At 70.1% G+C, this 112,720-nt stretch carries 112 protein-coding genes, 1 tRNA gene and 1 other RNA gene (1 of these 114 running past the window's edge); 43 read left to right on the top strand and 71 right to left on the bottom strand.

Annotated features, from left to right (window positions below; genetic code table 11):
* From ASD11_RS18000 to ASD11_RS03095, 5 genes are all read right to left on the bottom strand, one after another.
* On the bottom strand, positions 1-134 hold the 5' portion of the coding sequence (locus tag ASD11_RS18000) for a hypothetical protein (RefSeq protein WP_156464556.1). The gene continues 25 nt to the left of window position 1, outside the view; 134 of the gene's 159 nt are visible here — the first part of the coding sequence; it begins with the start codon at positions 132-134; its stop codon lies off the left edge, out of view.
* Between the two features lie 397 nt (positions 135-531).
* Positions 532-1,941, bottom strand: coding sequence for an alkaline phosphatase (phoA, locus tag ASD11_RS03110; RefSeq protein WP_056283139.1), 1,410 nt, complete (start codon positions 1,939-1,941; stop codon positions 532-534).
* 196 nt (positions 1,942-2,137) lie between these two features.
* Positions 2,138-3,253 (bottom strand): FUSC family protein, encoded by a 1,116-nt coding sequence (locus tag ASD11_RS03105; protein ID WP_056283136.1) that lies wholly within the window; start codon positions 3,251-3,253, stop codon positions 2,138-2,140.
* Between the two features lie 16 nt (positions 3,254-3,269).
* Complete coding sequence (locus ASD11_RS03100; RefSeq protein ID WP_056283133.1) at positions 3,270-3,596, bottom strand: GroES family chaperonin; 327 nt, start codon at positions 3,594-3,596, stop codon at positions 3,270-3,272.
* Positions 3,596-3,844 carry a DUF3618 domain-containing protein gene (locus tag ASD11_RS03095; RefSeq protein ID WP_056283131.1) on the bottom strand — a complete coding sequence of 83 codons (249 nt, stop codon included), beginning with the start codon at positions 3,842-3,844 and terminating at the stop codon, positions 3,596-3,598. The genes ASD11_RS03100 and ASD11_RS03095 overlap by 1 nt, the downstream gene beginning before the upstream one ends.
* 66 nt (positions 3,845-3,910) lie before the next feature.
* Between ASD11_RS03095 and bcp the strand changes: the two genes are divergently transcribed.
* The 4 genes from bcp to ASD11_RS03075 all read left to right on the top strand — a co-directional run bounded on the left by bcp (position 3,911) and on the right by ASD11_RS03075 (position 6,300).
* Positions 3,911-4,384 (top strand): thioredoxin-dependent thiol peroxidase, encoded by a 474-nt coding sequence (bcp, locus tag ASD11_RS03090; RefSeq protein WP_056283130.1) that lies wholly within the window; start codon positions 3,911-3,913, stop codon positions 4,382-4,384.
* A gap of 41 nt (positions 4,385-4,425) precedes the next feature.
* A tRNA-Leu gene (locus ASD11_RS03085) sits at positions 4,426-4,508 on the top strand.
* 17 nt (positions 4,509-4,525) lie between these two features.
* Positions 4,526-5,332 (top strand): alpha/beta fold hydrolase, encoded by an 807-nt coding sequence (locus tag ASD11_RS03080; RefSeq protein WP_056283127.1) that lies wholly within the window; start codon positions 4,526-4,528, stop codon positions 5,330-5,332.
* Positions 5,333-5,394: 62 nt separating this feature from the next.
* Positions 5,395-6,300, top strand: coding sequence for a PfkB family carbohydrate kinase (locus ASD11_RS03075; RefSeq protein ID WP_162246454.1), 906 nt, complete (start codon positions 5,395-5,397; stop codon positions 6,298-6,300).
* A 33-nt stretch (positions 6,301-6,333) separates the two neighbouring features.
* On the opposite strand, the gene ASD11_RS03070 is transcribed toward ASD11_RS03075, so the two are convergent.
* Positions 6,334-6,762 (bottom strand): SRPBCC family protein, encoded by a 429-nt coding sequence (locus tag ASD11_RS03070; protein ID WP_056283122.1) that lies wholly within the window; start codon positions 6,760-6,762, stop codon positions 6,334-6,336.
* A 52-nt stretch (positions 6,763-6,814) separates the two neighbouring features.
* Between ASD11_RS03070 and ASD11_RS03065 the strand changes: the two genes are divergently transcribed.
* Both ASD11_RS03065 and ASD11_RS03060 read left to right on the top strand, forming a co-directional pair.
* Positions 6,815-7,279, top strand: a complete 465-nt coding sequence (locus tag ASD11_RS03065) for a tRNA (cytidine(34)-2'-O)-methyltransferase (RefSeq protein WP_056283119.1) — start codon at positions 6,815-6,817, stop codon at positions 7,277-7,279.
* A 94-nt stretch (positions 7,280-7,373) separates the two neighbouring features.
* Positions 7,374-8,087: an SGNH/GDSL hydrolase family protein gene (locus ASD11_RS03060; protein ID WP_056283116.1), complete on the top strand. Its 714-nt coding sequence runs from the start codon at positions 7,374-7,376 to the stop codon at positions 8,085-8,087.
* Positions 8,088-8,118: 31 nt separating this feature from the next.
* Here ASD11_RS03060 and rdgB read toward each other — a convergent pair whose 3' ends face one another.
* The 10 genes from rdgB to clpS all read right to left on the bottom strand — a co-directional run bounded on the left by rdgB (position 8,119) and on the right by clpS (position 14,949).
* Entirely contained in the window at positions 8,119-8,742 is a 624-nt protein-coding gene (gene rdgB, locus ASD11_RS03055; RefSeq protein WP_056283113.1) for an RdgB/HAM1 family non-canonical purine NTP pyrophosphatase, read from the bottom strand.
* Positions 8,739-9,461, bottom strand: a complete 723-nt coding sequence (rph, locus tag ASD11_RS03050; RefSeq protein WP_056283108.1) for a ribonuclease PH — start codon at positions 9,459-9,461, stop codon at positions 8,739-8,741. The genes rdgB and rph overlap by 4 nt, the downstream gene beginning before the upstream one ends.
* Before the next feature lie 22 nt (positions 9,462-9,483).
* A complete protein-coding gene (locus ASD11_RS03045; protein ID WP_056283105.1) occupies positions 9,484-10,242 on the bottom strand; it encodes an MBL fold metallo-hydrolase in 759 nt (252 codons plus the stop codon).
* Complete coding sequence (gene murI / locus ASD11_RS03040) at positions 10,239-11,057, bottom strand: glutamate racemase (RefSeq protein ID WP_056283102.1); 819 nt, start codon at positions 11,055-11,057, stop codon at positions 10,239-10,241. The genes ASD11_RS03045 and murI overlap by 4 nt, the downstream gene beginning before the upstream one ends.
* A gap of 120 nt (positions 11,058-11,177) precedes the next feature.
* Positions 11,178-12,155, bottom strand: coding sequence for a ribose-phosphate diphosphokinase (locus ASD11_RS03035; RefSeq protein ID WP_056283099.1), 978 nt, complete (start codon positions 12,153-12,155; stop codon positions 11,178-11,180).
* A gap of 182 nt (positions 12,156-12,337) precedes the next feature.
* Complete coding sequence (locus tag ASD11_RS03030; protein WP_056283098.1) at positions 12,338-13,288, bottom strand: PLP-dependent cysteine synthase family protein; 951 nt, start codon at positions 13,286-13,288, stop codon at positions 12,338-12,340.
* The gene (locus tag ASD11_RS03025; RefSeq protein ID WP_056283096.1) at positions 13,285-13,560 is read right to left on the bottom strand and encodes a MoaD/ThiS family protein; all 276 of its coding nucleotides are present in this window, start codon (positions 13,558-13,560) and stop codon (positions 13,285-13,287) included. Before ASD11_RS03025 ends, ASD11_RS03030 begins: the two co-directional genes overlap by 4 nt.
* Position 13,561: 1 nt before the next feature.
* Complete coding sequence (locus ASD11_RS03020; protein ID WP_056283094.1) at positions 13,562-14,020, bottom strand: Mov34/MPN/PAD-1 family protein; 459 nt, start codon at positions 14,018-14,020, stop codon at positions 13,562-13,564.
* Between the two features lie 60 nt (positions 14,021-14,080).
* Positions 14,081-14,656, bottom strand: coding sequence for a DUF2017 domain-containing protein (locus ASD11_RS03015; RefSeq protein WP_056283091.1), 576 nt, complete (start codon positions 14,654-14,656; stop codon positions 14,081-14,083).
* Positions 14,653-14,949, bottom strand: coding sequence for an ATP-dependent Clp protease adapter ClpS (clpS, locus tag ASD11_RS03010; protein WP_156464555.1), 297 nt, complete (start codon positions 14,947-14,949; stop codon positions 14,653-14,655). The genes ASD11_RS03015 and clpS overlap by 4 nt, the downstream gene beginning before the upstream one ends.
* A gap of 43 nt (positions 14,950-14,992) precedes the next feature.
* Here clpS and ASD11_RS03005 point away from each other — a divergent pair, with 43 nt between their 5' ends.
* Positions 14,993-16,294, top strand: coding sequence for a nicotinate phosphoribosyltransferase (locus ASD11_RS03005; protein WP_056283084.1), 1,302 nt, complete (start codon positions 14,993-14,995; stop codon positions 16,292-16,294).
* Positions 16,295-16,298: 4 nt separating this feature from the next.
* On the opposite strand, the gene ASD11_RS03000 is transcribed toward ASD11_RS03005, so the two are convergent.
* The 9 genes from ASD11_RS03000 to ASD11_RS02960 form a co-directional block, all read right to left on the bottom strand.
* The gene (locus ASD11_RS03000) at positions 16,299-19,193 is read right to left on the bottom strand and encodes an esterase-like activity of phytase family protein (RefSeq protein WP_082554132.1); all 2,895 of its coding nucleotides are present in this window, start codon (positions 19,191-19,193) and stop codon (positions 16,299-16,301) included.
* Positions 19,194-19,281: 88 nt separating this feature from the next.
* Positions 19,282-20,322: an LLM class flavin-dependent oxidoreductase gene (locus ASD11_RS02995; RefSeq protein ID WP_056283082.1), complete on the bottom strand. Its 1,041-nt coding sequence runs from the start codon at positions 20,320-20,322 to the stop codon at positions 19,282-19,284.
* Between the two features lie 123 nt (positions 20,323-20,445).
* Positions 20,446-21,657 carry a glycosyltransferase family 2 protein gene (locus ASD11_RS02990; protein WP_056283079.1) on the bottom strand — a complete coding sequence of 404 codons (1,212 nt, stop codon included), beginning with the start codon at positions 21,655-21,657 and terminating at the stop codon, positions 20,446-20,448.
* Between the two features lie 24 nt (positions 21,658-21,681).
* Complete coding sequence (locus tag ASD11_RS02985) at positions 21,682-24,228, bottom strand: hypothetical protein (protein ID WP_156464554.1); 2,547 nt, start codon at positions 24,226-24,228, stop codon at positions 21,682-21,684.
* A gap of 69 nt (positions 24,229-24,297) precedes the next feature.
* Entirely contained in the window at positions 24,298-25,191 is an 894-nt protein-coding gene (locus ASD11_RS02980; RefSeq protein WP_056283074.1) for an oxygenase MpaB family protein, read from the bottom strand.
* A gap of 40 nt (positions 25,192-25,231) precedes the next feature.
* Positions 25,232-26,176, bottom strand: coding sequence for an alpha/beta hydrolase (locus ASD11_RS02975; RefSeq protein WP_056283071.1), 945 nt, complete (start codon positions 26,174-26,176; stop codon positions 25,232-25,234).
* Between the two features lie 105 nt (positions 26,177-26,281).
* Positions 26,282-27,976, bottom strand: a complete 1,695-nt coding sequence (locus ASD11_RS02970; protein WP_056283068.1) for a DEAD/DEAH box helicase — start codon at positions 27,974-27,976, stop codon at positions 26,282-26,284.
* Positions 27,969-28,268 (bottom strand): DUF3039 domain-containing protein, encoded by a 300-nt coding sequence (locus tag ASD11_RS02965; protein ID WP_056283065.1) that lies wholly within the window; start codon positions 28,266-28,268, stop codon positions 27,969-27,971. The genes ASD11_RS02970 and ASD11_RS02965 overlap by 8 nt, the downstream gene beginning before the upstream one ends.
* Positions 28,269-28,345: 77 nt before the next feature.
* Positions 28,346-28,894: a YqgE/AlgH family protein gene (locus ASD11_RS02960; RefSeq protein ID WP_056288290.1), complete on the bottom strand. Its 549-nt coding sequence runs from the start codon at positions 28,892-28,894 to the stop codon at positions 28,346-28,348.
* A gap of 18 nt (positions 28,895-28,912) precedes the next feature.
* Between ASD11_RS02960 and ASD11_RS18455 the strand changes: the two genes are divergently transcribed.
* Positions 28,913-29,695: a MerR family transcriptional regulator gene (locus ASD11_RS18455; protein ID WP_056283062.1), complete on the top strand. Its 783-nt coding sequence runs from the start codon at positions 28,913-28,915 to the stop codon at positions 29,693-29,695.
* A 93-nt stretch (positions 29,696-29,788) separates the two neighbouring features.
* Here the strand turns inward: ASD11_RS18455 and ASD11_RS02950 are convergent, their stop codons facing one another.
* Positions 29,789-30,292: a hypothetical protein gene (locus tag ASD11_RS02950; RefSeq protein WP_056283059.1), complete on the bottom strand. Its 504-nt coding sequence runs from the start codon at positions 30,290-30,292 to the stop codon at positions 29,789-29,791.
* 149 nt (positions 30,293-30,441) lie between these two features.
* On the opposite strand from ASD11_RS02950, the gene ASD11_RS02945 reads away from it, so the two are divergent.
* A complete protein-coding gene (locus tag ASD11_RS02945) occupies positions 30,442-31,125 on the top strand; it encodes a TetR/AcrR family transcriptional regulator (RefSeq protein WP_056283056.1) in 684 nt (227 codons plus the stop codon).
* A gap of 6 nt (positions 31,126-31,131) precedes the next feature.
* Here the strand turns inward: ASD11_RS02945 and ASD11_RS02940 are convergent, their stop codons facing one another.
* Complete coding sequence (locus ASD11_RS02940) at positions 31,132-32,151, bottom strand: DUF3048 domain-containing protein (RefSeq protein ID WP_056283053.1); 1,020 nt, start codon at positions 32,149-32,151, stop codon at positions 31,132-31,134.
* Positions 32,152-32,285: 134 nt separating this feature from the next.
* Between ASD11_RS02940 and ASD11_RS02935 the strand changes: the two genes are divergently transcribed.
* Positions 32,286-36,833, top strand: coding sequence for an ATP-dependent helicase (locus tag ASD11_RS02935; RefSeq protein ID WP_056283052.1), 4,548 nt, complete (start codon positions 32,286-32,288; stop codon positions 36,831-36,833).
* Positions 36,826-37,605 carry a DNA-formamidopyrimidine glycosylase family protein gene (locus ASD11_RS02930; protein WP_056283049.1) on the top strand — a complete coding sequence of 260 codons (780 nt, stop codon included), beginning with the start codon at positions 36,826-36,828 and terminating at the stop codon, positions 37,603-37,605. Before ASD11_RS02935 ends, ASD11_RS02930 begins: the two co-directional genes overlap by 8 nt.
* 21 nt (positions 37,606-37,626) lie before the next feature.
* Here the strand turns inward: ASD11_RS02930 and ASD11_RS02925 are convergent, their stop codons facing one another.
* Entirely contained in the window at positions 37,627-39,096 is a 1,470-nt protein-coding gene (locus ASD11_RS02925) for a flavin-containing monooxygenase (RefSeq protein ID WP_056283046.1), read from the bottom strand.
* Positions 39,097-39,189: 93 nt separating this feature from the next.
* Here ASD11_RS02925 and ASD11_RS02920 point away from each other — a divergent pair, with 93 nt between their 5' ends.
* Complete coding sequence (locus ASD11_RS02920) at positions 39,190-39,816, top strand: vitamin K epoxide reductase family protein (RefSeq protein ID WP_056283044.1); 627 nt, start codon at positions 39,190-39,192, stop codon at positions 39,814-39,816.
* 21 nt (positions 39,817-39,837) lie between these two features.
* On the opposite strand, the gene ASD11_RS02915 is transcribed toward ASD11_RS02920, so the two are convergent.
* Positions 39,838-40,875: a hypothetical protein gene (locus ASD11_RS02915; protein ID WP_056283042.1), complete on the bottom strand. Its 1,038-nt coding sequence runs from the start codon at positions 40,873-40,875 to the stop codon at positions 39,838-39,840.
* A gap of 36 nt (positions 40,876-40,911) precedes the next feature.
* The gene (locus ASD11_RS02910) at positions 40,912-41,337 is read right to left on the bottom strand and encodes an Rrf2 family transcriptional regulator (RefSeq protein WP_056283039.1); all 426 of its coding nucleotides are present in this window, start codon (positions 41,335-41,337) and stop codon (positions 40,912-40,914) included.
* An 84-nt stretch (positions 41,338-41,421) separates the two neighbouring features.
* Here ASD11_RS02910 and ASD11_RS02905 point away from each other — a divergent pair, with 84 nt between their 5' ends.
* Complete coding sequence (locus ASD11_RS02905) at positions 41,422-42,270, top strand: SDR family oxidoreductase (RefSeq protein WP_056283036.1); 849 nt, start codon at positions 41,422-41,424, stop codon at positions 42,268-42,270.
* Positions 42,271-42,375: 105 nt separating this feature from the next.
* On the opposite strand, the gene ASD11_RS02900 is transcribed toward ASD11_RS02905, so the two are convergent.
* The 11 genes from ASD11_RS02900 to ftsE form a co-directional block, all read right to left on the bottom strand.
* The gene (locus ASD11_RS02900) at positions 42,376-42,711 is read right to left on the bottom strand and encodes a histone-like nucleoid-structuring protein Lsr2 (protein ID WP_056283034.1); all 336 of its coding nucleotides are present in this window, start codon (positions 42,709-42,711) and stop codon (positions 42,376-42,378) included.
* A 22-nt stretch (positions 42,712-42,733) separates the two neighbouring features.
* Positions 42,734-43,693 carry an esterase/lipase family protein gene (locus tag ASD11_RS02895; protein WP_056283031.1) on the bottom strand — a complete coding sequence of 320 codons (960 nt, stop codon included), beginning with the start codon at positions 43,691-43,693 and terminating at the stop codon, positions 42,734-42,736.
* A gap of 177 nt (positions 43,694-43,870) precedes the next feature.
* Complete coding sequence (locus tag ASD11_RS02890) at positions 43,871-44,242, bottom strand: hypothetical protein (protein WP_056283030.1); 372 nt, start codon at positions 44,240-44,242, stop codon at positions 43,871-43,873.
* A gap of 660 nt (positions 44,243-44,902) precedes the next feature.
* A complete protein-coding gene (locus tag ASD11_RS18895; RefSeq protein WP_442854191.1) occupies positions 44,903-44,965 on the bottom strand; it encodes a hypothetical protein in 63 nt (20 codons plus the stop codon).
* 7 nt (positions 44,966-44,972) lie between these two features.
* Positions 44,973-45,344: a transfer-messenger RNA gene (gene ssrA, locus ASD11_RS17675) on the bottom strand.
* Positions 45,345-45,516: 172 nt separating this feature from the next.
* Positions 45,517-46,902, bottom strand: coding sequence for an MFS transporter (locus tag ASD11_RS02885; RefSeq protein WP_056283027.1), 1,386 nt, complete (start codon positions 46,900-46,902; stop codon positions 45,517-45,519).
* A complete protein-coding gene (locus ASD11_RS02880) occupies positions 46,899-47,756 on the bottom strand; it encodes an amidohydrolase family protein (RefSeq protein WP_056283026.1) in 858 nt (285 codons plus the stop codon). Before ASD11_RS02880 ends, ASD11_RS02885 begins: the two co-directional genes overlap by 4 nt.
* Position 47,757: 1 nt before the next feature.
* Complete coding sequence (smpB, locus tag ASD11_RS02875; RefSeq protein ID WP_056283023.1) at positions 47,758-48,234, bottom strand: SsrA-binding protein SmpB; 477 nt, start codon at positions 48,232-48,234, stop codon at positions 47,758-47,760.
* 35 nt (positions 48,235-48,269) lie between these two features.
* Entirely contained in the window at positions 48,270-49,541 is a 1,272-nt protein-coding gene (locus ASD11_RS02870; RefSeq protein ID WP_082554129.1) for a M23 family metallopeptidase, read from the bottom strand.
* Between the two features lie 57 nt (positions 49,542-49,598).
* The gene (gene ftsX, locus ASD11_RS02865) at positions 49,599-50,513 is read right to left on the bottom strand and encodes a permease-like cell division protein FtsX (protein WP_056283017.1); all 915 of its coding nucleotides are present in this window, start codon (positions 50,511-50,513) and stop codon (positions 49,599-49,601) included.
* Positions 50,514-50,522: 9 nt separating this feature from the next.
* Positions 50,523-51,212 (bottom strand): cell division ATP-binding protein FtsE, encoded by a 690-nt coding sequence (gene ftsE / locus ASD11_RS02860; RefSeq protein WP_056283014.1) that lies wholly within the window; start codon positions 51,210-51,212, stop codon positions 50,523-50,525.
* A gap of 85 nt (positions 51,213-51,297) precedes the next feature.
* Between ftsE and ASD11_RS02855 the strand changes: the two genes are divergently transcribed.
* Complete coding sequence (locus ASD11_RS02855) at positions 51,298-51,882, top strand: DinB family protein (protein ID WP_056283011.1); 585 nt, start codon at positions 51,298-51,300, stop codon at positions 51,880-51,882.
* Between the two features lie 3 nt (positions 51,883-51,885).
* Here the strand turns inward: ASD11_RS02855 and ASD11_RS02850 are convergent, their stop codons facing one another.
* Positions 51,886-53,091: an ROK family transcriptional regulator gene (locus tag ASD11_RS02850; protein WP_056288288.1), complete on the bottom strand. Its 1,206-nt coding sequence runs from the start codon at positions 53,089-53,091 to the stop codon at positions 51,886-51,888.
* Between the two features lie 109 nt (positions 53,092-53,200).
* Here ASD11_RS02850 and ASD11_RS02845 point away from each other — a divergent pair, with 109 nt between their 5' ends.
* The 6 genes from ASD11_RS02845 (at position 53,201) to ASD11_RS02820 (ending at position 59,784) form a co-directional block, all read left to right on the top strand.
* Positions 53,201-54,733, top strand: coding sequence for a sugar ABC transporter ATP-binding protein (locus ASD11_RS02845; protein ID WP_200940042.1), 1,533 nt, complete (start codon positions 53,201-53,203; stop codon positions 54,731-54,733).
* Entirely contained in the window at positions 54,730-55,752 is a 1,023-nt protein-coding gene (locus ASD11_RS02840) for an ABC transporter permease (protein ID WP_082554128.1), read from the top strand. The genes ASD11_RS02845 and ASD11_RS02840 overlap by 4 nt, the downstream gene beginning before the upstream one ends.
* Before the next feature lie 70 nt (positions 55,753-55,822).
* Complete coding sequence (locus tag ASD11_RS02835; RefSeq protein ID WP_056283010.1) at positions 55,823-56,872, top strand: substrate-binding domain-containing protein; 1,050 nt, start codon at positions 55,823-55,825, stop codon at positions 56,870-56,872.
* A 78-nt stretch (positions 56,873-56,950) separates the two neighbouring features.
* The gene (locus ASD11_RS02830; RefSeq protein WP_056283008.1) at positions 56,951-58,138 is read left to right on the top strand and encodes a Gfo/Idh/MocA family protein; all 1,188 of its coding nucleotides are present in this window, start codon (positions 56,951-56,953) and stop codon (positions 58,136-58,138) included.
* On the top strand, positions 58,135-59,142 hold the full coding sequence (locus ASD11_RS02825) for a sugar phosphate isomerase/epimerase family protein (protein WP_056283006.1): 1,008 nt from the start codon (positions 58,135-58,137) through the stop codon (positions 59,140-59,142). The genes ASD11_RS02830 and ASD11_RS02825 overlap by 4 nt, the downstream gene beginning before the upstream one ends.
* 57 nt (positions 59,143-59,199) lie before the next feature.
* Entirely contained in the window at positions 59,200-59,784 is a 585-nt protein-coding gene (locus ASD11_RS02820; protein WP_056283003.1) for a hypothetical protein, read from the top strand.
* Between the two features lie 3 nt (positions 59,785-59,787).
* Here the strand turns inward: ASD11_RS02820 and prfB are convergent, their stop codons facing one another.
* Positions 59,788-60,897 (bottom strand): peptide chain release factor 2, encoded by a 1,110-nt coding sequence (prfB, locus tag ASD11_RS02815; RefSeq protein ID WP_056283000.1) that lies wholly within the window; start codon positions 60,895-60,897, stop codon positions 59,788-59,790.
* Positions 60,898-61,039: 142 nt separating this feature from the next.
* On the opposite strand from prfB, the gene ASD11_RS02810 reads away from it, so the two are divergent.
* The 3 genes from ASD11_RS02810 (at position 61,040) to ASD11_RS02800 (ending at position 62,472) form a co-directional block, all read left to right on the top strand.
* The gene (locus ASD11_RS02810) at positions 61,040-61,450 is read left to right on the top strand and encodes an HIT family protein (RefSeq protein WP_056282997.1); all 411 of its coding nucleotides are present in this window, start codon (positions 61,040-61,042) and stop codon (positions 61,448-61,450) included.
* A gap of 151 nt (positions 61,451-61,601) precedes the next feature.
* Positions 61,602-61,826, top strand: coding sequence for a hypothetical protein (locus ASD11_RS02805; RefSeq protein ID WP_056282993.1), 225 nt, complete (start codon positions 61,602-61,604; stop codon positions 61,824-61,826).
* A gap of 55 nt (positions 61,827-61,881) precedes the next feature.
* Positions 61,882-62,472: a hypothetical protein gene (locus ASD11_RS02800; protein WP_056282990.1), complete on the top strand. Its 591-nt coding sequence runs from the start codon at positions 61,882-61,884 to the stop codon at positions 62,470-62,472.
* Between the two features lie 29 nt (positions 62,473-62,501).
* On the opposite strand, the gene ASD11_RS02795 is transcribed toward ASD11_RS02800, so the two are convergent.
* The 7 genes from ASD11_RS02795 to ASD11_RS02765 are packed head-to-tail and all read right to left on the bottom strand — an operon-like array spanning position 62,502 to position 66,859.
* A complete protein-coding gene (locus ASD11_RS02795) occupies positions 62,502-62,876 on the bottom strand; it encodes a pilus assembly protein TadG-related protein (RefSeq protein ID WP_200940040.1) in 375 nt (124 codons plus the stop codon).
* 20 nt (positions 62,877-62,896) lie between these two features.
* Positions 62,897-63,325 (bottom strand): hypothetical protein, encoded by a 429-nt coding sequence (locus ASD11_RS02790; protein WP_056282985.1) that lies wholly within the window; start codon positions 63,323-63,325, stop codon positions 62,897-62,899.
* A complete protein-coding gene (locus ASD11_RS02785) occupies positions 63,322-63,675 on the bottom strand; it encodes a TadE/TadG family type IV pilus assembly protein (RefSeq protein WP_235503226.1) in 354 nt (117 codons plus the stop codon). The genes ASD11_RS02790 and ASD11_RS02785 overlap by 4 nt, the downstream gene beginning before the upstream one ends.
* Before the next feature lie 35 nt (positions 63,676-63,710).
* The gene (locus tag ASD11_RS02780) at positions 63,711-63,896 is read right to left on the bottom strand and encodes a hypothetical protein (RefSeq protein WP_056282981.1); all 186 of its coding nucleotides are present in this window, start codon (positions 63,894-63,896) and stop codon (positions 63,711-63,713) included.
* 22 nt (positions 63,897-63,918) lie between these two features.
* Entirely contained in the window at positions 63,919-64,824 is a 906-nt protein-coding gene (locus ASD11_RS02775) for a type II secretion system F family protein (RefSeq protein ID WP_056282980.1), read from the bottom strand.
* Complete coding sequence (locus ASD11_RS02770; protein ID WP_056282977.1) at positions 64,821-65,681, bottom strand: type II secretion system F family protein; 861 nt, start codon at positions 65,679-65,681, stop codon at positions 64,821-64,823. The genes ASD11_RS02775 and ASD11_RS02770 overlap by 4 nt, the downstream gene beginning before the upstream one ends.
* The gene (locus ASD11_RS02765) at positions 65,669-66,859 is read right to left on the bottom strand and encodes a CpaF family protein (protein WP_056282974.1); all 1,191 of its coding nucleotides are present in this window, start codon (positions 66,857-66,859) and stop codon (positions 65,669-65,671) included. Before ASD11_RS02765 ends, ASD11_RS02770 begins: the two co-directional genes overlap by 13 nt.
* A gap of 169 nt (positions 66,860-67,028) precedes the next feature.
* On the opposite strand from ASD11_RS02765, the gene ASD11_RS02760 reads away from it, so the two are divergent.
* Positions 67,029-67,868 (top strand): alpha/beta fold hydrolase, encoded by an 840-nt coding sequence (locus ASD11_RS02760; RefSeq protein WP_056282971.1) that lies wholly within the window; start codon positions 67,029-67,031, stop codon positions 67,866-67,868.
* Between the two features lie 107 nt (positions 67,869-67,975).
* Here the strand turns inward: ASD11_RS02760 and ASD11_RS02755 are convergent, their stop codons facing one another.
* Positions 67,976-69,721 carry a tetratricopeptide repeat protein gene (locus ASD11_RS02755; protein WP_056282967.1) on the bottom strand — a complete coding sequence of 582 codons (1,746 nt, stop codon included), beginning with the start codon at positions 69,719-69,721 and terminating at the stop codon, positions 67,976-67,978.
* A gap of 132 nt (positions 69,722-69,853) precedes the next feature.
* Here ASD11_RS02755 and ASD11_RS02750 point away from each other — a divergent pair, with 132 nt between their 5' ends.
* A complete protein-coding gene (locus ASD11_RS02750; RefSeq protein ID WP_056282964.1) occupies positions 69,854-72,448 on the top strand; it encodes a hypothetical protein in 2,595 nt (864 codons plus the stop codon).
* A 16-nt stretch (positions 72,449-72,464) separates the two neighbouring features.
* On the opposite strand, the gene ASD11_RS02745 is transcribed toward ASD11_RS02750, so the two are convergent.
* Together ASD11_RS02745 and ASD11_RS17990 are read right to left on the bottom strand one after the other, a co-directional pair.
* The gene (locus tag ASD11_RS02745; RefSeq protein ID WP_235503225.1) at positions 72,465-73,667 is read right to left on the bottom strand and encodes an RNA polymerase sigma factor; all 1,203 of its coding nucleotides are present in this window, start codon (positions 73,665-73,667) and stop codon (positions 72,465-72,467) included.
* Positions 73,668-73,678: 11 nt separating this feature from the next.
* Positions 73,679-74,038, bottom strand: a complete 360-nt coding sequence (locus ASD11_RS17990) for a YciI family protein (protein WP_056288278.1) — start codon at positions 74,036-74,038, stop codon at positions 73,679-73,681.
* A gap of 129 nt (positions 74,039-74,167) precedes the next feature.
* Between ASD11_RS17990 and ASD11_RS02735 the strand changes: the two genes are divergently transcribed.
* Positions 74,168-76,273 (top strand): S9 family peptidase, encoded by a 2,106-nt coding sequence (locus tag ASD11_RS02735; protein ID WP_056282960.1) that lies wholly within the window; start codon positions 74,168-74,170, stop codon positions 76,271-76,273.
* Here ASD11_RS02735 and ASD11_RS02730 read toward each other — a convergent pair.
* Entirely contained in the window at positions 76,259-76,516 is a 258-nt protein-coding gene (locus tag ASD11_RS02730) for a hypothetical protein (protein ID WP_056282957.1), read from the bottom strand. The genes ASD11_RS02735 and ASD11_RS02730 overlap by 15 nt on opposite strands.
* Before the next feature lie 9 nt (positions 76,517-76,525).
* Positions 76,526-76,948 (bottom strand): cupin domain-containing protein, encoded by a 423-nt coding sequence (locus ASD11_RS02725; protein WP_056282956.1) that lies wholly within the window; start codon positions 76,946-76,948, stop codon positions 76,526-76,528.
* Between the two features lie 93 nt (positions 76,949-77,041).
* On the opposite strand from ASD11_RS02725, the gene ASD11_RS02720 reads away from it, so the two are divergent.
* From ASD11_RS02720 to ASD11_RS02695, 6 genes are all read left to right on the top strand, one after another.
* Complete coding sequence (locus tag ASD11_RS02720) at positions 77,042-78,604, top strand: ABC-F family ATP-binding cassette domain-containing protein (RefSeq protein ID WP_056282953.1); 1,563 nt, start codon at positions 77,042-77,044, stop codon at positions 78,602-78,604.
* A gap of 83 nt (positions 78,605-78,687) precedes the next feature.
* Complete coding sequence (locus tag ASD11_RS02715; protein WP_056282950.1) at positions 78,688-79,398, top strand: hypothetical protein; 711 nt, start codon at positions 78,688-78,690, stop codon at positions 79,396-79,398.
* 5 nt (positions 79,399-79,403) lie between these two features.
* A complete protein-coding gene (locus ASD11_RS02710; RefSeq protein ID WP_056282948.1) occupies positions 79,404-81,557 on the top strand; it encodes a GDSL-type esterase/lipase family protein in 2,154 nt (717 codons plus the stop codon).
* Between the two features lie 236 nt (positions 81,558-81,793).
* Positions 81,794-82,246, top strand: a complete 453-nt coding sequence (locus tag ASD11_RS02705; RefSeq protein WP_056282946.1) for a hypothetical protein — start codon at positions 81,794-81,796, stop codon at positions 82,244-82,246.
* A 326-nt stretch (positions 82,247-82,572) separates the two neighbouring features.
* A complete protein-coding gene (locus tag ASD11_RS02700) occupies positions 82,573-83,058 on the top strand; it encodes a hypothetical protein (protein ID WP_156464553.1) in 486 nt (161 codons plus the stop codon).
* On the top strand, positions 83,055-83,753 hold the full coding sequence (locus ASD11_RS02695; RefSeq protein WP_056282940.1) for a hypothetical protein: 699 nt from the start codon (positions 83,055-83,057) through the stop codon (positions 83,751-83,753). The genes ASD11_RS02700 and ASD11_RS02695 overlap by 4 nt, the downstream gene beginning before the upstream one ends.
* On the opposite strand, the gene ASD11_RS02690 is transcribed toward ASD11_RS02695, so the two are convergent.
* The gene (locus ASD11_RS02690; RefSeq protein ID WP_056282936.1) at positions 83,750-84,493 is read right to left on the bottom strand and encodes a phosphotransferase; all 744 of its coding nucleotides are present in this window, start codon (positions 84,491-84,493) and stop codon (positions 83,750-83,752) included. The genes ASD11_RS02695 and ASD11_RS02690 overlap by 4 nt on opposite strands.
* Positions 84,494-84,533: 40 nt before the next feature.
* On the opposite strand from ASD11_RS02690, the gene ASD11_RS02685 reads away from it, so the two are divergent.
* The 3 genes from ASD11_RS02685 to ASD11_RS02675 are packed head-to-tail and all read left to right on the top strand — an operon-like array spanning position 84,534 to position 86,607.
* Positions 84,534-85,778, top strand: a complete 1,245-nt coding sequence (locus ASD11_RS02685) for a YibE/F family protein (RefSeq protein WP_156464552.1) — start codon at positions 84,534-84,536, stop codon at positions 85,776-85,778.
* Positions 85,779-85,787: 9 nt separating this feature from the next.
* Positions 85,788-86,108 carry a hypothetical protein gene (locus ASD11_RS02680; protein WP_056282929.1) on the top strand — a complete coding sequence of 107 codons (321 nt, stop codon included), beginning with the start codon at positions 85,788-85,790 and terminating at the stop codon, positions 86,106-86,108.
* A gap of 7 nt (positions 86,109-86,115) precedes the next feature.
* Positions 86,116-86,607: a group II truncated hemoglobin gene (locus tag ASD11_RS02675; RefSeq protein WP_056282925.1), complete on the top strand. Its 492-nt coding sequence runs from the start codon at positions 86,116-86,118 to the stop codon at positions 86,605-86,607.
* A gap of 90 nt (positions 86,608-86,697) precedes the next feature.
* Here the strand turns inward: ASD11_RS02675 and ASD11_RS02670 are convergent, their stop codons facing one another.
* Positions 86,698-87,585 (bottom strand): DUF4394 domain-containing protein, encoded by an 888-nt coding sequence (locus tag ASD11_RS02670; protein WP_082554125.1) that lies wholly within the window; start codon positions 87,583-87,585, stop codon positions 86,698-86,700.
* 29 nt (positions 87,586-87,614) lie between these two features.
* Here ASD11_RS02670 and ASD11_RS02665 point away from each other — a divergent pair, with 29 nt between their 5' ends.
* Entirely contained in the window at positions 87,615-88,331 is a 717-nt protein-coding gene (locus tag ASD11_RS02665; RefSeq protein WP_235503224.1) for a sigma-70 family RNA polymerase sigma factor, read from the top strand.
* A complete protein-coding gene (locus ASD11_RS02660) occupies positions 88,328-88,993 on the top strand; it encodes a zf-HC2 domain-containing protein (RefSeq protein WP_056282922.1) in 666 nt (221 codons plus the stop codon). The genes ASD11_RS02665 and ASD11_RS02660 overlap by 4 nt, the downstream gene beginning before the upstream one ends.
* Before the next feature lie 132 nt (positions 88,994-89,125).
* Here ASD11_RS02660 and ASD11_RS02655 read toward each other — a convergent pair whose 3' ends face one another.
* Together ASD11_RS02655 and ASD11_RS02650 are read right to left on the bottom strand one after the other, a co-directional pair.
* Positions 89,126-89,914: an SDR family oxidoreductase gene (locus ASD11_RS02655; RefSeq protein WP_056288266.1), complete on the bottom strand. Its 789-nt coding sequence runs from the start codon at positions 89,912-89,914 to the stop codon at positions 89,126-89,128.
* Position 89,915: 1 nt separating this feature from the next.
* Positions 89,916-90,701 (bottom strand): SDR family NAD(P)-dependent oxidoreductase, encoded by a 786-nt coding sequence (locus ASD11_RS02650; RefSeq protein WP_056282918.1) that lies wholly within the window; start codon positions 90,699-90,701, stop codon positions 89,916-89,918.
* Between ASD11_RS02650 and ASD11_RS02645 the strand changes: the two genes are divergently transcribed.
* On the top strand, positions 90,700-91,647 hold the full coding sequence (locus ASD11_RS02645; protein WP_327019512.1) for a helix-turn-helix transcriptional regulator: 948 nt from the start codon (positions 90,700-90,702) through the stop codon (positions 91,645-91,647). The genes ASD11_RS02650 and ASD11_RS02645 overlap by 2 nt on opposite strands.
* A gap of 430 nt (positions 91,648-92,077) precedes the next feature.
* Here ASD11_RS02645 and ASD11_RS02640 read toward each other — a convergent pair whose 3' ends face one another.
* From ASD11_RS02640 to ASD11_RS18345, 10 genes are all read right to left on the bottom strand, one after another.
* Complete coding sequence (locus tag ASD11_RS02640; RefSeq protein WP_235503223.1) at positions 92,078-93,517, bottom strand: class I SAM-dependent DNA methyltransferase; 1,440 nt, start codon at positions 93,515-93,517, stop codon at positions 92,078-92,080.
* A 30-nt stretch (positions 93,518-93,547) separates the two neighbouring features.
* Positions 93,548-93,937, bottom strand: a complete 390-nt coding sequence (locus ASD11_RS02635; RefSeq protein ID WP_056282911.1) for a hypothetical protein — start codon at positions 93,935-93,937, stop codon at positions 93,548-93,550.
* 185 nt (positions 93,938-94,122) lie between these two features.
* Complete coding sequence (locus tag ASD11_RS02630) at positions 94,123-95,181, bottom strand: restriction endonuclease subunit S (RefSeq protein ID WP_082554123.1); 1,059 nt, start codon at positions 95,179-95,181, stop codon at positions 94,123-94,125.
* A 155-nt stretch (positions 95,182-95,336) separates the two neighbouring features.
* Positions 95,337-98,084, bottom strand: a complete 2,748-nt coding sequence (locus tag ASD11_RS02625; RefSeq protein WP_056282905.1) for a type I restriction endonuclease subunit R — start codon at positions 98,082-98,084, stop codon at positions 95,337-95,339.
* A gap of 171 nt (positions 98,085-98,255) precedes the next feature.
* Positions 98,256-102,278 (bottom strand): AAA domain-containing protein, encoded by a 4,023-nt coding sequence (locus ASD11_RS02620; protein ID WP_156464551.1) that lies wholly within the window; start codon positions 102,276-102,278, stop codon positions 98,256-98,258.
* A 336-nt stretch (positions 102,279-102,614) separates the two neighbouring features.
* The gene (locus tag ASD11_RS02615) at positions 102,615-102,959 is read right to left on the bottom strand and encodes a hypothetical protein (RefSeq protein ID WP_056282902.1); all 345 of its coding nucleotides are present in this window, start codon (positions 102,957-102,959) and stop codon (positions 102,615-102,617) included.
* A 55-nt stretch (positions 102,960-103,014) separates the two neighbouring features.
* Complete coding sequence (locus tag ASD11_RS02610; RefSeq protein WP_056282899.1) at positions 103,015-103,305, bottom strand: hypothetical protein; 291 nt, start codon at positions 103,303-103,305, stop codon at positions 103,015-103,017.
* A gap of 34 nt (positions 103,306-103,339) precedes the next feature.
* Positions 103,340-104,428 carry a redox-regulated ATPase YchF gene (gene ychF, locus ASD11_RS02605; protein ID WP_056282896.1) on the bottom strand — a complete coding sequence of 363 codons (1,089 nt, stop codon included), beginning with the start codon at positions 104,426-104,428 and terminating at the stop codon, positions 103,340-103,342.
* Positions 104,429-104,439: 11 nt separating this feature from the next.
* On the bottom strand, positions 104,440-104,991 hold the full coding sequence (locus ASD11_RS02600; RefSeq protein ID WP_056282893.1) for a GNAT family N-acetyltransferase: 552 nt from the start codon (positions 104,989-104,991) through the stop codon (positions 104,440-104,442).
* On the bottom strand, positions 104,978-105,259 hold the full coding sequence (locus tag ASD11_RS18345) for a hypothetical protein (protein ID WP_056282890.1): 282 nt from the start codon (positions 105,257-105,259) through the stop codon (positions 104,978-104,980). Before ASD11_RS18345 ends, ASD11_RS02600 begins: the two co-directional genes overlap by 14 nt.
* Before the next feature lie 85 nt (positions 105,260-105,344).
* Here ASD11_RS18345 and ASD11_RS02590 point away from each other — a divergent pair, with 85 nt between their 5' ends.
* Both ASD11_RS02590 and ASD11_RS02585 read left to right on the top strand, forming a co-directional pair.
* On the top strand, positions 105,345-105,764 hold the full coding sequence (locus ASD11_RS02590) for a DUF6542 domain-containing protein (RefSeq protein ID WP_056282884.1): 420 nt from the start codon (positions 105,345-105,347) through the stop codon (positions 105,762-105,764).
* On the top strand, positions 105,757-106,248 hold the full coding sequence (locus tag ASD11_RS02585) for a GNAT family N-acetyltransferase (RefSeq protein ID WP_056282879.1): 492 nt from the start codon (positions 105,757-105,759) through the stop codon (positions 106,246-106,248). The genes ASD11_RS02590 and ASD11_RS02585 overlap by 8 nt, the downstream gene beginning before the upstream one ends.
* A 7-nt stretch (positions 106,249-106,255) precedes the next feature.
* Here the strand turns inward: ASD11_RS02585 and ASD11_RS02580 are convergent, their stop codons facing one another.
* A complete protein-coding gene (locus ASD11_RS02580; RefSeq protein WP_056282876.1) occupies positions 106,256-108,142 on the bottom strand; it encodes a Na+/H+ antiporter in 1,887 nt (628 codons plus the stop codon).
* 102 nt (positions 108,143-108,244) lie between these two features.
* Here ASD11_RS02580 and ggt point away from each other — a divergent pair, with 102 nt between their 5' ends.
* Positions 108,245-110,062: a gamma-glutamyltransferase gene (gene ggt, locus ASD11_RS02575; protein ID WP_056282873.1), complete on the top strand. Its 1,818-nt coding sequence runs from the start codon at positions 108,245-108,247 to the stop codon at positions 110,060-110,062.
* A 175-nt stretch (positions 110,063-110,237) separates the two neighbouring features.
* Here the strand turns inward: ggt and ASD11_RS02570 are convergent, their stop codons facing one another.
* Positions 110,238-111,224: a 4-hydroxy-3-methylbut-2-enyl diphosphate reductase gene (locus ASD11_RS02570; protein ID WP_056282867.1), complete on the bottom strand. Its 987-nt coding sequence runs from the start codon at positions 111,222-111,224 to the stop codon at positions 110,238-110,240.
* Between the two features lie 44 nt (positions 111,225-111,268).
* On the opposite strand from ASD11_RS02570, the gene xseA reads away from it, so the two are divergent.
* Positions 111,269-112,495 carry an exodeoxyribonuclease VII large subunit gene (gene xseA, locus ASD11_RS02565; protein WP_056282864.1) on the top strand — a complete coding sequence of 409 codons (1,227 nt, stop codon included), beginning with the start codon at positions 111,269-111,271 and terminating at the stop codon, positions 112,493-112,495.
* Positions 112,479-112,694 (top strand): exodeoxyribonuclease VII small subunit, encoded by a 216-nt coding sequence (locus ASD11_RS02560; RefSeq protein ID WP_056282861.1) that lies wholly within the window; start codon positions 112,479-112,481, stop codon positions 112,692-112,694. The genes xseA and ASD11_RS02560 overlap by 17 nt, the downstream gene beginning before the upstream one ends.
* The last annotated feature ends 26 nt before the right edge of the window (positions 112,695-112,720 follow it).

Here is a 112,720-nt window from a genome sequence, read left to right as displayed (position 1 = left end):
GTCTCGAGGGCACGAGCATCCTGGGCTGCCTGCACCTCGCGGCGCATGCGCGCCGACTCGAGGAGGACCTGGCGGTCGGTCTCCGACATCTCGTCCCAGGCGCGCTTGCGGGCCTGGCGGGGCTTGCGAGTCATGGCGTTCACCCCCTCTCCAGAGGTCGGGACGTTCGTCGTCGGTGTCGAGTCGGTCTGGGGCAGGGAGTCATGGATGGGCAGGTTCATGGCGCGCCTCCTTTCGGTGAGATGGCTGGATGGACTCGTGGGCGGGCAGGGGTCGTGAGCGAGGTCGCTCGGGTGGGGACATAAAAAAACCGCTCCTGGACGTGGGGTCCGGAGCGGCAGATGTGCCAGTGCGTGACTGGCCTCAGGTGAGAGCTCCGGTGAGTCGCGGGTCGACGGTCGAGAAGATCGTGGCCATGGGACTCACCTCCGGTGCTCTGCGGTTGCTCCCGGTCGGAAGCAGTTCAACCGTAACGCAGCGGGCCGACGGCTGTCGACCCGCTGCGTCAGGGTTTCTGGGATTTCTGTGGGACTACTGCTTGAGCTTGAGCGCCCGGGCGATCGTGAAGAACAGATCGGTCTGGTCGCTCAGGCCCACCACGTTGCCGGCCTGCGGACCGTAGCCCGCGATGCGCAGCTGCGTGCCGGTGTGCTGCTGCGAGCCGCCCTCGGCCGACGTCGCGTAGTTGATCGTCATCGGCTGGTCGTCGGCCGTGAGGAGGTTCGTCGTGAGGCCCGGGGTCGTGGAGCCGGCCTCGACGATCTGGCTCGTGTGGGCGTGGTCGGCGGTCACGACGACGAGCGTGTGCTTGTCCTTCTTGGCGAAGGCGAGCGCGGCCTGGACGGCCTCGTCGAGGTCCTTGGTCTCACCGATCTGGCCGCAGGCGTCGGCGGCGTGGTCCTGCTTGTCGATGCTCGCGCCCTCGACCTGCAGGAAGAAGCCCTTCTTGTTGCCCTGGTCGAGCAGCGAGATCGACTTCTTGGTGAGGTCGGCGAGCGTCGGCTGCGTCGACTTGCGGGCCGGGTTGTCGGTGCAACGGACGGGCGCCTTGGCGCCGCCGGTCCTCGTGGCGGCCGGGCCGGTCCAGCGGACCGGGAAGTTGCCGTCGGCGAAGAGACCGAGCACGGGCTTCTTCTGGTCGGCCTTCTTGACCGACTTCAGCGAGGCCAGGTCGTCGACGAGCTGGTAGCCGCGGTTCTCGGCCTGCTGCTCGAGCGTGAGCCCCTTGTACCGGCCCGCGGTGGCCTTCTCGGCGAACGTGGCCGCACCGCCACCGAGGGTGACGTCGGGGCGGGTGTCGAGCAGCTGCTCGGTGATGCTGCCCGCTCCGCCGTTCTCCTTGGCGTTGGTGGGGCACTGCGCCGTGGTGGCGCTGGGGCCGTAGCACTTGCGGCCCGTCACGTGGGAGACCTGGACGGCGGGGGTGGCGTCCTGGATCTCGGCGGTGGAGACGTCGCCGGTCTTGTAGCCGGCGCGCTTCGCGAGCTCGAGGAGCGAGGCCTGCGGCTTGCCCTTGACGTCGACGCTGATGGCACCGTCGTACGTCTTGGTGCCGGTGGCCCAGCCCGACCCGGACGCTGCGGAGTCGGTGACGTAGTCGGGCTTGCCGTCCTTCGTGACGGAGTACGTCGTGTACTGACCGGTGAGCGGCAGGGCGTCGATGCCCGGCAGGCGGCTCGCGGCGCCGACGATGTAGTTGCGGGCCGAGGTGATCTCGGAGTCGCCCATGCCGTCACCGATGAGGAGGATGACGTTGTCGGCGCGCCCGCTCTTGAGGGCCTTCTTGACGGCCGAGGTCTGGTCGCCGTCGAGGCGCTGGGCGCCGCCGTGGGAGGCGATGTTCTTGCTCGTCGCGACGGAGCCGACGACAGCAGCACCGAGGAACGTCGCCGCGACGCCGATGACGGCCGCGGAGCGCAGGGAGGAACGTGTCAGAGTCATGGGTCCAACCCACCGGCCCCGGGTGAACGGTCGGCGTCACCCGGGTGACGCCTGGTCAACGAGAACTAGTCAGTTCGAACTACTCTCCGCGCTCGTCGAGTGGCGCAAACCCAACCGCGAGTGGCGCAGATTGGCGCGACACGCCGTCCAAAAAGAGCCAATCTGCGCCACTCGGGGACCACTGTGGGCTGCGAGGTCAGTCGAAGTCGAGGCGGTCGTCGATCTCGTCGCGGGTGAAGCCGCTCGCGTAGAGCAGGTCGGCGGCGAGCGACCTGACCTGGGCGGCGATGGCGGCACTGTTGAGGGTCAGCGCGCTGGGCAGGCTGGTGACGGCGATGCGCGCCGCGTCGACGAGCTTCTGGCGCGCCACGTCGAAGTCGTGGTCCTCGGCGAGGTCGTCGGCGAAGATCCGCACGGCCTCGGCCATGGAGTCCACGGCGAGGGCGAAGTCCGCGGGCGGCTCCTCGTGGTGCCGGAGCATCGCCGAGGTCCGCCGGGCCAGGACGCGCGTGTCGCGGACGGCGTTGTCGAAGTTCTGGACGCTGCGCACGTACTGCTCGACCCGCTGACGCTGGCGCCAGCGCATGGGCGACATCCGCGCGATCTCGGCGACGTTGACGGCGGTGGCCTCGAGCGAGGCCACGAGCCCGGTCATGCCGCGCGCCGTGGCGAGGGCGCGCTCGGCGTGCTCGAAGTCCTGCTCGCGCAGGGCCCGCGCCACGTCGGCCAGGCTGAGCGAGAGCCGCTCCAGCAGCGCCTGGACCTCCCGGTCGATGTCGCGCAGCGGGTTCCGCGGCAGCAGGATCACCATGAGCATGCCGCAGACGCCCCCCACGAGGGCGTCGATGAACCGCGTGACAGCCGGGTTGCCGGCCCCTGCGACCGGGATGACGGCCGCCAGGAGGATGGAGGAGTTGGCGGCCTGCGTCAGGGCCAGGCCCTTCACCCCGAGCAGGGTGGCCACGATGACCGTGAGCGAGACGATGAGAGCCATCTGCCACGCACCGCGGCCGATCCCCAGGATGAGGAGCTCGCCCACGAGCACCCCCACGGCCACGCCGCCGACGAGCTCGAGGAGCGTCCTGCCCCGCAGGCCGGCACCGGCCACGAGGACGATGACCGCCGAGATGGGGGCGAAGAACGCCTGCTGGTGGCTCAGGAGCTCCGTGGCGATCGCGTAGGCCACGGTGGTGGACGCGCTCAGGCGCAGGAGCATCCGCCAGCGTCGACGCAGAGCCTGGAGCCGGTCGGCGAACGTCTCCTGCGGACGCGGCAGGTACCGCGCGATCCGTTCGTCGAGGGCTCGGCGCATGACGGCTCGGACCGGCCTAGAGGTAGAGGCCGGTCTGCTCCTCCTCGAGTCGCTCGGAGGCCACGGCGTGCAGGTCGCGCTCGCGCAGGAGGATGAACTCCTCGCCGCGGACCTCGACCTCGGCCCGCTCCTCGGGGTCGTACAGGACGCGGTCGCCCACCTCGACGGCGCGCACGTGCGCGCCGACGGCCTCGACCCGTGCCCACGCGAGACGTCTGCCGAGCGCGGCCGTGGCGGGGATGACGATGCCGCCGGAGGAGCGCCGGTCGCCCGCGTCGGGGTCGAGGCGCACGAGGAGCCGGTCGTGCAGCATCCGGATGGGAAGCTTCCCGGCGTCGGACATCAGCGGGTCAGTCGACGGATGCCCACGATGGCCGCGACGACCGCGGCGGTGCCCACGACGAGCGGGACGACGGTCTCGAGCCGGACGGAGCCCTGCTCGTCGACGAACTTGGCCTTGAGACCGGCCACGCCGCGGCGGGCCACGTTCTTGGGGTTGGTGCGATCGACGAGCTCGTCGACCGTGTCGGCCAGGCGGAGTCGGATCTGCTCGATCTCGTCGACCAGCTGATCGGTCTCTGACCTGCTCACGGAAGCACCTCTCGTCGGGGGAAGCCGGACGCCGGTCGGCGCACGCTCATTGCAAGGATAGGGGTCATGACGACGCGACTGCAGCCCGGAGACCCCGCCCCCGACTTCACCCTCCCCTCCGACACGGGCGAGAGCGTGACGCTGTCCGACCTCCGCGGCTCCAAGGTGGTCGTGTACTTCTACCCCGCAGCCATGACGCCCGGCTGCACCAAGCAGGCATGCGACTTCTCCGACGCCATCGATCGCTTCACGGGCGAGGGCTACACCGTCCTCGGCATCTCCCCCGACAAGCCCGAGAAGCTCGCGAAGTTCCGCGAGCGCGACGGCCTCGGCATCACGCTGCTCTCGGACCCCGAGAAGGAGGTCCTCACGGCGTGGGGCGCCTTCGGCGAGAAGAAGCTGTACGGCAAGGTCGTCACCGGTGTCATCCGTTCCACGTTCGTCGTGGGCGAGGACGGCTCCGTCGAGCACGCCGCCTACAACGTGAAGGCCACGGGGCACGTCGCCAAGCTCCGCAAGGACCTCGGTCTCGGCGCCTGAGGCCAGCTGCACGACGGGCCGGGTCCTAGACTCTGGCCCGAGCCGAAGTGGTGGAATCTGGTAGACACGCAGGATTTAGGTTCCTGTGCCTTCGGGCGTGCGGGTTCAAGTCCCGCCTTCGGCACTCACCCAGGAGGTCCCATGACCCAGCAGCTCGTGCCGACCGTCCTGGGTCGCGTCGCGATCGACGTCGACGGGTCCGGACCGACGATCGTCTTCTGGCCGAGCCTCCTCATGACCGGATCGCTCTGGGAGGGGCAGCGGCAGCATCTCGCCGCGACCCATCAGGTCGTCCTGGTCGACCCGCCCGGCCACGGTGCGAGCGACCCCTTGACGGACTCCTTCACCTTCGAGGAGTGCGCGCAGGTCGTGGTCGACGTGCTCGACCACCTCGGCGTCGAGCGGGCCGACCTCGTCGGCAACTCGTGGGGCGGCATGATCGGCGCGACGTTCGCGGCCCGTCACCCCGAGCGCGTCCGTCGTGCCGTGCTGATGAACGCCACGGCCTCCCCCGCCGGCCGTCGCCAGCGGCTCGAGTTCGGCGCGCTGCTGCTGGCCGCCCGGCTGCTGCGCGGCCTCCGTCCGCCCCTGACCCGCTCGGTGCTCAAGGCCTTCCTCGGCCCCACCTCGCTCCGCGAGCGGCCCGAGGCCGTCGCCCACGTCCGGGCCGCGGCTGCCGCGGTGGAGGTCTCGTCGGTGAGCCACGCCGTCAGGAGCGTCGTTCCCGACCGTCCGGACCAGCTCGCGCTGCTCGCCACCGTGACCGCCCCGATCCTGGTGGTGGCCGGGCGCGAGGACGCGACGTTCCCGGTGGAGGAGACCCGACGCATGGCCGGGGCCGCCCCGAACGCCACGTTCGTCGTCCTCGAGGGCGTCGGCCACCTGGCCGCGCTCGAGGACCCGGCGCAGGTCAACGCCTTGGTCGAGGACTTCTTGACCAGCGGCTGAGCCCCGGCCTGTGTGCTCCGCTCGCACCTCGGAGGACGCGTGGTCATGTCAGAATGTGCCGCATGATGCTGGTCGTGGGCGAGTCCATCGTCGACGTCGTGCAGCGTCCCGACGGCACCGTCACGGAGCATGCCGGCGGCAGCCCGGCCAACGTCGCGGTGGGCCTGGCACGGCTCGGGCTGGAGACCACGCTCGCCAGCACCATCGGCCAGGACGACCACGGCGCCCTCATCCGCATGCAGCTCGCCGACGCCGGCGTGCGCCTCATGGAGGGTCTCGCCGTCCCCGAGCGCACCGCCACCTCCACGGCGGTCCTCGACGACGAGGGCACGCCCAGCTACACGTTCGACCTCACGTGGGCGCCCGGTCCCATCCCGGCCGACCTCGCGCCCGACGCCGTCCACGTGGGGTCCATCGCGGCCTTCCTGCAGCCCGGGTCCGACGACGTCGAGGACCTGCTGCGCCGCGTCGCCCCCACGAGCGTGGTGACGTTCGACCCGAACATCCGTCCGGCCATGCTCCCGGCGCGCGAGCAGGTGCTGGCCCACCTGCGCCAGATCGTGCCGCTCACCGACGTGGTCCAGACGAGCCTCGACGACCTCGAGTGGCTGGCGCCCGGCGTGGACCCGGGGGTGGTGGCGCGTCGCTGGCTCGAGGCCGGCCCGGCCGCGGTCATCGTGACCATGGGCGCGAGGGGGGCCCGCATCCACACCCCGTGGGGCTCGATCATGGTCCCGGCCGCACCGGCCAGGGTCGTCGACACCGTGGGCGCGGGCGACGCCCACCTGGCGGGACTGCTGTCGGCCCTCGACGACGAGGCCACGCTGGGACCCGACGGGGCCAGCGAGCTCCGCATGGTGGACCTGGCCTTCTGGCGCCGCGTGGGCACCGTGGCGGCCCGGGCAGCCGCCATCGCGGTGGCACGCCCGGGCTCACAGCCCCCGTGGCGCGACGAGCTCTACGACTAGCCGGCCGACGGGGAGTGTCTCAGGGGACGACGATCAGGGGACGAGCTTGGTGAGGCCGGCCTTGATCTGACGGGACAGGCCCGCGCCCACCACCTTGGCCATGCCGGGGAGCGGGGCGTCGAAGCCGATGCGGTAGTCCAGGCGCGTCCCGCCGTCGCCCGTGGGCGTGAGCCGCTGCACGGCCCAGTGGCCCTTGAGCGGACCACCCTTGGTGATCTCGTACTCGATGAGGGTGGGCTCCTCGGCCGCCGTGACCGTCTCCTCGAACCCGGGCAGCGGCCCGATCTTGAGGCGCCGGACGGAGCCGACCCCGTTGCGCGAGGCCGCGCCGTCCTTGACCCGGGTGATCTTGGCCGGGGCGAACACGACGCCGAGCTTCTCGTGCTCGCTCAGGGCGGCGAAGACGGTGGCGGGGTCGGAGCTGAAGACGTGGGTCACGTGGACGCGCAGCGGTGCAGTCATGACCGCGAGTGTAGGGGCATCGCCGCCCGCGCAGGTCGCTAGTCTGTGCAGGATGTTCCGCGTCCTCTTCCACGAGCCCCGCATCCCGGGCAACACCGGCAACACGATCCGTCTGGCCGCCGCCACGGGCGCAGAGCTGCACCTCGTCGAGCCGCTCGGCTTCGACCTGTCCGACACCAAGCTCAAGCGCGCGGGGCTCGACTACCACGACCTCGCCGTCATGACGGTGCACCCGGACCTGGAGACGGCGTTCGCGGCCCTCGGCGACGCGCGGGTCTTCGCCTTCACCACCGGCGCCACCCGCGCCTACACCGACGTCGAGTACGTGCCGGGCGACGTCCTCCTCTTCGGTGCAGAGCCGACGGGCCTCCCCCAGGACGTCCAGGACCACCCGCGCGTGACCGACCGTCTCCGGCTGCCGATGGTGCCCGGGCGACGCTCCATGAACCTGGCCAACTGCGCCGCCATCGCGGTGTACGAGGCCTGGCGCCAGCACGGCTTCGAGGGCGGCTCCTGACCGCTCGGTGACGATTCGGGTACAGGTGCCGAAATCGCTCTCACCTGCACAGACGGCGACGTACCCTGGTCCCGGACCAAGGGAGCACGTGCACATGACGGTGAAGATCTCGGCCGCGAGGATCGCGGTCGCCGGGGCGGTGATGGCCGCGCTCGTGCTGGCGCTGTCCACCGTGTCGGGCGGGGCCAGCGACACGGGGACCGGCCCGTACCGACACGGCATCGTGGTGGTGGGCGACTCCATCACGGCGCGCTACGACGACGAGGTGGACAGCCCCAGCCAGGGCTGGTGGAGCTTCGTCGGCCGCCACTTCGACGCACCCGTGCGGACCTATGCGCAGTCGGGCTCGGGCTACCAGCGCCCCGGGCTGCGCTGCGGCGGCAACCGCTTCGTCGACCGTCCCGAGGCCTTCCAGGGACCGACGCCGTCGGTCTTCATCGTGGAGGGCGGCCGCAACGACTGGGCCTCGTGCCGCGAGGGCCACTTCGTGGAGTCCACCGACGCGGCCGTGACCAAGGCCGTCAACCGCTACCTCGGCCTCGTGAAGCGCCGCCTCCCGGCCTCGACCCGCATCGTCGTGCTCGGGCCGCCGTGGGGTCCGCTCGACCCGTGGCAGGGCCGGCGCATCACCTCGATCGTGCACACCGCCGCCAACCGCCTGGGTCTCGAGTACGTGAGCACCACCGGCACGCTCGACTCGTACGAGCGCGTCGTCGACGGCATCCACCCCAGCCGCGCCGGCAGCGCGGCCATCGCCGACCGCGTCATCGACGCCCTCGACGGACCCGCCACCCGCACCGCCGGCTGAGCCGCCGACCGGCGGCCGGACCTCGGCGGGCTCAGCTGAGGGCTGCGGCGACCTGGGGGGCGATCGCCACGAGGGCGTGGCCGCGGTGGCTGATCCGGTCCTTCTCCCCGGGGTCCAGCTCGGCTGTGGAGACGTCGTGTCCCTCGGCGGCGAAGAGCGGGTCGTAGCCGAAGCCGCCCTCCCCCTGCTCCGCGTGCAGGATCCGGCCCGGCATCTCACCCTCCACCAGGACCTCCTGGCCGTCGGGCGTGCAGAAGGCGATGACGCACACGAAGCGCGCCGTCCGGCGCTCGTCGGGCACGTCGGACAGCTGGCTCAGCAGGAGCGCGTTGTTGGCGGCGTCGCCACCCTCGCTCCTGGGCACGCCCGACCAGCGCGCGGAGAGCACGCCCGGCATGCCGTTGAGCGCGTCGACGCAAAGCCCGGAGTCGTCGGCGAGGGACGGGAGCCCCGTGGCCTCGAGGCAGGCCCGTGCCTTGATGAGGGCGTTGCCCTCGAACGTCGGCTCGGTCTCGGCCGGCTCGTCGTACCGGGCGACGTCGGACAGACCCACGACCTCGATGCCCGGGACGAGCGGCGCGAGGATGCGCTGGAGCTCGCCGAGCTTCTTGGCGTTGTTGGACGCGAGGACGACCCGTGTCCCGGAGGCGCTCACTGCCCGAGGGCCGCGACCTGCAGCGCGGTGAGGTCGGTGCAGCCCTTGGCCGCCAGCTCCAGGAGGGCATCGAGCTCGGCCTTGTCGAACGGCGCGCCCTCGGCCGTGCCCTGCACCTCGATGAAGGACCCGCTGCCGGTCATGACGACGTTCATGTCGGTCTCGGCGCGCACGTCCTCGACGTACGGGAGGTCGAGCATGGGCGTGCCGTCGATGATGCCGACGCTCACGGCCGCGATGGACTGCACGAGCGGCTCGCCCTTGAGCGCGCCCTGCTCACGCAGGTACGAGACGGCGTCGGCGAGGGCCACGTACGCGCCGGTGATGGCCGCCGTGCGTGTGCCGCCGTCGGCCTGCAGGACGTCGCAGTCGATCGTGATGGTGTTCTCGCCGAGGGCCTCGTAGTCGACCGCCGCACGGAGTGCTCGTCCGACGAGCCGGGAGATCTCGTGCGTGCGGCCGCCGATGCGGCCCTTGACCGACTCGCGCGAGGACCGGTCGTGCGTGGCCTGCGGGAGCATGGCGTACTCGGCGGTGACCCAGCCGAGGCCGGACCCCTTGCGCCAGCGCGGGACGCCCTCCTGGGCGCTCGCGGCGCACAGCACCTTGGTCTTGCCGAACTCCACGAGGCAGGAGCCCTGGGCGTGGTCGAGCCAGTTGCGGGTCAGGGTGACGGGGCGCAGCTCGTCGACGGCGCGGCCGTCCTCACGGGAAACCATGTCCCCGACTCTAGTGGGAGCCTCAGAGCGTGAAGACGTCGCCGCAGCGGACCATGTCGTAGGCGCCGGACCACGCGCTCTTGACGTCGGCCTCCACCTCGGCCGCGTCGGTCCAGGCCGGCACGTGGGTGATGAGCAGACGCTTCACGGCGGCCGTGGCGGACACCTGGCCCGCCTCCGCGCCCGTGAGGTGCAGGTGCGGCGGGTTCTCCTTGGACTCCACGAACGAGGCCTCGCACAGAAAGAGGTCGGCGTCGCGGGCGATGTCGAGCAGGACGTCGGTGGGACCGGTGTCGCCGGAGTAGCCGATGACGTGACCCTCGACCTCGATGCGCATGCCGAAGGCCGTGACCGGGTGGTCGACGAGGGCTGCCGTGACGCGGAAGGGGCCCACCTCCATGACGGGCTCGTCCTCCCACACGTGGAACTCCGACGACTCCGCCGGGTCCTCGCCGCCCGGGCCGCCGGCCCAGCCGAGGTAGTCCTCCCCGCCGCGCGGCGCGTACACCGGGATCTTCCGGTAGGAGCCGTCGGGGTGGTACTTGGCCAGCACGGCGAAGCTGGCCATGTCGATGCAGTGGTCGGGGTGCAGGTGCGAGATGGCGATGGCGTCGACGTCGCGCGGGTCGCAGTAGCGCTGCAGCTGGCCCAGGGCGCCGTTGCCGAGGTCGATGACGATGCGCCACGTGCGGCCCTCGTGATCGGCCTCGAGGAGGTAGCAGCTGGCCGAGGAGTCAGGGCCGGGGTAGGACCCCGCACATCCGACGATCGTGAGCTTCATGCCGTGACCTTCCCTACCGGCTGGGCGAACTGGTGCACCGCAGAGACTTCCGGTCCGAGGAATCTACGCCCCAGCACTCCGAAGTCCTCAGGCCGCCCGGTCGTGAGGAACCGGTGCTCGGGGGCGTCGAGTGCAGGATCGCGCTCCAGGTGCTCGCGGGCGAGCAACGCGTAGACGTCGCGCGCCGTCTCGTCGGCACTGGAGACGAGGCTGACGTCGTCGCCCATCGCGAGCGAGATGGCGCCCGCCAGGAGCGGGTAGTGCGTGCAGCCGAGGACCACCGTGTCGACACCCGCCTCGACCAACGGGGTGAGGTACTCCCGGGCGACGGCCTCGGTCTCGGGACCGCTCGTGACTCCGGACTCGACCAGCTCCACGAACCGCGGGCAGACCTGGGTGAAGACCTGGACGTCGGGGTTGGCGGCGAAGGCGTCGTCGTAGGCCTTGGAGGACGCGGTGGCCTGCGTGCAGAGCACGCCGACCCGGCCGTTGCGCGTGGCGCGGACCGCGCGGCGGGCCGCGGGCAGGATGACCTCGACGACCGGGACGTCGTAACGCTCCCGCGCGTCGCGCAGCACAGCGGCACTCGCGGAGTTGCACGCGATGACGAGCAGCTTCACCCCGGACTCGACGAGGTGGTCGAGGCACTCGAGGGCGAACTCGCGGACGTCGGCGATGGGCTGGGGGCCGTACGGCTGGCGCGCGGTGTCGCCCAGGTACAGCACCGACTCGTGGGGCAGCTGGTCGATCACGGCGCGCGCGACCGTCAGGCCGCCGAAGCCTGAGTCGAAGATGCCGATGGGTGCCGAGCTCATAGAGGACCCAGCCTAGGCTTTCTTGCGCCGAGGCACGAGCGAGACTCTCGGGCGACCCGTCCGGGACGTCCGGCCACGACCGTCCGCACCACGCCCGGAAGGCTCACCTGACCACGCCGCTCAGAGCGGGAGCTTGGGCTGCGGCGGGGCGTGCGACGGGTCGACGCCGTCGAAGAGGCTGCTCACCGACTCGCCCGCGTGGATGCGGGCGAGGGCCTCGGCGAAGAGTGGCGCGACACTGCGGACCCGCAGCTCGGGCCAGTCGGCCGGTGGCGGGACGGTGTCGGTGGTGACGAGCTCGGTGATGAAGGGGTGGTCGCGCAGGCGCTCGACGGCCTTGCCCGTGAAGAGGCCGTGCGTGCACGCCACGGAGGCGCTCAGGCAGCCCTCCTCCTCGAGCTTCGCGAGCAGCTCGACGATGGACCCGCCCGTGGCGATCTCGTCGTCGAGCACGATGGCCCGCTTGCCCCGGACGTCGCCCACGATGGCGTCGACGACGACCTTGTCGTCGGCCTTGCGCTGCTTGCTCCCGGCGGCCACCGGCAGGCCCAGCAGCCGGGCGAACTGCGACGCGGTCTTGGCGTTGCCGAAGTCGGGCGAGACCACGACGGTGTCGGTGAGGTCGGTGCCGCGGTAGTGGTCGGCCAGCTCGCCGATGGCCGTGAGGTGGTCGAGCGGCACCGAGAAGAAGCCGTGCACCTGCGGGGCGTGGAGCGTCATGGTGACCACGCGGTGGACACCGGCGACCGACATCATGTCGGCCACGAGCTTGCCGCCGATGGAGATGCGGGAGGCGTCCTTCTTGTCCGAGCGCGCGTACGCGTAGTGCGGGATCACCACGGTGATGGAGGCCGCCGACGCACCGCGGGCGGCGTCGACCATGAGCAGCAGCTCCATGAGGTGGTCCTGCGTGGGCGGCACGAGCGGCTGGATGATGTAGACGTCGCGCTGGCGGCAGTTGGCGAGCAGCTGCACCTGCAGGCAGTCGTTGCTGAAGCGCACGGTGTCCGACGGGGACAACGTCACGTTGAGCTCGCTGCAGATGCTCTCCGCGAGGGCCGGGTGGGCGCTTCCGGAGAAGACGACGATGTCGCGCACGGGACGAGGCTAACCGACCCGCGGCCCGGCCGGAACCGCCGACGACTCCCGACCCGTCCCGACGCCCGGCAGCCCCGCCCCCGAGCGGTGGATGCTCCACCGTATGAGCGCTCATACGGTGGCAGATCCACCGCCCGACAGGGCGGGCCGAACTTTCGGTGGCAGATCCACCGCCCGGCGGGTCAGGCCCAGAGCTGGCCGTCGAGAGCGTCCTCGGCCTCGTCGAGGGTGCCCTCGTAGGCGCCGGTGGACAGGTACTTCCAGCCGCCGTCGCACACGACGAAGACGATGTCGGCGCTCTCGCCGGCCTTGACGCAGCGGGCGGCCTGCGCCAGCGCCGCGTGCAGGATGGCGCCCGTGGAGACACCGGCGAAGATGCCTTCGGACTCGATGAGCTCACGGACGCGACGCACGGCGTCGCGCGGGCCCACGCTGAAGCGCGAATCGATGAGGGACTCGTCGTAGAGCTCGGGCACGAAGCCCTCGTCGAGGTTCCGCAGCCCGTACACGAGCTCGCCGTAACGGGGCTCGGCCGCGACGATGCGGACCTCGCGCTTGTTCTCGCGGAAGAACCGGCCCACGCCCATGAGCGTTCCGGTGGTGCCGAGGCCGGCCACGAAGTGGGTGACCTCGGGCAGGTCGGCCAGGATCTCCGGGCCGGTGCCGGTGTAGTGCGCGCCGGCGTTGGCGGGGTTCCCGTACTGGTAGAGCATCACCCAGTCGGGGTGCTCCGCCGCGAGGCCCTTGGCCACCCGGACGGCCTCGTTGGAGCCGCCCGCCGCGGGCGACGGGATGATCTCGGCGCCCCACATGCGCAGCAGCTGGCGGCGCTCCTCCGAGGTGTTCTCGGGCATGACGCAGATCATCCGGTACCCGCGGAGCTTGGCCACCATGGCCATGGAGATGCCGGTGTTGCCGCTCGTGGGCTCGAGGATCGTGCAGCCCGGCGTGAGCGTGCCGTCGGCCTCGGCGGCCTCGATCATGCTCAGGGCCGCGCGGTCCTTGATGGAGCCCGTGGGGTTCTGGTCCTCGAGCTTGGCCCAGATCCGGACGTCGTCCGAGGGCGAGAGCGTCGGGAGGCCGACCAGGGGTGTCCCACCGACGGAGTCGATGAGGTTCGCGAAGCGCGTCACGCGCCGCCGGCCACCGCGGGGAGGATGACGACGGTGTCGCCGTCGGAGAGCGCCGTGTCGAGACCACCGGTGAAGCGGATGTCCTCGTCGTTGACGTAGATGTTCACGAACCGTCGCACGGCGCCGTCGTCGAGGAGGCGCTCCTTGAGGCCCGCGTGCGCGGACTCGAGCGTCTCGACGAGCTCGGCGATGGACGTGCCGGAGCTCTCGACGGCGCGCTCGCCGTCGGTGTACGTGCGCAGGATGGTGGGGATACGGACCTCGATGGCCATGTCAGGCGTTCTCTCTCTGCTCGGGTGCTGCATCGTCATAACGCTCGACGACCCGGACTTCTTCCTCGGTCACCTCGCCGTCGACGATGCGGTACGACCGGAAGTCGACCGGACCGGACTCGTGGGCGCCGTCCCGGGTGGAGACGAGCACGTAGTGGGCTCCCGGCTCGCCGGCCAGGTTCACGTCGGTGCGCGACGGGTAGGCCTCGGTGGCGGTGTGGGAGTGGTAGATGACCACGGGCTCCTCGTCGCGGTCGTCCATCTCGCGGTAGAGCCGCAGGAGGTCGCCGGAGTCGAACTCGTAGAACGTGGGCGACATGGCCGCGTTGAGCATGGCGACGTGGCGCGTGGGCCGGTCGGAGCCGATCGCGCCGGCCACCACGCCGCACGCCTCGTCGGGGTGGTCGCGACGGGCGTGCTCGACGATGGCGTCGTGGATGATGCGCTCGATGGTCAGCACCCGCTGAGTTTATCGGCCGGGCGGTGGCCGCCTGCGGACGCACCCAACCCCTGAGACGTGCTAGTCGAGCGTCCCGACGAGGGTCTCCTGCACGAAGCCCAGCCAGTCGTAGATCTCGGCCACGGCCACGACCGCCTCGTCGTCGCTCTCGTGGACGAGCAGCGTGTCCTCGTCGCTCTCGATCCCGAGCCGCACCGACAGCGCGAGGCGGATGTCGGTGAGCGAGCGGAGCCAGGCCTGGGCGGCGGCGGGGTCGAGCTCGACCTCGACCACCTGCTCCTCCTCGCCGTCGTGCTGGAGCCCGCCGTCGACGAGCGAGCCGATGAGGGCCTCGGCGTTGGCCACCTTGGCCGACGTGAGCGACTGCTCGGTGTAGCGGCGGAACTCGGCCGCGTCGGCCGCGTCGTCCGCGTAGGCGTCGGGCAGGAGCCGCTGCAGCACCGGGTCCTCCGGGGGCAGTGCCGGTCCACCGATGCCGAGCTGGCTGGCGAGCGGGTCGGGGCTGGACTCGGACTCGCCGTTGCGGTCGCGCAGGAGCTCGACCACCTGGGCGGCGAGGCTCGCGATGAGGTGCGCCTCCCCCGGCTCGAACGAGGCGGTGATGCCGCCGCGCCGACGGCGCTTGAACGGCTTCACGCGTCGTCCCGCTGCAGCGTGGCCCAGAGCCCGTACTCGTGCATGGCCTGCACGTGCCGCTCCATCTCCTCGCGGCTGCCGCTGGAGACGACGGCCCTGCCTTCGTGGTGCACGGCCATCATGAGCTCGGTCGCCTTCTCGTCGGTGTAGCCGAAGTAGCTCTTGAACACGTAGGTGACGTACGACATCAGGTTGACGGGGTCGTTCCAGACGATCGTGACCCACGGGTTCTCGGTGCGCACGACGGTGTCGGCGTCGGGCTGGTCCAGCTCCACGGGGGCGGTCGAGGTCACCCCGCCATTGTGGCGCACGGCCCTGACGAGGCACGCTGGCCGGGTGACCTCAGCACCTTCGCCCTCGACGGCACTCCTCACCGACCACTACGAGCTCACGATGCTCCAGGCCGCCCTCGCCGACGGCACGGCCCACCGGCCCTGCGTCTTCGAGGTCTTCGCCCGCCGGCTCCCCGAGGGCCGCCGCTACGGCGTGGTCGGTGGCACCGAGCGCCTCCTCGAGGCACTCGGCTCCTTCCGCTTCGGCGAGGAGGAGGTCGCGTGGCTGCGCGAGGAGGAGGTCGTCGACACCGTCACCGCCGACTGGCTGGCCGACTACCGCTTCTCCGGCGACGTCTGGGGCTATGCCGAGGGCGACCTCTACTTCCCCGGCTCCCCCGTGCTCGTCGTCGAGGCCTCCTTCGCCGAGGGCGTCATCCTCGAGACCCTCGTGCTGTCGGTCCTGAACCACGACTCGGCCATCGCGTCCGCGGCGGCCCGCATGGTCGACGCCGCCGAGGGACGCCCCTGCATCGAGATGGGCTCACGACGCACCCACGAGGAGGCGGCGGTGGCCTCGGCCCGCGTGGCCCACGTCGTGGGGTTCGCCGCCACCTCCAACCTCGAGGCCGGCCGACGGCACGGCATCCCCACGACGGGCACGAGCGCCCACGCGTTCACCCTCCTGCACGACACCGAGCGCGACGCCTTCACGGCCCAGGTCGAGTCCCTCGGGCACGGCACCACGCTCCTCGTGGACACCTACGACATCACCGAGGCGGTGCGCACGGCCGTCGAGGTCGCCGGTCCGGCCCTCGGCGCCGTTCGCATCGACTCGGGCGACCTGCCGTCGCTCGCGCGCTCCGTGCGCGAGCAGCTGGACGCGCTCGGGGCGCAGGACACGCGCATCATCGTGACCTCCGACCTCGACGAGCACGCCATCGCCGCCCTCGCGGCCGCGCCGGTGGACGGCTACGGCGTGGGCACCGCGCTCGTCACCGGATCGGGCGCCCCCACGTCGGGGTTCGTCTACAAGCTCGTCGCCCGCGCCGACGACGACGGCACACTCGTGCCCGTGGCCAAGAAGTCCACGAGCAAGCTGTCCGTGGGCGGACGCAAGTGGGCCCTCCGTCGCCTCGGCACCGACGGCGTCGCGCAGGCCGAGCTCGTGGGCATCGGTCACTCGCCCGAGGACGACGGCGACGACCGGACCCTGCTCGTCCCGCTCGTGGAGGCCGGTGAGCGGGTCCATCACGACACCCTGGACGCGGCGCGCGCCCGCCACCAGGCAGCGATGGGCGAGCTCCCCGCAGCAGCCCACAAGCTGTCGCGCGGGGAGCCCGCCCTCGCCACGTCCTACGTCTGAGACGTCAGCGGACGACGACCTTCTGCCCCTTCGACGTCGACGGGCTCGCCGTCGTGGAGCCGAGGTACCGGACGGTGTAGGTGAACGAGCCGGCCTTCTTCTGCAGGACCCGGTACGCCGCCTTCCCCTGCCTGAGCAGCAGGGTCTTGACGACCGTCCTGCCGCGCAGCACCTGGACGCGGCCGATGGGCGTGGTCCCCTCGGCCGCGACCTTCACCGAGAAGCCGATCCGCTGGCCCTGACGCACGCTGCGGTCGTCTGCCGCGAACGTCGTCCGGGTTCGCGCCTTGGAGACGGACACCGTCCGCACCGCGCTCGTGCTGGCCGCGGCCAGCGGGCCCCCCGAGAAGCGTGCCGTCAGGCGGTGCTTGCCGGGACGGAGCGAGCTGAGCGGGACCGACGCGCGCCCCGAGACGAGTGGGCGGGTGGCGACCACCCTGGAGCCGTCGAGCACCGACACCTTCCCGTCGGCGTGCTCCCCGGAGACCTTGACGACAGCGGAGGGCGCCTTGCCGAAGGCCCACGACGACGGCGTGACGCCGAGCGTCGTGGTGGTGGCGAGCTCGTCGGCGAAGGCGTCCGTGGCCTGGCCCAGACGCAGGAACACCGTCTCGCCGGTCGCGTCGGCCAGGCCGTCGTTGTCGGTCACGCCGTAGAGCTCTCCGTCGGCCGCGACGGTGAAGCCCTCGAGCTTCTCCTGCGTCCAGCCCTTCGTGGCCCGCAGCGCCGGGAGGACGTCGATCGCGAGCTTCTTGTCGAGGACCGGGAGCGTGCCGTCCAGGCCACCGAGGCCGTCCTGGCCGGTCGGCACGTCGACGGTGTAGACCCGCTTGACCCGGGCCGCGGGGCCGTTGAGCTTGTCGCGCTCGACGACGGCGAACGTGTCGTCGTCGATGGCCGTGATCTCGGAGAGGCCCATCCAGTCGGAGGTGCCGCGCAGCGGCGACGAGAGCCGGTACCCGAACCAGTGCCAGGTGCCGTCGGCCACGTCGTAGCGGCCGATGCGTGCGACGTCGTCACCTTCGTGGTCGTCGAGCGGCGAGGCCGTGGGGACCTTCCAGAGCGGACGCTGGACGACGGTCCAGACGTGCTCGTCGCCCTGGGCGTCCGTCGTGGCCGTGACGCCCTCGAAGCCCCACTTGCCCACGTGGGCGGCCACGTCGGAGGGCAGCGAGACGGTCTGCTGCACGACGCCCGCCGCATCGGTGCGCACGAGCTTGTTGCCCGCGCCGGTCGACCCCTCCGAGGCGAGCCAGAACCCGCCGCCCGGCCGCGCGAACAGGCCCTCCACGTCGAGCGGGACCGCGGCCCCGGACCCGTCCTTGACGACCGTCTCCTTCGTGATGCGCGCCGGGGCCTGCGAGACGTCGACCGTGAAGATGCGACCGTTCGTGAGCACCGTGTCCGACGCGGTGTAGAGCGTGTCGGGATCGGTGGGATCGGCCGTCAGCGCTCCGAGGGCGGACCAGCCGATGGGCTTGCCGTCGACATCGTCGGACTCGATGGTCGGGAAGTCGTAGCCCTCGCCACCGAGCTGGTAGAGGCTCACCGAGGCACGGACACCCTTGGCGGCGTCGTCGGTCTCGCTCGAGACGGCCAGCAGGTTGCGCGACGGGATGGGCAGGATGCCCTCCGGACCGTTGGTGGCCGGCAGGACCTGGCGGTAGACCGGCTTCGCGGGGTCGTCGACGTCGTAGACGGCCACGAAGTTCGAGCGCTCGGAGCCGACGAACGCGTAGCGCGTCCCGTCGATGGTCGCGACCGAGAGGCCCTCGACCTCGATCCCCTTCTTGGCCGCGCGGTCCTCGTTGTGGACGCCCGTGCGCACCGCGAGCCGCTCCAGCTCGTTGCCGGCGTCCCACGCGACGGCGCCGGTCTGGGCGTCGAACACGGTCCAGCCGCGGGTGCCGCCCTTCCAGTCGCCCTCGTTGGCCGTGGCCACGTGCGTGTCGTCGACCCACTGCACGGCGTCGGGCTCACGCGCGACGTCGGTGATGGAGCCGCTCTGGTCGATCGTGCCGTCCTTGGCGGTGTCGATCCCGCTCACCGTGGCGGTGCCGGCGGAGAAGGCCCGCTTGATCGTGCGCGAGCGCAGGTCGACGACCGCGAGACCGTTGTTCTCCTGCAGCGAGACGATGGCCTCGTCGTCGCCGTTGATCGACACGTACTCGGGCTCGGGGTCGGTGGGCTCCACGAAGCCGGCGCTCGCGAACGACTCGAGAGCGGTCCCGTCCGGGTTCGTGAAGGGGACCTTGGTGGCGGTCCAGTCGGAGACGGCCCCGTCGAGGTCGAGGACCTGGACGAAGCCGGCCGGGAGCTGCGGGAGGTCGCCCTTGCTGAGGCCCGCGGGCTTGAAGTCCTCGTCGCGCTCGTTCTCAATGGCCACGATGCCGCGGGTGCCGGCCGCGTCCAGGTCGATCGAGTCCGGCTGACCGAGCAGGTCGATGCTGCGGACGCGCTTGGCGTCCGAGAGCCGCACGACGTCCAGACGCCCGCTCGGCTCCGTGAAGCTCTTGCTCGTGTTCACGACGACCAGCACGTACTTGCCGGCCACCGCGACCGACGTGGGCTCGTCCGTGGCGTCGCCGAGCTGGGTGAGGGACAGCGAGCCGTCGCCCTGCGGGTTCGCGGGGTCCGAGATGTCGAGGAACCCGATGCGCTTGCCGACGGCGTCGGTGTACACGAGGGTCTTGCCGTCGGGCGAGACGTCGGAGATCTCGGCGACGGTGGCCGAGGACGACGAGACGTCGGCCGGGAGGTTCTTGTACACCGGGTAGGTGGCCGTGCGGTGGAACCGCTGGGCCTCCTCGGCGCCCTGGCTGGGGGCCGGGGGCAGCACCAGCACGTACGCACTGAGGGCGAGGACGGGGACGGTCGCAGCGACACGACGAAGAGTCACGGGGGCTCCTGGATCGGGGGAATCGCCCGTAGCCTGGCGGCCCCGCCCCAACCCGGGGCAGCGTCCAGGTGAACGCCAGGAGAAGGTCTCAGCCGAGGAGCAGCGGCGCCAGCAGCTCGAGGGTGCGCTCACGCGCGGGCGCCGTCCGGGGATCGACGCCCTGACGGGCCGAGGCCGTGGGGTGCAGCATGACCTCGTCGACCTCGAAGCGCTCCGCGAGCTCGCGGACCTGGGTGGCCACGCGCTCCGGGGACCCGACCTCGCGCTTGGCGAGCTGGGCGTCGACGAGCGCCTGGGCCTGCGGCGGCAGCTCGGCCTTCTCGGCGTCCTCCACGAGGTCGAGCGCCTGCATGGGCAGACCGCTGCGCAGGCGGGCCATGGACTGCGCGTTGGGCAGGGCGAGCGCCGCGGCCTCGTCGTCGGTGTCGGCCACGACGGCGTTGACCGTGAGGAAGGTGGTGGGCTCCTGGCAGAGGTCGCTCGGGACGAAGTTCTGGCGGTAGTGCGCCAGCGCCTCAGCCGTCCCCTGGCCGGAGAAGTGGTGGGCGAAGACGTACGGCAGGCCCTTGGCGGCGGCCAGCTGCGAGGAGTACATCGAGGAGCCGAGGAGCCACATCCGCGGCTCCGTGTCGGCGGCCGGGGTGGCCTTCAGGACGTACTGCTGACGCGGCACGGGCACGCGGACGCCCTCGGAGCCCATGAGGGCGACGACGTCGTCGAGGTAGTTGGGGAACTGCTGGACGTCCTCGTCTCCACGGCCGGCCGCCCCGCGCAGGGCCCAGGAGGTGACGGGGTCGGAACCCGGTGCGCGACCGATGCCGAGGTCGATGCGGCCGGGATGCGCGGCCTCGAGCAGCGCGAACTGCTCGGCCACGGCGAGGGGCGCGTGGTTGGGCAGCATGACGCCGCCGGAGCCGAGGCGGATCCGCTCGGTCTGCGCCGCGAGGTGGGCGATGATGACCGGCGGGCTCGTGGCCGCGACCGACGGCATGTTGTGGTGCTCGGCCACCCAGTAGCGCGTGAGGCCGAGGCGGTCGGCGGCCTGGGCGAGACCCACCGTGGCGGCGAGCGCGTCGCCCGTCGTCTGGTCGGTGCGGACAGGGACGAGGTCGAGGACGGACAGACGCATACCGGTGTCAACGCATCGCCTCGCCGATCGCTTCCCCGGACTCCCCTCGGGAACCTGACCCATCCCTACGGAAGCTTCCCGAGGGATGGGTCGGTCTGCCAACCCCCCGTGGTAAACCGCGGTTCAGGGGGTGCGGGAGCGGAGGATCTCGGCCTGGCGCCGGTCGGCGCGGAAGGCCCACCGCGGGATGCCGGGGTCGCCCCAGAACGGCAGATGGACGTGGACGTCCTCGCCGTCGTCCTCGAACTCCATCCGGCGGATCTTGCGACCGCCCTCGGCGATGAACTGCAGCGCGTCGTCGCGGCGACCCTCGGCCACGAGGAGGTAGAGCACCTTGTGCTGGGCCGCGATGCGCGCCCAGGTCTGCGGGCGGCGGACGTGGCCGAGCAGACCGCGGACCTGCTCCACGAGCTCGGCCCAGTACTCGTCGCTCGTCCGGTCGACCTGGCCGATGGTGTGCCCGAAGTCGAAGTTGAGCAGCTGCACGAGACGACGCTCGGCGATGCCGGCACCTCGCACGGCCTCGTAGATGAGCAGCCCCTCGCGCGCCGTGCGGAAGCGGTCGCGCATGTTGGCGACGTCGACCAGCTGCTGCGTCATGGAGGAGCCCTCGCCCCGGATGCGCCAGGAGACCACGTCGCGGTCGAGCAGGTCGAACGACGAGGCGTGGGCGTAGGACCGGGCTGCCACCAGCTGGTCCTGGTAGTAGCCGTGCGTGGCGAAGGACCGGACGTGCGCGTCCCAGAAGGAGCGGCGGTACATCTTGGACCAGACCACGACGTTGGTCATCGCGCCCGACGCCGACTCGACGTCGACACCGTCCTGGCGAGCGGCGTGGGCCCGGCCGATCCAGTGCCCGGCCGGCCGGGTCCCCTCGTCGGTGAGCCGGTGGTAACCGCCCGCGGCGAAGTCCGATCCGCTGGCCCGCAGGCTCCCCTGGAGGTCCGCGTAGGCGCCGGGCAGCAGGAGGTCGTCGCCGTCGAGGAAGGCCACGTACTCCCCCCGGGCCACGTCCAGCGCCCGGTTTCGGGCCGCGTTGGGTCCGCCGTGGTCCTGTCGCAGGAGCGTGACCCGTCGGTCCTCGCGCGCCAGGGCGGCCACGACGTCGTCGGTGCCGTCGGTGGAGGTGTCGTCGACCACGATCACCTCGAGGTCGACGCCCTCCTGCGAGAGCACGGAGCGGATCGCGTCCTCCACGTAGGGCTTCACGTCGAACACGGGCATGATCGCGGTGACCAGACCCTCGCGGGTACGGCGGGAGCGACGCCACTGCGCCGCCCGGCCCAGAGGCGGGGGCGACACGAGGTCGTCGGTGACCGAGACCTCGCGCGACATGCCGCTGATCCTAGCCACGGCAGCTCACACCACCTTGGCGACCTTCCCGGCCGACGTGAGGGTGACCGTGACGGTGCGCTTCACCGAGCGCGAGGAGCCCTTCCAGGCGCAGTACCTGAAGGTGGAGCCCAGGCGCTGGTGCGGCTGACCGGCCTTCAGGACGAGGTCGCGGACGGACGTGCCCTTCTTCGCCAGGGACCTGAGGGAGGTGTCGCTGCGCCGCACCGAGCGGTCACGGCAGGCGTCGGTCCTCGCGCCCTCGGCCCGCTCCCACATCTGCAGGTACGCCTCCGAGCCGCGGGCCATGTCGTCGACGATCCCCTGACCGGCCTGCTGGCGCAGGTCCTCGATCCAGTCCGGGTAGAGGCCGTACTGCGCCACCCCGTCGGTGTTGATGTCGTAGACGCGCTGGCCGCTCACGTTCTTGTCGATCGTCACGCCGCCCAGCCCCTTGAAGGGGTAGGTGACCTTGTTCTTGGCGTCGGCCCCACGCGGGTTGCCCTGCGCGCCGAGTCCGTTGATGTCGGCGCCGTACCCGAAGCCGAAGTAGTAGCGCGGGTCGGCCCACCCCAGGTGCTGCTTCCACTTGTCGACGAAGCCGGCGCTGTCGCCCGCGTAGGGCGTGATGACGCCACCGGCCTTGTAGATGCGGGGGTAGGCATCCGGCGTCGACCACGAGTGGCTCGAGACGACCCCCGGATACTTGAGCTTCTCGGTCACGTCGAGCGAGGCCTTGCGGGCCGAGACGCTCATGTGGTCCGGGTCGAAGATCATCCGCTTGGCGGCCATGCGCTCGATGGTGTGGTCGCCGAGCGACGTGAGCCCGCGCGTGTTGCACGTGGGCCCGGACTGGTAGATCGGCAGCGCGATGGGCAGGTACAGCTTGGCGATCGCGCCGAACAGCGCGTCCTGCACGTCGGCCGGGACCGCGCCCGGCACGGCGGTGAGCTGGGTCCGGTCCTCCACCCCGGCGGCACCGGCGGGGCACTTCTGCATGTTCCAGAACGTGCCGGTCTCCAGGAAGTTGGCGAGGTTCACGAGCGGCGCCACTCCCCCGGAGTCACCGGCCACACCGGCCAGGCCGTTGTCGAACTTGTTGACGAGCTCCATCTGGCGCACTCCCATCGCGTGCACCTCGTCGAGCTGTCGATCGATCTGCGCGCTCGTGCACGTGGGCTTGTCGAGCTTGGACGAGCAGCCGAACAGCACGCTCGTCTCGATGCCCATGACCACGGCGAGCTTGCCCTGGTTGATGACCTTGCGGGCCTGCCAGGGGTCGGTCACGATCCGGTACCAGCCCCGACCGGGTCCGCCGCTCTGCGCATCGATGTAGCGCTCCAGCTTGCGCATGTCGTCGGCCTGGAGCCTCAGCGAGGTCATGTCGTCGCACGAGTTCCGCTTGAGCGGGTAGAGGTTGCAGAGCTGGTTGTTCTCGACGAGGAGGTTGACCAGGATCCGCTGCCCGCCGCGCCACGACCGCTCGAGCCACTTGTAGTACGTGCCCTCGTGCGTGAGCGAGTCCGGGGCCGGCCAGTCCTTGAAGGTCGGCCAGCCCACCGGGTCGTGCGTCCCGACCGGGACGCCGCTGCGGGTGAAGTTCTCCAGCACGGCGCCCGCACCGTTGGCGAGCTTGTGGTCGGGGCAGTCCTGCAGGGCGTAGGCCACGCCGTACGGATGCCACGGACGGCCGCAGTGGACGTCTCCGCCCAGGAACTCGAAGGCCATGCCGTGCGTGTGGGCGTCCAGGTAGCCCCGGACCTCCTGGAACGGGCTCGCGCCGCCGAACGGTCCGCCCTTCACGTTCGTGGAGATCTCGGGGTACTTCGCACACCCCGAGGCGAGACGGAGCGCGAAGGGAGCGGCCGCTCCCTGGGCGACCGCTCCCTTCGCCACCGCGAGCGCCGTCCTCGGCTGGCTGAAGGTGAAGCCCGACGAGGTCTTGCGCACGATCCACTCCGCCGCGGCGCTGGGCGTGGCGGCTGCCTGGACGCCGGTGGTGCCGGCCGAGGCCACGACGGTCCGGTCCTTCCCGTAGAGCAGGTAGGTGCCGAGGTCGGTGGCCTGGAAGGTGAGGGGCGCGGCCGACGAGAGCGTGGCTCCCGTCGCCGCGAACGTGGAGCCGGTGCGCGTGACCCACTTCTTGCTGGCCACGTCCTGGAGGGCGTAGCAGCCCCTGGCCATGGCGTAGCGGTCGGCGGGGACCGTGGCCCGGGCTGCGGGCGCCGGCACCCTGACGAGGGTCGGGTCCGCCTCGGCTCGCTGGGCGTTGACGGCGGCCCTCGCCGCAGCGGCCTGCGCGTCGGTCGTCGGGTCCTGCGTGGCAGAGGTCTGCTGAGCGCGCGAGACCGCGTTCTTGGTGGCGGCGTCGTCGTGCCGGTGGTCGTGACCGTCGGCCGACGTGTACTGGGCCGGGTCGCTCACGTCGGGTGCCTTCGCCACGACGGTCCTCTGCCCGTCGGGCGGCAGGCTGTTCACCCAGGAGGCGTAGGCGGGGTAGGTGGCGGCGCACAGCGCGACGCTGAGCACGGCGGCACCCACGGGCCAGAGGTCACGACGACGATTCCGTTGCACGCCCCACCTAACGAGACGTCCGTCCAGGAAGTCACGGGTCGGGTGTGACCTGCGCCACGCGCATGACGGTCAGGCCGGCTGGTCCTCGGCCAGCTCGGGCATGGTCTCGGGGAACGTGCCGAGACGCTCCACCAGGAAGCCGCCGGGGTAGGAGCGGATGCGCCGCGAGGCGGCGACGTCGAACTCCTTGCGGCGCGACGGAAGACGGGAGAGCAGCCGTCCCCGGAGCTCGAGCGAGCGGTGCGCCGCCTCGCGGACCCAGCGCGGGGGCACGGAGTACCCGAAGGCCCGCAGCAGGTGGTCGTCCATGAGCGCCTTGGAGAACAGGCCCATGAAGGGCCGGACGGGGCGAGGGTAGAACTCGACGAAGAGACCGAGCGTGGAGTCGGCCACGGCGCGCCCACCGGGGTCGTAGGCGAAGCGCCTCGCCTCGATCTGGTCGAGGAGCCGCTCGAAGCCGGCGTAGTCCTCGGGCATGCCCGTGATGTTCATGAGCCGTCCGAGACGCTGGTAGTAGCGGACGTCGGCCAGGACCTCGCGCTCGGACAGGGGCCGGTAGCCGTGCTGCTCGACCCATCGCACCGGCATCACCACGAACGCGCACAGGACGTAGAGCATGTCCTCGTTCGAGATGTCGTAGCTGCCGTGCATCTGGTTCATGCGGCGCACCGCGGACCGGCCGGGCCTGGACTCCATGCCCTCGCTCAGCACCGTGTCGAGCACGAGCACCGTGTCGTCGTGCCGCTTCTGCGTGTGCCCCTCGAACTGGTCGGTGGCCGCGAGCAGCCGTCCGATCGTGGGGACGGCGTAGGTGCGGAACAGCGCGAAGCTCAGGGCCTGCTGGAAGTCCCAGGGGAACTCGCGCTTCGCCACGATGCGCATGATCTGCTCGTACTGCGTCTCGGGGTCGAGGCGCTCGACCTCGCGCTGCCAGTGGTCGCGGGGCAGAGGGCGCAGGCGCATGGCCAGACCATACCGTGACAGTTCCACTGTCACAATGCCCTCAGAGCAGGTGCGTCCTCAGGAACGCGGAGACGTCCCGGACCGCCTCGGTCGCCGCGGGGCTCACGCCGGGCAGGCTGATGAACCCGTGGAGCGCGGAGTACTCCCGCTCCTCGACCGTCACGCCCGCGGCTCGCAGCACGTCGCTGTAGCGGCGGGCGTTGTCGGCGAGCGGGTCGTGGTCGGCCACGGCGACGAACGCCGGCGGGAGGTCGGCGTGCGACGGAGCCTTGATGGGCGAGGCCCGCCAGTCGTCCGTCCCGTAGGCCTCGCCGAGGTAGAGCCGCACGAAGGCACGCATGTTGGCGGAGGTGAGCACGGCCGAGTCGGCGAACTCGTCCTCCGACGGCCAGCGGTCGTAGGCCTCGACACCCGGGTAGAGCAGCACCTGGGCCCGCAGCGCAGGACCGTCGGCGTCGCGGGCGAGGAGGGCGGTCGTGGCCGAGAGCCCGCCGCCCGCACTGTCGCCCATCACGGCCACGCGCGTGGGGTCGGCGCCCAGGGTCTCGGCGCGGTCGACGACCCACTGCAGGGCGTCGACGGAGTCCTCGACCTGGGCGGGGAACGTGTGCTCCGGAGCGAGCCGGTAGGTGGGCGAGACCACGACCACGCCGGCCGCGGCCGCCACCCGGCTCGCGAACCAGGCCGACTGCTCGGGGTTGCCCTGCACCCAGCCACCGCCGTGCAGGTTGAGGACCACGGGGAGCGGCCCCGTGGACGCGGGTCGGTGCACGAGCACGCGGGCGGGACGGCCGGCGATGTCGGCGGTGTACTCCGTCGTGGTCACCGAGCGGTCGGGCGTGCCGAAGAGCCAGCGCCCGATGCCGGAGCGCTGGAGCTGCAGCCGGCCGGCGCGCTTGGCGGGGAAGTCCTTCGTCTCCTCGACGGGCTTGGACGCGGCACGCTCGAGGACGCCGAAGACACGGGTGCGCAGGGGGAGGGTCACGTCGTCACGGTAGTGGGGCCCCGGGCCGGCCGCTGGACGAAGCTCGTCGACCGGCCAGGGAGAAGGTCCTCGGCTCGGGGAGCGTGAGGCGGCTGCGCCAGTGGGTCAGCTGGAGGCGCGAAGGGCCCAGCGACGCAGGAGGTCGATGCGCTCCTGCAGCTGCTCCCCCGTGGCGGAGGCGGCCGGAGGGCCGCCGCACTGCGTGCGGAGCTGGCTGTGCGTCACGCCGTGCGGCGTGCCGGTGCGGTGGTGCCAGGCTCCGACGAGTCCGTTGAGCTCGCGGCGCAGCTCGCTGCGACGCTCGAACGCGGCGTCGCGGTCGACCTCGGCCTGGGCCGCCGCGCTGACCGCGGCCTTGGCCTTCTTGCTCCGGCTCGCCCGCAGCAGCTCGGCCACCTGGTCGGGCTCGAGGAGCCCGGGGATGCCGATGAAGTCGAGCTCGTCCTCGGCGAGGTCGGTGCCGCCGAAGTCGGCGCCGTCGTAGACGACGCGGTCGAAGGAGGCCTCGCTCCCGAGCGCCTTGTAGGTGCCCAGCTCGTCGTCGGCGGCCCCCTCGGCGGCGTTGGCCCGCGCCAGCATCTCGGCCTCGGCGGCGAAGAGGTCGTCCTCGTCCTTCACGGGGCGCCCGATGACGTGGTCGCGCTCGGCCTCGAGGTCGGACGCGAGACCCAGGAGCCTCGGCACGCTCGGCACGAAGATGGAGGCCGTCTCGCCCCGGCGCCGGGCCCGCACGAAGCGCCCGATGGCCTGGGCGAAGAACAGTGGCGTGGAGGTGGTGGTGGCGTAGACGCCCACCGCGAGCCGCGGGATGTCGACGCCCTCGCTCACCATGCGCACCGCCACGAGCCACGGCGAGGTGCTGGCCGAGTACTCCGCGATGCGCGCGCTGGCACCGGCCTCGTCGGAGAGGACGACGGTGGGCTGCTGCCCGGTGATGTCGCGCAGCAGGGCGCCGTACTGACGGGCGGAGTCCTGGTCGGTGGCGATCACGAGACCGCCGGCGTCGGGGATGTCGCGGCGGACCTCGAGGAGGCGGCGGTGCGCGGCATCGAGCACCGTGGGCATCCAGGAGCCCTGCGGGTCCAGGGCCGTGCGGAGCGCCTGGGCGGTCTGGTCCTTCGTGAGGGGCTCGCCGAGGCGGGCGGCCACCTCGTCGCCGGCCCGCGTGCGCCAGTGCATCTGGCCGGAGTAGGCCATGAAGAGGACCGGGCGGACCACGCCGTCGCGGAGCGCGTCGCCGTAGTTGTAGGAGTAGTCGGCGACGCTCTGCTTGGTGCCGTCGTCCTGCGGGGCGTACGTGACGAACGGGATGGGGTTGGCGTCGGAGCGGAACGGCGTGCCGGTGAGGCTGAGACGCCGTACGGCAGGCTCGCAGGCCTCCTGCACGGCCTCGCCCCACGAGAGGGCGTCTCCGGCGTGGTGGACCTCGTCGAGGATCACGAGCGTGCGCCGTGCCTCGACCCGGACGCGGTAGGCGTTGGGGTTCACGCCGAGGGCTGCGTACGTGACGCAGAAGCCGCGGAAGTCGGCGCCCAGGGCGCCGCTGCCGGCCAGGCCCGGGTCGAGCGTGATGCCGAGGCCCGAGGCCGCGAGTGCCCACTGCGTCTTGAGGTGGTCGGTGGGGGTGACGACGACGATCCGCTCGATCACGCCACGCTCGAGGAGGTCGGCGGCGATCGTCAGGGCGAAGGTCGTCTTGCCGGCGCCGGGGGTGGCCACGGCGAGGAAGTCACGGGGGCTGGTGCGGGCATACAGGTCGAATGCCGCGCGCTGCCAGGCCCTGAGGCGCTGGCTATGCATCGGTGCCGGAGTCGCCCTTGCCGTCGCCCTTGCCGCCCTTGCCGTCGTCGCCCTCGGACATGGACTCCCAGATGTCCTTGCACTCGGGGCACACCGGGAACTTCTCCGGCGCCCTGCTGGGGACCCACACCTTGCCGCACAGCGCCACGACGGGCGTGCCCATGACCATGGCCTCGGTGAGCTCGTCCTTGGGGACGTAGTGCGAGAACTTCTCGTGGTCACCGTCCTCGGTGCGCAGGTCGGTGCGCTCGTCGTAGACGGTCTGCGTGCCACCACGTCCGAAAAGAGCCACGGCAGCATCGTAGACGAACGGGCGGCCCGGATCGAGCCGCCGCGACGCTCTGGGCGGGAGCCGGCGCGCGACCGCGGTCAGTTCACGGTGGGGTCGGCCGGGAACGTCGTCCAGAACCGGGTGTCGTCGTCCTGGCGGCGCAGCACCGCGCTCCACAGCAGCTCGGGCTGGGGCGAGACGAGGTCGTCGTCGTGGGCCTCCACGACCACCCAGGACCCCTCCGCCACCTCCGCCTCGAGCTGTCCGCCGGACCAGCCCGCGTACCCCGCGAAGACGCGCAGCCCCTGGAGCCGTCCGGCGGCGGGCGGCTGGCCCTCGAGATCGACGAGTCCAACCTTTCCGGTCATGCGGCGCCACCCCACGGGGGGCTCCTGGTCGCCCACGACTCCGAGGGCCAGGGCCGAGTCCATCGCCACCGGGCCGCCGTCGAAGAGGCAGACCGGCGCATTGACGCGGGCGCCCCACGTGGGCAGGACGTCCTCGACGTCGGCGGGCGTGGGCCGGTTGACGATGACGCCGAGCGCCCCGTCCTCGTCGTGGTCGAGCAGGAACACGACGCTGCGCCAGAAGGGCCCGTCGTCGATGGCCGGCGTCGCCACGAGCAGACGACCTTGGAGAGACTCCATGAGCACTATGATGCCCACATGTCAGCGCAGCCGCCCGAGGTCGAGGAGTTCACCGTCGACCAGCTCGCCGCCCGCGCCGACATGACGGTCCGCAACGTCCGTGCCTACGCCAGTCGTGGGCTGCTCGACCCGCCGCGGCTCGAGGGTCGCACCGGCTACTACACGCTCGAGCACCTGCAGCGCCTCCAGCTCGTCCGCGAGCTCGTCGACCGCGGATACACCCTGGCGGCGGTGGAGCAGGCCATCACCGCCAGCCCCCGCTCGGCCGCCGGCCACACGCTCGACCTGCTCCACCTCCTCGAGGAGCCCAACCACGAGGTCGAGCCGGAGGTCACGACGCGCGACGCGCTGGCCGCCCTCGCCTCCGTCCCGCGCGACGACGCCCTCATCGACTCCCTCGCGGAGTACGGCCTCGTCGAGTGGATCGACGACGATCACGACCACGTCCGGCTCATGCAGCCCCAGGTGGTCCGCTCCGGGGCCGCCGCGGTCTCGCTCGGCCTCGACCCCTCCACGATCATCGCCATCTTCCCCGCGGTCCAGCACCACCTGCGCGCCGTGGCCGACGACTTCGTGAGCCGGGTCGCCGCCGACGTCGTCAACCCGTTCGTGGCCCAGGGACTGCCCGAGGACGGGTGGGACCAGGTCATCCGCGCCATCGAGAGCCTCCTGCCCGTGGCGAGCCAGGTGACCCTCGGGATCTTCCGCACCGAGCTCAGCCAACGCATCGAGACCGAGATCCACTCCCAGCTGGGCGACGTCTTCGACCGTCTGGTCAACCCACCCTCCGACGAGCAGTAGCCGCTGCTCCATCGGCTCCGGGGAAAGAGAATCCGCCCCCGACGCCGGAGGGAGAGGGAGGGTGGCGTCGAGGGCGGAGGTCGGGGTGGCCGGCTAGGCGGCCAGGGCCTCGCGGAGCCGCGCCATGAGGCCGCGCGACTCGTGCGGCTCGTGCGCGTGCTCGACCATGACGGCCTCGCGACCGCGGACCCGCAGCCGCTCGCCCGCCTGGAGCAGGTCGCCGCGCGAGCCGGCGGAGCGGGCCAGGACCACGCACTCCTGGGCCAGCGGCGCAGCCAGCTCGGGCACCTCCTCGGCGTCGTCGAGCAGACGGCGCAGGGTGGGGGCGGCCGTGGCGGCGCGTGTCCAGGCCTCGATGACGGCCGTCTCAGGGTCGTCGGTGCCGTCGCCCAGCGCGATGTCGAGCGCGCCGCTGAGGCGCTGCGTCCAGGTCATGTGGAGGCTCAGGAGGAGGTCGACGTCGGTCGCGAACACGTCGCGGGCGCCGTCGACGGAGTCGAGGAGGTCGTCCGGGGTGGTCTCGTCGCGGCGCTGCTCAGCAGCGGCGAGGACCTCGCGGAGGACGGTGGTGCGACGGTGGTGGGCATCCCAGGTCATGGTGGTGCTCCTTTCGTTTCCGTCGGTCACGCCCGGGAACATACTCTCGGTACGTACTCTCAGTATGTGTGGTTCACGGGGCCGTGCCAAGCGCAGCGGCTGTGACGGTCCCCACCCTCGGCCCAGGCCACCGGCGTACGATGAAGATCATGACCAGCGCGAAGGTGCATCCCGCCAAAGTCCTGCGCGCCGCGCGCAAGACCTCGCGTCGACAGGACTACTCCTCCAGCACCAAGCGCGCCCTGCTCGACAACGCGCAGGAGCTCTTCGCCGCGCACGGCTACTCGGGCACGTCGCTCGACGAGGTGGTGGCTGCGGCCCGCGTCACCAAGGGCGCGCTCTACCACCACTTCCCCAGCAAGCTCGCCCTGTTCGAGAGCGTCTTCGACCGCCTCCAGGACAGCACCACCCGCCAGATCCAGAAGCGCATCGACGCCTCCGACGACCCGTGGGAGCGCGCGCAGATCGGGCTCGAGTCCTTCCTCGAGGTCTGCCGCGAGCCCCACTTCCGCCGCATCTGCCTCCAGGAGGCCCCCGCGGCCCTGGGCCACGAGCGCTGGGCCGAGGCGGAGCGGGCCTCGTCACTGGGCATCGTGCGCGCCACCGTCGACGACCTGCTCGACGACCTCGGCGGAGCCGCCGAGCTGTCCGAGGCCTTCGCCATGATCTTCTACGGGGCCATCCGCTCCGCCTCGGAGTACGTCTCGGACTCCGACGACGGCGAGCAGGCCTCGGCCGACGTCCAGGCCAGCATCGGAGCCATCCTCGCCGGGATGCGCCTGCTGCCCTCGATCGACGGCGCCGAGGTGACGAGCGCCGACGTCAGCGCCTGAACCGGGTCACTGGACCGTGACGGAGCCGCCGTCCTTGGGGATGAGCTCGAGCCACACGTGACCGGGGTCGATCGTCACGGGTGAGCCGTCCTCGGCCTTGAACGAGATCGTGGCACCGGAGCCGCGCTTGTGCCACGTGACGGTGGTGGCCTTGCCGCCGCTGAGGATGAGGGCGTCGCCGTTGCCCTTGAGCTTGGTCTCCGGGACGGGGTTGCCCGCCGGGTCGAGGTAGCCGGCGTCGCCGATGTCGCAGTACAGGACCACGACGGTGTCGGCGCCGTACTCCTTCTCCGCGTGCCCGTTGGTGCGCTTGTACGTGCTTCCCGAGTACTTCCACTGCGTGGTGGTGGAGGGCGAGAACCGGACCGCGGCGGTGGTGGCCTTCCGGACCGACTTCTCCGTGGCCTCGGCGCCGGCCGACGACGTGGCCTCGGCCTTGGCGCCCGCCTTCGTGAAGGTCAGGTACGGGCCGGGGATGTCGGTGACCTTCGCGCGCCGGTCGAGCCGGGGCAGGTCCATGAGCCGGTTGTAGGGGCGCACCTTGTTGGGGTCGCTGCTGAAGCCGGGGGCGCCGAAGTCCTCGGACCAGACCGTGATGCCGGCCTTCTTGACCTTCTTGACCGTGCCGGCCGAGCCACCGGAGGCGACGATCTGACCGTCCACGGGCTTGGCGATGCCAATGTCGCTGGCGCGCATGGAGCGCACGTGGCCGACCGTGCTCGGCAGGTCGGAGTAGAAGAACGCGGCGAGACGCGTGAGGCCGCCCTCCACGAGCTCCTCGACGACCATGTCGGCCTTGTCGAGGCCCAGCTGCGGGGCACCACCCTCGGTGTTCTCGATCTTCACGACGAACACCGGGTTGGCGGGCCGGGACCGCATGACCTCACCCGTCAGCGGCGAGACCTGGACGAGCTTCTCGCTCGAGCCCTTCGAAGCCTCGGGATCGGCCTTCTCCTTCTTGTCCGAGGAGCAGGCAGAGACGACGAGGGCAGCCGTGAGCAGGACCACCGGGAGGCGACGGGTCATAGGGCAACCATGCCTCAGGGTCGTGAACACCCGACGTATTGGAAGGGGTGTGGCGTCGACGAGATGGTGCCTCCTCGTCGACCGGCTCTCGCGCCCGGGCAGATGTCGGAGGCGCCTGCCACGATGGACGGACGATGGAACACTTCGCGCCGGCCACCCGCGAGTGGTTCTCGCACGCCTTCTCGGCGCCCACCCCGGTGCAGGACGAGACCTGGGCGGCCATCGACCGCGCCGCCGACCACGTCCTGGTCGTCGCGCCCACCGGCTCCGGCAAGACGCTCGCGGCGTTCCTCTCCGCCATCGACCGCCTCCTGCACGAGGACGTCCCGGCCGAGGGCCGCGAGCCCGGGACCCGCGTCCTGTACGTCTCGCCCCTCAAGGCGCTCGCGGTCGACGTCGAGCGCAACCTGCGCTCCCCCCTGGTGGGCATCACCCAGGCGGCAGCGCGCCGGGGCGAGGCGTTCACGCCCGTGAGCGTCGGCATCCGCTCGGGAGACACCTCGCAGCGCGACCGCCGGGCCCTGCTGTCCAAGCCGCCGGACGTCCTCATCACCACGCCCGAGTCGCTGTTCCTCATGCTCACGTCGTCGGCCCGCGAGACCCTTCGCAGCGTCGACACGGTCATCCTCGACGAGATCCACGCCGTGGCCGGCACCAAGCGCGGCGCCCACCTGGCGCTCTCCCTCGAGCGGCTCCAGCAGCTCACCACCGCCCCCGTGCGGCGCATCGGCCTCTCGGCCACGGTGCGCCCGCACGAGGAGGTGGCACGGTTCCTCGCCGGCCAGGCGCCGGTCACCGTCGTGGCGCCGCCGTCGCCGTCGCACCTCGAGCTCGACGTCACCGTGGCGGTCGACGACATGACCCAGCTGCACCGCCCAGGAGACGGCGGCGAGGACGGCGAGGGCGACACCCAGAGCATCTGGCCGTTCGTCGAGGACGACGTCATCGACCGCATCCTCAAGGTCCGCTCCACCATCGTCTTCTGCAACTCCCGCGGGCAGGCCGAGCGGCTCACGTCCCACCTCAACGAGCGCTACGAGGCCCGACTGGGCCCCGACGCCCCCGAGGAGGACCGCATCCTGGCCCGCTCCCACCACGGGTCGGTGAGCAAGGAGCAGCGCGCGCTCGTCGAGGACGACCTCAAGACGGGCCGTCTGCGCTGCGTCGTCGCCACCTCCAGCCTCGAGCTCGGCATCGACATGGGTGCCGTCGACCTCGTCGTGCAGGTCTCCTCGCCGCCCTCGGTGGCCAGCGGGCTGCAGCGCGTGGGCCGCGCCGGCCACCAGGTGGGCGAGACGTCCCGGGGCGTCGTCTACCCCACCACGCGCCACGACCTCGTCGGGGCCACGGTCACGGCCCAGCTCATGCGCGAGGGCCGGATCGAGCGGCTCTCGGTCCCCTCCAACCCGCTCGACGTCCTGGCCCAGCAGACCGTCGCCGCCACGGCGCTGGAGCCGCTCGACGTGGAGGAGTGGTTCGAGACCGTGCGTCGTAGTGCGCCGTACGCGGCGCTCCCCCGCTCGGCCTACGAGGCCACCCTCGACCTGCTCGCCGGCCGCTATCCCTCCGACGCCTTCGCCGAGCTCCGCCCCCGCATCGTGTGGGACCGCGACGCCGGCGTCCTCACCGGGCGCCCCGGCGCCCAGCGACTGGCGGTCACCAGTGGTGGCACCATCCCCGATCGCGGCATGTTCTCGGTCGTCCTCGCGGCGGGCGACGACGACGCCCGCTCCGCGCCGCGCAAGGTCGGCGAGCTCGACGAGGAGATGGTCTACGAGTCGCGCATCAACGACGTCTTCACGCTGGGCGCCACCAGCTGGCGCATCCAGGAGATCACGCACGACCGCGTCATCGTGGTGCCCGCGTTCGGCCAGCCCGCCCGCCTCCCCTTCTGGCGGGGCGACGCCATGGGCCGCCCCGCCGAGCTGGGCGAGGCCATCGGCGCGTTCGTGCGCGAGGTCGAGGCCCAGGGGCCGCCGCCCGAGCTCGACCACCGCGGCGCCACCAACCTCAAGCAGTTCCTCGACGACCAGCGCGAGGCCACCGGTGTCCTGCCCACCGACCGCACGCTCGTGCTGGAGCGCTTCCACGACGAGCTGGGCGACTGGCGCCTCGTGCTGCACTCTCCGTGGGGCCGCCAGGTCAACGCGCCCTGGGCCCTGGCCGTGGGGGCCCGCATCACCGAGCGCTTCGGCGTCGACGGCTCGGTCGTGGCCAGCGACGACGGCATCGTCGCGCGCATCCCCGACCTCGAGGCCGGGTTCGACGACCGCGCCACGGAGACCGACTTCGCCGAGCTCTTCGTCATGGACGTCGACGAGCTGGAGGCCCTCGTGCAGACCGAGGTCGGCGGGTCGGCGTTGTTCGCGGCGCGCTTCCGCGAGTGCGCGGCACGCGCCCTGCTCCTGCCGCGGCGCAACCCCGGCGCCCGTGCGCCGCTGTGGCAGCAGCGCCAGCGCTCGGCCCAGCTGCTCGACGTCGCACGCGACTACCCCGACTTCCCCATCCTGCTCGAGACCGCGCGCGAGTGCCTCCAGGACGTCTACGACCTCCCGGCCCTGCTGGGCCTCGTCCGTCGCATCCACAGCCGCGAGGTCACCATCGCCGAGGTCACCACCGAGCGCGCCTCGCCCTTCGCCAACACGCTGCTGTTCGGGTACGTCGCGTCCTTCCTGTACGAGGGCGACACGCCACTCGCGGAGCGCCGAGCGGCCGCGCTCAGCCTCGACCCCGCCCTGCTCTCGGAGCTCCTCGGACGCGCCGAGCTGCGCGAGCTGCTCGACCCCGAGGTCATCGAGCGCACCGAGGCCGAGCTCCAGCGCCTCGCCGACGACCGCCTCGTGGTCGGACCCGAGGGCGCCGCCGACCTCCTGCGTCTGCTCGGCCCCCTCACCACCGAGGAGGTGCAGCACCGCTTCCGCGAGGGGTCCGCGCTCGAGGCCCTCAAGACCCTGCAGGACGAACGTCGCGTCATCGAGGTGCTCATGGCCGGCGAGGTCCGCTGGAGCGCCGTCGAGGACGCCGCGCGCCTCCGCGACGCCCTCGGCACGGCCGTGCCCCAAGGCGTGGCCGAGGTCTTCCTGCAGTCGGTGGCCGACCCCTTGGGCGACCTCCTCTCCCGGTACGCGCGTACGCACGGGCCCTTCACGTCCGACGAGGCAGCCCAGCGCCTGGGCCTCGGCACCACCGTCGTGGCCGACGTCCTGCGCCGCATGTCGCGCGACGGTCGGCTCACCGAGGGCGAGTTCCGCCCCATGGCCACGGGCAGCGAGTGGGTCGAGCCGGGGGTCCTGCGCCGGCTGCGGAGCCGCTCGCTCGCCGCAGCCCGTCAGCAGGTCGAGCCCGTCGACGGTGAGACCTACTCACGCTTCCTCACCGCCTGGCACCACGTCGACGGCTCGGGGCCGGGCAGCGGACGCAGCTCGGCCCGCGGAGCCGACGCCGTGCTGGCGGCGGTCGACCAGCTGGCCGGCGTCGCCCTTCCGGCCTCGGCCTGGGAGAGCCTCGTGCTGCCGGCGAGGGTCCGCGACTACTCCCCCGCGCACCTCGACGAGCTCCTGTCGGCGGGCGAGGTCGTCTGGACCGGCGCCGGCTCCCTGCCGGGGGCCGACGGCTGGGTGCAGCTCCACCCCGCCGACCTCGTGCTGCCCTCGGCCCGGGTCACCGAGGAGCCCGACGCCATCCAGCAGCGGGTGCTCGACGCCCTCGACGGCGGCGGCGCGTACCTCTTCGGCCAGGTGCTCGACCTCGTCCGCTCGCGCCAGGAGGTCTCGGAGCAGAAGCTCGACGACGTCACGGTGGCCGACGCCCTGTGGGGTCTCGTGTGGTCGGGCCGCATCGCCGGAGACACCTTCGCCCCCGTCCGCGCGCGACTCGGCGGACGCGGGGCCCACCGCGGCGGCACCCGCCCGCCGCGGGCGCGCCTGCACGCTCGCCGTGCGCTCGCCGCGGCCCCGCGGCAGCAGGCGGCACCGCCCACCGTGAGCGGCCGCTGGTTCCGGCTCGACCCGCCCACAGGCCCCGAGGACGCCACCCAGCTGGCCCTCGCCCGGGCCGAGTCGCTCCTCAGCCGGTACGGGGTCGTCACCCGCGGGTCCGTCGTGGCCGAGCAGACGCCGGGTGGATTCGCCGGCGTGTACCGCGTGCTGCGCGAGCTCGAGCAGACCGGATCGTGCCTGCGTGGAGTGTTCGTCGATCGGCTCGGCGCGGCCCAGTTCGCCTCCTCGGCCGCCGTCGACCGGCTCCGCTCCTTCCAGCGCGACCCCGACACCGAGCCGCCCGACACGCCGGCCGTCGTGCTCGCCGCCACCGACCCCGCCAACCCCTACGGCGCGGCGCTCCCCTGGCCCGAGGCCACGGAGCCCGAGACGGCCCACCGCCCCTCGCGCAAGGCCGGTGCCCTCGTCGTCCTGCACGACGGCGTGCTCGTGGCGTTCCTCGAGCGGGGCGGTCGCAAGGCCGTCGTGGCCACGGAGCACCCCGGACGGCTCCGTCCCGCCGCCGACGCCCTCATGAACGCCTTACGTCAGCAGCGGTTCGGTCGGCTCACCATCGAGACCGCCAACGGGCTCGCCGTCGAGGGCACGCCGTTCGGCGCCGCGCTGCGCGACGCCGGCTTCGTCCGGCACCCCAAGGGACTGCGCCACGACGGCCGGGGCACGGTGGGAGGAAGCCGTGCCTGAGGGCGACACCGTCTGGCGCGCGGCCCGACGTCTTCGCGAGGGGCTCGCAGGCCAGGCCCTCACCCGGTCCGACGTACGGGTCCCGCAGTGGGCCACCCTCGACCTCTCGGGGCAGGTGGTCGACGAGGTGCTCAGCCACGGCAAGCACCTGCTCATCCGCGTCGGTGAGGTCAGCATCCACTCCCACCTCAAGATGGAGGGCGTGTGGCACGTCCACCCTCACGGCACGCCGTGGCGGCGCCCCGCCCACATGGCCCGCATCATCCTCGAGACGCCCGGGAAGCAGGCCGTCGGGTTCTCGCTCGGCATCCTGGAGGTGCTGCAGCGCGAGCACGACAGCGAGGCGCTCGGCTACCTCGGCCCCGACCTCCTGGGCGAGAGCTGGGACCTCGACGAGGCCACCCGCCGGGTCACCGCCGACCCGGACCGTCCGGTGTTCCTGGCACTGCTCGATCAGCGCAACCTGGCGGGCCTGGGCAACGAGTACGTCAACGAGCTGCTCTTCGTGAGCGGCCTGCTGCCCACCCGGCCCGTGGGCGAGGTCCGCGACGTCCGCCGACTGCTGGCGCTGGGCCAGAAGATGCTCGACGTCAACAAGGACCGCACCGCCCGCACGTTCACCGGCGACACCCGCCGCGGCCAGGAGCGCTACGTCTACGGGCGCGAGAAGGGGCGCTGTCGGCGGTGCAGCACCCGTCTGCAGACGGGCAGCCTCGGCGACACCCCTCTCACCGCGCGCGACACCTACTGGTGCCCCCGCTGCCAGACCTGATCGGCATCGTCGCCCGAGCGGTCAGGCCTGGACGCGCTGCTCGGCCTTCTCGAACACCATCGCCTCGTCGAGGTCGGTGCGGCGGCTGTCCCAGGAGTCCAGGAACCAGTTCTGCCGGATGGTCCAGGGCGCCTTGCGGCCCTGCTGCGGGAGCACGTCGAGAGCACGCTGCACGTAGCCGGACTGGAGGTCGAGCGCGGGGGCCGAGTCGCCGTCGGCACCGTGAGGATCGGGCATCCCCGAGCTGTAGCCCTGGTCGCGCAGGTGGTTGAGGAACCGCGCCACGTACTTCCAGGACAGGTCGGCGCGCAGGGTCCACGACGCGTTGGTGTAGCCGATGCACCACGCCAGGTTGGGCACGCCGCTCAGCATGAGCCCCTTGTAGATGAAGCGCTCTCCGGGATCGACCTTCTCGCCGTCGACGTCGACGGCGACCTTGCCGAGCGCCGCCACCTTGAGGCCGGTGGCGGTCACGACGATGTCGGCGTCCAGACGCTCACCGGACTCCAGCACGATCCCGGCCTCGTCGAAGTGGTCGATGCGGTCGGTCACGATGGACGCCTTGCCCTTGCGGATGGTGCGCCACAGGTCGCCGTTGGGCACCACGCAGAGCCGCTGGTCCCAGGGGTTGTAGCGCGGCGTGAGGTGCTTGACGTCGAACCCCTCCGGGACGGAACGCGCGGCCCGCGTGAGGAGGATCTTCTTGGCCGCCTCGGGGAAGCGTCGGCAGAACTCGTAGAAGCCGATGGCCACCGTGGCGTTCTTGAGCTGGGTGGCGCGGTGCGCGGCACCGGCGGGCAGCACCTTGCGCAGGCCGGCCGAGAAGCCGTCCTCCTGTGGCAGCGACGTGATGTACGTGGGCGAGCGCTGGAGCATCGTGACGTGCTCGGCGTCGTCGGCCATGGACGGCATGAGCGTGATGGCGGTGGCGCCGGAGCCGATCACGACCACCTTCTTGCCCGCGTAGTCGAGGTCCTCAGGCCAGAACTGGGGGTGCACCACACGGCCGGCGAAGTCCTCCAGGCCGGGGAACTCCGGGGTGTAGGCCTCGTCGTAGTCGTAGTAGCCGCTGCAGAAGAAGACGAAGGACGCCGTCTGGGTGACGGTCTCGCTGCCCATGGACGACGTGACGGTCCACCGCTGCTCGGCGCTGGACCAGCTGGTGCTCTGGACGCGGTGGCCGTACTGGATCTTGTCGGCGATGCCGAACTCGTGGGCGGCGTCATTGATGTACTGACGGATGTCGCCACCGTCGGCGATGGACTTGCGGTGGGTCCAGGGCCGGAACGGGTAGCTCAAGGTGTACATGTCGGAGTCCGAGCGGATGCCGGGGTAGCGGAAGAGGTCCCACGTGCCGCCCATGCGCTCCCGGGCCTCCAGCACGGCGTACGTGCGGTCGGGCGCCATGGTGCTGAGCCGGTAGGCGGCCCCGATGCCGGAGAGTCCGGCCCCGATGATGATGACGTCGACGTGCTCGTGCTGCGTGGTCATGGTGCTCCTCAAATTCAGATACCGCCGGTATCTGAACCGTGCCACATCCGACGGGCGGCCGTCAATCAACCGGGCCTCCTTTACCATCGTGACGTGAGTGACACCGCCACCTCCTCAGCCGACACCGAGCCCGACCGCCTCCCCGAGGAGTCCCGGGCCCTCGCATGGTTCATGGTGGTGGGCGGCGCCGTCGCGCTCCTCTCCGCCGCGATCCTCATCGTCGAGAAGGTCGCCTTCCTCGAGGACAAGGCCGCAGGTCGCCCCACGGCGCTCGGCTGCGACTTCAACGCCTTCGTGAGCTGCGGCGGCGTCATCAACACGCCCGAGGCGTCGGTCTTCGGCTTCCCCAACCCGCTCATGGGCGTGGTCGGGTGGACCGTCGTGCTCACGCTCGGCGTCCTGCTCGTCGCCGGAGTGCGGTTCCCGCGCTGGATCTGGGCCGGTCTCCAGCTCGGCGTGATCTTCGGCATCGGCCTCATCACCTGGCTGCAGTTCCAGAGCATCTACGACATCGGCAAGCTCTGCCCCTGGTGCATGGTCGTCTGGACCATCATGATCCCGACCTTCGTGCTCGTCACCGCACGCAACCTCCGGGCGTTCGCCCCGGGGTCGGCCGTCACCCGGTTCCTCAGCAACTGGACCGCGCTCGTCATCGTGCTCTGGTACGTCGTGGTCGCCAGCGCCATCTGGTTCAAGTTCGGCGACCTGCTCTGGGCCTGACGGCCCGGAGCAGGTCCCCCGTCAGAGGTCCGCGAGCTTCGCCCGTTCGTCCGCCAGGGACCGGACGAGCGCACGGTCGGCCAGCAGCAGGAACTGGTCGCTGTACCCCGGGCTCTTGGCCACCTTCGCGATCTTGGCCAGCTCGGGGTGCGCCTTCTTGACCGTCGAGGTCAGCAGGGCGGCGTTGTCCTTCTGGACACCGTCCCACTGCGCGTTGGCCCGGTCGAAGACGGGGTTGTCCACCGAGTTGGTCGCGGTGCGGACCACCTCGGAGAAGTTGATCCGCGTGTCGCGGAACCGGTCGGTGGCCCTCAGGAAGGCCGAGCACATGGCCTTGCCGTAGGACGTCTCGTTGCACCCGTTCTTGTAGATCTTCTGCGCGTTGCGCCAGTCCAGCGTGTACGCCTGGCGCGTGATCGCGGCGTACTTCACCCGGTCGGACTTGTCGTAGGCGATGCAGGTGTCGAGGTTGCACTGGGCGCCCGGCCCGGTGGGGCCACGCTTGTCCAGGTACTTCGCGGCCTTCTTGTACAGCGCGGTCGAGCGCTTCTCGTCCGCGGTGCGCTTGTTGAAGGCGATGTTCCAGACGCAGTCGGTGTGGATCTGCTCGTACACCTCGGCCGCCTTCTTGGCATAGGCCTTCACCGCGTCCGACCGCTCCTCCGACGTGTCGGCGGCGTCGCGCAGCGTGCTGCTGAGCAGGCCGAAGGGACCGGCGGACACCGTCGGGACGTCGGACTCGGCGTCCCTCGCGTCAGCCGCCGTCTTCTCGGCCGCGGCGCAACCCTTCTGCTGGGACGCGATGGCCTTCGTCGTGGTGACGTCCTTGCCGATGATGTAGGTGCCGTCCGGGACCTTGGTCGTCGACGACAGCAAGGCAGCGCCCTGCTCCTTCTCCCAGGCGGCGAAGTCCTTGGTGTAGTCGTCGGCGCGGCCGTCGGCCCAGGCACGGCCGGCGAACCAGACCCCCACGAGGACGAGGACCAGCAGGACGAGCCCACCGATCAGGAACGGACGCTTCGATCGTGCGGACGCCGGCGGCGCAGTGTCGGTCGACATGACATTCCCCCCAGAGGATGTTCGGTCGACCGAACTCTAGGGCAGACGCACGCCTGTCGCGAGGTGGGCGACGGTCTGCGATCCCAGCTCCGCCTCGACGGCTGCAGCCACGCGTCGGTCGATCTCCGTGAGGGAGTCGTTGATGGCCCGGCCCACCGGGCAGTCAGGGCTCGGCGCGTGCAGGCCGATGACGTGGTCAGGGCCCTGGACGAGCCGCCACACGTCGGCGAGCGTGATGTCCTCGGGCTCGAGCGCCAGCTCCCACCCACCCTTGGCACCGGGCGAGGACGTGACGATCCCGGCCTCGCGCAGCGGACCCAGCACGCGCCGGACGTGCACCGGGTTCACGTTGGTGGACGCGGCCAGCTCGGTGGCGCCGATGGGGCCGCGCTCACGGAAGCCGGAGAGATAGGTGAGCACGTGCACCGCCACGGCGAACTGGGTGTTGGTGGGACCGGCCATGACCCCAGTGTTGCATACCGCCATCAACCCGGCTACGGTTTAACCAGCATCATCTCGATTGCGGTTACTTCCAAGGAGCACATCATGACCATCGCCGTCACCGGCGCCTCCGGGCAGCTCGGCACCCTCGTCACCCAGCAGCTCGTCACGCTGACCGACCCCTCGAACGTCGTCCTCGTCAGCCGGTCCCCCGAGAAGCTCAGCGGCTTCGCGGGCACCGACGCGCGCCGCGGAGACTTCTCGGACCCCACGTCCCTCGCCGACGCCTTCGCGGGTGTGGACACGTTGCTGCTCATCTCGACCGACGACGTGGACGGCCGGCTCGAGGGCCACCTCGCCGCGATCGACGCCGCAGTCGCGGCCGGCGTCCAGCGCATCGTCTACACCTCGGTGACCCGTCCCGAGGACGCCAACCCGGCGCAGGTCGTCCCGAGCCACGCCGCCACGGAGAAGGCGCTGCGCGACAGCGGCGTCGCCTGGACGCTCCTGCGCAACAACCTCTACGCCGACATGCAGCGCGGCACGATCGACGCAGCGGCGGCCACCGGCCAGCTCGTCACCAACATCGGCGAGGGTCGCACGGCCTACGTCACGCGCGAGGACTGCGCCGCCGTCGCGGCGCACGTCCTGGTCCAGGACGGCCACGAGAACCAGACCTACGACGTGACCGGACCCGAGGCCGTCGGCGCCGACGACCTGGCCGCCCTGGCCTCCAAGGTCTCGGGCTCCGACGTCGCCGTCGTGCAGGTCGACGACGCCGGTCTCGCCCAGGGCCTCGTGGAGCACGCCGGCCTCCCCGCGTTCGTCGGCGAGCTGCTCGCCTCGTTCGGTGCCGCCACCCGCGGTGGCTTCATGGGTGAGGTCACCACCGTCGTGGAGGACGTCACCGGCCAGCCCGCGACCCCGTTCGCCCAGGCCGTCGGACTCGCCTGACACGTCGGGCCCACAGCGCCACTCCGGGCGGTGGATCTGCCACCGTATGACGCCTCATACGGTGGCGGATCCACCGCCCGTCGGCGTCTGCGGGACGGCAGGGCCTCAGTGGGCCGCGTCGTACTCCTGGACCAGCGTGGCCGGGATCCGACCTCGCGCGGGGACGTCGAGTCCCTGCTCCACGGCCCAGGCCCGCACGGCCTTGGCGTCGTGGCCCGACGACGCGCTGGGGGTGCTCGTGCGTTGCTTGCTGGTTCCACGCACGGCACGGGCATGGCCCAGGTACGGGGCGATGGCGTCCTTGAACGCCGTGCGCTCCTCGGCCGTCAGGTCGATCTCGTACGAGGTCCCGTCGAAGGAGAAATAGAGGGTCGGTGAATTCTCGTCGATCGCATGTCCGCTGATGTCGGAGAAATACTTCTCAATCGTCTTCTTGGCCATTCGGCGAGTTTATCGCCTTTGATCAGGGAGTTGTTCCGACGAAGGGAAGCACCAGGCGGCACGGGACCGGACGCGGGTTCTTCGGGTCGAGAGCGTTGAGGACCAGCGCGGCGGCCACGGGGTCGGCGACGATCTGGAAGTGCTCGCTCAGGTCGAGGGCGCAGTAGTCCTGCACCGTGTAGTTCTTCATGCCCGGCTCGATGCCGCTCGTGTACGGCGTGACCAGCTCGTCGTAGCGGGTGACGATGTTGGTGTAGGTGATCCCCGGGACGATGGGTCCGCCGCCCGACCGCATCTTGGCGATGAAGTCCGAGTTCTTCAGGAGCTGAGGCCCCGCGGCGAAGTACGGCTTCAGCGCCGCGTTGATGATGGGGGTGACGCCGAACGGCGTGCCGATGAGGCTGAGCGTGCCGAGGGCGGCCAGGTCGGTGCCGTGCCAGATGGGCGCGATGGAGACGTACTTGTCGATCTTGGGGCCGCCGCCGAGGAACTTGGCATAGTAGTTGGGCACGACCGTGCCCTCGGAGTGACCGAGGATGTCGACCTTGGTGGCACCCGTGGAGGCGCGGACCTTGTCGACGAAGGTGGACAGCTGCGCAGCGCTCTCCTCCATGGGGCCGAAGCCGCCGAAGACCTGGTCGTAGGGCGGGGTGACGCCCTTGATCTGGCCGTAGGTGAGGGCGAAGACGCAGTAGCCCTCGTTGGCCAGCAACGGCGAGAACGTCTGCCAGTTCGTGGCCTTGCTGCCCGTGAGCCCGTGCACGAGCACGACGGGGTTGGGGTGCTTGGCCGACGGCTTGCACGCCCAGTTGTTGGCGCCCGGCGGATCGGCGTCGATGCCCAGTCCGGCGATGACCGCCGACGTCAGGAACGTGTACGGCACCGGCAACGGCGCGGGAGCGGCCTGCGCCGGGGCACCCCCCAGTGCGGAGGCAGCGAGTGCGAGCCCGAGGGCAGGAGCAAGGAGACGTGCGAGACGCATGAGGAGCCTTCGGCCGGCGAGTGGTAAACCGAAGTTACACCTCGGTGGGGGTCGTTGGGAACGGTGAAGAGGTTTGGTCTTCCAAGGTCATCCTCGACGTGCTCACCTCCACGGAGGTGAAGCATCAGGCGAAGTTGTCGACCAAGCGATCCCCCCCGGGGGGGGCACCGTCGAGCGTCAGATCCGTCTGGTGGTCCCGTCAACGAGGGTGACGCTGTAGGACCAAGCCCCGCCCACGCCCGGATGGTCGCCTCGGACCTCGCCGGCGGGCCACCAAGCGCTGAACCGACCGTCGTTGACCGTAGCTTCGACGTCGGGGCCGACGGGCGGGTGGACGGTGACGCCGGTGACGTCATCCCCCGCGTAGCCGCTCACCCAGGTGAACCACTCCTCAGTGGTGCCGAGCGACAGCCGTCCGGGAACGGTGACGGAGCCTCCGATGTTCCAGGTCTCCTCGATGCCGTCGCGCGCTGGCACGGGCGCCTTGGGTGGCTCAGTGTTGTAGTTGCCGAAGAACCCGTTCTTGCGGTCCGCGTCGCCGTCGGGCATCAGGCATGCACCTTCACCCGATGGGCCTTCGATGAGGACGTGGGTCCACTTCCCTCGCGTCTCGCTGACGAGTCGTTGCGCACGTGGGTCGTCGATCCCAAGAGCTGACCGGCAGGCCGTGTCGGCCGCGGTGGCAGCCGAGCCGGACAGGGGTACTGGGGTCTCGGCCCACGACGCGAAGGCAGAGCCGCCACCGTTCCGTGCAGGAATGACGACTGCCGCGGTCGCTGCGACGGCTACGACTACGGCTACGGCTACGGCTACGGCTACGAGCGAACGGGTACGGCTACGGCTACGGCTACGAGCGAACGGGTACGACGCGGCTTCCTACGACCTGGACCATGTCCACGGGGCCGGGTCGACCTCGCGCAGGACGACCTCAAGACGTTGCTCGACTCGTGACCCACACCGCACTCCTATTGAGATGAGGACGACCGTAGCAAAGTCTCGTCAGCTTGTCTGCCGCACAGGGCTCGTGGAGCTGCGGGGATCCCTTGCTGGCGCCTACGGTGCGGTGACGGGGCCCGACTCGATGCGCGCGTCATGCTCACGAGACGCGAATGGGCTCGCCCCAGAACCGGGGGCGAGCCCATTCGTGTCTCGTGGAGCTGCGGGGATCCCTCGAAGGCGGCTTCGCCGCGCCGGGGGGCCCGACTCGATTCACCGCTCCTTCTCACACGAGACAGCAATGGCCCCCGTCGCGCTGAGCGCGACGGGGGCCATCGTTGTCTAGTGGAGCTGCGGGGAATCGAACCCCGGTCCTCTGGCGCAGATACAGGACTTCTCCGGGTGCAGTTCGTCTGACGCTTTTCTCAGCCCCGGCGCTCGGACGAACGCGTCGCCGACAGGCTCAGCCACGAAAAAGTCCCGATCACGCCACGTGGCACGGCGTGATCAGCAAGTCCCCTAGATGAGACAGACGATCCGGGACGGGGACGCTCCCGGGTCTGCCCTTCACCAGTCGCTGTCAGGCAGCGAGGGCGAAGTCAGTGCGCTTGGAATCGGCACTTATAGGGTTCCAACGAACGTTTAAGAGATGACGTTGGCTTCTCTACCCGCTTCTTCTGCATCGAAACGACCAAAGTCGAAACCGATCAGCCCCTCTTGAGTTTTCAAACCCCTTGCGGGGCATCCATCAGAGTACAACCAACCCCCGACAAGCACTATTCCTTGGGCCGACGGGCCGTCGGGCGGTGACTTGGCGTCCGTTCGAGGACGCTTCGGGGGTCCGAACGGACGCTAACTCACCGCCCGAACGGCAGACGGACGCTGAGTCACCGCTCGGCGGGCTCGGGGGTGGGCGCGAGGTCGTGGGGGCGCAGGAGGAACGCTGCGGTGGCTGCAGCGACCACGAGCAGCCCCACGCACATGAGGGTGCCGCTGCGGAAGCCCGGGTCGAAGACGGCCGGGTCGGCGAAGTTGGCGCCGGCGATGCCCGCGAGCGGCGGGATGGCCGCCACCGCGAGCAGCCCCGCCGTGCGCGACACCGCGTTGTTCACGCCCGACGCGATGCCGGTCTGGTCGGCCGGGACCGCAGCCAGCACCGCGGTGGTGAGCGGCGCGACGAGGAGGGTGATGCCGGTGCCGAACACCAACGCGCCGGGCAGGACGTCGAGCCAGAACGACGCGTCCTCACCGATCCGCAGGTAGAGCACGAGTCCGAGCGCACAGACGAGCGGTCCGAGCGTCATGGGCAGTCGCGGCCCGACGCGGTCGCCCCATGCCCCGGCCTTGGACGAGAAGAGCAGCATGAGGATCGTGAGCGGCAGCGTGGCCAGGCCGGCCTCGAGCGGACCGTAGCCCGCGACGTACTGCAGCTGCAGCACGAGCAGGAACATCGAGCCGCTGAGCGCGCCGTAGATGGCGAAGGTGCAGATGTTGGCGGCGCTGAAGACCCGGTCGGCGAACAGCGTCATGGGAACGAGCGCGTGCGGCGAGCGGATCTGGTGCACGACGAACGCCACGAGCACCACCACGCCGGCGGCGGCCGGGATCCACTGCCCGGCCACGAGGCCGTAGGTCAGACCCGTCAGGGCGAGCACCGTGAGGACGGCGCCCTCGAGGTCGAGCTTCTCCTGCGCCCCCTTGGACTCCGGCACGTGACGCAGGGTGATGAAGACGATGGCCACCACGAGCGGCAGGTTGATCCAGAAGACGGCCCGCCACCCGACGGCGTCGACGAGGTAGCCCCCGACGAGCGGGCCGATCGCCGTCGTCACCCCGGCCAGGCCCGACCACAGGCCAATGGCCTTGCCGCGGTCGTCGGGGTGGATGGAGGCCGAGATGATGGCGAGGCTGCCGGGGGTGAGCAGCGCTCCCCCGACCCCTTGCAGCACGCGGGCCGCCACGAGCATCTCGATGTTCTGGGAGACGGCGCACAGCAGCGAGGCCGCACCGAACCACACGACGCCCACGAGGAACATCCGACGCCGGCCCAGCCGGTCACCGAGCGAGCCCGCCACCAGGATGAGCGCGGCGAGCGAGAGCGTGTAGCCGTTGACGGTCCACTGGAGCCCGGCCACGCCGCCGTCGAGGTCGCGGTCGATCGCGGGCAGCGCGAGGCTCACGACCGACCCGTCGAGGAAGGCCATGCCGGAGCCCAGCACCATGGCGGCGAGGAGCCAGCGGCCCGGGGCACTGGCGAGCCGCAGGTCGCTCACGGGGTGCTCGATGCCGGCAGGGCGAACAGCCGGGAGGCGTTGTTCCAGAGTACGTCGTCGAGCCATTCCTGGCCCGGGTCGAGCCGTTCGAGGACCTGCACCTGGTGCTCCCACGGGTAGGGGATGTTGGGGAAGTCGGATCCGAAGAGGATCTTGTGCTGCAGCTCGCGCAGCCGTGGCGGCAGCGACGTGACCGGCGGGTCACCCCAGAAGTCGACGAAGACCATGGTGGTGTCCACGCGGACCTCGTCATAGCGCGAGGCGATGTCGAGGAACTCCTCGGTCTCGGGCATGCCCATGTGGGCGATCACGAGTGGCAGCCGCGGGAACCGCTGGAGCAGCCGCTCCACCGACGCCGGTCCGGTGAAGTCGCCGGGCGTGGGGCCTGATCCGGCGTGCAGGACGGTGGGCACCTGGGCGTCCTCGAGCGCACCCCAGACCCGGTCGAGCAGCGGGTCGTCGGCGTGGAAGTCCCCGACCTGCAGGTGCGCCTTGAACAGCTGGGCACCATCCTCGATGCGCCGCGCGACGTACTCGGCCGCCTCGGGCTCGGGGTAGAAGGTGGCGCACGTCAGGGCCTCGGGCACGCGGGCCGCGAAGTCGTAGGTCCAGTCGTTCATGAACTCGGCCACGCCGGGCCTGTGGGCGTACGACAGGGCCGAGAAGTGCTTCACGCCGAGCGAGCGCAGCGTCTCGACGCGCTCGTCGTCGCTCCCCCGGTACGTGATGGGCCACTCGCGCCCCAGCTTGGGACCGGCCGCGTCGAAGTAGGCCCACACCTTGGCGAGCACGCGGGGGTGCATGAAGTGCACGTGCACGTCGAAGACGTCGTGTCCCGCGCGCAGGGCGCTCACGTCAGCGGATGCCCTTGAGGCGACGGCCGATCTCGCGCTGGGCGTCGGCCTTGAACTGACGCTCCGCGATGGCGTGACGCTTGTCGTACTGCTTCTTGCCGCGCGCCAGGGCGATCTCGACCTTGGCGTTCCCGTCGCTGAAGTAGAGGGAGAGCGGGATGAGCGTGAGCCCCTTGGCCTGCACCTTGTGCTCGATCTTGTCGATCTCGTGCCGGTTGAGCAGCATCTTGCGACGGCGCCGCGACTCGTGGTTGGTCCACGACCCCTGGGAGTAGCCCGGGATGTGCACCTGGAGCAGCCAGGCCTCGCCGTTCTCGATCTCGCCGAACCCGTCGACGAGGGATGCGCGACCCGCACGCAACGACTTCACCTCGGTGCCCACGAGGACCAGTCCGGCCTCGAAGGTGTCCTCGATGTGATAGTCGTGGCGCGCCTTCTTGTTCTGCGCAATCACCTTGCGCCCAGTCTCGCGGGGCATGGGTCCAGTCTGTCAGACCGGACCAGCGGGCAGGGTCAGAGCCAGCCGACGGGGTTGGTGGTCGCGCCGTTGGCGAGCACCATGAAGTGCAGGTGGCAGCCCGTGGAGTAGCCCGTGGTGCCGGAGTAGGCGATGAGCTGTCCGCGCTTGACCTTGCTGCCGGTGGAGACCACGAAGCGCGACAGGTGGTTGTAGATCGTCACCACGTTGACGCCGCGCTTGATGCCGTTGTCGAGCAGGACGCGGTTGCCGTAGGCGCCGTTGAAGTACTGCTGGATGACGGTGCCCGATGCGGCCGCCCGGACCGGCGTGCCGCAGGGGACGCCGAAGTCGGTGCCGTCGTGCAGCTTGTAGACGCCCGTGATGGGGTGCACCCGCATGCCGTACGGCGAGGTGATGGGTCCGTTGACGGGGTAGGACAGCGTGCCGCCTCCGTCGCCGCCCGAGCTCTTGCCGCCGTCCCTCTTGTTCTTGGCGGCCAGCGCGGCCAGCTGGTTGGCCACGCGACTGCGCTCGGCCTCCAGCTCGCGGACCTTCTGGGCGTCGGCCGCGAGCACCTCGTTGGCGGCGAGCTTGGCGGAGCGCTCGTCGGAGACGCGTGCGGCGACCGCGATGGTCTGCTTGCGGGCCTGCTGCTCCAGGACCTTCATGCGCTCGAGGTTGGCGGCGGCGGCCTTGCGCGCTGCGGCCACGGCGTCGCGGAGCTTCTCGACCTCGTCGCGATTGAGCTGGAGCATGACCTTGGCTGCGTCGAGCCGCTGGAGGGTCGCGATCTGCGCGTCGGCCACCGAGTCGGAGAGGCTGATCCGCTCGGAGAAGAGGCTGGGGTCCTCGCCCTGCAGGAGGTCGCTGAAGGCGCTCAGGCCGGTGTCGCCCTCCTGGAGCGTCTCGAGCGTGAACTGGCGGACCTGGTTCTCGGCCCGGCCCGCCTGGGCCGTGCCCTTGTCGAGCTCTTCCTTGGCCTTGGCGAGCGCGGCCTCGCTGCGCTCGAGCTTGGCCTGCATCTGCTGGTCACGCGTACGGGCCACCGAGAGCTTGCCGCGGGTGGCGCCGAGGTTCCCCTTGGCAGCAGCCAGCCTCGCTCGGACGGCGTTGAGCGAGGCGACGGCAGCGGCCATCTCCTTGCTCGACTCGTCGTAGCTCTGCTTGGCGGCGTCGAGCTTGCCGTTGACGCTGTCCTTCTTCTTGTTCAGGTCGTCCTTCTCGCCCGCCCAGCTGGGCGCGACGAGGGTGCCCAGCAGCGCCAGCATCGTCACCAAGGTGAGGAGCGGCCCCCAGGTGCGGAGGGTTGCGGGCGTGCGAGTCATGACCTGCCTTGGGGAAGAAGTGGCGGGTGTTACTCGTGTGACTCTAGGTGATGAAGCTCAGACGTCAAGGTATTTGCGCGTCATCACGAGTGTCGGGACGAGCGCGAGCAGCACCGCGAGGAGCGTCGTCCACCCCATGACGGAGACCGCCTCCTGCCACCTGACCCAGGTGGTGAGCTGGCCGAGCGTGTCCCTCAGGTACCCGTAGACCACGAAGTACATGAACGCCGCGAGGCCTCCGGCGGCCAGCGCGGCCGAGATGAGGGCGGCGATGAGCGACTCCAGCACGAAGGGCAGCTGGATGTGCCAGCTGGAGGCTCCCACGAGTCGCATGATGCCGATCTCGCGCCGGCGGGCGTAGGCCGTCATCCGGATGGTGTTGGACACCTGGAGGATCGCCGCGACGATGAGCAGGAGCGACGTGGCCAGGGCGGCCCACCGCATCTTCTCGAGGATCTCGAACAGCGGCCCGAGCAGCTTGCGCAGGGAGCTCACGTTGCCGACGCCGTCCATCCCGGAGACCTGGCTGACCACGCCGTCGAACTCGTCCGGGTTCTTCAGCGTGACGTAGTAGGTCTCGGGGAAGGCGTCGGGACCGAGGGTCTCGAGCTGCTTGCGGCCGGTCTCGGACTGCGTGAGGATCTGGCGCGCGCGGTCGTAGTTGTCGGCCGCCGACCGGACCTCGAAGCTCTTGACCTCAGGGTTGTCGTCGAGGGCGTCCTGGACGGCCTGCTTCTGCTCGTCGGTGGCCACACCACCCAGGCACGTGGCGCTGGGCGAGTTCTTGGTGCAGAGGTTGACCTGCAGCTGCAGCTTGTCGCCGTAGTACTTCTCGGTCCGGTCGGCCTGGCTCTGGATGAGCAGACCGAGCGCCGCCAGGAGCAGGGACACGGTCATGGTGACCACGAGGGAGATGGTCATGGACTTGTTGCGCGACAGGCTGGCGCCGAGCTCGCTCAGAGTGGTTCGCATGCGGGGTCCTCAGGACTGGTAGCCGTAGATGCCACGGGCCTCGTCGCGCACGATGTGACCCTCGTGCAGCTCGATGACGCGCTTGCGCATCTGGTCGACGATCGAGGAGTCGTGCGTGGCCATGATGACGGTGGTGTCGGTGCGGTTGATCCGGTCGAGCAGCTTCATGATGCCCACGCTCGTGGCGGGGTCGAGGTTTCCGGTGGGCTCGTCCGCGATCAGGATCTTGGGCCGGTTCACGTAGGCGCGGGCGACGGCCACGCGCTGCTGCTCGCCGCCGGAGAGCTCGTCGGGCATGCGGTGGCTCTTTCCCTCCAGTCCCACGAGCTCGAGGGTCTCGGGCACGAGCTGGTTGATCTCGGCGCGCGAGCGGCCGATGACCTGCAGCGCGAACGCCACGTTCTCGTGGACCGTCTTGTTGGGGAGGAGGCGGAAGTCCTGGAAGACCGTGCCGACCTCGCGGCGCAGCTTGGGCACCTTCCAGCTGGAGAGCTTGTTGATCTCCTTGCCGGCCACGTAGACGCGGCCGGTGCTGGGCCGGGTCTCGCGGAGCACGAGGCGCAGGAAGGTCGACTTGCCGGAGCCGGAGGCACCGACCAGGAAGACGAACTCACCCTTCTCGATCTCGAGGTCGAGGGAGGCCAACGCCGGACGTTTCTGCCCAGGGTAGGTCTTGGTGACCTTGTCGAAGCGAATCACTCAGCCGACTGTAGCCAGAGAGCCTGAGAGGTTCGACCAGGCGCGCCCGGGTGCCCGGCCCGGCCTGCCGTGCGAGTCTCGACACATGGTCGACGCGCACCGGGACGTCCTGCACGGCTACCTCACGCGAGGCCGCGAGGCCCTGCGCTGGAAGGTCGAGGGGCTGGGCGAGCACGACGCCCGCCGGCCGCTCACCCCCACCGGCACCAACGTGCTGGGGCTCGTCCACCACGTGGGCGTCTGCGCGGCCGAGTACTTCGGCGTCACGTTCGGTCGGCCCTTCGAGGGTCCTCTGCCCGACGTGGACGCCGATCCGCACGCCGACCTCGTCGTCACCGCCGACCTCAGCCTGGCCGAGACCCTCGCGCTCACCGATCGGATGTGGGACCACGCCGACGCCACCATCACCGCTCTCGACCTCGAGGCACCCGGACGCGTCCCGTGGTGGCCGGACGAGCGGGGCCACGTGACCCTGCAGCGGGTGCTCGTCCACATGGTCGCGGAGGCCCACCGCCACGCCGGCCACGCCGACATCCTGCGGGAGACCATCGACGGGCTGGCCGGGCTCAGGCCCGACAGCACCAACCTTCCTGACGGAATGGTCTGGACCGACCACGTGGCACGCGTCGAGGCGACGGCCCGGGAGGCCGCAGCGCGCCACGGCGGCTGAGCGCTAGGCCGAGCGCGCGAGGTGCTGGGCCACGTAGACCTCGACGGCGCGCGGCGCGAGGACCGCGTCGATCACCATGGCCGCGGCACCGAGGATGCCGCCCTGGCTGCCGGCGGCCGTGCCCACGATGCGCAGGTCGTGCGTGGCGAGCGGCAGGGAGCGCTGGTAGACGACCTCGCGCACCCCGGCCAGCAGGTACTCCCCCGCCTCCGACAGCTTGCCCCCGATGACGATGACCGACGGGTTGAGCAGGTTGACGCACGTGGCCAGGACCGAACCGAGGTCGCGACCCGCCTCACGCACCGCCTGCAGGGCCGTCACGTCGCCCGCCGTCACGGCGTCGACGATGTCCTGCGAGCTCTCGACGTCGAGGCCGTGCGCCCGCAGCCTGGCCGCGATGGCCGGCCCGGCCGCGACGGCCTCGAGACAGCCGACGTTGCCGCAGCGGCAGACCACGTCGTTGGCGGCGCCGGCCACGTGCACGTGGCCGAGGTCGCCCGCGGAGCCCAGCGCCCCGCGGAGGAGGCGCCCGTCGGAGACGATGCCCGCACCGATGCCGGTGGCGACCTTCACGAGCAGCAGGTGACGGTCCGAGCGCCACGACGTGACGTGCTCGCCCAGGGCCATGAGGTTGACGTCGTTGTCGACCAGCACGGGTCCGCCGAAGTGCTGCGCCATGTGCGCAGGGATGTCGAAGTCGTGCCAGCCCGGCATGATGGGCGGGTTGGCCGGACGTCCGGAGGCGTGTGCCACCGGGCCGGGCACGCCGATGCCGGAGCCCGCGACGTCGGAGACCGGGCGGCCGAGCTCGGCCAGCAGCTCCTGGACGATGGCGGCCGAGCGGTCGAGCACGGCGGTGGGACCGTCGGCGATGTCGGACTCCACGGTGCGCTGCGCCAGGACCTGGTTCGTCAGGTCGCTCACGGCGACGCTCGCGTGCGAGGCGCCCAGGTCGATGGCGACGACCACCCGGTCGCCGCCGTTCAGTGCGAAACGGGAGGGCGGACGTCCGCCCGTGGACGCAGCCTCGCCGACGGGTCGGAGCAGGCCGGCCACCAGCAGCGCGTCGACCCGGGCCGTGACCGTGGACCGGGCCAGCGACGAGAGCCGCGCCAGGTCGCCCCGGGTGCGGGGCGTGCCGTCCCGCAGGTGCTGGAACAGGTCGCCCGTGCCGACGAGAGACGGCGGGAGGCCCGCGGGGGCGTTCATGTCCATGAGTAAACCAGACCACCTTGCGAACGCGGGGTCAACGAAGAATGTCGGCCGACGTCGGACTTTTGCTTGACGAACAACAAAACCTGTGACTAGGGTCACGCTCATGTCTCACCCCCCGCTGCTCGAGATGCGCGGCATCGTCAAGGAGTTCCCCGGCGTCCGCGCGCTCGACGGAGTCGACCTCACCATCCGTGCCGGCGAGGTCCACTGCCTGCTCGGCCAGAACGGCGCCGGAAAGTCCACGCTCATCAAGGTGCTGGCCGGTGCGCACGGCATCGACGAGGGCACGATCCTCTGGGAGGGCCAGCCGGTCTCGTTCGCCGACCCGCAGGCCGCCCTCGGCACCGGCATCGCGACGATCTACCAGGAGCTCGACCTCGTCGACGGCCTGAGCGTCGCCGACAACATCTTCCTCGGCCACGAGCGGGCCCGCGGCGGCATCACACGCGACGCCGACATGAACCGCACGGCCCGAGGCCTCCTCGAGACCCTCGGGCACCCCGAGATCCGCCCCACCCGCGAGGTCGGCAGCCTCTCCGCCGCCGGCAAGCAGATCGTGTCCATGGCGCGGGCCCTGTCCCGCGAGGCGCGCGTCATCGTGATGGACGAGCCCTCGGCCGTCCTCGACCCCGACGAGGTCGACGGTCTGTTCCGGGTCGTCGACGACCTCCGCAGCGCCGGCAAGGCGATCATCTACATCTCGCACCGCCTCGAGGAGATCCGCCGCATCGGCGACCGCCTCACCGTCCTCAAGGACGGTCGGACCGTGGCCGGCGACCTCTCGGCCAAGGACACCCCCACCTCCGAGCTCATCACGCTCATGACCGGGCGCACCGTCACGTCGGTGTTCCCCCGCCGCTCGGCCCCGCTCGGCGACGGACCCGCCCTCCTCGAGGTGAGGAGCCTCGGACGCACGAGCGAGTTCCAGGACGTCTCCTTCGACGTCCGGCCCGGCGAGATCGTCGGGTTCGCCGGCCTCGTGGGTGCCGGCCGCAGCGAGATCGTCGAGACCGTCTTCGGCGCCCGTCGCGCCACGAGCGGCACCGTCACGGTCGACGGCCAGAAGCTGCGTCCCGGCTCGGTCGACGCGGCGGTGAGCGCCGGGCTCGGCCTCTGCCCCGAGGAGCGCAAGTCCCAGGGCCTCATCCTCGACGACGCGGTCTACCGCAACGTCTCCCTCGCGAGCCTGAGCCGCTTCTCCCGCTACGGAGTCACCACCGAGTCCGCCGAGCGCCGGGCGGCGCACGAGGCCACCCGCTCGGTCGACGTCCGACCCGACGCACCCGAACGCATCATCCGCACGCTCTCGGGCGGCAACCAGCAGAAGGTCGTCCTGGCCCGCTGGTTGCTGCGGTCGTGCAAGGTCCTGCTCCTGGACGAGCCCACCCGCGGCGTCGACGTCGGCGCCCGCGCGGAGATCTACGCGCTCGTCCGGGAGCTGGCCGACTCCGGCGTCGCCATCGTCGTCGTCTCGAGCGACATCGAGGAGGTGCTCGGTCTGTCCGACCGGGTCCTCGTGGTCGCGGAGGGCTCCGTCGTCCACGACGGTCCCGCCGACGCCATCGACGCCTCCGGCGTGCTCGACCGCATCCTCGCCACCCATGACCACCAGAACCAGAACGGAGAGGTCGCGTGAGCGGACTCCAGCAAGACCCGTCCCTGACCGTGCCCGCCCCCGCCCCGGCCCCCTCCAAGGGCGACCGCGGCGGGTCGGTGGGCGTGGCCCGCAACCTCGGGCTCGTGATCGCCTTCGTGATCCTGTGCGTCGTCGGGCTCATCACCGCGGGCGACCGCTTCGCGAGCGCCGACAACGTGCTCACGATCCTGCGCGCGGCCGCCGTCATCGGCGTCGTCTCCATCGGCATGACCTTCGTGATCACCGGCGGCGGGATCGACCTCTCGGTGGGCGCCATCGTGGCCCTGTCCTCCATCTGGGCCACCACCACCGGCACGCAGGCCATGGCCGACGACGTCAGCTGGGTCGTGATGGTCCTGAGCGCCGTGCTCGTCGGCACGGCGTGCGGAGCGATCAACGGCGTGCTGGTGGCCTACGGGAAGATCGTCCCCTTCATCGCCACGCTGGCCATGCTGGCTGCAGCGCGCGGCCTGGCGGAGATCATCGCCGACCGCAAGACGCAGATCATCCGCAACCAGGGCTTCCTCGACTTCTTCGGGGCCGAGCCGCTCGGCATCCCGGTCATCGTCATCATCTTCGCGCTCGTGACGGCAGCAGGCTGGTTCCTGCTCAACCGCACCACCTTCGGGCGTCGCACCTTCGCGGTCGGCGGAAACCCCGAGGCGGCCCGCCTCGCCGGCATCAAGGTCCAGCGCCACACCGTCTACCTGTACGCCCTCCTCGGCACCACGTGCGGCATCGCGGCCGTGATGCTCATGTCGCGCACCACCACCGGCTCGTCCACCCACGGCCAGCTCTACGAGCTCGACGCCATCGCGGCCGTGGTCATCGGCGGCACGCTGCTCAGCGGCGGCCGCGGCACCGTGATCGGGACCCTGTTCGGCGTCCTGATCTTCTCCACCCTCACCAATGTCTTCACGCTCAACAACCTGTCCACGTCGGCCCAGGCCGTCGCCAAGGGCGTGATCATCGTGATCGCTGTGCTCCTGCAGCAGCGCATCGCGGAACGAAAGTCGTAGCACCCGCAACGCCCCGCACGATCCGGCACCGCCTGCACCACGAAGTCCCCCACCACCTCAGGAGTCCCACATGTCCACGATCCGTCCCCGACGCCGCGGCCTCGCCGTCATCGGCGCCTTCGCCACCGCCACGCTGCTGCTGGGTGCCTGCACCAACAGCTCCAGCGACGACGGCGACACCAGCGACGCCATCGGCAAGAGCAACACCGACAACGACAAGTCGGGCGACAAGGTCGTCATCGGCTTCTCGGCTCCGGCCGCCGACCACGGCTGGATGGGCTCCATCACCAAGTCGGCCGTCGCCCAGGCCAAGGAGTACGACGACGTCGAGCTCAAGGTCGCCGAGGGCACCAACGACGTCAACCTGCAGATCTCCCAGGTCGAGACGTTCATCAACGACAAGGTCGACGCCATCGTCCTCCTGCCGTTCGACGGTGCCGCGATGACGTCGGTGGCCCGCAAGGCCATGGACGCCGGCATCACGGTCATCAACGTCGACCGCGAGTTCGACTCCCCGTTCGCCGCCCGCAGCACCGTCCTGGGCGACAACTACGGCATGGGCGTCTCCGCCGGCACCTTCGTGTGCGAGGACGCGGCCGGCAAGAAGGGCCTCAAGGTCGCCGAGATCGCCGGCATCGACTCCCTGCCCCTGACGCAGGAGCGCTCGAAGGGCTTCTCCGACGCCCTCAAGTCCTGCGGGCTGAAGGTCGACAACCGCGTGGCTGCCGAGTTCACCGTCGAGTCCGGCGAGAAGCAGGCTGCCAACCTCCTGCAGGCCGCGCCCAAGATCGACTACCTGTGGAACCACGACGACGACCAGGGTGTCGGCGTCCTCGCCGCCATCAAGAACGCCAACCGCGACGAGTTCACCATGATCGGCGGCGCCGGCTCGGCCGACGTCATGGAGGCCATCAAGGCCGACAACTCGGTGCTCAAGGCCACGGTCATCTACCCGTCCACGCAGGCCGCCGACGGCGTCAAGCTGGCCCGTCTGCTCGTCCAGGGCAAGTCGATGTCGGACCTCGCCGAGATCGAGGTGCCGCGCCAGCTCAAGCTCGCGGCGCCGATCGTGACCAAGGACAACGTCGACACGTACCTGCCGTCCGCGTTCCGGTCCTGACCTGAGGAGGGGTCCGCGGCCACACCGGCCGCGGGCCCCACCCCTCCCCCTTCACGACACCACCACGAGGACCCACGCATGAGCGAGACATCCACCGGGCTCGGCGTCGGCATGGTCGGCTACGCCTTCATGGGAGCAGCCCACTCCCAGGCCTGGCGCACGGCACCCGCCTTCTTCGACCTGCCCCTCACCCCCGAGCTGCGCGCGATCTGCGGACGCGACGCCACCGCCGCGGGCGACGTCGCCCGCCGCTTCGGCTGGCAGAGCGTCGAGACCGACTGGCGCGCGCTGCTCACCCGCGACGACATCGACGTCATCGACATCTGCACCCCCGGCAACACCCACGCCGAGATCGCCATCGCGGCGCTCGAGGCCGGCAAGCACGTCCTGTGCGAGAAGCCCCTGGCCAACACGGTCGAGGAGGCCGAGGCCATGGCCGCGGCTGCCGCCGCAGCGGCCAAGAACGGCGTCCGTGCGATGTGCGGGTTCACCTACCGCCGCACCCCCGCCGTGGCCTTCGCCCGCCAGCTGGTTGCCTCCGGGCGTCTCGGCACCATCCGCCACGTGCGCGGCCAGTACCTCCAGGACTGGCTCTCCGACGAGAACGCACCCCTCAGCTGGCGCCTCGACAAGTCGCTCGCCGGCTCGGGCGCCCTGGGCGACATCGGCGCCCACGTCATCGACATGGCCCAGTTCGTCACGGGCTCGAAGATCGCCACCGTCAACGGACTCATGGAGACCTTCGTCAAGACCCGCCCCGTCGGGGGCGAGCAGGCCACGCTCGGCGGATCGGCCTCGGCCGACGCGGAGCGCGGACCGGTGACCGTCGACGACGCGGCCGCCTTCACCGCCCGCTTCGTCGGCGGCGCCATCGGCGTCTTCGAGGCCACCCGGTTCGCGACCGGCCGCAAGAACGCCCTGCGGCTGGAGATCAACGGGACCCTCGGGTCCCTGGCCTTCGACTTCGAGGACATGAACGTCCTCGAGCTCTTCGACGCCACCGAGGACGCGGCCGAGGCCGGGTTCCGGCGGATCCTCGTCACCGAGGCCACCCACCCCTACGTCGCCGCGTGGTGGCCGCCCGGCCACGGCCTCGGCTACGAGCACGGCTTCACCCACCAGGTCGTCGACCTCGTGACCGACATCGCCAAGGGCGCCGACCCCGCGCCGTCCTTCGCCGACGGCCTCGAGGTGCAGCGCGTGCTCGCCGCTGTCGAGGCCAGCGCCGCCGACGGCACCACCCACTCGACAGGAGCTTCCGCATGACGCGTCCCATCACCCTCTTCACCGGCCAGTGGGCCGACCTCCCGTTCGAGGAGGTCGCGCGGCTCGCCGCCGGCTGGGGCTACGACGGTCTCGAGATCGCGTGCTGGGGCGACCACCTCGACCCCTGGGCCGCCGTGGAGGACCCGGGCTACATCCAGACCCGTCTCGACATCCTCGAGAAGCACGGTCTGCAGGTGCACGCCATCTCCAACCACCTCAAGGGTCAGGCGGTGTGCGACGACCCCATCGACGAGCGCCACCACGACATCCTGTCGGCCCGCGTCTGGGGCGACGGCGATCCGGAGGGCGTGCGCCAGCGTGCCGCGGAGGAGATGAAGCACACGGCCCGCGCCGCCCGCATGCTCGGCGTCGACACGGTGGTGGGCTTCACCGGCTCGTCCATCTGGAAGTACGTGGCCATGTTCCCGCCGGCCTCCGAGGCCATGATCGCCGCCGGCTACCAGGACTTCGCCGACCGCTGGAACCCCATCCTCGACGTCTTCGACGAGGAGGGCGTCCGGTTCGCCCACGAGGTGCACCCCAGCGAGATCGCCTACGACTACTGGACCACCCATGCCGCGCTCGACGCGATCGGGCACCGCGAGGCGTTCGGCCTCAACTGGGACCCGTCGCACTTCGTGTGGCAGGACCTCGACCCGCTCGGCTTCCTGTGGGACTTCAAGGACCGGATCTACCACGTGGACTGCAAGGACGCGAAGAAGCAGGTGGGCAACGGCCGCAACGGCCGGCTCGGCTCGCACCTGCCGTGGGCCGACCCGCGTCGGGGCTGGGACTTCGTGTCCACCGGCCGTGGCGACGTGCCGTGGGAGGCGTGCTTCCGCATGCTCAACACCATCGGCTACGACGGCCCCGTCTCGGTGGAGTGGGAGGACGCGGGCATGGACCGCCTCCTCGGTGCGCCCGAGGCGCTCGCCTTCGTGAAGGCCAACCTGTTCGACGCCCCGACGGCGGCCTTCGACGCCGCCTTCAGCTCGGGCGACTGACCGCACGGCCGGTCCCGCAGGGGGCGGGACCGGCCGTCTGCGGATAGCGTCGCGACCATGCGCCTCCCCGACCCCCGTGACGCCCTGACCCTCATAGGACGCAGCCCCGCGCTGCTCGAGCTGGGGCTCTCGCTCGTCCCCCGCGCGGCGGCCCTGCTCGACTCCGCCGAGGCGCTGCTCGAGCGCGCCGACGCCCTCATCGAGCGCATCGAGACCACGCGGCTCTCGGCCGACGCGGTCGTGGAGCGCACCGAGGGCACCGTCGACGACGCCAACAGGCTCGTCGTCCGGGCCGCAGGACTCGTCGGGAGCATCGAGCCCACGGTGGAGCGCGCCCAACGTCTCCTCGACGGGGCCGCTCCCTCGCTCGAGAAGCTGCAGCCCACGCTCGACCGCCTCGCCGAGACGACCGACCCCCACGAGGTGGACGCGCTCGTCTCCCTCGTGGACGAGCTGCCCAAGCTCGTCGGTCACGTCCGGGACGACGTCCTGCCGCTCCTCACGGGCCTCGACACCGTCGGCCCCGACATGCACCAGCTGCTCGACCTCGTGGGTGAGCTCAACGCCATGCTCTCCAAGGTCCCCGGCATCAGCCGGGTCCGCCGCCGCGCGGACGAGCGCGACGACGTCCAGCAGGACTGAGCCTCAGGCGCCGCTGTGCTCGCGGCGCCAGCGGATCCCGGCCTCGATGAACTCGTCGATCTCGCCGTCGAGCACGGACTGCGTGTTGCCGGTCTCGTACTCGGTGCGGAGGTCCTTGACCATCTGGTACGGGTTGAGCACGTAGTTGCGCATCTGGTCGCCCCACGACGCCTGCACGTCGCCGCGCAGCTCGTCGATGTGGGCGCGCTCCTCGGCCTTCTTGAGGGCGAGCAGCTTGGCCTTGAGGATCACCATGGCGCTGGCCTTGTTCTGCAGCTGGCTCTTCTCGTTCTGGCAGCTCACCACGACGCCGGTGGGGATGTGGGTGAGGCGCACGGCCGAGTCGGTCGTGTTGACGCTCTGACCGCCCGGGCCGGAGGACCGGTACACGTCGACGCGGATCTCCTCCTCGGGGATCTCGATCTCGTCGGTCTGCTCCAGCACGGGAACGACCTCGATGGCCGCGAAGGAGGTCTGGCGTCGGCCCTGGTTGTCGAACGGCGAGATGCGCACGAGGCGGTGCGTGCCGGCCTCGACCGAGAGCGTGCCGTAGGCGTACGGAGCCTTGATGGCGAAGGTGGTGGACTTGATGCCCGCCTCCTCCGCGTAGCTGGTGTCGTAGACCTCGACGGGGTAGTGGTGACGCTCGGCCCAGCGCACGTACATGCGCTGCAGCATCTCGGCGAAGTCGGCGGCGTCGACGCCACCGGCGCCGGAGCGGATGGAGACGAGGGCCTCGCGCTCGTCGTACTCGCCGGAGAGCAGCGTGCGGACCTCGAGCGACTCGATGGAGGCGCCGAGACGCTTGAGCTCGTTCTCGGCCTCCGTGAGGGAGTCGGGGTCGCCCTCCTCCTGGGCCAGCTCGACGAGGACCTCGACGTCCTCGAGCCGGGCGCGCAGGCCCGTGACCCGCTCGACGTCGGCCTGGAGGACGGAGAGCCGCCCCGTCACGCGCTGGGCGTTGGCCTGGTCGTCCCACAGGTCGGGGGCACCGACCTGCTCCTGCAGGTCAGCGATCTCAGCCCGGATCTTGTCGAGGTCGAGCACCTTCTCGATCGACGTCAGGGTCGTGCTGAGTTCCTTGATCTGCTCTGCAAAGTCAACGGTGGCCACCTCTTGACCCTACCGCCACCGAAAACGGCGTCTCGCCACGGCGGGGAGGGCGCCCCCGTCGCCGGCCGCCCGGACCCGGATCGACCAGCTCCGGGACCACCGCGCCGATGCAGGGGCCCGCGGCCCGTGGTGTGATCGGGCGGTGGACTGCTTGTTCTGCCGCATCGTCGCCGGCGAGGCCGAGGCCCACGTCGTGCTCGACGAGCCCGACGTGGTGGGCTTCCTCGACGTCCGCCCGGTCTTCAAGGGACACGTGCTCCTGGTCCCCCGCCGCCACGTGGACACGCTCGTCGAGCTGCCCGACGAGCTGGTGGTCCCCCTCTTCACGGCCGCACGCCGCACGGCCGACGTGGTGCGGACCGCGCTGGGTGCGCAGGGCAGCTTCGTGGCGATGAACAACGTCGTGTCGCAGAGCGTGCCGCACCTGCACGTCCACGTGGTCCCGCGCACCAAGGGCGACGGCCTGCGCGGCTTCTTCTGGCCCCGCACCAAGTACGCCGCCGACGAGGCCCCCGACTACGCCGCCCGCCTCCGCGAGGCCCTCACTCCCTAGCCCGTGGGCGGTGGATCCTCCACCGAATGGCGAGCCGGTCGGCCGAGCGGTGGATACTCCACCGTAAGAGCGCTCATACGGTGGAGTATCCACCGCCCACGCCACGTGGCTCGGGCTGCGAGGCGGGTCTCGCGCCACTAGCCTCGGCGCCATGAACGCGACCTACCTGACCGCGCCCGACGGCGGCGGCTGGAGCTTCCCGTGGTGGGCCTTCATCCCCGTCGTCGCCGTCTTCGCTGGTGTCCTGGTCTTCCAGTACCGACGCGCCGGCCGCGGACGCGCCTTCCCCCGCACGCCGGCCAAGGTCCAGTTCCTCATCGGGATCGGTCTCGTGGTCCTCTTCCTCGGGATCGTCGTCGCCGTCGAGATGACCTGACGCCCGGACCGCCGCAGGTGGTCGGCGCCCTGCGAATGACCCCTAGGCTGGTGCAATGAACCTCGTTCCGGTCTCCGCGACCTCGGCCGTCCTCGTCCTGGCGCTCGTCCTGGGTGGCTGCTCGGGTGGCGACGACGGCGCCGACCCCGTCGACGTCCTCTCCAGCGCCTCGGCGCCCGGCAGCGACTGGAAGCTCGACGTCGACGGCCTCTCCGCGGCCATCGGGAGCGACCTCGTCCCGGAGAAGGGCCAGGTGGCGGTCGTCGACCCGAAGCTGTCGGAGGACGGCACCGAGTCGGGCACCATCTCCGACGAGTACGGGGTCGGGTGGTCGCGGCCGGTCACCGACAGCAACCTCGCGGCGGCGTGCGACGAGCTGGCCGACTGGGTCCTGGACACGGCCGAGACCTTGCCCGGCGAGGTCGAGACCTCCGAGCAGAAGAAGCCCTCCCGCGCCTCGCTCGTGAGCTCGTGCCTGGCCACCGAGGACCAGACGGCCGAGACGGGCGAGTCGGTCTCCGACGGCTTCCTGGGCTATCCGAGCAGCGACCAGGGCGATCACCGCTACGGCATCTTCGCCGAGCTCCGTCTCGAGGGCGAGCAGCGCACCCTCCTCGCCGGGTACGTGGCGCAGCGCACGTTCTGAGTCGACAAGGAACGACCGCGGCCGGAGCCTCAGTCAGTCCTGAGGGCCGCGCTGGCCTCGGCGACGATCGTGGGGCGCTTCGTCCAGCCGGGCGGGGTGATGGCGAGGTCGAGCGGACGCTCGAGCCGCAGGCTGACCCGATCGTCGTCGACGTCGACCCATGCGACGCGCACCCCCTTCCCCGCGAGGTGGAGCCCGACGAGGTGTCGGGCCTCCTCCGGGTCGAGACGGACCTCCTGGTCGGCGTAGAAGTCGGCCTCGTCGAGGCCGTCCGCGGCGGCGAGGGCGGCGCCGTCGGCGAGGTTGGAGAGCGTCTGTCGCTCCAGGTAGGCATCGGAGGCGTCGACCACGACAGCGGCCAGCAGCACGAGGACGAGCAGGAACCCCAGAGTCAGCACCGTCACCTGGCCGTCCTCGCCGCGCCTCATCGTGCCGCCCGGTACGACCCGTAGGGCTCCACGTGGGCGCTCTCCACGGCGATGCCCGCCGGATGGCCGCCGAGGACGGTCGGGACGAGCGGGAGCGGCTGAACGGTGTGCACCCGCACCCGGACCGAAGAGCCCGGCTGGAGGCAGGCATCGGGCGTCGGCAGGCACGTGACGTCGACGTCGGCCTCGACGTCGTGGTCGCCGAGCGCCACGCGCGCCGCGCTGCGGGCCCGATCCAGAGCCGACTCCGGGTCCGGGGCGTCGAGGTACGCACGAGCGGCGACCTGGCTCGCCGACGACACGGCGTAGGCCGCCCGCTGCGTGTCGAAGACGGCCACGAAGACGTAGACGAAAGGCACCAGCAGCAGCACCGTGAGCCACACCAGCTCCACGACTGCGCTGCCTTCCTCGGGGCGAGGGCTCACGGCTCCTCCTCCTGGAGCGCTCGACCCGCGACCCGGACAGGCACGCTCGGGCCGAACAGCCCCAGGGCCGGCACCTCGGCACTCACCCGCACGACCACCGCAGTGCCACCGGCGACGGACTCCTTCCCGACGGTGATGTCGCGGGCGTAGTGGTCCGACAGCGCGGTGGTGATGATCGTCCGCGTCCGGGTGCGGGCGTCGGACGAGTCCGCGCCGACCGGGGCAGCGGCCCGGGCGCCGTCAGAGGCGGCAGCCGTGAGCGTGTTGCGCACGTGCAGCACCAGTCCCACCTGGACGATCCCCATCACGAGCGGGACGAGGACCAGCAGGACGAGCACGAACTCAGCCACGCTGCCCCGTTCGCCACGTCCCGGCGGGAGCACGATCAGCCGCCGACGGCTGCGAGCGCGTTGCTCAGCATGTCCTGCAGCTGGGGCCCGGCGACAGCGGTGATCGCGGCGACGAGGCCCGCGCTCATCACCGTGATCATCACCCAGCCCGGCACGTCGCCGCGCTCGTCGCGGGCAGGTCGGGTCAGGCTGCCGAGGGCTCGCCAGGTCGATCGCTTCATGTCGTTCCTCTGTTCGTCGTGGTCATGAGGTGAGCCGCAGGCCGATCCAGGCGGGATAGAAGGCGAAGAGCAGCGTGACCGGCATGATGAGGAAGACGACGGGGACCATCATCGCGACCTCCTTGCGGCCCCCTGCCTCGATCAGCTCACGCCGCGAGGACTCGCGGACGTCGGCCGCCTGCGCGTGGAGCACGTCGACGAGAGGTGTCCCCCGGTCGACCGCGACAGCGATGCCCTCGCAGAACCGCGCCACCACCGGGACACCCGTGCGCGCTGCCAGCTCGTCGAACGCCAGCGGCACCGGCGTGCCCGTGCGGATGCCGGCCAGCACCCGGCCCAGCTCGTCGGACAGAGCACCACGGCACACCTGAAGCACGCGCTGCAGCCCCGCCACGGGGCTCTCGCCCGCCGCGACAGCCAGCGCCAGGAGGTCTGCGACGGCCGGCAGCTCCTCCGCCATCTCCGCCTCCCGACCGGCCAGCCGGGCGGAGAGCCGGTTGTCGCACAGCAGGACACCGCCCACGAGGCCCGTGCCGCACAGCACCAGGAGGACGGGGGTCGACGTGCCGCGCGTCGACCACAGGAGCACCGAGAGCGCGACCGTCGCGGCCAGCCCCGCGCTGCCCCAGACCAGCTGCCGAGCTCGGAACTGCTCGACGGTGAACGGCCGACCCAGTCGGTCGAGCCGACGCTCGACGCTGGCGGCGCTGCCCGCCGTGTCGGCCACGGCGTCGGTGGCAGCACGCAGGGCGGGTCCCAGCAGGGCCGACCAGGCCGACCGTCGACCGGAGGAGTCCGCGTCGGGGTGGACGTCGCGCACGTACGGGAGCACGCGGAGCATGAGCGGGGGCCGTCGCACCGAGCGCCAGCCCGCGACCACGAGCAGCAACCCGCTGCTGAGCGCGAGACCGACGACGGCCCCGGTCACGACGCCATCACCCGCCGCTCGGCCGGCAGCCGGCCGAGGTGGAGCATCAGCCGGTAGGCGACGACGCACGCCACCGAGCCCACCCCCAGCACGAACGCGCCGGCAGGGGTGGCGTACCGCTGGATGGCGTCTTCCTGGGCGCTCAGGCTGAGCAGCACGAGCCAGGGGGCAGCCACCGCGAGTCGTGCACCGTTGACCGTCCAGGACTGACGGGACTCCAGCTCCTGTCGCGTGCGGAGGTCGTCGCGCAGGAACGACGAGAGCTGTCGCATCATCCGGCCGAGGTCTCCGCCGCCCACCTCGCGGGCGATCCTCAGCGCCTCGACCACCCGGTCGCCCGTGGCGTCGGCCAGTCGGTGCTTGAGCAGGTCGAGGCTGTCGGAGAAGGAGCCCGTGGACTGGTAGTCGCGGGCGAACCGGACGAACGGGTCACGCAGGGCCGCGGGGCCGCGCTCCCCCAGCTGGATGAGTGCCTCGGGCAGCGAGAGTCCGGCACGGACGGCCGAGGCGAGGTTGTCGACGGCGTCGGGCCACAGCTCGGAGTGCTCGCGGATCCGGCGCGCAGCGCGGGCCCGGAGCACTGCGATGGGCGCGGCCCCCGCCATGAGCCCGAACACGATCCCGATGGCCGGGACTCCGCTCACCCCGAGCATCACGAACGCACCCATCGCGAAGCACACGGCGCACGTCCCGACCACGCTCGAGCGACGGACGTCGGCCAGGCCGGCTCGAAGGAGCAGCGACTCGAGTCGACTCCTGCGACGGGTCCGCACCCGGGGTCGCCACGCCGGATCGACGACGGTCCACCCGACGAGCAGCAGGCCGAGACCCACACCCAGGCCGATCAGCGCGCCCACGTCTCGGACCTCTCCGGACCCCTGCCATGTCCGCGCACCAGCTCGCCGTCGCGTCGGAGGAACACCGGGTCGGCCTCGATGTTGCCGTTCTCGACCCGACCCGTCACCGCCAGCACCTCGGCCACGGCCCGCCGCCCGGACGGCTCCAGCGTCGTGTGCACCACGAGGTCGACCGTGGAGGCCACGGTGGGCACGACGAACGCCGAGCCGATGTTCTCGCCCGCGAGCAGCGGGAGGGTGCAGAGCTTGACGAGGGCCTGCCGCGCGGAGCTGGCGTGGATGCTGGCCATGGCCGGGAGGCCGGCGTTGAGCGCGAGCAGCAGGTCGAGGCACTCCGCTCCACGGACCTCGCCGATGATCAGGCGGCTGGGCCGCATGCGCAGGGCCTCCTTCACGAGGGCGCGAAGCTCGATGGCCCCGGTCCCCTCGAGGCCGGCCTGACGGGTCTGGAGGGGCACCCAGTCGGGGTGCTGGACCTGGAGCTCGAAGACCTCCTCGGCCGAGATGATGCGCTGCGTCCCCGGGATGGCAGCTGCGAGACAGTTCAGCAGCGTGGTCTTGCCCGCCTGGGTGCCTCCCGACACGATCACGTTCAGGCCGGCCTCGATGCTCGAGGTGAGGAACTCGGTCACCGGTCCGTCGATGCTCCCGAGCCGCTGCAGGTCCTCCAGGGCGTGGGCCCTCGCGACGAACTTGCGGATGTTGACGGCGGCGTGGTCGCGGGAGATCCCCTCCAGCACCACGTGGAGACGGTGTCCTCCAGGAAGCATGGCGTCGACGAACGGCTGCGAGATGTCGAGCCGGCGGCCCGAGCTCTGGAGCATCCGCTCGATGAGCTCGCGCACCTGACCGGCCGACAGGACCACCGGGGTCAGCTCGTGGAGGCCGTGCCGAGCGATGAAGACACGGTCGGGGGCGTTGATCCAGATCTCCTCGACGGTGGGGTCGTCGAGATAGGGCTGGAGAGGGCCGAAGCCGGAGACGTCGGCGACGATCAGCCCGACCATCCGATCCGGCTCGTCCAACGGTCGGACCGCCCCCGTGAGGCTCCGACGTTCGTGGGCCGCGACGACCTCGGCGGCGGCCCGCCGCACCTCTTCCACCTGGGTGCCGGGGTCGATGCGTCGCTCCCGCACCACCTCACGGACCCGCTCGGACAGGCTCGCCGTCGACTCCACGGTGGACCCCCTGCCCCGCGACCACAGACGTGGACACGAGGGCCAGCATCGCGGCCTGCCCTCATTCGTGCAAGAACCTATGTATTGGTTTGTGGAGAACCCCGGCGGTCGTGCCGGCCCCTCCCCTGGTCGGATGACCGGGGCGGACGCGGCGCGACATACTGCGGGCATGAGCCAGCGCATCTCGTCCTTCTCGAACGACGGCCTGACCTTCGACGTCATCGACTCCGGTCCCATCGACGGCGACGTCGTCGTGCTCCTGCACGGCTTCCCCGAGCGGGCGTCGTCGTGGGACGCAGTGGCCCAGCGGCTCCACGCCGAGGGCTTCCGGACCCTCGCGCCCGACCAGCGCGGCTACTCCCCCGGCGCGCGCCCGCCGCGCCGGCGTGACTACACCGTCGACAAGCTCGTGGGCGACGTCGCCGCCCTCATCGAGCTCACCGGTGGCCCGGTGCACCTGGCCGGGCACGACTGGGGATCGATGGTCGCGTGGTCGCTCGCGGCAGCGCGCCACGACCTCGTCCGCACGCTCACGGCGTTCTCGGTGCCGCACCCGGCGGCGTACACGTACGCGCTCACGCACTCCACCCAGGGACTCAAGTCCTGGTACATGGGCTTCTTCCAGCTGCCCCGCATCCCCGAGCTCCTGGCCGGCTGGCGCGGCGGACCGCTGGAGAAGTGGATCTCGGCCGGCGGCATGACCCAGGCCGACGTCGACCGCTTCTCGCACGAGATCGTCGAGTACGGGGCCCTGCCCGGCGCACTCGGCTGGTACCGCGCCCTGCCGTTCGCCGACCGCGCCGCACCCACCCGCGTGGCCGCTCCCACCACCATGGTCTGGAGCGACGAGGACATGTTCATCGGAGAGGCGTCGCTCGAGGGCAGCCCTCGGTTCGTCGACGCCGACTACGAGCTGGTGGTGCTGAAGGGCGTGACGCACTGGATCCCCACCCAGGCCTCGGACGCCGCAGCCGACGCGATCCTGGAGCGGGTCCGCAGCATCGGCTGAGCTCGTCCCGGGCCGCCGGGCGGTGACTTGGCGTCCGTCTCCAGCCCGTCGTGGGCGTCAGACGGACGCTGAGTCACCCCCCGAGCGGCAGGGCCTGGCCGCGCGTCCTAGCCGACGCGGGCGAGCATGGCCTCGCGGAGCCGGGCCGGTGTCGCGTCGTCGGGGTCGAGCCGGGCCGCCTCGTCGAGGTCGGCGAGCGCCCCCTCGACGTCGGCCTGGCCGAACCGGGCCAGCGCCCGCTGCACGCGGGCCTGGGGCTCGGTCGGGAAGCGCTCGACCAGCGCATCGAGCCTCGACTCCGCCTCCGGAAGGTCGTTCCGGGCCACGAGCGCCACGGCCAGGGCCAGGCCCGACGCATAGGTGTCCGGGGTCCGACCGAGGCTGCGACGGGCCCACAGCTCGGTCGAGTCGATGGCCGGCTCGACGCCCTCGCTGGCCTGCTCGGCCAGGGACTGCGCCGCGAGCATGGCCACGTCGGGATCGTGCAGGCGCCAGCGGTAGGCGGAGGCGAAGTGCTCGTCAGCGGCCGCGGCCCGGCCGTCGGCAGCGGCTGCGACCCCGTCGGACAGGCGGACGTCGGCCCAGGTGGCACCGAGCCCGACGACCAGCCCCACGGCCGAGACCGCGACCACGGACCGTGGGACCCAGCGCTCGGACGTGGGCCCCGACGCCTCGGTGGTGGCGATCAGAGCACCGGCCAGGAGCGCGACCAGGCACGTCGTGGCCGGCGCGGTGAAGTGCGTCAGGAGAATGAGTCCGTACCCGCCGACGGCACAGGCCAGGCCCAGCGCGAGCGGGTCGTCGCCCTGGCGGATCCGTGCCAGAGCCTGCCGTCCGACGAGGACGGCGAGGGCCACGGCCACGAGCAGCAGCGGGAGCCCGCCCGTCAGCAGCGCTTGCAGCGGCCAGGCGTGGGCGGAGTCCGGCGGTGCGGCCACGCCGACCTCGCGCACCCAGCGGTCGTCGTGCACCACGCCGACGGCGTCGACGTATCGGCTGGGACCCACCCCCAGCGGCAGGTGCTCCCGCGCGAGCTCCCAGGACTCCTCCCACAGGATGCGGCGCCCGGTGACGGTGCCGCTGCTGAGCAACCGGTCGCGCGTCACCGGGAGGGCTAGGACGAGCACGGCGAGTCCCCCGACGACACCCGCCAACGGTCGCCAGGACGCACCGCGGAGATGGACGCCGTGCACCACGACCACGAGCAGCGCGACGAGCAGAGCCGCACGCGATCCCGACGCGGCCAGCGCCACGAGCGCCGCGACAGCACCGCCGACGACGACGGGCCTCCTGGTGCGGATCGCGGGACCGAGGAGGACGGCCAGCACCACCACGGCGACGATGCCCTGGTCGGTCGCGTTGCCGACCACGGTGCCCGTGCGCGTGGAGTCGGTGGCGGGGGTGACGGGCACACCGGCCAGCTCGAGCAGAGAGGCCGCCGCGACCACGGCTGCGACGGCGGAGAGCGCGACCAGGAGCACGTCGCGGCGCGTCGCGCGGGGGGTGCCGAGCAGCCGCGCGCCGGCCCAGGCGCAGCCCACGTAGAGGAGGAGGACCGGCACGCCCTCGTACCGAGGGAAGCGTCCGACCAGCGACGCGAACGGTGTGCCCCCGGCGAGGGACGCCACCACCACGACCAGCAGCCCTGCCGACACGGCCAGCACGACGGGACGCGGGAGCCTCCCCCGCCCCGGGACCGTCGCGGCCACGAGCACCCCCAGGGTCGCGACGACGATCTTGGGCCACACGTAGGGGTCGAAGGTGCCGGGCAGGAACGCCACGCTCGACCCGACGAGAAGCGCGAGAGCGACGACGACCCGCCGGTCCTCGGCCCAGGCCGTCCGTTCCACCATGGGCTGATTGTGCACGTGTCGGCCGCGGTGCACCCAGGAAGTAGCACTTCAGGATGGTTCGTCACGGTTCGCCGGACAGGTGTCCGTGCCGTCCCCTAGGTTCGCCGCAGACCACACCTCCGAAGGAACCGCATGCCTTTCTCCACCGACGCGCGCAGCACCGGCCGCCGCGTCCTGCTCGTCCTGCTGGCCGCCCTGACCCTGACCGCCGGTCTTCTCGCGCCGGCGCAGGCCCTCGCCGACACCGGGAAGATCTCGGGCACCGTCAAGAACGTGAAGGGTGAGGCCCTGCCCCTCGTCCCGGTGAACCTGTACCAGCTCCAGGACGGCTTCTGGGACCAGGTCGGGTACCGCGAGTCCGCCGACGGGGAGGGCACCGCCGCGCGGGGCACGTACAGCTTCACCGGTCTGGCGGCGGGCACGTACCGCCTCGGCGTCGAGCGCACCTCCACCTACGACCCCGAGACAGGAACGGAGACTGAGTACGCCTCCGACTTCTGGCCGGGCAACAAGCCGTTCGTCCAGGCCGGGACCGACGTCGTGGTCTCCAGCACCGCCCAGGCCAGGACGGCCAACTTCTTCATGATCGAGGGTGGCCAGATCCGCGGACACGTGACCAACGTGACCGAGGAGCAGGGCAATGAGCTCAACATCCGGGCCCATCGCCTCAACGCCGCCACGGGCGAGTACGAGCGGGTCAGGAACACCTCGGCCGGCGAGGAGGGGGCGTACGCCCTCACCGGGCTGCTGCCGGGCAAGTACCGCATCGAGCTCCACGACGGCAGCGGCACGTTCCTGACCGAGTTCTACGACGACCAGCCCACCGTCGCCACCGCCGAGGACGTCGTCGTCCCGGAGCCGGGCGATGTCGTCACCGGCAAGGACGCGTCCCTCGCCCGTTCCGGCCGCATCGCCGGCAGGGTCACGAACGCGGCCAAGGTCGGCGTCGCCGACGTCTACATCTCCATCTCGTCCTTCGACGACGCCACCAAGGAGTGGGTCGACGTCTCCTCCGGCGGGACGGAGGCGGACGGCACCTACTCCATCGGCGGCCTCAAGACCGGCACCAAGTACCGCGTGGCCTTCTTCGGCAGCGGCATCGGCTACCTCGACCAGTACTACGACGGCAAGGACGAGCAGCACGCCGATCTCGTCTCCGTGGTCGCGGGTCAGACCACCCCCGGCATCGACGCGGTGCTGCTCAAGCTCGGCAAGGTCACCGGAAAGGTCACCCTGCCCGACGGCAAGCCGGCGGTCGGGACGGTCGTGACGGCCTACGAGCCCGACGGCGACGGCGGCTGGGACTACGTCGCCGACGACGACACCTCGTCCACCGGCCTCTACTCCCTCGCCGACGTCCGGCCGGGCGCGTACAAGCTGCAGTTCAAGCCCAGCGGTCTTGCCTACGCCCCGGAGGTCTACACCAACAAGACGTCGCTGGCAGCGGGCAACGCCGTCGTCGTCAAGAGCGGCACCACCACGACGGGCATCAACGCCCAGCTGGCCAAGGCCGGAGCCATCTCGGGCACCGTCACGCTCCCCAGCGGCGTGACCGACGTGAGGGCCCGCTCGGTCGCCGCGGTCGACAAGGCGTCCGGAGAGGTCCTCTCCTACGGCCAGGCCAACAAGACGTCTGCCGGCACCTACGCCTACTCGATCAAGGGCCTGGGTGCGGGCTCCTACCGTGTGGACTTCGCTCGCGGGAGCGGCCAGTCCCTCGCCACCGGCCAGTACTACCGCGGCGTCTCCGAGAAGCAGGGGCCGTCCACCGCCACGCCGGTCAAGGTCAGCGCCGGAACCACCACCTCCAAGATCAACGCCACTGTGAGGACCGGCGGTGGCTCCATCCGCGGGACGGTGCTGAACCAGGCCGGAGCGCCCATCAAGTGCTACATGATGGCGCTCACCGACGACGGCTCCCGCTCCACCCGCGTGGCCTACTCGTCGGCCACCACCGGCGCCTTCACGATCAAGGGCCTCAGCACCGGCCGGTACAAGCTCATCGCCGTGAGTGGCTACGGCGCCGACGACGGCTGCTTCGTGGGTGTGGGTGACGACCGGTACAGCAACTACTACTACGACACCGACCCTGCGTCCGTCGGGCACATGAGCGCCCGGGAGTCGGCGGCCGACACCGTCTCCGTCACGGAGGGCGCCGCCACCACGCTGCCCCACGACCTCTACTACGGCCCGGTCACGGGGTCGACGTTCACCGCCGTCCCCTCCCCCGTGGTCACCGGCACCGGCAAGGTCGGCAGCACGCTGAGCTCCACCGGGGCCGCGCCGACGCCGCGGGCGGACTCGGTCGTGAGGCAGTGGTACCGCGGCTCCACGCCCATCACCCACCAGACCGGTCCGACCTACAAGCTCGTCGCCGCCGACGCCGGGACGCCCGTCTCCGTGCGGTACACGTACAAGAAGTCCGGCTACGTCGATCGCGGAGCCGGGTCCAGCGGCATCAAGGTCGCCGGCGTCAACCTCACGAGACCCACGATCACGGGCACCGCCGCCGTGGGCAAGAAGCTGACGGCCACCAAGGGGACCTGGGGCGGGTCAGGCTGGACCTACTCCTACCGGTGGTACCGCGGCACCACCAGGATCTCGACGAGGTCGGCCTACACGACCACGTCGAGCGATCGGGGCAAGACCCTGACGGTCAAGGTGAGCATCAGCAAGTCGGGCTACACCGGTGCCTCGGCGACGAGCGCCGGCCGGAAGATCTCCTAGCCCTACCTCCAGCACCTCAGCCAGTCGAGCGGGCCTGCAACCAGGCCCGCTCGGCTGCGTTCTGGGTGAGCTCGGCAGCACGGAGGTATGCATCCCGCGCCTCGTCGGACCGGCCCAGCCGACGCAGCAGGTCGGCCCGGGTGGCGTGCCAGGCGTGGTAGCCGTCGAGGTCGAGCTCCTCCACCAGGGCCAGGCCGACCTCGGGCCCGTCGAGCTCCGCCACGGCCACCGCGCGGTTCATCACGACGATCGGCGAGGGCGCCACCGCCAGGAGCTGGTCGTAGAGCGCCACCACCTGGTCCCACTGCGTGTCGGGGAACTCGAGGGCGTCGTCGTGGACGGCCTGGATGGCGGCCTGCAGCTGGTACGGACCCGGACGCCCCACCTGGAGGCAGCGTCGGACCAGGGCGTGACCCTCGTCGATCCGCTCGGCGTCCCAGAGCCGCCGGTCCTGCTGGTCCAGCGTCACCAGCATGCCGTCGCGCTCGCGCGCCGCCCGACGAGCGTCGATGAGCAGCATGAGCGCCAGCAGGCCGAGCGCCTCGGGCTCGTCGGGCATCAGCTGGACCACGAGCCTGGTGAGGCGCACCGCCTCGTCGCACAGCTCGCCCCGGATGGGGTCGGTCTCCTCGCTCGTGGCGAGGTAGCCCTCGTTGAAGACGAGGTAGAGCACGGCCAGGACGCCGCCGACCCGGGCGGGGAGGTCGGCCTCGCGCGGCACCCGGTACGGGATCTTGGCCTGCTTGATCTTGGCCTTGGACCGCGTGATCCGCTGCGCCATCGTGGTCTCCGGCACGAGGAAGGCCCGGGCGATCTCCGCGACCGTGAGTCCGCCCAGCATCCGCAGCGTGAGGGCGACCCGGTTCTCCGGCGCGAGCGCCGGGTGGCAGCACGTGAACACGAGCCTCAGCCGATCGTCCTCGACGACGCCCAGGTCGTCCGGCGGCGAGTCGTCGACCATGGTCACCGCCTCCTGCTGCTTGCCGTCGCGCTTGGCCTCACGACGCAGCCGGTCGAGCGCCTTGCGCGCGCCGACGGTCGTGAGCCACGCGCCGGGGTTGGGTGGCAGGCCCTCCTCGGACCACTTCTCCAGGGCCACGACGAGCGCCTCCGACGTCGCGTCCTCCGCGAGGTCGAGGTCGCCGAAGCGACGAGCCAGCGTCGCCACCACCCGGCCGTGCTCGGCGCGGAAGACCTGCTCCCACGCCCGGTCGGGCACGGACGTGGCGTTCAGGACGGCTCCTCCTGGAAGGGCCGCACCTCGACCTTGCCCTGGCAGGCGGCGGAGCCGCGACGAGCCCAGTCGAGAGCGGCGTCGAGATCGGCGACGTCGATGATCCAGAAGCCGCCGAGGAACTCCTTGGACTCCGAGAAGGGGCCGTCGGTGAGGATCGGCTCCGCTCCCGTGGCGTCGACCGTGGTGCTGGCCTCGATGGGCTGGAGGCCGCCGGCGAAGACCCAGCTGCCCGACGCCTGCAGCTCGGTGTTGAAGGCGTCGACGTCGGCGAACATCTTCTGCATCGTCGCCTCGTCGATCGAGGAGAAGTCCTCGGTGCCGTCGTGGTGCACGGAAAGCATGTACTGCGTCATGGTGGTTCTCCTCGCGGTGAGCGGATGCGGCCTCGTGCCCCATCCTGTCGTCTCACCCTTCCTACGAACAGGCTCGGCGCCGTACGACACCCACGCCGAAACTTTTTTCGAAGATGATGGGATGGGGGCATGAGCGTCTCCTATCCCCGGCTGGCCGCCCGCACCCTGCGCTTCACGCTGGGCGTGCCGCGGAACCTCTCCGTCTCGCCCGACGGCGCCACGGTCCGCTTCGTCCGCACCCCCGACGGAGTCACCCGGACCGGACTGCTGTGGGAGCTCGCCGTGCAGTCCGGCACCGAGCAGGTCCTGGTCGATCCGCGCGAGCTGCTGGGCGACGGCGGTGAGGAGCTGTCGGCCGCCGAGAGGTCTCGCCGTGAGCGCAGCCGCGAGTCGGCCGCCGGGATCGTCGGGTACGACGTCGACGAGACCGGCCGCTGGGCCTGCTTCCCGCTCTCCGGGCGGCTCTGGGCCACCCACCTCGGCACCCGCGCCACGCGTGAGCTGCCCACGCCCGAGGGCGTCATCGACCCCCGCCTCGACCCCACCGGCCAGCGGATCGCCTACGCCAACCAGGGTGCGCTGCGGATCGTCGACGTGAACGGCCAGGACGACAGGGTGCTCGTCGAGCCGGAGTCGCCCACGCAGGTGTGGGGCCAGGCCGAGTTCATCGCGGCCGAGGAGATGGACCGCTACCGCGGCTTCTGGTGGGCGCCCGACGGTCAGTCGCTCCTCGTGGAGCGCTTCGACGATGCTGCCGTTCCCACCTGGTTCGTGGCCGACCCAGCCAACCCGCAGCGCCCCGCCACCGAGCAGCGTTACCCCGCGGCGGGGACCACCAACAGCGACGTCACGCTCTGGCACGTGTCGCTCGACGGGACCCGCACGGAGATCTCCTGGGACCGCGAGGCCTTCGAGTACCTGGGCCGGGTCTCCTGGACCAAGCACGGCGACCCCGTCGTCCAGGTCCTCAGCCGCGACCAGAAGCACTCCCAGATCCTCGACGTCGACGTCGCCACCGGCACCACTGCGGTGCTGCGCGAGCTGCACGACGACGCCTGGGTCGACCTCACCGCCACCCCGCAGCGCATGGCGGGCGGGCGGCTCCTCACGCTCGAGGACGTTGACGACCGCACCCGTCTCCTGCTCGACGGCACCCCGCTCACCGACGACGCGTGGCAGGTGCGCTCCGTGGTCGGACTGCGGCCCGAGGCCGTGCTGGTCACCGCGTCGTCGGAGCCCACCGAGGTCCATGTCCTGCACGTCGGGCTCGACGGCACCATCACCGTGCTCACCTCGGGCCAGGGCGTCCACGGCGCCGTGACGGGCGGGCCCACGACGGTCATCACGCGCTCGTCGCTCGGCGCCGACGGCACCAAGGTCGTGGTGGTCGGGGCGGGCGAGGCGACGTCGGTCATCGCCTCGGTGGCCGAGCCGGCCCCGTTCCAGCCGGGCGTCACCTTCTTGCGCGCCGGTGAGCGCGGTCTCAGCACGGCCGTCCTCCTGCCCCGCGACCACGTGCCCGGCTCCGAGCGGCTGCCCGTGCTGATGGATCCGTACGGCGGTCCGCACGCGCAGCGCGTCCTCGCGTCGTCGCGGATGTTCCTCGAGGCCCAGTGGCTGGCCGACCAGGGATTCGCCGTGGTCGTGGCCGACGGCCGCGGCACGCCCGGGCGCGGCTCCGCCTGGGAGCGAGCCGTCCTGCACGACTTCGCAGGCGTGACGCTGCAGGACCAGGTCGACGCGCTCGCGGCGGTGGCCCAGGCCTACCCCGACGACGTCGACACCTCACGGGTCGGCATCACGGGCTGGTCCTACGGCGGGTACCTCGCGGCGCTCGCCGTCCTCGACCGTCCCGACGTCTTCCACGCCGCGGTCGCCGGCGCACCTGTGACCGAGTGGCGCCTGTACGACACCTGCTACACCGAGCGCTACCTCGGACACCCCGACGAGGTGCCCGAGGTCTACGCCGAGAACTCGCTGCTGCCCCGTGCCCCCCGGCTGGAGCGACCCCTGCTGCTCATCCACGGCCTGGCAGACGACAACGTGGTGGCTGCGCACACCCTGCGCCTCTCGTCGGCGCTCCTGGAGGCCGGCCGCGCGCACAGCGTCCTGCCGCTCTCCGGCGTCACGCACATGACGCCCCAGGAGGAGGTGGCCGAGAACCTCAAGCTGCTCCAGGTGGCGTTCCTTCAGGAGCACCTCGGCGCGGTGCCGAGCTCCTCAGCGCAGGGGTGAGTCGGGAAGGTCTGCGGGGCGATCGGGCAGGCGCTCGTCGCCCGGCATCCAACCGCCGTAGACGTCGACCATCTCGATGACGCGCTCGTCGAACGGGTCCACGAGCAGGAGCCAGGCGCGGTCCTCGGAGTCGTCCTCGCCCGCGAAGCTCTCGCGCCGCAGCTCTGTGCTGTAGCCCTCGGACTGCAGCGCCTTGACGATCTCGGCCGCGTCGTCGTCGGTGTCGAAGTAGATCGCGCTCACAGGACAAGCCTAGACCGAGGCGAGCTCGAAGTCGTCGAAGTCGAAGCCCGGGGACACGAGGCAGCTCACGAGCGCGTCGGCGTCGGAGGGGAGCGTGCGCTGCCAGACGTCGGCGGGGACGAGCAGCTGCGAACCGTCTGCGGGATCGGACCCCACCCGGTGGCTGGACACGTCGGCGGGGGCGTCGCCCGAGCCGCCCAGCTCCAGCTCGACCGTGCCGGTGTGAGCCAGCCAGACCTCGTCGCTCGCGACCCGGTGCCAGGCCGACGACTCGCCCGCCGGGAGGAGGAACCAGATGAGCGTGGCGGTCGGACGGACCCGGCCGTCGGGGAGCGTCACCTCGACGGGCGAGGCCCAGGTCTGGCGGAACCAGCCGCCCTCAGGATGCGGCTCGAGATCGAGCGTGACGGCGAGCGCGGGCTTGGACGACATGGTCCGACGGTAGTAACCTCGACGCGTGAAGATCTGAGACCCCCGTCATGTCCCTCTCATCGGGACGCCTCCTCGACGCGCGGAAGTCTCTTCATGTCTGTCCATCTTCAGCATCTTCATTTCTCCTGGCCCGACGGGTCCGACGTCCTCGACGACGTGAGCCTCGACCTCGGCCCAGGCGTCCACGGGCTCGTCGGGGCCAACGGCAGCGGCAAGTCCACGCTGCTGCGTCTCCTCATCGGCGAGCTCCAGGCCACGGGCGGCTCGGTCGACGTCGTCGGCGTCCTGGCGCACCTTCCGCAGGACCCTCTGCTGGGGTCCGAACGAACGGTCGCCGACGCCCTCGGCATCAGCACGGTCCGCAGCGCCCTGCGTGCGGTGGAGCAGGGCAGCACCGAGCCGAGCGACTACGACACCGTCGGCGACGACTGGGCCGTCGAGGACCGGGCCGCGGTCCAGCTGGCCGGACTGGGGCTCGGTCACCTCGGTCTGGACCGTCCGCTCGACGCCGTGTCCGGCGGCGAGCTGGTCCTCCTGGCGCTCGCCGGCAGGCTCCTGCGTCGGCCTGACGTCCTGCTGCTCGACGAGCCCACCAACAACCTCGACGGTCCGGCCCGGGAGCGGGTGCTCACGGCACTGAGGTCCTTCGGAGGAACGGCTGTCGTGGCGAGCCACGACCGGGTGCTGCTCGAGCGGGTGGACGACGTGCTGGAGGTCCGCGACCGGAAGGTGCGTCGGTTCGCCGGCCCGTACTCGGCCTACGAGGCCACGGTGGGCCTCGAGCAGGAGGCCGCCGAGCGGGTCGTGCGCGACGCCCAGGCCGACGTCCGGAAGCAGAAGCGCGAGCTGGCCGACACCCAGGTGAAGCTCGCCCGTCGAGCCCGCACCGGAGCCAGGGCCGAGCGCGAGAAGCGGGTGCCCAAGATCATTGCCCACGGCCGACGCATGCAGGCGGAGGTGTCGGCGGGTCGGCTCAGGAACGAGCACGAGGACAAGGCACGCGAGGCGCAAGGACGCCTCGACGATGCGGAGTCGGCCGTGCGGGACGACCGCGAGATCCGGCTCGAGCTCCCCCGCACCCGGGTCCCGGCGGGCCGCGACGTGCTGGTGACGCACGGCCTCGTGCTGGACCGGACCGGTCGCCGGGTCGACCTGCACGTCCGTGGGCCCGAGCGCATCGGCGTGGTCGGACGGAACGGCTCGGGCAAGACGACCCTGCTGGAGACCCTCGTGGGACGGCTCGCACCGGCGTCGGGAAGCGCTGGTCTGAGCGTGCCGTGCGGCTACCTCCCCCAGCGTGCCGATCTGCTGGACCCGACCCTCGACGTGGTCGAGAACGTCCGCCGTCACGCCCCCGAGACGTCGGTGCACGAGGTCCGGGCCCAGCTGGCGCGGCTCCTGTTCCGTGGCGACGCCCCGCTCCGTCCGGCGGGGACCCTGTCCGGAGGAGAGCGACTGCGGGCCAACCTGGCCTGCCTCCTGCTCGGCGACGTGCAGCTCCTCGTGCTCGACGAGCCCACCAACAACCTCGACCTCGTGAGCGTCGGCCACCTGGCCCAGGCCCTCCAGTCGTTCGAGGGCGCCTTGCTGGTGGTGAGTCATGACGAGCACTTCCTGGACGACCTCAGACTCGATCGGCGTCTCGCTGTGGATTGACCCTTTCCAGACTGGACCCAATACAAGTATGGTCACACCTGTACTCGTCTCGGGGTGAGACGACGAGGGTGAGGGAGCCCATCATGACCGTTCACCGCAGCGCCGTGCTCGGAGGCGCCACCTTGACCCTGCTGGTCGGGGTGACCGCCGGCCTTGTCGTCGGAGGGAGCGGCGGACTCCCGTGGGGCTCCCATCCTGACGCAGCGTCGGCGGCCACGGAGACGTCGTCCACACCTGTCCCACGGACGCCGTCCGAGCAGCCGCTGAAGGAGGGAGCCGTCGAGGTCGACCAGGCGGCCGAGGACGCCTCCTCGGTGGGCCGCGGCGCCATCCGCACGCTGGACGGTGCGGCCACGGCCTTCAGCACGTACGCGGTCTGGGTGGTCGGCTCGCCCGCGGCGCTCGAGGACCCGGCGCTCGTCGCCGAGACCATCGGAGGCACCGTCATCAACTCCGCCGATGCACAGCTCCTGGCCGGCATGCAGCGCTCCGCCGGCGACACGTTCGCCGCCGAGGACGGTGCCTACCGCGTCATCGGGCACAGCGGCAGCGCCGAGCGGCCCGACCAGGTCATGGTCGAGGTGGCCGCGCCGCTCTCGGTGAAGGGCAAGACGCGCTGGGCCGTCGTCGGCGGCGTCGTGCAGTGGACCAGCGAGGGCTGGACCGTCGCAAGCATCCAGCCGCGGGAGGTCCCGCAGCCGTCCGACGCCGACCAGGCCACCGACCTCAGCTCAGAGGAGCGCGCCAAGACACTCGCCGGCCTCGGGTGGCGACTCTTCGCCGACGAGCGGTGACCGCGATGAAGCTCCTCCCCAGACTCACGGCGGTCGCGGTCGTGGCCTCGGCGTTGGCTCTGCCGACCATCGCCGCGACCACGTCCCCAGCCGCGGCCGCCGTGACCCATCGCGTCCTCATCACCGGCGACTCCATCACGCAGGGTTCGTCCGGCGACTACACCTGGCGCTACCGCCTCTGGAACAAGCTTGCGGGGACGGCTTCGGGCAGGGTCGCCTTCGTCGGCACCCGCACCGACCTCTACGACAACGTGGGCCGCAAGAGCGGCTCGCAGCACTACGCAGCCTCGTTCTCGGCCAGGTCGCACTCCGCCCGGTGGGGCGACACATACGTCGACGAGCTCGACTCCATCGCCTCGCAGGTGAGCGCGTCCAAGGCCACCACGCTCGTGACCATGCTGGGCAGCAACGACCTCGCGTACAAGACGTCGCCCGGGGCCACCCTGGCCAACGTGAAGACCTACATCCAGCGCGCCCGCAAGGCCCGGCCCGGCCTCGACGTGGTCGTCGGTGAGGTCGTCAACCGCTACGACCCCTGGGCCGGCACCTACTCGCTCAACGACGAGTCCGGCGCCTACGCCACCAAGCTGCGTGCCCTCGCCTCGAGCCTCAGCACGTCGTCCCAGCGCGTCGTCGTGGCGTCCACGCGCAACGGCTGGGACGCCCAGAAGCACACGTGGGACGGCACGCACCCCAACCCCACGGGCGAGAAGCTCATCGCCCAGCGCGTCTCGGAGGGCCTCGCCAAGATCGGCGTCGGCAAGGCCTCGCCCGACATCACCGGCACCACCGCCTGGAAGGTGGCCGGCCCCAGGCCGAGCCTCACTCCGGCCTCGGAGGCGGCCAAGCTCGGCTGGACCCGCTCCTCCACGGGCGCCACGGGCATGTTCATCGAGCAGCGCCTCATCAACACCAAGGAGGCTTGGCGCCGCCTCCCCTACGCCGTCGCAGGCAGTGGCTGGACGGCCCAGCTCCTCGCCGCCGGCGGCACCTACCAGTACCGTCTCGTCCCCTCCAAGGGCTCGAGCACCGGTGTCGTCGGGGCCGCCGCATCGGTCAAGACCACCGGCCCGATGCCCGGCTCCATCCCCACTCTGAAGGTCGTTGCGGGGAACGGGTCCATCTACGGCGGTCACACCGCCGAGGCTTCCTGGGCGACGTCGAAGAACGCCACGGGCTACAAGCTCGCCACTCGGCTCATGTCCAACGGCAAGCTCACCTGGGCCAAACTGCCTTACGCCATCACGGACCGAGACTGGATGTTCGAGCCCTTGAAGACCGGGCGGCGGTACAAGCTCCGCATCCTGCCGGTCCGCGGGTACCTGTCCGGACCGTCCAAGATCTCAGGCGCACTGCGCCTCAAGGGCGTGCCGAGCGGTCGAACCTACGTCGCGCTTGGCGACTCCTACTCAGCGGGCCTCGGTTCGTCCGGCAAGTACACGGGCGGCGAGTGCATGCGCTCCGCGAAGGGGTGGGTGTGGCAGATGCAGCACAGCTTCAATGCCGTGACCAAGCACCTTGCCTGCAGCGGCGCCGTCATCAAGGGCCCTTCGGGATACAAGTCAGTCACGAACCAGCTGACCGGCCTGAAGTCCAGCTTGGCCGCCCACAAGGGGAGGCCCCAGCTGGTCACTCTCACGGTGGGAGGCAATGACGTGGGGTTCGCGTCCGTGTTGAAACGGTGCACCTTCGGCTCCTCGTGCACCGGAGAAGAAGCGCCTCGGATGAAGAAGATTCGGGCGATGAGAGATGAGTTGCACACCCTCTACAAGAAGATCAAGAAGGCGGCTCCGTATGCAGACATCGTGGTCGGAGGCTATCCACGAGTTCTTGAAGTCAACGGCACCTCGAAGAACGCTTTGTGCCAGGCAGTCGGGACGAACGAGCGAGCGATGGCGGCCCGGCTCACTGTCGCCTTGAACTCGGAGATTGCTCAAGCTGCCGGGAACGCGGGAGTGTGGGCGATGAAGTCCGATCTCATGGACACCTTCGACGGCCACGGCGCCTGCGCAACCACCGGCGAGTGGATTCACGCCGGAAAACGCGACGTAGGCGGCCAGCTTGGGATTGTCTCCGCCGCAAGCTTCCACCCGAAGGATGCTGGCCAGCTCGCCTATGCCAAGTACGTCAGCGACCTCATCATCGGACGGGCGAAGTGAGGCGCTGGCGAAGTGCGTCCTCTGTGGCCTGCGCAGCTCTCATGCTCGCGGCCTGCACGACGACCAGCCACGAACCTCCAGGGGCGATACCGACCACGGGCCTGACCGCGCCTCCGCCGGAGCCAAGCTTCTCCCCTCTGGAGCGAGGTGACGTCGTCGGCGAGTCGCCGCCCGCCCTGGCGACCGGACCGTCGGCCAAAGATCTTCGACAGTCATCAGCCGGACCGTCCACACGCGTGGCCGCGGAGTCCTTCGCCCTTCACGTGGTCAACTTCTACGCCGATGTTCGCCCTGAGCTGGCCGACGAGGCGATCCTCGACAAAATCGGCGCGGCGTCCCTCAGAGACTTCGTTCGGCGTTTCATCGTGCAGGACAAGGCTCAGCAACGGCAGATCGGGACTCAACGGCACGTCGACACCTCGGTGCCCATGTGGCTTCGCTCCGTCGCCGAAGGACCACAGAGCCGTCCGAGAAAGGTCTCCGTCGAAGTCGCCGCAAACGGTGTAGCGCCGGGAATTCCCTACCGAACGTGGTTCAAGACCCGCGTCGACGTCGTATGGGAGCAGGGACGGTGGAAGCTTGCCGATCTCTCGTCGTCAGTTGTCGGTCCGGACAGCGGCAAGGTGATGTCGGCTCAGGAACGCAGGGAGTACCTCACAGGAGAGGGCTGGCGTGAGATCAAGCCCTGACCTTCCCTCGTCTGCCTCCAACATGTTCCTGGGCATCGAGGCCGTGACCATGACCGCGATCTCCTCCCTCCATGGGCATGCTGGAGCACGGTCGGCCGCTCCGCTCCGCTACCTGACCTGCGATGTCGATGACTGACGCCCAGAGCACCGGTCATCCGAGGCAGTGGATGAGCGCCGTCGCCGCCTTGACCCTCCTCGCAGCGTGCAGCTCACCACCGACAGCTGAGCCTGAGGCCGACCATCCTGCGGACCTTCCCGGCGTCTCACCGCTGCAGCACCCGATCAGGGCGACCGATGTCCCCACCTCACCCGACGCGAGACCGTCGATGCGCAAGATCGCAGAAGCGGCTGCCTCCTTGAGCCGTGGTCGGCCCGGCGCCGAGACGTTCGCTCTGCAAGTCGCTCAAGCAATCTCGGACGTGCGTCGGCCTGCACTCGGCGTCGGCGACGTTCTCGAGTCGTTCGGGTGCGATCGCCTGCCGGAGGCGGTCCGAGACGCAGTGGTCGAGGACACGGCAGCGCAGGTCCGCTCCGAGACCGGCGGACATTGGAATCTGGACGAGGCTCTCTGGATCCGGTCGGAGCACGAGGGGCGTGGCTACGGCGTCGAGCTGGCCGCCGTCATGACTGACCCCAGCAAGTACGTCTGGTGGAACCTGTTCCGGATCGACGTCGGCGAGGAGGACGGTCAGTGGTGTGTCGGGCGCGTGGGGGCTGAACCGTTCCTTCCTTCGGACCCGTCACTCGACCGAGCCACAGCGGACATCCGCGACGCGCTCATAGGAACCGGCTGGCGGCGGGTCAGCCGGTGAGCCGATTCAAGACGGCGATCGCCCTGGCCCTGCTCGTCGCGCTCTCTGCATGTGGCTCCCAGGCGGGCAGTGGCCGACTGGCACCCATCGCTACGACCGGCCTGACCGCCGCGCCCCCGCCACCACCCTTCGAAGCCGTCGACGACGCCACGGAGGCCGAGGCCAACCCGTTCTCGCTCGTCGGGATGCCATCGGCGGAGAGCCTCCGGCTGGCGTCGGTGGGGCGACCGTCGCGGCTCGACGCCGAGAGGTTCGCCCTCGAGGTCACCAACTTCTCCCTCGACGTCAGGCCGCTCCTCGAGAACCAGGACGTCCTCGAGTCCGTGGCCTCGCCCTCGCTCAGCCGTCGAGCCACGACGTTCGTCGTCCAGGACAAGGCCGTCCAGCGCGACCACGCGACCCGACGCCATCTCGACGACCGCATCCCCATGTGGATCAGGTCCCGACCCTCCGGCCCCACCACGACACCCCGCGAGGTAGCCGTCGAGGTGGCCGGGGTCGTCGAGGTCCCCGTGCTCGGGTCGCGCACCTGGGTCCACGTGCGGGTCGACGTGGTCCGGCGCGACGGTGGCTGGCGTCTGGCCGACCTCTCCACCACCGATCGCGGCGCTGCCGACGTCACGAGCCTCGGCCGGCCGCCCCACCTCACGGGCCCCGGCTGGCGCGAGCTGGCTGCCGGGCGTCCTGGCCTCTAGAACGCGTCGAGAATGGCGTCCTTGCGTCCGCGGAACGCGGCCACGCGGTCGCGGGTCCGTTGGGGCTCGCCCACCTTCTGCAGGTTGGCGATCCCGGAGTCTCCTCGGTCGATCCCGGCCTGGATGCGGTCGGCCGCCGTGCTCATCCGGTCCACCACGGCGTCGAGCAGCGTCATGGGACCGAACTCGCCGTAGGCCTCCACCACGAGGTCGAGACGGCGCGCAGCCTCCTCCACGCCGATGTCGCGGTACAGCGGGATGCCCGTCCAGACCAGGAACGCGAGGTCGTCGACACGGCGGCCGGGGCCGGCCATGTCCCAGTCGATCATCGCGACGAAGTGCCCGCTCTGGATGATCCAGTTGTAGGCGCCGGGGTCGTGGTGGCAGATGACCTGGCCGTCCTGGAGCTCGGCCTCTCCTCCGCGCCACGGCCGGACGCCGCTGGGACGGAAGCCCTCCACCACGTCGTGGTACTCGCGGAGCCACTCCACGGCCTCCACCAGGACGGAGTCGAGGACGACCTCGTCGGCCGGGACACCGCGCCCCTCCACGTAGGAAAGGACCTCACGGCCCTCGTCGTCGATGCCCTCGACGTCGGGAACGCCCCTGAGGCCCTGGGCCTCCAGGTAGGCGAGCAGCTCGTGGACGGCCGGTGTCCAGGGCCCGGTGGGACGACGGACCGTCCGTCCGATCCGCGTCACGCCGCCGACTGCGCCAGGTAGATGTGTCTCCTCACTCATGCCTCCATCGTGACATCGACGCGCGTGACAGCATGACCCCGTGGGACACGGACATGGACACGGACACTCCGCCGTCGAGCGGCTCGAGGAAGAACCCCGACGCGGGCTGGGATCGGTCCTGGCGGTGATCGTCGGGATCATCGCGGTCCTGACCATCATCGCGATGGTCGTGCTGTGGCCGGACTCGTCCAAGATCCCGCGCTCGGCCAACCCCTACGGGCAGGAGGGCGTGAGCACGGTCGACGCCACCGTCACCCAGGTCGCGCCGTTCGACTGCGGCTCCGGCGGCGAGGGGCCCGACGGCCAGCAGAGCCTCAAGGGCGACTGCGCCAACGTCACGGCTCGGACCTCCGACGGAACCGCCACGTTCCAGCTGGACGCCGGACGCTTCCGCGCGGGGATGGAGAGCGGCGACAAGATCAGCCTCATCAAGCTCCAGCCACCGGGCCAGGAGGCCTCGTACGAGTTCCTGGACTTCAAGCGCGGCTTCCCGCTCACCGCCCTGGCCGTCGTGTTCTCGCTCCTCGTCGTGGCGGTGGCACGCTGGCGCGGCCTGTTCGCCATCGTCGGCATCGGCGTCACGCTCCTGGCGCTGTTCAAGTTCGTCCTGCCTGCGATCCTGTCCGGGGAGTCACCGCTCGTCGCCACGGTCGTGGGGTCGACGGGAATCATGTTCGTGGTCCTCTACCTCGCCCACGGCGTGAGCATCCGGACCACGTCCGCCCTGTTCGGGACGCTCTTCGGCATCGCCTGCACTGCCGCGATCGGCTGGGGAGCCACCGGCTGGACGAGCCTCAACGGCATCGGATCCGAGGACGACCAGACCCTTCTCGCCTCGGCACCCGACCTCAACATGCAGGCCGTCGTGGCCGCCAGCATGGTCATCGCCGGGCTCGGCGTGCTCAACGACGTCACCGTCACCCAGGCCAGCGCCGTGTGGGAGATGCGGGCGCTGCGGCCCACCGCGCGTGCCGGGGAGCTCTTCGCCTCCGCGATGCGGATCGGCCGCGACCACATCGCGTCGAGCGTCTACACGCTCGTCTTCGCCTACGCGGGATCGGCCATGACGATCCTCCTGCTCATCACCGCCTACCAGCGCGGCCTCGCCGAGATGGCCACCACGGAGGAGCTCGCCCAGGAGATCGTCCGGACGCTCGTCGGTGCCATCGGGCTGGTGCTGGCGGTGCCCATCACCACCGCGATCGCCGTGGTGCTCGCCCCCCGGCCGGAGGACGAGCCGCTCCCCGAGCCCGGTTCCACCACGGGTGGCTCGCACCGCGCGTAGGCTGTTCGTATGGAGTGGCTGTGGACCGTGCTGTTCGCGATCGGGGTGCTGTCGGCCCTCGTGATCGCGCTCGTGGTGTTCCAGCGCTCGCTCGACAAGCCGGGAGGCCGCGACGGCCTCGGCACGATGGGCGACGGCATGGGCGCCATGGGCAACTTCTTCGCCCCCGGCCAGGCCGACGCCAAGGAAGAGCTCGACCGGCAGAAGAAGGCAGCCGCGGTCATGCCCAAGGCCGAGGACGCCGACGAGAAGCACGGCGCCGTCAGCTACGGGGCCGACGGCCGCCCCAAGAGCATCCGCCTGAACGTCCAGCGCGACCGCGACGTCTGACCTGGCGATGAGCGGCGTCGACGAGCCCGAGCTGCCCACGCTGTTCGAGTGGGCCGGCGGGCTGGTGCCGCTGCGCCGGATGATCGACGCCTTCTACGACCGCGTCGAGGCCGACGACACCCTGTCGCCGTTCTTCCCCGGCGGGGTCTCCGAGCACCACCGCGCGCACGTCGCCGACTGGTGGGCCGAGGTCCTGGGCGGTCCGGAGACCTACACGGCTGAGCACGGTGGCTACGAGACGATGCTCGAGCACCACCTCGGGCTGTCCATCACGCCGGCCCAGCGCCACCGGTTCGCCTCCACCATGAGCCTCGCGGCCGACGACGCCGCGCTGCCCGCCGACCCTGAGTTCCGGGCCGCCATCGTCGGCTACCTCGAGTGGGGCACGCGGCTGGCCATGGAGAACTCGCAGCCGGGAGCCGAGCCGTTCGAGCACGCTCCCACGCCCCGTTGGGGCTGGGGCGTCGCCCCGCCGTACCTCCCCGACCACGACGTGTGACCGTGCTGCTGCGATCCGAACGGATTGACGGCAGCACGGTCACACATCGGGTCGGCCCTCTCCCGGGCTCAGAGCTTCCGGAGGACCGGCTCAGCGCTGGTCGAGCGGGAGGGCGATATCGGTGACCGAGGCCCCGATCTTGCCGAGCGAGGTCGCCTTGCCGGAGAACAGGGCGATCTTGTAGAGCGACCCGTTGACGGCCGCGAACCCCTTCACCTCCACGGTGCTGCCCTTGCGGATCGTGGAGTAGATGTCGAACCCGGTGTCGCCGGCGGCGTCGACGCCGAGCTTGCCCGTGGCGGCGAGGGTGCCGGAGTTCGCGGGCGACTGGAGCGCGATCTGGTCGAGGGTGGTGTCCAGGTCGTAGAGCGTGGTCGCCGTGTTCGGGTCGAGGTCGTTGTTGGTGTACGCCGCCCCGGTGATGCCCGCCGCGGGCGCGGTGGCAGGCGGGTAGGTCAGGGTGACGTCGGTTGCCGTCGCCGTGGGCACGACGGCGAGAGGCTGACGCAGGTTCTGGCCGTTGTCGCTGACGACGCGCAGTGCGTTCGCCGCCGGGTTGAAGTCCACTCCGAAGCTCGTGCCGCTGAGTGCGACGGTGAACCGCGTGAACAGGGTGGCGACGCCAGTGCTCGGGTCGACGGAGTAGACGCCCGCGCTGGCCTTGTTGTTCCCGACGCCGTAGAGCTTGCCGTCCTGGACCCGGTAGTCGATCCCGACGAGGCCGGTGTCTCCGCCGGTCAGGCCCTTGACGGTCACGGCCTTGCGGACCTGACGCGGCGCGCTGGTCTTGAAGCGCACCAGCTGCGTGCCGTTGGTGGCGAGCCCGACGACGTCGAGGCTGCCGCCACGCGACAGCAGAAGGCTGTGCAAGCCGCGGTCGCGGTCGTCGCCCGAGCCGCCGCCGGCCATCGCCGGCGCGACGGCCAGCACACTCGTCGCAACGATCGCGGTGACGCCCAGCGTGAAAGCTTTGCTCATCGTGTTCTCCTCAGACCTCTGGTCGCCGCATGCCGGTCGACTCATCGGTGTGTACGCAGCCCATCCGGGTCGCGTTCACGCGCAGTGCGACCGTCTTGCGCGAGACCGCCCATCCGTCCCGATCCCGGCGTCGAATGAACATCGAGGACCTCGCGTACGTAAACAGGAGCGAATACCGACGTCAGGAGGTTCGCCAGGTGGCAGCGCGAGGATCAGTCGCAGCGTCACTGGCGCGCGACGAAGGCGTCAGGGAGGCCTATGCCGCCCACGGAGGAGAGCTCTATCGGTTCGCCATGCGGGCCCTGGGTGACGCCGGAGCAGCCCAGGACGTGGTCCAGGAGACATTCCTGCGTGCCTGGCGGGCGGCTGACCGCTTCGACCCGGAGCTGGCGAGCCTTCGGGTCTGGCTGTTCGCGATCGCCAGGAACGTGGTGATCGACCACGCCCGACGCGTCGAGGCGCGACCGTGGTTGCGACAGCTCACGGAGCCGGCCGATCTCGAGGCAGCGAAGGACACCTCCCCGGACCCGAGCGACCGGCTGCTTCGCGGTTGGGTGGTCGAGGAGGCGCTGCGCCGGATCGGCGAGGACCATCGGCACGCGATCGTCGAGACCTACCTGCGAGATCGCCCCTACGCCGAGGTTGCCGGCGAGCTGGGCATCCCGGTGACGACCTTGCGGACGAGGGTCTTCTACGCCCTCAAGGCACTACGGGTAACGATGGATGAGATGGAGGTACTGCCATGACGGATGACACCCACCGGGCCATGCGTGAGTCGCTGGGCGCGTTCGTCCTGGGCCACCTCGACCCGATCGAGACCGCGCGAGTACGCGCCCACCTCGACGGCTGCGCGGCTTGCCGCGCCGAGCACGAGGCGCTGGCGCCGCTCGCCCTGGCCCTGCGCGACGTGGACCCGGACTTCCTCGAAGAGTCGCCGGAGCCAGGCGCCCTGCTCGGCGCTCGGATCGAGGCCACGATCGGGACCGAGCGGACCCGACGCCGCCGGAGAGCCGCGGTGCAGCGGACCCTGGTGGGGACCGCAGCCGGCCTGGTCCTGGTCGCGACCTTCCTCGCCGGGGGCCGGGTCGCGGGCGACGACGCCCCGAAGGCCGCGCCGCTCGAGACCGTCGCCGTGAGCAGCACGAGCAGCGGAGTCAGCGCCGACGCCGGGCTCGTCGACCACACCTGGGGCCTGGAGATCAAGCTCAACGCGACCGGTCTCGAGGACGGTGAGAGCTACACCGCCACCGTCGAGTCCGCGGGACGCGAGTACCCGGCTGGTGAGTTCGTCGGAGTCACCGACGTGGAGATCCACTGCAACATGAGCACGTCGGTGCTGCGGGACGAGGCCTCAGGATTCACGGTCTGGGACAGCGACGGACGACCTGTCCTCCACGCAGAGCTGTGATGCCGACGGCGACCCCGGCTGGCCGGGTCTGGTGGTCGGTGTCGAACCTCGTTGGAAGTCGGCGGGCTGAAGTCGTAAGGAGTGGTAAGGGCTGGTCACTGTGCGGCAGTCCGCGGGCGTTGGTCTTTGCCTCTACGTCGAGGCGCCCCCACTGACCAACAGCTGCTGCCCGCTGACCCAACGGGCCAGCTTGCTGGTGAAGTACTCGACAGCGTCTGCGACGTCGTCGACGGAACCCATCCGGGACCCGAGAGGACTACCGTTCTGCACCAGAGGTCGAAGTGAGTCTGGGTCGTCGTCGGAGTCGAAGTAGCCAGCGCCGTCTGTCGCCGTGCGAATCACGGTGTTCACGGTGATGCCGCGGACGCCGACCTCTTGGGCCAGAGCTCCGGCAAGGTACGCACCGGGGAGCTTGCTTGAGCCGTACAACCCGAACCCGGCATGCGGCTGGATGGTCGAGCTCGAGCCGATGTACAGAATGGCCCCGCCATCATTGACCGTTCGGGCCCCATGCTGAAGCGTGAAGAACGCACCCTTGGCGTTGACGCCGTACATGCGGTCGTAGTCCATCTCCGTGACGTCGAGGATCGGACCGCCTGTCTCGTCGATGCCGGCGTTCGCCACGACGATGTCGATACCACCGAAGTGGGTCATCGCGCTGTCGAAGAGGGCCCGGACCTCCAATGGTCGGGACACGTCTGCCTGAACGGTGATCGCAGAGGATCCTGCGGCCTGGATCGCCTCAACCGTTCTCTCGGCGCCGGCAGCGTCGCGGGAGTAGTTGACGACCACGTCGGCGCCCAGGCTGCCAAGCCGGATGGCGATGGCTTCGCCGATGCCGCGACTGGCACCCGTCACGAGCGCCACCTTTCCCGACAGGCTTCGACGGGCGGAGCGCGCCGTTCCTTCAGATGCGGCCATCTCAGGCACCGGCCCCGCCATCGACAGGCACGATCGCGCCGGTGACTGCGGAGGCCCTGTCGCTCAGAAGCCACGCAGCGGCCTCGGCGACCTCGCCGGCGGTGGCCATCCGACCGATCGGCGACGCGGCGTTGCTCGCTGCAATGATGCCCGGCGTCTTGGCCTCCCACTCATCCATCATCTCCGTGGCAGTTCCGCCTGGCATCAGACCATTCACCCTGATGCCCTCGGGTGCCCACGTGACGGCGGCAGTCTCGGTGATGCTGTTGAGCGCACGCTTCATGGCACCGTAGGCAGGCAACGGAGGGACGGCGCGTCGCGCGCCGATGCTTGAGGTGTTGACGATGGCGCCGCCGCCACTGGTACGCATCAGCGCGGCCTCAGCGTTCATGGCTGTCCAGTGTGCTCGGAAGTTCACGGTGAACTGCTGGTCGATGTCGTCGTCGGACGTGGTGTCGAGGGGACCAACCTGCTGTTGGTTCACACCTCCGTTGTTGAACGCTCCGTCGAGGCGCCCGTGCAGCTCCTGGACGTGCGCGATCGCTGCACGGATGCTGGCCGAATCGGCCAGGTCCATGGATACGGCGTCCGCAGTCGCGCCGTGTGCTCGGATGTCCGCGACGATGTGGTCCAGAGCACCGACGTTACGAGCCGCGAGCACGACAGCCGCGCCCTCCGACGCGAACAGGTGTGCTGCCGCAGCGCCGATTCCGCGGCTCGCACCGGTGATGAAGATGACTTTCCCGGTCAGGAGGCCGGCAGGTCGAGTTTCGTAGTTGTTGGTCATGGAGCAACCGTCACACTCGACTACGGGCAGAAACAGGCACAAGCAGTACTACGATCCGGGCCCGTCGCGGGAGGATGATGGCGTGATGGACAGACCAGAGCTTGCGGCATTTCTGCGTAGCCGTCGCCAACGGCTGCGGCCTGAGGATGTAGGCCTGCCGTCGGGCCCCCGCCGCCGCACACCAGGCCTGCGACGAGAGGAAGTCGCGGTCCTTGCGCATATCTCGACGGAGTACTACGTGCGGCTCGAGCAGGGCCGAGCGCCGAGACCTTCGGCGGGGGTGCTCGCGGGGATCTCCGGAGCCTTGCGTTTGACCGACTCCGAGTCGGATCACATGCACGCACTTGCCGGAAGCCCGCCGGCAAGCTCTGGCACACACAACCGCGTCGTCCGACCGAGCATCCTTGCGCTCCTCGAACGTCTGCCGCAGACCGCTGGAATCGTCATGTCCGCGGCGTTCGAGGTCTTGGCCTGGAACGACCTCGCCGTTGGACTCATGGAAGACTTCAGCGACCTCAGCCCCCGCGACCGGAACTTGGCACGGAAGGCTTTTCTCGGCAACGAACAACCGGGGGCTCGGTTGTACGGGATATCCGACGACGTGGAGTTTCGGCACAATGTCGTCCGGGAGCTCCGTTCAGTGGTCACCAGATATCCGTCGGACCCGCTCGTGGCGGACCTCGTCGAGGAGCTCCGTGACGGAAGTCATGACTTCGCGCGGTTGTGGGAGCGGCACGACGTCGCCAGTTCGCCGGCCCTCAGGAAGACGTTCCGAAACACCGTGGTCGGAGAGATCACCGTCGACTGCGACGCACTCACACTGACCGACGCCGACCAACATCTGATGCTGTACACGGCCCAGCTTGGATCTGCCGACGCAGACAAGCTCGCCCTCCTGGCGGTCGTGGGAAGCCAGCCGATCAATGTTGACGACGTCTCGAACTAGCCTCGCGTGTGGTCAGTCCCTGCGCGACGACAGCCCTGGGTCCATGACCCTTCGGCGTGACTGGAGAGCGCCCGGGCGCCACAATGTCACCGCTGCGCACTGTTGCTCCCGGGTCCATTGAGAGTGTGTACGCTGACGTCGTCAGGGCGACTGTTGAGCATTTTGCGGACTGGTTGCGGACTGTCGGGTTTGGCCCAGCCGCACCCGCTGCAGTCGCACGGCCTCAAACCCACGATCAGACGTTGAAGCGGAACAGAAGTTGGGGTTTTTGACTGTTGCTGAAAACAGTTGAAAAGTGAGTCTGACCTGCGAAAACGTTCCCCAGTATCGGTTGGCCGTCATTGGCCAAATCGGGCTGTTTTGGGACCTCTTGCGGACTGTTTGCGGACCGCTAGGCGAGCGGCCGGGGACACTCAGCCCCGACAAATCATCATTCGGCCTCGTCAACCGTATCGACTTGCAGTCGACTCTCCAATGCAGACGCGACGGCCTCGAATTCGAGGAGTGCGGCGGTTAGGTCCTCGACGATCTCGCGGGCAATAATCTCGGGCGCCGGCAAGTTGTCTGTGTCTTCGAGCGACTCATCGCGAAGCCAGGAGATGTCCAGGTTGACCTTGTCGCGCGCGATGAGCTCGTCGTGAGTGAACGACTTCCAGCGCTCGGACTCAACCCGTTCGTCGCGACTCTTTCCAGGTAGAAAGGCGTCGACGAACTCATCGAGGTGATGTCGCCGCAGAGGGTTTTGCTTGAGCGTGAAGTGCTGGTTCGTACGCAGGTCATAGACCCACAGCCTCGACGTCCACGGCTGCTCTGACGCCGGCTTCTTGTCGAAGAACAGGACGTTCGCCTTCACACCCTGGGCGTAGAAGATTCCGGTCGGCAGGCGCAGCATCGTGTGCAGGTCGTAGTCGGCCAGCAACTTCCGCCGCAGCGTCTCGCCGGCACCCCCTTCGAACAGCACGTTGTCGGGGAGCACGACGGCGGCGCGGCCGTTGATGTCGAGAATCGTCATGATGTGCTGGACGAAGTTGAGCTGCTTGTTCGAAGTGGTGACGACGAAATCCTGTCGCTCCACCGGCACGCTGGACGAGGTCCCGAACGGCGGGTTCGACAGCACCACCGACCAACGTTCACCGGGATCGGCGATAAGCGCGTCCCGCACCTCGATCAGCGAATCCCCGTCGGCGGTTCCGATGCCGTGCAGCAACAGGTTCATCGCGGCGAGTCGGGCTGTGCCGTCGACCAATTCGAACCCGGACGCGAACGTGTCGCGCAGGTGTGCACGTAGCGTTGGCGTGAGTGATTCGGCCCCGCGTGCGGCATGTTCGTGCGCTACGAGCAGGAAGCCACCGGTGCCACAGGCTGGATCGACGACTGTGTCGACGGGCTCGGGGTCGATCACGTCGACAATGCCCGCGATCAGGTCGCGTGGGGTGAAGTACTGGCCAGCGCCTGAGCCCTTGTCGGACGCACCCTTGGACAGGAGCTCTTCGTAGGCATCGCCCTTGAGATCAGTGCCGGAGGCGGACCAGTTCTCCTGGTCGATCAGGTCCACGATCAACCGCTTGAGCTTGGCGGGGTCCTGGATGCGGTTCTGTGCCTTGCGAAAGATCGTGCCCAGCGTGCCCGGCCGCTGCGCCAGGCCGACAAGGATCTCGGTGTAAACGAGTTCGAGTTCGGCGCCCTCGGAGTCAAGCAGCCTCTGCCACGAGTACTCGACCGGGACGATCTGCTGCGGGTTCAGCTTTCTGTTGGCTCGTTCGTGCGCCATCTTCAAGAACAGCAAGTACGTGAGCTGCTCCGTGTACTCGATGACGCCGACGCCGTCATCGCGGAGCACATTGCAGTATGACCAGAGCTTGTCGACCAAGCGGCGGGAGTCTGACACGGGAGGAGTCTTTCAGACGGCGCGCGGTGAACCGTAGGCCGCGTTAATCGCGTGGTTCGCTTCGCCGTTCAAGCGCCCTTCCCGAGCTGCGGCGACGATGCTGTTGCGCACATTGCGCACCAGGAACTCTGCGGACTGGCCTACAACCCAGACAGCGAGATCTTTCTCCTCCTGATGACGCTCGCGATTGCGCTGATGACGCTCGTACTCGCCGTGCAGAAGGTTGCCGTAGAGGATGTCCTCGAACGTCCCCACATTGTCTCCGACGCCCTCCTCAATTTCTCTGAACGCCCTTGCCATGTCCCACAGCGCAGGCTCTTCCGTGACTAAAGACCGTCGATATGCCTCGATGATGCGATCGACGCGCACGGCGTCCTGAGCGCCGAGCACAAACTTCCTCATAGCGAGGGCTCGGACAGTTCGGTGCCAGCGCTCGACGTCGGCGGGCTGTGACTGAAGGAGTTCTGCCGTTGAAACAGACACAGGAAACGCTGCACAAAGGCGGTCGTACTCGTTGGCAAGCTCAACGAAGAGTCGGAGGAGGACGGCATCCGTCGGCGCTGGGCCGCGAATTCGTGGTGTCCGGCTCACGCGCTGCTTACGGAGAGGCGACCGCTGAACGCGGCGGCAAGGAGAGAGCGACGGAGATTGGCCTGATGCGCTTTCGCGGTGGCCAGCTCATCAGTAAGTCGCTTGACCGCGTTGAGTTGCCGATTTGCCACGGAGACCATGCGCTGCTGATCTTCGAGAGGCGGAATCGGAAACTCCACCGGCTTGAGACGCGCGGCGGATAGGTGCGCGATGTTCGTCGTGATTCGAGACTCGCGCCTGAAGCGACCAGCCCGCATATGACGGCGAAACACGAGGAGTGCGAACTCAGGGAGCACGTCGTCGTTGGCTCTGAAGCGGATCAGGCTGTTGGTGAACGCCGTCTCAGCAGGAGCCCCGCGATAGATCGCGGGACGCCCGAGAAGGTCCGGGGTCTGTCCCTCGTTGAGAAGCACGTCTCCAGGGTGGAGCCTGAATCGATCGAACGTGTCCTCCGGCCAATGCATTTCCATTACGTCGGAGGTGTCGATGCGGTCTTCGAAGACGTTGGCGACGCGAAGGTAGGGCTTCATGTTCGGACCGTTGTGCCAGTCCGGATGGCGCTGCCGACCCAAGCCGACTGTCCCGGCCTCTGCGACTGTCACTCGCCTCCAAGACTCAGGGTATGCACTCTCGTTCGGGACGAGATCGAGCAAGACCGAGCTCACCATCACGCTAAGTCGGCGCGTTGCAGCTGCGAGGTATCGGCCTGCAGCGTCGAGACGGGAAAGATGGTCTTCGATGAGGTCAACGATTCGACGCTGTTCGTCGAGTTCGGGGAGCAACGGAATCGGGATCTTACGGACGTCCGCCACATTGATGTGAAGAACCGTGGAGCCCGCCGAGTTTGACACGATCCATGCTTGCGACTCGGGCGACATGAGACTGTACAAGAGAAAGTGTTGATCGATCCGATCGGCATCCAAGCGCAATAGGACAGTGCGCTGACCCAAGCACACAGGCGCGTCGCGTGGAACAGCGCCCACTTCGCCCATTGGGGCTTCGCGAGAGAAGATCAGGTCGCCGGGGGCTGGAGTCGCCCGGCGAGTCCAAGACATGTAAGTGTCTTTCGAGACCGGCTTGGCAGCGGCAATCGAAATCCGTCCCCGGCGGACGGCTCGCGTTCCAACGGAATAGGCGTACGGAGCTGCCTCTGTCCGTGGCGCAGTTCGGTGCTCGCAGTCGATTACTTGCGCGATGTCGCCAAGGACGGTCACGCGGTGAGTTCCGTGTTCAGTTCGTTGATGAGGTCGGCAGTGCGATCGCCAAGATCTCGGAGGGCCCCATCGGTGCCACCTCTTTCAGAGAAGGGGGCATCGTCGAGGTCATCTGCGGTGATTCCAGCGGATGATGCAATCACGGAAACCATGCGGTCGAGCCACCACCTTTCCTTGGCGCCGAAAGTGACGCCGGCCTGGTCCTGCTGGTTGAGCCAGCCGACGTACTTCTCATGGACGCGGTCGGCGTACGGGACGAGTTCGTTGTCGGTACCGACCGTATAGCGCAGCAGCGATACCAAGTCTGTAAGCGTGTGCTGCGGCGTCTGGCGCACGTTGGGCGCCTCGATCGCGACATAGGCGTCCCAGATGATGTCCGGGGTCCAGTTGTAGGGCGGGCGGGCGATCCGATCGGCGAGTTCACGGATGTCGTCGAATGCGATCCGTCGTTCCTTGGCCTCGCCAATGAGTTGGATAGCGGTGATCTCGCTGCGGTGCTCGTCGAGGTATGCGCGCCAGGAGTCGACGATCGATTTGGCACGCCCGGGGTCAACGACCCCGTGGGCGTCAAGCAGCACATCCTTGCTCACCTCGTCGATGACCCGGTCGTGCGTGGCGCGCAGTTCGAGGATGCGCTGCCGGAGGGTCGGGTTGGCGGCGATCGGCTCGATGGCGCTGTCGATGAGGTCGACCAGCGATCCACCAGCGTCGATGAGATTGGCTTGGACGTCGGGGTCGACGGCATCGACGAGTCCTCGGATCACGTCGCGCACAGGCGATCCGGCAACTGTGTCGAGCTCGCCGCGTTCCTCCTGGGTCAGCTCAAGCTCGAGTTTTGCGAGACGGGACGCGAGGGTCGCGGTCTCGTCCTCGGTGAGGTTGAGTGCTGCGGCCTTGTCGAGCAGCTTCTTCAACGGCACGGACTTGTCGCGGTTGAGCGGTGGATCAACGAAGTCGTGCTCGGTGACTCCAACCGCGTCGACGATGACAAATCGCGTCTTGGCCGTGGCGTCCGGGGTGACGGCCTGGAAGTCGGCTGGCGCGATGGTGCGAGCGCCGCGGCCCTTCATCTGCTCGAAGTATTGTGCCGAGCGAACGTCGCGCATGAAGAAGACACACTCCAAGGGCTTCACGTCGGTGCCAGTGGCGATCATGTCGACGGTGACCGCGATCCGCAGTGTCGGACTGGTTCGAAACGCCTGGAGGTGGCCCTTTGGGTCCCGCGCGGCGTAGGTGATCTTGGCTGCGAAGTCGTTGCCCTTGCCGAACACCTCCCGCACGGTGGTGACGATCTCCTCGGCGTGTGCGTCGTCCTTGGCGAAGATCAGCGTCTTCGGCACAGCCGAGCGACCGGGAAAGATCTCCGTGAAGAGCCGATCCCTGAACGTCTCGAGCACCGTGCGGATCTGCGACTTGGCCGTCACGGCCCGGTCGAGTTGCTTGTGGGTGTACTCGAGGTCTTCGTCGAGCGCCTCGAGCCGCTGTACACGGGTACGACGGTCGACCTTCGGGACGATCGTGCCGGCTTCGATGTTGCTTCCTTGCCCGCTGATCTCGGTGCGGATCCGGTAGAGGTCGAAGTCGACGTTGACCCGGTCGGCAACTGACTGCGGGTAGGTGTATTCGGAGACGAGGTTCTGCTGGAAGAAGCCGAACGTCTGCTTGCCCGGCGTCGCGGTCAAACCGATGACGTGGGCATCGAAGTAGTCGAGCACACCGCGCCACACCCCGTAGATACTCCGGTGAGCCTCGTCGACGATGACCAAGTCGAATGTCTCGGGCGGCATCTCGAAGTTATAGGCCACGGTGACCGGCGCGTCGGGCACGAAGTCGTCCAGGCCAGGGTCGTCACCGGCGGTCACGTTTTCGCCGCGGAGGACCTTGAAGACGCGTTGGATCGTGGAAATCAGCACTGCCGAGGAGCCGAGCATCCCGGCACTGGTGAGTTTGTCGACGTTGTAGATCTCGGTGAATCGACGGCCATCGTCAGGGGCGCGGTAGTTCTGGAATTCGGCAAGTGTCTGGTCGGCCAAGTTGTTGCGGTCCACCAGGAAAAGGATTCGGGTGAATCCGCCGTACTTGAGCAGCCGGTATGCCTCGGTGACGGCAGTGAACGTCTTGCCCGCGCCTGTGGCCATCTGCACCAGACTCCGGTCGAACCGTTGCTCCGCGAGGCTCCGCTCGATACCCTCGATCGCGGTGATCTGCGCCGGGCGCATGGGCGCCTGGTCGAGCGCTGGTAACGCGCGAACCTTGGCCCGCCAGGTCACGGCGCTTTCGTCGGCCTCGGCGTCGCGCAGGATCCGAGCCAACGTGGACGGCTTCGGGAAATGGAACAAGCGACGCGCCCGAGCGTCTAGGTCGTACCCGTTGGTGAAGTGAGTCTCCGTACCCGAGGCTTCGAAGACGAACGGCAAGCGACCTTCCACGGTCAGGGCTTTGAGGCGAACCTCGACGGACAACCCCTCCGCGTACATTGCTGACTGCCACTCGACGCCTGAAAATGTCGTCCCGACGGGCTTAGCCTCGATCACACCGACCGTGCGCTTGTCGACATACAGGAGATAGTCGGCGCGGCCGTGTCCAGCCGCCATGGCCACCTCGCGGACGGCGACTCCTTCGGACGCGAAAAGGTTGAGGTCCTTCTTGTCCTGCACCACCCACCCGGCTGCAGCGAGCTGAGCGTCGATGAGCACCCGCGCGCGCTGCTCAGCAGCGAGGCGCGCTTGGTTATCGGTGCTCATGATGCGGCAAGGCTATCGGTGCAGAGGGCACCTCTGGTGGCGTTCATCTGGAGCTGCCAAGATCGACTTCGTCGCACAGAAGTTGACACACCACGGCGAGTTCTCTCACCGGCACGTGGCAGGGGGGCGCTCGCAACCTGGCTGCTGGCCCGACGCATCCAAGTCTTCCAGTCAGGATTTCGCGACGACGATTGCGGCGGCGATCGTGGCAACGATGCGCCCGCCGCGCCGACTGAACCCCAACTCATCCATCACCTCGGATAGCAACTGATCTTCCGTGCGCAGCAGACCGTCGCTCGTCACCCAACGGATCACGTCGACTAACTCGGCCTCGCTGTATTCGACGATGGGCAGTCCGAATCGGATGTGAGGCCGTGGGAGCTGGCGCGATGCAGCGACAGACGGCATCACCATCGGTGTAAGAACGGTGGCCTCACCCTCGGGCTGGCGCACGTGCTCAGACTCGCTGATCGCCTCCATGTAGGCGTCGAAAGCGCGCTGGACCTCCGCGTCGGGTGTACGGAACCAGTCAGTGGACCAGATTCGGTGGAACTGCCATCCGAGTCGCTCTAGGTGCTCCTGGCGCAAGCGGTCACGATCACGGGCGGTATGCGATGAGTGGTAACTAGCACCGTCCGCCTCGATGGCCAGAACGTACCGACCGGGGATGGTTGGGTGCGGGACCGCGAAGTCGATCCGGTACGAACCAACCCCGTGTTGAGCGACCAGTGGCACGCCAACACCGTTCAGCCGGTCCCGGACGTCGATCTCGAACGGATTGAGCTGCGGGGGCACCTTCTCGCTGCCGAGATGGGTTCCGCCTGAGGCCATGAACTCGACGTAAGAGCGCAGGAGCTGCGCTCCGCGCTTGTTGAGGCGGCTCGGATCTAGGTCGGCCGCCGTGAACGAGCTAACCAGGGTCGCGCGCCGCTTGGCACGGCTCACTGCAACGTTCAGACGCCGCTCACCGCCCTCGTTATTGAGTGGACCAAACCGGTAGGCCATCCGCCCGTCAGCTGCTTTGCCGTAGCCGATCGAGAGGATGATGGCGTCGCGCTCGTCGCCCTGGACGCGTTCGAGATTCTTGATGAAGAATCGCTCCACGCGCGACTCGTCGAAGAACTCTTCCAGCTCGGGATACTTAGGAAGGCGCCGGCGCAGGGCGACATCGATCCGGTCCGCGTGGGTGATGCCCATGGTGATGACACCTAGTGACTCGGTCGCCCGAGTCTGCGCGTGCTCAATGACCAGGTCGACAACCTTTTCGACTTCGGCTGATGAAGTGCCGTCGCCGAGTGCGCCTCCACGGGGCACGTGCACGTACCTCAGAACTTCGTCGCCATGCGCGCCCGGGAACGTCGTGAGTGAGGAGTCGTAGATGTGGGCGTTGCTGAACGCGATCAGCCGCTCGTCCAAGCTTCGGTAGTGCCAGCCCAGGCTGCGGAACGGCGCGATCGGGATGAGGGCGTCGAGGATGGACTCGAAGCCATCAGTCATCGCGACGATCGAGTCTTCGGACGCTTCGCCGGCGGAGTCGGACTCATCGCTGGCGGACGTGTTGGCGAAGAAACTGGTGGGTGGAAGCTGGCGTTCGTCTCCGGCCACCGCGACCCGCTTTCCACGCATGATCGAGGGCACGGCGTCGGCAGGTGGGATCTGGCTGGCTTCGTCGAAGATGACGACATCGAACAGTTGACGCAGCGGCAGGATTTGGCTCACTACCAGCGGCGACATCGCCCAACAGGGCTTGAGCGCGAGTAGGACGTCGGAGGCATCATCGAGGAGCTTTCGCATCGGTTTGTGCCTGGTCTTCTTGTTGGCCTCGGCGCGAATCAGGGTTGACTGCTCGGGGTTTCGGTCCATCGTGGCGACCAGGTTCTCAGCGCAGGCTCGCCGAACACGATCGGGCGTCGAGGTGGTGTGCAGGTTGTCATCGCTGCGGAAGTCCTTGGCGATGCGGTGCAAGGTCGTCCCTTGGAACGCGCCCAAGGTGGTGTCGCTGGCACGCAAAGATTCCAGCACTGACCGTAACCACACAGACTGCAGAATCGTCGCGGCATCGTCAGGACGGACCCCTCGGCGGCGGCACTCGTCAAGCAACGGGCCGAACCCGGCGGTGATCAGCTGGCCCTCAAGCTCGTTGCGTCGAGGGAGGCGAAAGAGCGTGTCCTGGTCTGACGCCAAACTCTGCAGGCGAACTAGGAGCTCCGCGGTCGTGCGCGCCTCAAGACTTGCCGAGGAGTGCAGGAGAGCACCGAGCGCGCGCAGCTCGTCGCTCAGCGTGCCATAGGCGCCCTCGGCATCACGATGCGTTGCCGGGACCCGGGGAGGCGCCTCCCCACCGCTGGCCGCTGCCCAACGGCTGGCTAGGTCGCGCGCTGCGATGAGCTGCGCGCACAGGTCGGCGCGCTTCGGCTTCCGGGAGCCCACCCAGTACTTCCGCGCCCGCTTGATGGCCGCGCGTCGTGCGCCCAAGCCAAGCGTGACCCCGGCATGACGCCGTTCCTTCCGGGTGGAACTGGCTCCCACCAACGTATTGAGGTCCTCGGAGTAAACGGCGGCGTCCAGGGACCCACAGACGTCAGCGGCGGCGTCCAACAAGGCGAATACCTCGCGCCACTCAGAGAGCGTCACCGGCTCACGTAGGCCCGCGTCAGTGACAGTGTCACGAAGCGTCAGGCTGACCTGAGGCACGGTCTGCGTGCGGAGCTGTTGGACAGCGGCCAATGCGCATTGAGCTTGCTCCGGCACCGCAATGGGCGAACCGAACCACGGGCTCTCGGTGGCATTCGCGCTGAGCCCTCCGAGATCTGCGTACTCGGCAATAGTGCGCTTCGCCGCGGCGATGGTCTGTTCGGTGGAACCTTGCAACGCGGCGCCGGCCACACGGGCCTCAAAGTCGGCGTGACCGATGCCGATCAGTGCCGTTTGCAGGTCGAAGACACTCACGCCCCAAGGTTCGCGAGGCCGGTGCATCGATGTGTTGTGGTCAAGCAAGGACGTGCGGCTTGTGACCAACGAATGGTGCAAGTCGGCGAGGCGAGCCGACGGCGTTCGCCCAGCGCGGTCAAGGGTCGTCGCCAGGCTCTGCGCGACCTTGCGCCTGTTCCCCGCCCCGTCGTGCAGGTCCATCACCCATTCGTTCAGATCAGTTCGCTCGAGCCTCGACAACACTGCATCAATGGCGGCGCGCTTTTCCGCGACGAAAAGCACACGTTGTCCTTCGGCGACCAGAGTGGCGATCAGGTTGCTGATCGTCTGGCTCTTGCCCGTCCCCGGCGGGCCCTTAATGACCAGGTTCTGTCCGCTGACGACACTGTTGATGGCGTAGTTTTGCGAGGAGTCCGCGTCCAGGACCAAGAACTCGTTGGGTGGCGGGGTGTGATCAGGGGTGCTCTCATCGAGGTCGGACGAGCCCGACTCGCGCAGTGCTGCTTGTCCGTCAGGGTCACCGGCCAGTGCCGCGACAACGTCGTTGAGATCAAGCAGGTCCAAGCCGGCCTGTAGGTCATTGACCATCGGCAGCTTGGCGTAGGTGAAGGTGCCGACCACTGTCCGATCGATGGTGGCGAACCCCGGGATCTCGGCTGCGGTCTTGCCCAGAGCAGAGACGACGGTCGCGACGTCAAAATTGCCCTCGAGTTCGAGCATGCCTGTGAGCTCATCAACGTCTAGGTGCAGCCCGAACTGCTCGCGCAGAACGTGAACCAGAACCGGATTGACCTCGGCTGCGTCCGCAGCCTGCAGGACGAACTCGTCGTGAGACGCTGAGCTTGCCTTGATGGTGATCGGCCGCAGCACTATTGGGGCCATCGGTGGCCGTCCGCCAGCGGGAGTCTCGTCGATCCAGGTGGCCATCCCAACGGTCAGATAGCCGGCCGAGATGCCGCGCTCCTCCTCCAGTTCACGGACCTTCTTGTAGATGGTCTTCGCTCGCTTCGCAGCGTCTAGTCGATCGATCTCGCTCGGGAAAAGAGCCGCGAGCTTGACTGACCTCCCCGCAAGCAGGGAGGTCATGCCCCCGGGGGAAGCCTTCGCAAGATCGAGAGTGCCGGCCGTTAGATCGCGGTAGTAAAGGAGCGCGTTGCGTCGTCCGATGTCGATGAGGTCTTTGGTCCACCGTGTAACTGCGGCGGAGATCAGAGTCCGCCGCCGCAACTCGGAGGCGCTTGCGTCCGCGGTCTCAGCAATCACACCTGTAACTCCAGTTCCCCGTCGTCTCAATCCGCCCTCGGATGATAGTCCGGCCGGCAGTCACGTGTCGCCGTTCGCCGGGCTTTGGGCCAATTCGGTCCCAGTCACCTCCGCCGAACAGCCGCGGCCAAGGTCGTGAAGCCTGCGTATTTATCCCAGGCCTAGTTTCCGAGCTGCATTCGCGCATCTTTGACAGATTCGTCCTCAACGCGTTGCGGACTACATGCGGACTGTTTGCGCTCCACAAGCCCCTGACCTGTGGAAACACGGCGGTTCACACGTTGAAGCGGAACTCCACGACATTCCGCTACCGATCAACGGGAAAGCGCAGTCGGGTCAGGCGAGAAAATCCTCGATCGTTTCAATGATCGCAGCGTAGGCTCCGTCGACGTCGGAAAACTCCGGAGACAGGTCGAGGACTTCGCCGTCCATCAGTAGCCCGATGTCGGCCCATCCGCCTGTCCAGACGACGATCTCTGCCTCGTCTGCAGGGTCGACCAGCAACCGTATTCCGAGCGACTCAGGAACAATGACTTCGTCCCGGTCGCTCGTGATCGGCTGCGGCCATGCGGCCTTCTCATCGCGCCAGGTGAACGCGCTGACGCGCGCAAGACGTCGCCACTCGGGCACCAAGCGGGCGAGACGGGATGCCAACTCATCAAGATCGACGTGGTGATCCACACAGTCATCCTGCCCGACAGCGGCTCTCGTTGGACTCGCCGTCCCGCAGGCAACGTCACACGTCGGCGAGGTCGCCGGCTGAGACAACCAGCTGCCGAAGACCTTCCGTCGTCTCGACTCCGTGTGCGAGACGAACCCGTACGTACCGGCCATCAGTACTCGTGACCTCGGCCTCGATCCACGTCTCCAACGGCAACCGCGATTCGGAGGTGAACTCGGCAGAACTCAGAATCGGCGTCTTCTCGATGATCCGATGAACTCGATCGTCGGCGTCGCGAACGGTCAGTTCTAGCCACCCGGGGAACTCGGTCGAGTCCCACCTGACGACCGTCGCCCGGAGCTTCACACCAGCGAACTATGCCGCAGGGGTCGAACCGGAACTAGACATTGAAGCGAAACTCGACCACGTCGCCGTCGGACATGACGTAGTCCTTGCCCTCCATGCGGACCTTGCCGGCGGACTTGGCCGCGGCCATGGAGCCGGCCTCGACGAGGTCGTCGAAGGCGACGATCTCGGCCTTGATGAAGCCCTTCTGGAAGTCGGTGTGGATCACGCCGGCCGCCTCGGGGGCGGTGGCGCCCTTCTTGATGGTCCAGGCGCGCGACTCCTTGGGGCCCGCGGTGAGGTAGGTCTGCAGTCCCAGGGTGTCGAAGCCGACGCGGGCCAGCTGGTCGAGCCCAGGCTCCTCGATGCCGAGGTCGGCGAGCATCTCCACGCGCATGGCCTCGGCCTCCTCGTCGTCGCCCAGCTCCACGAGCTCGGCCTCGCTCTTGGCGTCGAGGAAGACGGCCTCGGACGGTGCCACGAGGTCGCGCATCTTCTGCTTGAGCGCCTCGTCGGACAGCTCGTCGGTGTCGCAGTTGAAGACGTAGAGGAAGCGCTTGGAGGTCATGAGGTGCAGGTCGCGCAGCAGCGCGAGGTCGAGACCGGCCTTGAGCACGCCCTCGCCCGACTCGAGCACCTCCTTGGCCTTCTTGGTCTCCTCGAGGACCGGCACGAGCGACTTGTCCTTGCGCGACTCCTTGTCCAGACGCGGCAGCGCGTTGTCGACGGTCTGGAGGTCGGCGAGGATCAGCTCGATGGAGATGGTCTCGATGTCGTTGGCCGGGTTCACGTCGCCGTCGACGTGCGTGACGTCCTCGTCGCGGAAGACGCGCGTGACCTGGCAGATGGCGTCGGACTCGCGGATGTGCGAGAGGAACTTGTTGCCCATGCCCTCACCCTCCGACGCACCCCGGACGATGCCGGCGATGTCGACGAACTGCACCGTGGCCGGGAGGATCTTCTCCGAGCTGAAGATCGAAGCGAGCGCCTCCAGACGGGAGTCCGGGACACCGACCACGCCGACGTTGGGCTCGATCGTCGCGAACGGGTAGTTCGCCGCGAGGACGTCGTTCTTGGTCAGGGCGTTGAAGAGGGTCGACTTGCCGGCGTTGGGCAGTCCGACGATTCCGATGCTGAGGGCCACGAGGAGCCAGCCTACTGGTGCGGGTTCTCCAGACGAAAAGCACGCAGCGTCTCGTCGTACCAGTCGTCGCGCAGGCCGAGGTCGCTCATGTCGAGGCGTCCGCACACCGCCTGCGACGGGCCGTTCTCCGGGTCGGTCACCGCCACGAGCTCGCCGAACCCGGCGTCCCAGCCGCGCTGCACCATCGCGCGCGCCGCCTCGGTGGCGTAGCCCCGGCCCCAGACCCTCGGCAGGTAGTGCCAGCCGATCTCGACGTCGTCGTTGCTGAAGCCCCGGCTGGCCGGGATCGGCACCAGCATCGTGACGCCCACGAAGCCGTCGTCGTCGAAGACCCCGAAGATCCCGGCGGCGGGGTGGTCGCCGGCCCGTGCCGGTTGGCCCGCGATGCGGTCGACGGCCTGCTGGCGGTCCGTCATCGGCACGCGCAGGCCGCTCCACCGAGCCACCTCGGCCCGGCCGAACAGGTCGAAGATCCCGTCGACGTCGTGGGGGTCGTCGGCCGAGAGCGGGCGCAGCGTCAGGCGCTGGGTGCGGACGGTGCGGGACAGGTCAGCCGACGACACGGACGCGCAGCCTGTTCCAGAAGCCCTCCGTGGCCGCCAGCTTGGCGCGGCGGGCCGCAGCAGCGGACCGCTCCCCCTCCACGGCGTCGTGGAACCCGCCGGTGGCGATGCCGGTGCCGACGGCCCCGGCCGCCGAGTCTCCGGCCCCCAGGCTGACGACGGCACCCGTGATCTCGGCGAGCCGACGGTGGCAGCCCGCGCACAGGGACCGTCCGGAGATCGTGTCGTGCGGGGCCGGCGACGTGCCGCACTCGGTGCAGGTGGTCATGGACCTGACCGTACGCCCGAGACACAGGGCGACGACAGGCTTCACGTCCGCCGATCTGTCCGCGCCCTGCACTACCGTCGAAGACATGACCCAGGTGGCGGCACCCAGCCCGGCACGCCTGGCGCGCCTGGACCTCACGAGCCGCCAGGTCATCTGGGGCGCGTGCGCCGTCATGGGCGCCATCACCGCCCTCGACCTGCTCGACGGTGCGCTCGGAGCACCGTTCTCCGTCGGGTTCGTGCTGGTCGTGCTCACCGCTCCGCTCGCCGTCGAGACCGGCTCGCTCTTTCCCATGGGCCTCATGCCACCCATCCTGCTCGTGGTCGCGCTCGTCGTCGTCGCTGTCCTGGCGCCGCAGGCCATCGCTCCCGACGGCATGCCCGCCGACACCGGTCGCGCCGGCCGGGTCCTGGCCGGCACCATCGACCACGGCGTCACCCTCGTCGTCGGCCACGTGCTGGCGCTCCTGGCCATCGGTCTGCGCTTCATGACCGACCGTGACTGACGACGCCCCCGACCCGGAGCTTCTGGCTCAGGCCCACGCCCTCTGCCTCGAGGCCTTCGGCGCCGACGACTTCACGCCCGACGACTGGCAGCACGCGCTGGGTGGCGTGCACCTCTTCGTCCTCGACGACGACCTGCTCGTGGCCCACGCCGCCGTCGTGCCGCGGGCCCTGCGGTCGGGCGACCGGCTGCTCGACGTCGGGTACGTCGAGGCCGTCGCCGTGCGTGCGTCCCATCGAGGCCGCCGCCTCGGCCACACGGTCATGGCCGCAGTGGAGCAGGTGATCATCGAGGTTCACGACATGGGCGCCCTGTGCTCCACCGACGCCGGACTCCCGCTCTACCTCAGCCGCGGCTGGCAGCCCTGGCGAGGTCCCCTCGACCCCAGCGGCGACGTGCTCGTCCGGTCGGGCCGGCTGTCACCGGAGAGCCTCGACCTCGATGCCCCACTCACGGCCGACTGGCGCGCGGGCGACGTCTGGTGACCGGGCGTCAGCCCGTCACGCCGTCCACGAAGCACCAGCGCCAGGCCTCGCCCGGCTCGAAGCTGCGCATGACGGGGTGCCCGGTCTCCTCGAAGTGACGCGTGGCGTGCTTGTCGACCGAGGAGTCGCAGCAGCCCACGTGCCCACACGTCAGGCAGAGACGCAGGTGCACCCACTCGTGCCCGTCCCGCAGGCACTCCTCGCAGCCGTTGGGGGTGATGGGCGTGGGCACCGGAGCGCCGCAGACGTCGGCGAGGTGCTCGCAGCCCCGGCCGGCCTCCGGACGCAGCTCGGTCTCGCGCTCGGCCGTGCTCTCGTTCTCGGCCAGGCGGTCGAGGATCGACTCCTCCACGTCGAGGGCGTTCAGCACGCGCTGCAGCACGGACTGGTCGACGAGCCCGTCGTCGCGGATCTCCAGGACGGCCTGGCGCTCCTTGGCCAGCATCTTGGCGCGGGTGCGGCTGTACTGCGCGGTGGGCGTCTCGGCTCCGCCGAGCCGCTCCCACACCCCGTTGGCGCGATCGAGGGCACGCGAGCGGAGCCGCTCGACGACGTCGTCGGGCACCTCTCCCACCGCGTGCTCCTCGAGGTACTCGAGGCCGGCGTTGACCGCGGCCTGGTAGACGTTGGCCTCCTGCAGGTGGTCCTCGTGACGGTCGGGGCCCTCCACCTTGAGGGCGCGCACGAGCCACGGCAGGGTCAGGCCCTGGAGGAGCAGCGTGCCCACCGTGACGACGAACGCCACCATCACCAGGACGGGTCGCTCCGCGGTGTCCTCCGGCAGCAGGAACACGGCAGCGAGCGTCACCACGCCGCGCATGCCGGCCCAGCCGATGATGACGGGGGTGGTCCACGGCGGCGACGGGTCGGCCCGGCGGACGTGCGGGATCAGGCGCGGCAGGTACGTGGCCGGGAAGATCCAGATCATGCGGAGCGCGATCACGGCACCGAGCACCGCGGCGCTGGTGCCGATGATGAGGCCTGTGCCCAGGTCGCTGTCGCTCACGTCGGACACGATCGACTTGATCTGCAGCCCGATGAGGAGGAAGACGGCGTTCTCGAGGATGAAGGAGATCGTGGCCCAGTTGGTGCGCTCGAACATGCGCGACGTCGCCGACTGGATGGCCGGGGAACGATGGCCGAGGATCAGGCCCGCGACCACGACGGCGAGCACGCCCGACGCGTGGGCGTCGGTGCCGGGCAGGTGCAGCTCCTCCGCCGGAAGGTAGGCGAGCCAGGGGGTGAGCAGCGAGATGGCGACGTCGGTGAGGTCGTCGGTGACGTACCGGCGGACGAACGTGACGACGAGCGCCACGAGGTAGCCGATCAACGCACCTCCGACGGCCGAGACCACGAACTGGGTGCTCACCTCGGCGAAGCTCACGGTGCCCGCGATGGCGGCGATCGCGGCACGCAGGGTCACGATGGCGGTGGCGTCGTTCACGAGGCTCTCGCCCTCGAGGATCGTGACGATCCGGCGCGGCAGTCCCACGCGCCGGGCCACGGCCGACGCAGCCACGGCGTCCGGCGGCGCGACCACGGCACCGAGGGCGAGCGCCACGGAGAACTTCACGGGGAGCAGCCACCACACGACCAGGCCGACACCGAGCGTCGTGAAGACCACGAGCCCCACGCTGAGCAGCAGGATGGGCCGACGGTTCGCCTTGAAGTCGATGAGGGACGTCCGGATGGAGGCCGCGTAGAGCAGCGGCGGGAGCAGCCCGATGAGGACGATCTCCGGCGTCAGCTCCACGTCGGGGACGAACGGCAGGTACGAGCACGCGATGCCCGACGCGATGAGCACGAGGGGCGTCGAGGAGGTGAAGCGTTCGGCGAGCGAGCTGACCGCGACCGTGATGGCCACGATGATCACGAGCGTCAGGGCGAGTTCCACCCGTCCATTCTCCCAGGTCGTCCACGGTGCCGGCGACGGGCGAGGTCGGACGAGCCGGGTTAGCGTGCAGAGGACGAACCATTTCGGGGGAAAGGTCGTGCCATGACTCGTCGTACCGTCATCGCCTCAGCCATCGGGTGCCTCGTGGCAGCCACGCTCGTCGCCACGCCGACGTCGGCTCCGGCCCGCTCGTCGGGCGGCGGGTCGTCGCCGTCGCCCACCGCCTACGGTTCCGGCGGGGCTGTCGCCTCCGTCGACGCCGAGGCCTCCCGGGTGGGACTGGAGGTGCTGCGCCGCGGCGGCAACGCGGCCGACGCAGCCGTGGCCACGGCGTCGGCCCTCGGGGTGACCGAGCCGTACAGCGCCGGGGTCGGCGGCGGGGGGTACTTCGTCTACTACGACGCCAGGAAGCGCAAGGTCACCACGATCGACGGCCGCGAGACGGCACCCGCCGGCATCACGAAGGATGCGTTCGTGGATCCCGCGACGGGTCAGCCGTATCCCTTCACACCGCAGCTGGTCTCCTCGGGCGTCGCGGTCGGCGTGCCCGGGACGCCCGCCACGTGGGCGGCCGCCTTGCGCCGGCACGGCACGTGGTCGCTCGCCAGGACGTTGAAGCCGTCCATCGACCTCGCCCGGCGCGGGTTCGTGGTCGACGACACCTTCCGCAGCCAGACCCTCGACAACCAGAAGCGCTTCGCGGCGTTCCCGGACACGGCGAGGCTCTTCCTTCCCGGCGGCGACGCCCCCAAGGTCGGGACCCGGTTCCGCAACCCCGACCTCGCCGCCACGCTCACGTCGCTGGCTCGGCGTGGCCCGTCAGCCATCTACTCCGGACCGGTCGCCCGGGACATCGCGAGGACGGTCCAGGCCCCGCCCAAGGACCCCTCGTCCGACCTCCCGGCGCCGAAGGGCTCCCTGACCACCGCCGACCTCGCGGCGTACCGCGTCAGGTCCGCCGCCCCGACGAAGGTCTCCTACCGGGGCCTCGACGTCTACGGCATGGCGTCGTCGTCCTCCGGCGGTACTGCTGTCGGCGAGGCGCTCAACATCCTGGAGATCTACCGCCTGGGCAGCGGTCCTGCTCTCGCGCGGAGCCTGCACCTCTACCTCGAGGCCTCGGCCCGGGCGTTCGCCGACCGCAACGCCTACGTCGGCGACCCCGCCTTCGTCGACACCCCGACGAGGACCCTGCTCAGCCAGAGGTTCGCCGACTCACGCGCCTGCACGATCGATCCCGCGAAGGCCGCCACCAAGCCGGTCGAGCCCGGTGCGCTCAGCCGCTCCGGGAGGTGCGCCACCGGCAAGGAGCTCGAGAAGCCCGACACGGAGAACGTCTCCACCACGCACCTCTCCGTCGTCGACCGCTGGGGCAACGCCGCCTCCTACACGCTCACGATCGAGCAGACCGGAGGGTCGGCCATGACCGTCCCGGGACGCGGGTTCCTCCTCAACAACGAGCTCACGGACTTCACCGCCGCGTACGACCCGGCCGACCCCAACCGCATCGAGCCCGGCAAGCGGCCGCGCTCCTCCATGTCGCCGACGATCGTGCTCGACCGCGGCAAGGTCCGGTTCGTCGTGGGCTCCCCCGGTGGCGCGACGATCATCACGACGGTGCTGCAGGTGCTGCTCAACCGGATCGACCTCGGGATGAGCCTGCCCCAGGCGGTGGCCGCGCCACGCGCCTCGCAGCGCAACGCCGCCACGACGCCTGCCGAGCCGGCGTTCATCGAGAAGTACGGCGCAGCGCTGGAGCCCTACGGCCAGAAGCTCGTGCCGTCGGGCGACGCCTTCACGTCGCAGGCCGAGATCGGTGCCGCGGCAGCCATCGAGGTGCAGCGGGGCGGCCGTCTCACCGCGGTGGCGGAGCCCGAGCGTCGCGGTGGAGGCACGGCCCTGGTGGTGCGGGAGCGCTGACCGCGGGCCCGCGGGGCGGTGGGCTGGCGTCCGTCTCGCCGCCCCGACGGGGTCCAGACGGACGCAGACTCACCGCCCCCAGGCCCGACGGGGTCGGGACGGACGCAGACTCACCGCCCCCAGGCCCGACGGGGTCGGGACGGACGCAGACTCACCGCCCGACGGGTCGGGCGGGTCAGAGCTGGCCGGCGGCCTTCAGGTCGCGGCGGAGCTCCTGCGGCAGGGAGAACACGAGGCTCTCGTCGGCCGTGCGGACCGCGTCGGCGTCGGGGTGGCCGTGCTCGGCGAGATAGGAGAGGACGTCCTGCACGAGGTCGTCGGGGACCGAGGCACCCGAGGTGACGCCCACCTTCTTGACGCCGTCGAGCCAGTGGTCCTCGAACTCCGAGATGTCGTCGATGCGGTACGACGCCGAGGCGCCGGCGTCGAGGGCCACCTCGACGAGGCGCACCGAGTTGGAGGAGTTGGCCGAGCCGACGACGATGACGAGGTCGGCCTCCTTGGCGATCTCCTTGACGGCGACCTGCCGGTTCTGCGTGGCGTAGCAGATGTCGTCGGACGGCGGGTCCTCCAGCTGCGGGAACTTCTCGCGCAGCCGGCGCACCGTCTCCATGGTCTCGTCGACGCTGAGCGTGGTCTGCGAGAGCCACGAGAGCCGCGTGCCCTCGGGGAACTCGAGGTGGTCGACGTCGGCCGGGGTCTCCACGATCGTGATGTCGTCGGGGGCCTCGCCGGCCGTCCCCTCGACCTCCTCGTGACCCTCGTGCCCGATGAGCAGGATGTGCTTGCCCTCGCTCGCGAAGCGCTTGGCCTCGTGGTGGACCTTGGTGACGAGCGGGCACGTGGCGTCGATGGTCTTGAGGCTGCGCTCCGCAGCCTCGGCGTGAACCATGGGCGAGACGCCGTGGGCGGAAAAGACCACGGTGGCGCCCTCGGGCACCTCGTCGAGCTCCTCCACGAAGATGGCGCCACGGTCGGCGAGGTTGTTCACGACGTGCTTGTTGTGCACGATCTGCTTGCGCACGTAGACCGGCGCGCCGTAGAGGTCGAGCGCCTTCTCCACCGTGATGACGGCCCGGTCCACCCCGGCGCAGTAGCCGCGCGGGTCGGCGAGCAGCACGCTGCCTCCGACGGGGGGCATGCCGAGCGATACGTGGGTCATGAGGCCATCGTAACGAGTCAGTGCCAAGGCCTAGGCTGGCCGTCATGGCCCTGGAGACGAGTGCGGACAGCCCTGCCCCGCTGCGTCAGATCTCCACGCTCGTCGAGGGATACGTGCAGCGCCTCGGGGCCGTGTGGGTCGAGGCCCAGATCGCCCAGCTCAACCGCCGTCCGGGCGTCTGCTTCCTCACCCTGCGCGACCTCCACGCCACCATCTCCGTGAGCGCCACGTGCCATGCCAGCGTGCTCGACTCGTCGCCCGTGCCGGTGGTCGAGGGCGCCCGGGTCGTCGTGCACGCCAAACCCGACTTCTACGCCCCCACCGGCCGCTTCGCACTGGCCATCCGCGAGATCCGCCCCCAGGGCGAGGGCGAGCTCCTGGCCCAGCTCGAGCGCCGCAAGCAGCTCCTCGCCGCCGAGGGGCTCTTCGACCCGCGCCTGCGCAAGCGGCTGCCCCTGCTCCCCCGCGCCGTGGGCCTGGTCACCGGTCGCGACTCCGCAGCCGAGCGCGACGTCCTCGAGAACGCGCGGGGCCGCTGGCCCGGCGTCGCGTTCGTGGTGCGCCACGCCCTCATGCAGGGCCCGCAGTCGGCCCGGGCGGTCATCGCCGCAGTGCAGGAGCTCGAGGCCTCCGGCGAGGTCGACGTCATCGTCGTGGCCCGCGGCGGCGGGTCCGTCGAGGACCTGCTGCCCTTCTCCGACGAGGCGCTCGTCCGCGCCGTCCACGCCCTCACGGTCCCTGTCGTGAGCGCCATCGGGCACGAGCCAGACACCCCACTCCTCGACCTCGTCGCCGACCTCCGCGCCTCCACCCCCACCGACGCCGCCAAGCGCATCGTCCCCGACGTCCGCGAGGAGCTGGCCCGTGTGGTCCAGATGCGCGGTCGCGCCGCACACGCCGTCCGAGGCCGGCTCGAGCGCGAGCAGAACGGCCTCACGGCCCTGCGCTCACGACCCGTGCTCGCCCAGCCCACCACCCTGGTCGACACGCAGCAGCACCGCATCGACGAGCAGCTGGCACGGGCGCGTCGGGTGGTCTCCCACCGCCTCGACCGCGAGGCCGACACCGTGGGACACCACCTGGCGCGCGTCCGGGCCCTCTCGCCCCTGGCCACGCTGGAACGCGGCTACGCCGTGGCGCAGACCCCAGAGGGCCACGTCATCACGAGCGCCACCGACGCTCCCCCCGAGTTCACCGTGCGCCTGGCCCACGGGCTGGTCCACGTCGAGAAGCAGTCCATCGAGGAGACACCGCATGACCGAGAAGCCTGAGACCCCCGCGCTGGGCTACGAGCAGGCCCGCGACGAGCTCGTCGCCGTGGTGCAGCAGCTCGAGACGGGCGGCGTGGGGCTTGAGGAGTCCATCGCGCTGTGGGAGCGCGGGGAGCACCTGGCCACCATCTGCCAGACCTGGCTCGACGGCGCGCGCGAGCGCCTGGCCGCGGCCAGCGGGACCGACCACGAGGACTGATCCTCCCGCCGGACATTCTGTGCAGA

Source organism: Aeromicrobium sp. Root495, from assembly GCF_001426755.1.
Lineage (GTDB): Bacteria > Actinomycetota > Actinomycetes > Propionibacteriales > Nocardioidaceae > Aeromicrobium.
Note: the sequence above shows the minus strand (reverse complement) of the source record. Positions and strands in the feature narration are given on the sequence as shown.

Bases quoted from the DNA above. Each gene is read 5' to 3' on its own strand.
- phoA (WP_056283139.1), bottom strand. From the start codon at position 1,941: ATGACTCTGACACGTTCCTCCCTGCGCTCCGCGGCCGTCATCGGCGTC.
- ASD11_RS03105 (WP_056283136.1), bottom strand. From the start codon at position 3,253: ATGCGCCGAGCCCTCGACGAACGGATCGCGCGGTACCTGCCGCGTCCG.
- ASD11_RS03100 (WP_056283133.1), bottom strand. From the start codon at position 3,596: ATGTCCGACGCCGGGAAGCTTCCCATCCGGATGCTGCACGACCGGCTC.
- bcp (WP_056283130.1), top strand. From the start codon at position 3,911: ATGACGACGCGACTGCAGCCCGGAGACCCCGCCCCCGACTTCACCCTC.
- ASD11_RS03080 (WP_056283127.1), top strand. From the start codon at position 4,526: ATGACCCAGCAGCTCGTGCCGACCGTCCTGGGTCGCGTCGCGATCGAC.
- ASD11_RS03075 (WP_162246454.1), top strand. From the start codon at position 5,395: ATGATGCTGGTCGTGGGCGAGTCCATCGTCGACGTCGTGCAGCGTCCC.
- ASD11_RS03070 (WP_056283122.1), bottom strand. From the start codon at position 6,762: ATGACTGCACCGCTGCGCGTCCACGTGACCCACGTCTTCAGCTCCGAC.
- ASD11_RS03065 (WP_056283119.1), top strand. From the start codon at position 6,815: ATGTTCCGCGTCCTCTTCCACGAGCCCCGCATCCCGGGCAACACCGGC.
- ASD11_RS03060 (WP_056283116.1), top strand. From the start codon at position 7,374: ATGACGGTGAAGATCTCGGCCGCGAGGATCGCGGTCGCCGGGGCGGTG.
- rph (WP_056283108.1), bottom strand. From the start codon at position 9,461: ATGGTTTCCCGTGAGGACGGCCGCGCCGTCGACGAGCTGCGCCCCGTC.
- ASD11_RS03045 (WP_056283105.1), bottom strand. From the start codon at position 10,242: ATGAAGCTCACGATCGTCGGATGTGCGGGGTCCTACCCCGGCCCTGAC.
- murI (WP_056283102.1), bottom strand. From the start codon at position 11,057: ATGAGCTCGGCACCCATCGGCATCTTCGACTCAGGCTTCGGCGGCCTG.
- ASD11_RS03025 (WP_056283096.1), bottom strand. From the start codon at position 13,560: ATGGCCATCGAGGTCCGTATCCCCACCATCCTGCGCACGTACACCGAC.
- ASD11_RS02995 (WP_056283082.1), bottom strand. From the start codon at position 20,322: ATGCGTCTGTCCGTCCTCGACCTCGTCCCTGTCCGCACCGACCAGACG.
- ASD11_RS02990 (WP_056283079.1), bottom strand. From the start codon at position 21,657: ATGTCGCGCGAGGTCTCGGTCACCGACGACCTCGTGTCGCCCCCGCCT.
- ASD11_RS02980 (WP_056283074.1), bottom strand. From the start codon at position 25,191: ATGCGCCTGCGCCCTCTGCCCCGCGACCACTGGCAGCGCGAGGTCGAG.
- ASD11_RS02970 (WP_056283068.1), bottom strand. From the start codon at position 27,976: ATGCATAGCCAGCGCCTCAGGGCCTGGCAGCGCGCGGCATTCGACCTG.
- ASD11_RS02960 (WP_056288290.1), bottom strand. From the start codon at position 28,894: ATGGAGTCTCTCCAAGGTCGTCTGCTCGTGGCGACGCCGGCCATCGAC.
- ASD11_RS18455 (WP_056283062.1), top strand. From the start codon at position 28,913: ATGTCAGCGCAGCCGCCCGAGGTCGAGGAGTTCACCGTCGACCAGCTC.
- ASD11_RS02950 (WP_056283059.1), bottom strand. From the start codon at position 30,292: ATGACCTGGGATGCCCACCACCGTCGCACCACCGTCCTCCGCGAGGTC.
- ASD11_RS02945 (WP_056283056.1), top strand. From the start codon at position 30,442: ATGACCAGCGCGAAGGTGCATCCCGCCAAAGTCCTGCGCGCCGCGCGC.
- ASD11_RS02940 (WP_056283053.1), bottom strand. From the start codon at position 32,151: ATGACCCGTCGCCTCCCGGTGGTCCTGCTCACGGCTGCCCTCGTCGTC.
- ASD11_RS02935 (WP_056283052.1), top strand. From the start codon at position 32,286: ATGGAACACTTCGCGCCGGCCACCCGCGAGTGGTTCTCGCACGCCTTC.
- ASD11_RS02925 (WP_056283046.1), bottom strand. From the start codon at position 39,096: ATGACCACGCAGCACGAGCACGTCGACGTCATCATCATCGGGGCCGGA.
- ASD11_RS02915 (WP_056283042.1), bottom strand. From the start codon at position 40,875: ATGTCGACCGACACTGCGCCGCCGGCGTCCGCACGATCGAAGCGTCCG.
- ASD11_RS02910 (WP_056283039.1), bottom strand. From the start codon at position 41,337: ATGGCCGGTCCCACCAACACCCAGTTCGCCGTGGCGGTGCACGTGCTC.
- ASD11_RS02905 (WP_056283036.1), top strand. From the start codon at position 41,422: ATGACCATCGCCGTCACCGGCGCCTCCGGGCAGCTCGGCACCCTCGTC.
- ASD11_RS02900 (WP_056283034.1), bottom strand. From the start codon at position 42,711: ATGGCCAAGAAGACGATTGAGAAGTATTTCTCCGACATCAGCGGACAT.
- ASD11_RS02895 (WP_056283031.1), bottom strand. From the start codon at position 43,693: ATGCGTCTCGCACGTCTCCTTGCTCCTGCCCTCGGGCTCGCACTCGCT.
- ASD11_RS02890 (WP_056283030.1), bottom strand. From the start codon at position 44,242: ATGCCCGACGGCGACGCGGACCGCAAGAACGGGTTCTTCGGCAACTAC.
- smpB (WP_056283023.1), bottom strand. From the start codon at position 48,234: ATGCCCCGCGAGACTGGGCGCAAGGTGATTGCGCAGAACAAGAAGGCG.
- ASD11_RS02870 (WP_082554129.1), bottom strand. From the start codon at position 49,541: ATGACTCGCACGCCCGCAACCCTCCGCACCTGGGGGCCGCTCCTCACC.
- ftsX (WP_056283017.1), bottom strand. From the start codon at position 50,513: ATGCGAACCACTCTGAGCGAGCTCGGCGCCAGCCTGTCGCGCAACAAG.
- ASD11_RS02855 (WP_056283011.1), top strand. From the start codon at position 51,298: ATGGTCGACGCGCACCGGGACGTCCTGCACGGCTACCTCACGCGAGGC.
- ASD11_RS02850 (WP_056288288.1), bottom strand. From the start codon at position 53,091: ATGAACGCCCCCGCGGGCCTCCCGCCGTCTCTCGTCGGCACGGGCGAC.
- ASD11_RS02845 (WP_200940042.1), top strand. From the start codon at position 53,201: ATGTCTCACCCCCCGCTGCTCGAGATGCGCGGCATCGTCAAGGAGTTC.
- ASD11_RS02835 (WP_056283010.1), top strand. From the start codon at position 55,823: ATGTCCACGATCCGTCCCCGACGCCGCGGCCTCGCCGTCATCGGCGCC.
- ASD11_RS02830 (WP_056283008.1), top strand. From the start codon at position 56,951: ATGAGCGAGACATCCACCGGGCTCGGCGTCGGCATGGTCGGCTACGCC.
- ASD11_RS02825 (WP_056283006.1), top strand. From the start codon at position 58,135: ATGACGCGTCCCATCACCCTCTTCACCGGCCAGTGGGCCGACCTCCCG.
- ASD11_RS02820 (WP_056283003.1), top strand. From the start codon at position 59,200: ATGCGCCTCCCCGACCCCCGTGACGCCCTGACCCTCATAGGACGCAGC.
- ASD11_RS02805 (WP_056282993.1), top strand. From the start codon at position 61,602: ATGAACGCGACCTACCTGACCGCGCCCGACGGCGGCGGCTGGAGCTTC.
- ASD11_RS02800 (WP_056282990.1), top strand. From the start codon at position 61,882: ATGAACCTCGTTCCGGTCTCCGCGACCTCGGCCGTCCTCGTCCTGGCG.
- ASD11_RS02780 (WP_056282981.1), bottom strand. From the start codon at position 63,896: ATGAAGCGATCGACCTGGCGAGCCCTCGGCAGCCTGACCCGACCTGCC.
- ASD11_RS02760 (WP_056282971.1), top strand. From the start codon at position 67,029: ATGAGCCAGCGCATCTCGTCCTTCTCGAACGACGGCCTGACCTTCGAC.
- ASD11_RS02755 (WP_056282967.1), bottom strand. From the start codon at position 69,721: ATGGTGGAACGGACGGCCTGGGCCGAGGACCGGCGGGTCGTCGTCGCT.
- ASD11_RS02750 (WP_056282964.1), top strand. From the start codon at position 69,854: ATGCCTTTCTCCACCGACGCGCGCAGCACCGGCCGCCGCGTCCTGCTC.
- ASD11_RS17990 (WP_056288278.1), bottom strand. From the start codon at position 74,038: ATGACGCAGTACATGCTTTCCGTGCACCACGACGGCACCGAGGACTTC.
- ASD11_RS02735 (WP_056282960.1), top strand. From the start codon at position 74,168: ATGAGCGTCTCCTATCCCCGGCTGGCCGCCCGCACCCTGCGCTTCACG.
- ASD11_RS02725 (WP_056282956.1), bottom strand. From the start codon at position 76,948: ATGTCGTCCAAGCCCGCGCTCGCCGTCACGCTCGATCTCGAGCCGCAT.
- ASD11_RS02720 (WP_056282953.1), top strand. From the start codon at position 77,042: ATGTCTGTCCATCTTCAGCATCTTCATTTCTCCTGGCCCGACGGGTCC.
- ASD11_RS02715 (WP_056282950.1), top strand. From the start codon at position 78,688: ATGACCGTTCACCGCAGCGCCGTGCTCGGAGGCGCCACCTTGACCCTG.
- ASD11_RS02710 (WP_056282948.1), top strand. From the start codon at position 79,404: ATGAAGCTCCTCCCCAGACTCACGGCGGTCGCGGTCGTGGCCTCGGCG.
- ASD11_RS02700 (WP_156464553.1), top strand. From the start codon at position 82,573: ATGCGCAAGATCGCAGAAGCGGCTGCCTCCTTGAGCCGTGGTCGGCCC.
- ASD11_RS02690 (WP_056282936.1), bottom strand. From the start codon at position 84,493: ATGAGTGAGGAGACACATCTACCTGGCGCAGTCGGCGGCGTGACGCGG.
- ASD11_RS02680 (WP_056282929.1), top strand. From the start codon at position 85,788: ATGGAGTGGCTGTGGACCGTGCTGTTCGCGATCGGGGTGCTGTCGGCC.
- ASD11_RS02675 (WP_056282925.1), top strand. From the start codon at position 86,116: ATGAGCGGCGTCGACGAGCCCGAGCTGCCCACGCTGTTCGAGTGGGCC.
- ASD11_RS02670 (WP_082554125.1), bottom strand. From the start codon at position 87,585: ATGAGCAAAGCTTTCACGCTGGGCGTCACCGCGATCGTTGCGACGAGT.
- ASD11_RS02665 (WP_235503224.1), top strand. From the start codon at position 87,615: ATGCCGGTCGACTCATCGGTGTGTACGCAGCCCATCCGGGTCGCGTTC.
- ASD11_RS02660 (WP_056282922.1), top strand. From the start codon at position 88,328: ATGACGGATGACACCCACCGGGCCATGCGTGAGTCGCTGGGCGCGTTC.
- ASD11_RS02655 (WP_056288266.1), bottom strand. From the start codon at position 89,914: ATGGCCGCATCTGAAGGAACGGCGCGCTCCGCCCGTCGAAGCCTGTCG.
- ASD11_RS02645 (WP_327019512.1), top strand. From the start codon at position 90,700: ATGGAGCAACCGTCACACTCGACTACGGGCAGAAACAGGCACAAGCAG.
- ASD11_RS02650 (WP_056282918.1), bottom strand. From the start codon at position 90,701: ATGACCAACAACTACGAAACTCGACCTGCCGGCCTCCTGACCGGGAAA.
- ASD11_RS02635 (WP_056282911.1), bottom strand. From the start codon at position 93,937: ATGAGGAAGTTTGTGCTCGGCGCTCAGGACGCCGTGCGCGTCGATCGC.
- ASD11_RS02630 (WP_082554123.1), bottom strand. From the start codon at position 95,181: ATGTCTTGGACTCGCCGGGCGACTCCAGCCCCCGGCGACCTGATCTTC.
- ASD11_RS02625 (WP_056282905.1), bottom strand. From the start codon at position 98,084: ATGAGCACCGATAACCAAGCGCGCCTCGCTGCTGAGCAGCGCGCGCGG.
- ASD11_RS18345 (WP_056282890.1), bottom strand. From the start codon at position 105,259: ATGACCACCTGCACCGAGTGCGGCACGTCGCCGGCCCCGCACGACACG.
- ASD11_RS02590 (WP_056282884.1), top strand. From the start codon at position 105,345: ATGACCCAGGTGGCGGCACCCAGCCCGGCACGCCTGGCGCGCCTGGAC.
- ggt (WP_056282873.1), top strand. From the start codon at position 108,245: ATGACTCGTCGTACCGTCATCGCCTCAGCCATCGGGTGCCTCGTGGCA.
- ASD11_RS02570 (WP_056282867.1), bottom strand. From the start codon at position 111,224: ATGACCCACGTATCGCTCGGCATGCCCCCCGTCGGAGGCAGCGTGCTG.
- xseA (WP_056282864.1), top strand. From the start codon at position 111,269: ATGGCCCTGGAGACGAGTGCGGACAGCCCTGCCCCGCTGCGTCAGATC.
- ASD11_RS02560 (WP_056282861.1), top strand. From the start codon at position 112,479: ATGACCGAGAAGCCTGAGACCCCCGCGCTGGGCTACGAGCAGGCCCGC.